Raw genomic sequence first — 115,343 nt, forward strand, 5'->3', positions numbered from 1 at the left:
TTAATGTACTAGGTTGGAATGTACCATAGTGATCTTTCAACCACTTTTTCCCATAATCATATGTAACATTTTCAATAATTGGTTCCAATCCTACACTTTTCATGTGTTCTGCTATTAATTTGATATTTCGACGATATGCTTTTTTAGAATTTGCTGACCATACACTCACACTCTCTTGTGCTAGGTAAGCTTCTTCCAATGTACTTTTTACTGTGATGTTATTATTCATCTCATGTCCCTCATTTCTAAAAATACAAAAAATCCCCAAACTAAATACAAGTCATCACATGAAATACGATGACATCGTAAAAGTTTGGGGATCTCCCTTTTTTTATATTAATATACTACCAATGTATAGAAATTTTAATTATTTGTCAAATACTTTTTTTACTTATTTTCAGAATCAATGATATAAAGTAAAAATGGCCCTTTATATAAAGAAGGCCCAATTCCTTTTACAAGAATTACGCCCGACTGTGAATAGTAAAAATTTAATATGTGGAAGACTAAAAGTATTTGTTTTCATATGTATCAATTAACTTTTAAATTCTGCAAACGGTAGTTCTTCATTTTGTACTACTAGTTCTCTTAGTTCTATAAAAATTTCTTTGTAAAAATGAGTAGTAAAAGTAAATGCTTCAAGCTCATAATCAGTGAGTGGAAATTCTTCGTTATCATCAGTGAATTGTATGTTCTTTAAATCCTTACTAATCTTATGGCCTAAAAAATAGCCAAAAGAATTGGGATGTGTTAATTCCGAGAGCTGATCATATCCCTTTCTAAATTTGGTATCAGTATAGCCATATTTCTTTTTTAGAAAATGGTCAGCTGCATCAATTAATTTCATTACATTGAAGGGGTCAGGAGAATCCGGCAAATTTATCTTATCTTTTGTTCCAAGATACAATTTTAACAAAATAGAATCAAATTCTTCTGAAGTTAGAACTTGTTCCTTAAACTGTATATACTTTTTATGAGCTAAAGCAATCGCACCTGTTGTCTCAAATAATGCCCTCACAATTATTGCAGAGCATAGGGGGTTTTGTTGATTTAAGCTCTCGATAACCTAGTGCTTCATCTCCATAACATTTGTCTTTCCAATATTATTCTTCCCGACGATAAAGTTCATCGCTTTGTCAAAGTAAAACTTTGTTCCCGAAAGGTTTCTAAAGTTTTCGATCTCATTTATTTCGCTTACAAACATATTCCCACCTCATTTATATTGCTAAAACTACAAATTATAAATATTATTTTTTCTTCCTCTATGTACTCGTTAATAAGTAGGAACAATATAATCCTTATTAATCAAGGCCTTTCCAATAATAGAATACACAGACTTCTTCAAAGCTTCCTCTAATATCCATATATCGTTCTAGTGCGAGGTTGTTAGGCTTAAAAACAGAAAGGTTTTAACCAGCTGCTCTTCAGGTGAAATAGTGATCCAACATCACTAAGTTTTAATAGAAACACAACCTGCGCCAATATTACATAAACCTGTTTCGGGTACAATTAACGCTTTAGCTACTTTGAAATCCCCTGCTAAATAAGCAATAACCGAACGCACATGTTCATAGCCGGTAGTTGCCATATATAATAACTTATATATGTATCTCAAATACTTTCGTGTATAGAACTTTTTTAAGTAACAATGTAAAACTGCAAAAGTGTAGTAAAATGAAATTAAACCCATTATTATACTTATCATCACCTAATAAACTTCTTTTCAATTATGGTTATAGCCGAACGATATCGTTTGAAGCTTCCGTTTGAAATTGTTTTCAACTTCAACTGCTTCTATTGCTGTAATATCCTTTGGCAATACTTTTAAAATCGAATATTGGAAATGTATGTGCGCGGTAGAGTTAAGAGCATGAAGCTGTTTAAATGCTTCATTCCCTCCATGTAATGTTGAGGCATATTCAGTCCAACGACCAAGCAAACCATTTTTACTGTATGAAGATCCGATATAGATTTTACCATTTGAAAGATCTGTAATTGCATAAATAGCATTGATAGAACTTAGAGCGATATGCCAATCATTATAAATTTGTCGGTTATTGATGATTTCTTTTAACTCGTTATAAGTTAATAAGACATTTTCGTAACCCGGAAAGACAAATTTACTTGTATTCACTAGCTGTGTAATGATTTTTTCATTCGTTCCTTTTTGAGACCATTTAACAGCTGCCTTTCCCCATTCAATATATAATTTATTTTCATATGTAATTAATGGGTCATTATCAATTTCAAATAAAGGATGCATAATTTCATCATTATAAGGTTCTAATATAAATGAAGAACAATTTGGCGAAATTAACGGTGTGTTTCCATGTCTTACTTCATATGATTTTAAATATTTCGCAGTAGTTCCTTCATCTGCTGAAAAAACAATTACTTTATCGTACCCGTTAAAAAAATGAGGCGATTGTTTTTGGGTATATTCACGTAAAAAGCCATTACGATATGCTTTGATAAATCGTTCATGTTTCAACGAATGACGGATAAGTAATGTTTTATTCAAGTTGTAATTGCAACGTTGTAGTAAATCTGATAATAATAAATGGGCCATTTTTTCTCCCTTTAGATTATAAAGTGTGTATAATTAATCGAAATTTTAAGTCCCGGATTCTCGATCCATTGATATTGCTTCCCATCAAGCATTAGAATATTGGTTTCATCTTCTTCGAAAGATACATAAACACTATTATCATTCATCCTCATTTTTTTCATTTAATAAATATCTTTTGTATTCTATATAATATTTCAAAGTTCTCTCATACTCATTTGCTCTGTTTGCATATGTATCATTAATCTTTCCAATGATTTCTTCATTTAATTGATTTTCACTGTTGTAAATTTTTTTCTCAACCATATTAATAAGCCTGCTATTATACTGACGCTAACTGAGTTATCTTTCAACTTTTTAGCATCATTAATTATTAAATGCCTTTTCTTTAGGAATTCAATAAACTCCAAACATCTTCCCCACCTTAATTATTATTAATTTCAAAGAAATTATCTAATTATGATTGAATACATCTCCAGAACCAATTACAGAATTAATTCCTTTATACCTTTTTTAAGGATATATTTTCCTATTTACTTATTATAAACTAAAAGTAGCAAAAAGGAGTGATGTATTTGTTAGCCGAAATTCATAAAAAAATATCACAGACTGGTAGCAACTTATCAGATCGTCTTGAAGATAAGCTTACAGGTGATTTCTTTGGGACGATTCGATATTTGCCTTTTGAACTCGGATTGAGGCATGTTTTTTCAACAGCGGAATTTATTGAAAAACAAGGCGACGAAAATTGGCTGAAATTTATAGAAAATGAAAAAGGATATGCAACTCAAATAGAGTTCTGGCACCGTGAGGATGAGGGAGAAATTGATGTATTATTTATAAATGACAAAGCGCTTATTGGTATAGAAGTAAAATATTTGAGCGGTCTTTCATCCGATGATCAGGGTGATGGAATTGAGCTAGATTACACAGAAAGTTTAAATCAGTTGTCCCGCTATTCAAGAATGATTGAGAAACTTTCAAAGGACCGAGACTCGTACTTACTGTTTCTTGCTCCATACGAGATGATGAATGCAGTTAGGAAAAACATTTCGAATCGGTCCATTATTTCACCTTCAGTCGAACTTGGTTTTATGTGTTGGCAAGATATTCACGAATCGTTACTTAATCTGTATGTTAATCAAATTGAAACAGGACAGCAGCTAATACTCAGTGATTTAAAAGCTTTATTATCAAAAAAGGGATTTGCTAGCTATAAAGGTTTTAATAAAAATATATTTAATCAACCGATTATGAGAACAGCCTATTCTTTTAAGCATAAAGATTCTATAACCAATAACAATTGGATTTGGCCAAATAAATCCATTAAGGAGGAACAAGTTTATGAATTCAACACAACCGACTAATGTGGGGCAAAATATTTCGAATTCTATATATGTATTAAAAGAAACCTATAAAAATTTAAATTTACTATTTTCTGAGTTAGACAGAATTGCTGAAAAAGAAGGGTTTATTCCACTAACTCCAAAATTCTTACGTTGGAAATCAGATTCGAATTATAACGGTTGGTTAACAAGTAACTTTATCAAATTATATCAAATAGAAAAAGATCCCCCTCTAAAACATATTCAAAATTTGAAAGAGGGATTTATTTATGGGATTGAGGTTGACCTCGAAGGAGAAGATAACTATCCAATAATTTCATTAAGTAGATATCAATTTGATTTTTCAGAATGGTTCAGGATTCCAACTACTTCGGATCATTGGATTTTTTGGGATCCATTTAGAAAAGATAAATTTTTTGAAATTAATAAAGTTAATGATGTATGGATAAGCAAAACCTTAGAAAAATCAAAAATTCGTTATTGGGGAATGCAAAATGCTGTATCAATTGAAATTCCTCTTGTTTCAATCACTTCATCTGAAGAGATTAGATCGAAAATTTTCTTGGAATTCAATAATTTACCATCCTTTTAATAATCAACCTACTAAGTTCAAATCAAGAGCAAAGTCTGATAATGGCTATTTTCGCTCTCTGCCCTTGATTTGAACTAAAAGATGTCTCTCCTATTGTTTCCCCTACGTTAATATAAAGCAAATGAATATCCACAATTCCTTTTTTTGACAACTCAAAAAAACCTCCTAACCTAAAAATCATTTTATTCTTTTAAATCATTTTAAAGGGTACTAGGCAAAAGAATATTGTTAATATCTATTCTGATTAATATCCAAAAAACAAAATATTTACATAATAGGTTTTATTTCACAAAATTAAATATGATGGCCTTTGGTATTCTTCAATGATTAACGGATTATTACATGTCTGAGTAGACATTTCACAATTAATTATTTTGTTTATACATCTGCATAAGTTGTCATAAAGAGAAAATTTATCTGGTATAGCCTGTAGCACCTTTTTTTGTTTCCTCACGCTTCTTCTCACATTCTTTATTTATCCTTTCCTTCTTCACTCTCTCAAGTTCTTATTTTCGTTGGTGTTCCAACTTATTATTTAAGAATAACTCCTGATAAGCTAAGCGGATTTCTTTTTGTACATTAGGCAAAGAAAAGCGAAGGGCGTCATTATCTACAATAAATGCCTCTGCAATTGACAGCGTATACGTATCAGTTAAGAACGTTGCTTTTGGTCGATTACTTGCGCGGTTTTCAACAACACGATAAATTTGAAATGCAATGTCAACATTTGCGGGTGTTACGTAAATTATACTTTTTACGTTTAAAAAATCCTCCATCTCAAAATTAATCACCTACATTACTTATTGATTGTGAGAAGGAGGAGTTATTGAAAATATTATAATAATTTCAAGTAAACATTGGTTTGTAATTATTATTTCAAATCTCACTTAATATATCTTTTACCAATTTATTTGCCATATCTAGTGGTAAGGGCAATTTTATTGGTGTTTGATTCCTTAATCTAGGTTCCGTTTTAGTTTTCCTTTCCTTTTTATTTGGGTCTTTAAATTCATCTTCTAACACTAAGAATGATGGAATGTTGATTTCCTTTAACTTATGCAAAATTAATGCAATTTCATCACTTTTTAATATATTACAAGATCCAAAAGGCGTAAAGTGCGACATAATGGGCTTTGAGATAGTTTTCCTTACATTATCATGCTTAGATAAGTTGTCATTATGTGCATTTGAAGTCATACTATCACTTTTATTCGATAAGCTTATAAACGTCCGTTCATCTAATTGAAATAAGCCTGATAATGTTACATGTGGACAAGGATTAAGTGTATCCTGTTCAATTGCATAATAAGATCCAACATCTGAATCATTTCGAAGCTGCACAAAATGAGTGCGCTGACATTCCTTAAAATTTTGATCATTTAAATATTTATTTGACATATAATTGACAAATTGTTTGTGGTTTTGCATGTTCTGACGATTGTAACACACAATAAAAATGTCTTCTGGGTATTGTTTTTCTAGACTTTCTAAACATTGCAAAAATGAATGATAGGTTGTATCTTCGAATTTTTTTGTTTGTTTAAATAGTACAAGCTTTAAGGTTGCCTCATCGAATAATGTCCATTGTTCCAATACTTCTGGAACATACACATAAAGTTTATTGCGATATAATCGCGTTAAAAATAGCGTTTCGTTTTCACGATAAACTCCAATTACATGGATTGTCCCTCGATTATTCGCTATCTTATTAAATAGTTTGTCACTATCTATAAATTGCCAATTAAATTTACTAAATAAATCATACAACGATTTTTGCATGCGTATAACAAAATCTTGTGCAATCGCCCAATCTTCTGACGCATCATTACTATTATTTTCACCTATTGGTACAATAAATTGTGAGATTCGATTATGTTTATACAATAATTTACGTAAATCTAATTTTGGATCATGATAACCTTGAAATTTACCTTCATTAGGTAATTCAAAAAGAGTAGCTACCGGTTTTTTTCGAAGATTAATATACGGTTCAAATTGTAGCGCAAAATTATCAAACTCTTCTTTTGTCTTAAACATATAAAAATTACTACCAAATAATGAAGTCATATTAATTCCTTTAACGACTATTTCTTTCCCATCAAAACGGAATAAATAAACGTCTCCCATTAACTCAGGCATTACTGATAATAGTCGAGATAAACGATCTATTGTATAAGTAAGAGTTTCTTTATTGATAAAATAAATTTCTAATTCAAGGTTATTTGGTACTGAAATATAACTAGTAACTTTAGCAGTTAACTGTAATTTAGATATTATTTCAAATGGTTCGATTTTTATCCCAGTGAATGGGTTTTCCAATAAAGATTGTTGCATTGCTACAAACACATCATATCTGTCTCGCCAGCCAGCACCAGTTGACACAAGGTGATTTACATTCATCGTCGTTTGGTCATAAACTACTTTAATTTGAAGCTGTGGATCATGAATATATGCCTGTGCATCTTCTTTAAATAAAGATAGATTTGGCAGCAATGGTAATCCGACTTCCCCTAATAAGTCTTGCAATTTAGAAGACCAGCCCCTTGAAATGCTAGGTAAATCTATGCAAATATTTTTTGCCGTTTTGCGTCCTAATATTTGTGGATTTAATTGAATATAAGCTTTCGTTTTATCTGTTTTATAATTGCCATTCGAATTTTTACTAATCGTTCTACTCCAACGTTTAATCGAAACGTTTGTATTTAAAATTAACGAGTTATTAAATGGTATTGTTTGTAAATTTGCAGTAACTTCATATGACCAATAATCAACCCTATTTGAATCTTTCAGTTTAGTCTGCACGGAGAATACTTCTTGACTTACCCACTTGGCCTCGTTTTTATTATCGTAAACAGGTGATAAATGGATGTCGATAGGTTTTTTAGCTTGTATATTAATTTGCAATTGATCTAATTGTTCCCTTAATAATCCGTAAAATAAATTGTAACTATTTATTGATGGAACATTTGGTGTGAGCATTTGAAATTTAAAATCCGCGCTTTTGTTTTCAAATTCATCTAATCGAAAATAGCCCTCTACCAAAATGTTTTTCAATTGATAGTCTTCTACAAATGAAGCTTTTTCATCAGCAAAGTATAGTTTCAATTGTTGATCTATTAAACTTATATCTTCCGGTTCCAGTGGCTTTGTGCAGTAAAATAATGGGTAAATCATATCGCGATCAAATTTATCTAACTGATTCATTTTAATTTGCTCAAATAAACAAATAGGCAAATTATATAATTTTAATGCTTGCCATAGTTCCTTTACACGGGCATTAAATATATAAGCTTTCTGATTTAGCAAATAAGCAAATTGTTTCGTCTCATATACTGAAAATCCATACGCCCAAAGTTGAACGATTTCATTAGAAGGTTTAACGACAATGCTTTGTAACCCAATATGCGAATACTTACCTACTTTTCGCTTCTGCTCAATTAAATTCATAAACTTCTTCCTCATCTTCTATCAAAATAGGCATATCTATTTTGAGATTTTTTAAACCTTCAAAACGAGTTTCATATAATACGTTTAAAACGTTATGATCGGGACGTTGCATTAATCGTTCGTTTAAATGTAGCCATCCTTCAATCATACTAGTTTTATACGTATCCAATTTTCCTTCCACCGTATTCGGCATAAAGGCACTATCAATAAAATAAACAAATGCATCAGAACCCCCACGAAGCAAACGTCCTTCCAATTGATACATAATAACTTGATAGTCCATCAATAAACTATCTCTTTCGTCATCTTTTAAAGCTTGATAACCGTAACGAGCATATCCAGCTTGCATCATTCTAAAGTTTTCCTTACGTAAATTATTGAAAACTTCTTGTAAACTACTTTTCGAATCAAGTACTTTACGGGAGTATGATTCTAATGCAAATATATTCGAACGTCGCAATTTTTCAGATTGCTCACTTGGAACCGGATAAGGTCGCATTAAGTATAAAATACAACTAAAGGCTGCAATTCCACTATTATCATCCAATAAAATATTCATCCCCCGATCAATTGCTTCTAGTGGGATAATTACATACTTAATATTTGGATAATTAATTGCAATTTCTGACACTTCATCACGTGTTATCTGCACAATGTTGAGCTTTTCTAATTCAGGTTCAAAATCTTTAACGAGGACTGCTATCTCTTTAGAAAACTCCGAATATGCATTGTGTAGTGCAATAGCAAACATTTTTGATTTCTCATATGACGACATTACAAGTAATGACCGCTGTCTGTTTTGAGGGAGCTTACTCGTTACTTTTTGTAAAAATCGATTCGCTACAAAAGTTTTCGTTAAGCGCTCTATTTGGTGTTCCGATTTTTCATATACACCTGAGATTCTAATTGCCCCTTCCTCATCATATTGAGGAGCAAATGTATATAGAATTTGCGGAGCTTTTCTAATTAACTGTTCATCTTCCTCGTCTCGATTCACTAACAGCCTTTTAACAGGTAATTGCACGTTAAACTTTGGAGAATTTGGCGCTAAACTAGTAGCACTAAGCAGTATGGCATGTGCGCCGGGTTTATGGTCGAATCCTTCATATAAATTGGAATAAGAGGTTAATAGGAAACGTCCTATTGCTTCATAATTGAAAACTTTTAAGCGACTAAGGCTAGCTTGTTTCACTAATGAATTTTCTAATATAAACCCATATTGTACACCGATATATGACACCGGTGTTACTCCATCAAATAAACGTCTCCTTTTACCAAAAAAGTTAAAATACGATTTAGCTGTCGGATTAAGCTCACTTTCTATCGCTGAGTAATGGTTCGAAAGGAAGGCTAAATATTTTTCAAGTTTTACAAAGTTTAATGCTAAGATTAATTGTTTTGCTAGCTCATTTTGCTTTTGTTTAACATATTCTGAAGAAAAATTAGTAGAAAGCCAATTTTCGGCAATGTATAGTTGAGCATTCGTATCATCTGATTTTACAATTTCAAGAAAAGTTTTAACTAAAGCATTATGAATCGTTTTTTCATAATGATCCGGTGCCTTATATAATTGATTAAAAATATGAACTGCTTCCATTGATTGTTTAAATGCTTCTGCCTTTTTTTCATCTACATTCCCATTAGGATACCGTTTCAGTTCAAAATGACATTCAATAATAATCGCCCTTAATAACAAAACACTCGTAAATCGTTTGTTCGATAAAAACTTTTTTATATGCGCTTGGCTGTTTTGATTATCTATAATACTTGCAATATCTCTTAGTAAGATAGATGTCCTTTCAAAGTTACTGACCCATTCATTAATATGCGGTTTTGTCCGACTAAGCCGCATTAGATTCGTATTTTTTAAGATCTCAGATTGCAGCGTAGCTAAATACATACTGTTTTCATCAAATAATGTTTCATCCGGCATAAACCGATCATCGAGGGTCAGTTGATGTTTATCGGATTCGTCTAAAATGACAACATCGCTGTATAAATTTAAAAATTCATAGAAAGTCATTTCTTTGTTGATGACAACACTTGGTACATTCGTATTGATCGTACTTTGAATTGTTGTCACAATCACTTGTGCGTCTTTTAAATTTGTATACATCGATGCATAAGGACATTTCGGTAAATAAGGACATACACACTTTTGACCGTTATTATATAAAGTGTGGTTGTCCATCGGCTTACGTCGATCTTGTAAATTAGCACTTTCATTTTTCTTTTCTACTATTGAAAAACATGGAGGTGAAAAATCTTTTTTCAACTTATTAAAACCAAGTAATGGACAAATCGATAATAATCTTCTTGCTAAAGGAGAACTTAGATTTAGTACGGCATGTTCATTTTTAGAAGAAGCTGCATAACGTAAATATTTTTCTATATGGTTTTTGCGCTCGTTGTGAGAAATGATAGCTTCTGTCTTAATTTGAAGTGATAGCAATTCTTCTGTAAGTTCAATTACTTCGGCTATATCTTTTAGAAAAATAGTTAAACGCTTTTTTGTTTTCGCCTTATGTGCCAAATGATAAGCTAACACTTTCATAAACGTTGACTTCCCTGCCCCTAGTGGTCCTACCCAATGTTCAGTACCGGTAATATTTATATGATGACTTTCAATCATTTGCCCATTAAAAGCCGAAATATCATAAAAACTTAAACCTTTCATCCGTGCTTCATATCGATGGTTAGGTAAAACGTTATCCATCTCCTGAGCGGTTTTTATTAATTCGTCATAAGTAATTGAAATAGGAGAAGCATCTGTTTGTTCCCAATTGGCTACTTCATAATCGTTATTTGCTTGCAGCCAGTCTGGGATCCCAATAGGATAGACATTTTTAAATTGATCAGCAATCAAGCCTTTATTAGCAGTCATAAATCTTAAACTTAATTGTTCGTGTGTAAGTGCTTGATGACATAATTGCTCATAGGATGCTGTGAAATCATGGATTGCTAAGAATTGCCATAAAAATGTAAATTTTGATCCGGCTGTCGACTGTTCATTCGATTTTTTTGTTTGTTGAAAAGAAATCTGCTTTCTACCGTATTTTTGGCAACAGGTTCTATAAGTGCGAATTCGATCCTCTAATATCGATGCAATTCTCCAACCAGGGAACCAATGAGATAATTTTTGAACAGCATATGTATATTGTCTAGGGGTTTCATCGTTCATAAAAATTGCATGATTATAAAGAAGATATTGAATTGCTAAAGGATCCTTTTCATTGGGCGCAATTTTATTTAATACATATAAAGCAAACTCAACTTCCATTATTTGTTTAGCATCGGTAATCTTTTGATGTTCAATTTGTTCCTCTGATAAACCCGTATTTTTAGGACTTACAAGACATTGAACTAGCTCGGCTATTACATCTTTAGCAAATTCATTAAACTTTTGACGCATTAAATCCCCCCTGTTTACATAATTTTAAAAGTTCATTTTCATGTAAAACATCATATGCAAAGTCTTGATGTAGTTTCCTTTTCACTATACGAACATAATTTATGTTACGAAACTCCGGTACAACAATTATTTGATGGTCATATTTTTTACGAGGAATTCGATAAGAAACATCTTTATTTAAGTCATAAGATAGTGACAATGCACTTAAATAATCTTTCACATCTATTAAATATAACTCGCCATTTAACTCAAATGATATATCACCAATATCACATTCAGGGAATAATTGGAGGTTTTCCACTTGAGAAAGTTTAGCCAACTTTTCAAGAATGCGAATTTCAGATATCCCTGGAATAGTAATAGAATGTAAAGCTTCTTTTGTTAGCTGCATTGGAGGGTTTGAATACGATTGTTCTTGAGGCTTTCTCCAAACTAAGCTATTTTTTTGATCACTATAATGTTTGCATTTCAAAAATTCGCAACGGAATTGTTTGCCGTTTTTCGTATAAACAATTTGTAAAGCACCTTTACAATAGGGACAGCGATAAATCGTATTTGAAAACTCAATTTTATTCTTAGGAACTGGCTCATACATAACATCAAATAAATCACTTGCAACAGCAAAATCTTTTAACTTAGTTTTCAGGCGATTGTATTCCATTGTCGCTTCAGAACGAAATTCAAAAGCCAATACCGGGTTTTGTATTAAAAATTTCCTTACTTCTGTATAAAATTCATTCTCTCCCTGTTTACGACACTCCATCATGAAGTTTTTGAATTTCTCCGTTTTATCGCTCGTTAAAAATTGTTCCTGTAAAACATGTGCATAAAGAAATGATTCTTCCTCATATAATACAGGCTTAAATGTAGTAGCTTCGGCTTCATGTTGAAAAAGCTCTTTCATTCCAGCAATAGGCCATTCATATAATGGCGTTTTAATTAAATTTAGTTGGTCCGCGAAATTCGTAGGAAATATTAGCTCACTTTTCGATTCGTGACTATATTGAAATAAAAAATTCGTAGCTTTTTCCCAATTTACAGGTAAACTTTTCATTTTTTTTAATCTAAGCCTTTCGCGAATTATGACAAGGCTATGAGCTAACTGACAAATGGAATAAAACAATTTATTTTTATTTTGGATAACATAATTTTGGATTGTTTCAGAAACTTTTCCGTTTTCCTTTTTAAAATCATGTAATTGTTCCAGACTATACTTTCGATGGTTTCCTTTTGTTCGGTACACCGGTACTAATTTCCCCTCAGCCTCCCAGCGTCTTAACGTCATCTGACTAACGCCTAGATAGGTCGCAGCCTGTCCAATTGTATATAATTCCAAATAACCACCTCAAAACTTATACATGTTTTTGTATAAGTTTAAAATTGATGTATAAAATTGTCAATGAAATTTTGAACGATAGATTATGAGAACATTCCATAATGAAAATGGAATGTTATGTACAGTAGAATTTTTCAGAAAAAAAAAAGAGAATCCTTCTTCACTCAGAATCCTCTTTAATGCCAGTTTTCAATTAAATTCAACATACCCGACTAAAGCACACTCCTGCTGCAAATACATGGGTAGCGGAAACGACATATTTATACAGGTTCAAAATAGTTTTAGTTAAAGTTGAGGCTTGTTTCATATACTCTAGCTTGTCATTTGCCTGTGATAACTTCTTCATCGCCGCCAAATCCCTTCACAACGTTTCATATAATCCTATTCCTAATCCATTTGGAAACTACTATTAATTTTAATATCGATTAGAAATAATACTTTCCTATCTTCACTTTCAAAAGGGATTTCTAAATCCGATTTCTCTATAATCCATAAACAGAATTATCAATTGTTACGAAATAATTAGAATGGTTCGTGCTTACTGTTCAATTTTAAAAACCACTTTTTAAAAGTATCAGATGAATAAAATCCCTCTATTAACAGTAAGCATTATTTAGTTCACGAACTTTATAATTCATAATTGGATACATCAAAAATTCCCCCTAGTTTAAAATTTTCATATTTAGTTAAGTTTCTATTAAATTGTAAGAATCTTTGCACTAATAATATAACCGAATATTTTAAAATCCAATTAACGTATAGATTTGGAGGGATAAATTGTATGGAAATTATTTTTGGATATTAAAAAAATGGTTTAATATTGTCCCAAAATTCTGTTGGTATAAAGTTTGCAACTTATGTATGAATTACTTATGTGAATATTTTTATAAATTTTGGGCAAAATATACTTTAAACGATAATTACCACAATTTGTACGAATAATCCCCTTTTGAACGATAAATTATAGGAAACATCCAATAACTTGAAAGTTGTGACTAAGGTATTTATATTATGTAAACTAAAAATAAAAGTAAATGGCTTATGTTCTTATAATAAGCAATATCGTCAAGTTCCCCTTTCAACTTGACGATAACAATTGGGACCTTTCGGATAATTCCTGCGACTGCTCTGTTAAATCAAAGGAACGGAACAGAATTTGAGGAGTGTCCAAATAATATACTATTGGAATTACAACAAGCAGTCGACGAATTTTTGCTATTTCTAAAAGTTAAACAGAATTACTCAGAGAACACCATTATTCGGTATGAATATGATTTTACTCATTTGGTTCAATTTGTAACTCGGTATAATCGTTCGATTCTTATACGCTGCTGAATCCTCCTTGGATGCATCTTGGCATTCATTATTTGATCGTGAAAAAAACGCCTGATAAAGGGATCGACTAAGACCTTGTAAATCTCTACTTTAAAATCTTTTTGCAAGTTTGAAATTTAAGAAAAACGAAAAGTTACCCAATAAGTAACTTTTCGTTTTTCTTAAAGTGAATTTTTCTCAATCAGTTTCATTGCAAGTCTAGGATGTTGATTTAATAATTTTGGAATATGTTCTTCTGTTAAATGTACACTCTCTGATTTATTTTTTTCATCACTTGTTGTTTGCAAAACTTCTTTACTTCCCTCTTCTTTTTACTTCTTCTGTAATAATGCCGCTAATATTTCCTTCTCAATTTAATTAACTCGATTCGAAGTCGCTCAATTTTTTGTTTGTCTCTTCTTAAGTAATAATGGACGCTTACTTTATTGCTAAATCCTAAAAGGTATTTATATAGTATTGACGCCTCTCAAGGAGACTTGCAATTGTTGCTCGAAATTCATAAGGAGTTACACGCTCTTCCCCTATCAGTGTCACCTAGTTTTACCTAAATTCATATTGGGAAGTTATTACTTTATTTGTTGTACTCATAAAAACCAACTCCTACTTTCTTTCAAGTCTATTAGGAATTCAAAGTCAAAAAGTTCTATTTTTATCAGAAGTTTCTCTTCGGTAAGCTTCCAAATGCTGTCGCATACGTCTTTCGGCAGCTTCTGGATTCTTGTTTGCAATAGCATCAAAAATTTTACGGTGTGCATTAATGATTTCTTCCTTTTGTTTTGCTGTATATTCAAAACGTAGCGAATCCTCATAGACGAGAGACTCAATGGTTTTCATCAGCATTATGACAACTTGATTATGAGTAGCATTTGCTATCGCCATATGAAATTCAATATTTTCTTCAACCGCACTTCCTTTAATAGTAAGTTCTTTTTCTAGTTTACCCATTACTTTTGAGATATAATTTAAATCTTCCTCTGTTGCTCGGAGTGAAGCCCATTTTGCACAAAGAGATTCGATTTCTATCCGGATTTCTGTTATGTCTTCATGAGAAACATGATTGAAAGAGATTGAAGTTTGAAATGATCTCACCAAAGATTTAGAATTAGGTTCTCTAACAAAAACTCCACCACGCGATCCAGGTTTAGTAGTAATTAACCCTTCAAACTCTAAAAGTAATAGAGCCTCTCTTGCAGTTGCTCGACTACAAGACCATTTGTCAACGATTTCTCGTTCAGAATAAAATGAATCACCTCTGTTATACTTATTTTCGAAAATAATATTTTTAAGTTCGTCAGCTATTACACTTGATAGTTTTATGTTTGTTCTTTCAGAAAACATATATCTCACCTCTATTTTTTCGTACAAATACATTTTTAAATTCTCCTAGTCTTAAAAAGGTAATTTTTAAATTACTCATAAACTATCGATTTACTGATATTATGAACTAGGTCGAATTAAAAAAAGATTAGTCTCTCTAATTAACTTATTAAGCTGGGTAGCTGAGTATTGATCCTTTTTATTACCTCCCCTTAAACTTAGGCTGCCTTTTTTCTAAAAATGCATTAACCCCTTCATTATGATCAAATGTAGTTTGAAGCACCGCCTGATTCGATCGCTCCATTTCCAGTACTGCTTCCAAATCATTTACAATGGACAAGTTGGCTAGTTTCTTTATCTGTCCTATTGCAAAACTAGGACCTGCAGATAGCTTTAGAGCATACCCCATTGCTTCAGAAAATAAATTATCTTTTGGGTATATCCGATTAATCATTCCCCAATTGAGTGCGGTTTCTGCTGAGATTGGTTGAGCTGTAAACAGGATATCTTTCGTACGATAGAGTCCTATTGTTCTAGTCAAAAAGAACATGCCACCATTATCAGGAATCAAACCAACCTTTGAAAAACTAAAATGAAACTTACTATCTTCTGCAGCAAAAATGATGTCACAAGCTAAAGCAAGACAACAACCACCACCCGCTATATTTCCGTGTACACATCCAATAATAGGCTTTTCAATTTGACTCATTGCAAGAATGAGTTCTTTTGTTTTACCTAAATATTCAAATGTATCCACAGGATTGGACTTCTCTATTTCTTTTAAGTTTCCACCTGAACTAAAAGAGCGACCTGCACCCGAAATTAAAACAGCATGAACATTGGGATTCTTTCTCGCAAATTCCAAAGCTTCTAGCAATCCTTCCTTCAACTCAAGATTAAGAGCATTTAATACATTTGGTTTATTTAAAATAATGGAAAGTACTTTATCCTCCTGTTTTACAATTAACCCTTCCACATTCAAATGAGTGCCTCCATTCTAATCTTATATTCGTTATATATCATTTTTTTGAAGAAATCTTCGGATCTAAGAAATCACGTAATGCATCCCCAAGTAAGTTAAAAGCTAACACACATAAAGCGAGTGCCAAACCTGGGAAGAGAACAAGCCATGGAGCAGTTTCCATAAAACGGCTAGCATCGCTCAACATTAATCCCCAAGATGGATTAGGTGGAGGTGTACCAATTCCTAAAAAACTCAGTGATGCTTCTGCAATGATGGATTGACCGAAAGCTAAACTGGCTAGTACGATAATCGGTGCACCCATATTGGGAATGGCATGTTTCCAAATAATCCGGAATACACTCGATCCTATAGATCGTGAGGCTTCTACGTAATTGGTTTCCCGAATTCGTAGCATTTCCCCTCTTACAATTCTTGCAAAACGAGGGGTTTCAACTATTACTAGTGCTATTATGACATTTTGGATTGCGGGACCTAATAACGCTGCAATAAACAAAGCTAATATTAAGGACGGAATTGACATAATTGCATCCATGATTCGTTGAACAATCATATCTATTACTCCACCAAAATAACCAGAAACAACTCCAAAGAATATACCGAAAATCATTGAAAATACAACTGCTGAAAATCCTACAAGTAGTGATATCCTAGAACCGTAAACAATTCTACTAAATACATCTCTACCCAACTCGTCCGTACCAAGGATATGGGTTCCATTTGGTCCAATTAAGATGGATTGCCTGTTTTGTAAAACAGGATCGTAGGGAGCGATAATAGGTGCTAGCACAGAAATTAAAATGACTAATAATATGAACCCAATAGAAATAGTTCCGATGGGATTAGACCTTATAAAGCGCCTACAATTCTCTTTAAATTGAAACATTTTTGTATTCTCTTTAAGAATTACTTTTTCAACGGTCTGTAACTCCTGCATTCTTCCACCTCTTTCTATAAGATTTGGATTCTGACAATGTTTCTTAGTTATTACGAATTCTAGGATCAATCCATCCATACATCACATCAACTACAAGGTTAACAAGCAAAAACATCGTTCCAAATGTAAGCACAGACGCTTGGACAATAGGGTAATCTCTTATCGTTACTGATTCAAATATCAAGCTCCCCAAACCAGGTAGTGAAAAAATCGTTTCAAGCACAACCGTTCCTCCTAAAAGAGTGCCTATCTGTATTCCAATTAATGTAATGACAGAAACTAAGGAATTTCTAAGAGCATGTTTATATATAACAACTCTTTCTTTCGCACCTTTTGAGCGAATTGTTCGGATAAAGTCAGTGTGGAGAACCTCTAATAGTGCCGAACGTGTCATTCGAATAATACTAGCTGATAGAGTAACCGCTAATACTAATGCAGGAAAAACCATTTGTTGAAAGTTCACAATTGGATTTTCTGAAAATGACTTAAATCCTAATGGTGGAATCCAGTTAAACACTAGCGATAAAACCAAAAGTATAATTAAACCTAACCAAAAATTTGGGATGGACAGGCCTCCTACTGCCGTAACACGTAGTATATGGTCAATAAAACTATTATGTTTGACAGCTGAAAGGACACCAATTGGAATCCCGATAATTATAGCCAAGATGACCGAGAAGAACGTAAGTTCCAAAGTAACAGGCAGGCGTTCTACAATCAAGTTCACAACAGGTTGGGCTGACCAGAGTGAGTTACCTAAATCTCCTTGAACTGCATTCGTTAACCAAACCACAAGCTGGATGCCAATACTTTTATCAAGTCCAAGCTGAGATTTCATTTCATCCACTTGTTCTTCCGAAACTGAACCAGCTTCGGCAAGTTGAAGCGTAACAACATCTCCTGGTACCGAACGCATCAAAACAAAAACAAAAGTTACCATGATAAGAACAACTAATATCCCATATAAAAGTCGTTTAAAGATATACCCAATCAATCAAAGGCCCCCTTTAATAGTTATGACAAGCTACTTTATGACCTGGTGAGACTTCTTTCAAGTCCGGCTGCTGAGTTTGACAAGTATCGGTTGCAATAAGACATCTCGTATGAAACTTACATCCTGATGGAGGGTTTGACGGGCTTGGTACTTCCCCTTCTAAAATGATTCTCTCAGATTTTCCTTCAGGGTCTGGGATAGGAACAGCTGATATAAGTGCTTGTGAATATGGGTGGAGCGGATTTTGAAATAAAACCTCTGAATCTGCTATTTCCACAATTTCACCTAAATACATAACACAAACCCGGTGGGAAATGTATTTCACCACATTTAAATCATGTGAGATAAATAAATATGATAAACCTAACTTTTGCTGTAAATCTCTTAGCAGATTAAGTATTTGTGCTTGTACAGATACATCGAGGGCAGATACAGCTTCGTCACATATTAGTAAATCTGGTTCAGTTGCAAGTGCTCGAGCAATTCCAATCCTTTGCCGCTGTCCCCCTGAAAATTGATGGGGGAATTTTTGAATATCATTTCTTGTAAGTCCCACTGTTTCTAATAATTCAACAATTCTCGCATACTTTTCCGTCCCCTTTACAAGACGATGAACCTCTAGTGGCTCCCCAATAATGTCCCCAACGGTCATCCTTGGATTGAGAGTACTATAAGGATCTTGAAAAACAAATTGTATTCTTTGCCTTACTTTTTTTAATGCATGACGATTTATTCGGCTGATATCTTGCCCATTAAAGGTAACTGAACCTCCAGTCGGTTTTAATAAGCTCGTAATTAATCTACCTGAAGTCGATTTACCACAACCCGATTCTCCTACCAATCCAAGTGTTTCTCCTTCATGTATATCAAATGAAAGCCCATCCACTGCTCTGACATACCCTACTGTTCTAGAAAAGAACCCTTTTGTTATGGGAAAATATTTTTTCAATCCATGAACCTCAAGAATCTTCTTGTTTTGATGTTTTCCAAAATGAGGAGAATCTATTATTTCTATATCTTCCTGCTCATTATGATTTACATTTTGCATAACTTTCTTTATATCTTTTTCCTTTATCCAACATTTGCTATAATGGTTTTCTCCTAGATTCATCAGAGGTGGTTCTTCTTGACGGCATATTTCACTTGCATATGGGCATCTCGGGTGGAACCTACAGCCTGTTGGCATGTCATACAGACTCGGTACAGAACCTTTAATGGCCATTAGCCTTTCGTTTTTATTTGTCTCTATTCTGGGAACACTTTGTAAGAGAGCTTCCGTATAAGGGTGTTCTGGTTTATTAAATAAATCTATGACGTTTGATTCTTCGACGACCTGGCCTGCATAAACGACAACAACTCGATCTGCCATTTCAGCCACAACTCCTAGATCATGTGTCACAAGGATAATGGCAGTACCCAGTTCCGTTTGCAGTTTTTTTAACAGCTCCATAATTTGTGCTTGTACAGTTACATCTAAGGCAGTTGTAGGCTCATCTGCAATGATAAGATTGGGTCGACATGCGAGTGCAATTGCAATCATCACTCTTTGCCTCTGACCTCCTGATAACTGATGAGGATAAATAGACATTCTAGCTTTCGCATCTGGCAATCCAACAAGTTGAAGCAGTTCTACAGCTCGACTATAATACTCTTTTTTCGGCAGGTCTTCGTGTATTTTAATTGCCTCTATAATTTGATCACCTATAGTGTAGACGGGGTCTAAACAAGACATAGGATCCTGAAATATCATGGCAATCTCTTTTCCTCTTACCTTGCGAATTTCTTCATCGGACAGTTCATTCAGGTTAATATCCTTGAATAATATTCTCCCTGATGAAACTTTCCCGGATTTCTCCAGCAAGCGTAATATCGACATAGCAGAAACGCTTTTTCCTGAACCGGATTCACCTACAATCGCAACTGTCTCACCTTTTTTTATATGGAAGGAAATACCGTTCACAGCTTCAATATATCCTGACTGCGTTTGAAAGACTGTTTTCATTTTGTCTACTTGAAGTAACACCCCTGATTCTTTTGCCATTCCCTTTCATCCCCTCTTAGATTAGTAAATTCAAAAAAGGTTTTTATTTTTAGCGCCTTTTAGTGTAGAAATAGACCCTTTATAACTGAAGTACTAGCTTTACTGTGAATATACTCCAAATATAAAGGGTCATTAATAGGTTACGAAAGATTATTTACGCATATAAATCCATACAATGACCTATATGCTTTCCTATTTATCTAGCCAGACATTTTTCATAAAAAGATATCCATAATTAGAATGAGGATCAAACCCTTTTACATATGGCTGTTTAAAATGGTGGATGTGATAAGCAAATAGATTAACATGGTTCGTAACATTTTCAAAAAGGTATCGTTCTATTTCATTGATATACTTAATTCTCTCGTCTCTGTCTACAATTAAGTATTGTTGTTTAATCATTTCATCAAGCTTAGGATCATTCACACCTTGCCAATTTCTGTACCCATCGCTTTTAAAGAAAGGATCTAGGCTATCACTAGGATCTGTCACCGGAGTAACCAGCCCAATTCCGATATCATACTCTTTGGAAGGCCATCTTTCAGAAAAGAAGGTCCCATATTCTAATACTTCAATGTTTACTTTAATCCCTATCTCCTTTAAATCTTCAGCAACCCATTCTGCTAAAGTAACAAGCTGTGGACCGTAACCGTCTGTAACAATCATGGAAACTTCAAATCCATCTGGGAAACCAGCTTCCGCCAGCAGCTCTTTTGCCCCTTCTGGATCATATTCCTGGTATTCTTTCCGTTCATCAAGAGGTAATGCCCAATCCTCGAGAGTTGGCATGACGTAACCATTGTATTCACCGTTGCCATAAATCGACTTCCACGCACCTTCTCGATCTATCGCCTTGCTCATTGCTTGGCGGACAAGAATATTGTCCAGAGGTTTTCGAGTTTGGTTAATAAATAATCTAGACGCAGTGACAATTTCAGATTGTATTTGAGCATCAGGTACGGATTTTTTAAGTGTTTCAAAATCAATTTTTGAATCAGTCAAGATGACATCTGTCTGTCCTGTTCTAAATGCATTAACTTCTGTCATCGAGTCCCCATTTGGATAGATTGTCACGCCATCAAGATATGGTTTACCTTCCTCAAAGTAATCAGGGTTTTTCTTAAACGATGCTTCCACACCACGTTTCCAAGATTCTAAAATAAATGGACCCGTTCCGATTGCTGTGTTATCCAGATCAACTTTTCCTTCTGTAGCCTCTTTTGGCAAAATCCACATAACAAAGCTTGCCAACTGATTTAGTAGCGGTGCATATGGCTCAGAAAGGTTGAAAATAACCGTATAGTCATCAGGTGCCTCAATACTTTCAACACTTACTAGTGAATTGGCTTGAGGTCCTGGTAGATTTTTAATCCTTTCCATCGTGGCAATTACATCCTCTGATGTGAAAGCTCGTCCATTTACTGGTGCAATATTTTGCCATTTAACATCATCACGTAAATGAAACGTATAGGTTTTACCATCCTCGGAAATCTCCCAATCCTTTGCCAAATCAGGAACAATTTCATCACTAGAAAAATTGTCTGGACCTGTAGCGAAGGTGACTAATTTGTTATATACCAATCCAATACGACTATTCGTAGCAGAAGCAATTGATTTATGAGGATCAAGGGTTTTTGGATCATCAAAATCATAAAAACTCAAAGTTCCTCCTTCCTTTGGTGTACCTTCTTCACCTGTTTTGTTACTACTTTCACTCTTTGAAGCCGGTTCATTACTCCCTGATTCACAAGCAGCAAGTACAAATAGAATTAGGATTAACATAAATCCTGACCTTAGCGATTTTTTTTAAGACATGCATTTTCCCCCTTAATAATAGTTCAGTTTTTTCATTTATTAATAGGTACTTTCCTATATTACATTCTTACTGGTAAAAGATATTCACTACTAGTTATACAAGCGGCAACTTAATAACTGCCCTACCTGGAGCACAAACTTCAGCCTGTTCATTTATTTCCTTTAAGTCAATCGTCACAAGTCCTTCCCCATCTACCATCTTTTTTTCAACAACCGTTCCTTTACAAGTCAGAGTTTCTCCAGGAATAGCAAAGCGCTTTATATTCACTTCCAAGGATTTCAATTCCCCTCTGTCACCCATCCAATCCGTACATAATTGTGTTAAGAAAGCACCATGAAGATGGGAATGGACAAGTATGTTTGGATATCCCTCCTTTAGTGCATACTCTTTATCAAAATGAATACGATGTGTATTCCAAGTAATGGCACTATATCGAAATAATTGTAAAGGTGATGTATTTTTTTTTAAGATTGGTAATTCTTCACCGATTTCAACCTCACTATAAACCACTTGGAGCGGTTGGGTATTCGACATTAAAATGATTCCCCTTTCATTTTGCGGATTTTTCATACTTAGGCTTAATGAATCTACCTATCTAGCAATTACTGTCCTTTCACTTATACAATAGATTTTTCCCTTCGCATCCTTAAAGGTATTTTTGATGACAAGAAAAGCGATAGGTCCTTTTTTGCCCTCTTTAACATGTGTATCAATTACTTCAGTAGTGACATACACATCTGTACCAGCGACAATTGGATTAATAAATTTCTTCATTTCACCCCCGCCCATCACTCGAATTCCTTGTATGTTTGAAGGTAAGATCCCTCCTGTTTTCGGAGTTCCATCTTCATGCAAATCTTCTTCCTTTAATCCCACCGACCAATCTACAATGGATGCCACCATATTTGGAGGTGCAATGATATCTTCATATCCACGCTTCCTGGCATATTCACGGTCGGAATACAAAGGATTGTCATCACCAATGGCGAGAGCATAGCGCTTAATCATTAAATCAGTGATGGTGCCAAGATGTTCTTCTTTCTTTTGACCTAGCATTACTCTGAAATGTTCTGAGACTTTTTCAATTACAGTCATATAAACATGCTCCTTTCATAAAAAGTATTAAACAAATACAAATCCATAGAGCTTCTACTTAATCACATTCTTTTCATGTAATTCAGAAAGATCTTCATCTGAAATATTAAGAAACCTTTTTAATATCCAATCTGTATGTTCTCCTATTAAAGGGGCTGGTCGCACTTCATCAAGTGGTGAATCATATAAGCGAATAGGAGAGCCAGGAACTGATACCTCTCCAGCTATCGGGTGAGTTACTTTCCGAATCATTTTACGTGCAATTAAATGTTCATCTTCGGCTACTTCCTGAATAGATAAAATTGGAGAGCATGGAACATTCGCTTCTCTAAGTTCTTGAACAAGCTCCATCTTCTTCCTTTGTATTGTCCATTCACCGACAATGATGTCTACGTCATCAATATGCTTTGATCTGTTAACATTACTATTGAATCGCGGGTCGGTTAGTAAATCTTCCTGGTTCATATAAGTAACAAGATTCTCCCAATGTTTTTGAGTAATACAAAAAATTGCTATGAATCCATCTGAAGTTGGATATATGTTATATGGGGCAATCGCTAACCCACTATGACGATTACCTGTTCTTTCTGGAATATCATCTCGTTTGCTATAATGTGCTGCTAGTGGAGACGCAAGGGTAGGGTAAATCGTATCATGCATTGAAACTTCAACTAGCTGGCCTTTTCCCGTTTTCTCACGCTGATACAAAGCAGTTGTAATTCCTCCAAACAAATGAATACCACCCATAAAATCAGCGACCGCAACTCCCGTTTTTACAGGCGGTCCTTCTGGAAAACCAGTACTAGTCACCACACCGCTAATTGCTTGTATGGTAACATCCATAGCTGGCAAATTTGCGTAAGGTCCATCTAATCCATATCCTTTTCCTGTTGCATAGATCAATCGGGGATTTATTTCCTTTAAGGTAGAATAATCTAACCCTAATTTCGCCATTGTATTCAGGCTAAAGTTTTCCACCAACACGTCTGCTTTTTTGACAAGTTCAAGAAAAAGATTCCTTCCTTCTTCTGATTTTAAATCTAGGGCCATTCCATATTTATTAGAGTTCATCATCAAAAACGAATGTGTTATTTCTCCATCATGTACGCGTTGATGCAGTATTTCTCCAGTCAAAGGTTCTATTTTGATGACTGTTGCTCCTTGATAAGCAAGCATTAACGTGCAATATGGTCCGTTATAAATTTGTCCCAAGTCAAGTACTACAATGTCTTCTAGCGCTTTTTGCATAACATTTCACCCCCTAAAAATACTTAATTTGACTGACTATTTACTAAGAAGTCTTTATTTATGATTTCCTCGTCTATGTCAACTTCCATTCTTAAAATAATCGCTCCCATTGTCTTTCCTAAATTATCTAACCTAAGAGAAGAAGGACCACCCCCACCTAACGCTTCTTTTAAATGAAATTTAAGTGCTAGCACATTTGGTACTTCATATCGAATAACTTCCCCTTTAACAAGATCCCCATAAAAAGTTCTTACTTTATCTTCAGTAAGTTCTTCTTCCAAAATAGAATAGATTTGATTATTAGGAGCAAAAATATTTATATCCGAATCATTTCCTTTATCACCACAACGAACCTGAACTAAATCCTTTAAAAGTACCTTCATAATTACACCTCTACTTTCACTTTTCTATCTACTATTCCTTTTGGTATCAAAATTGGACAAATACCTAACAACTGTGTTGCCTTGCCTCTGCTAATCAAACCCGTAAAAAATGGTGGTCCACTTAAACCTATAGGAGATACGATACGTGCCAGTTTGGTACCATCACCTTTCTTTTTAACCTTTATCGCTAACCTCAAGAAAACCTCATTTAAGTCTTTATCATGTTCGTTTATGACTGACTTGAACATAGAATTATAGCCTATATAAGAAATGTCTATATCTTCATAGTCAAGCTTGTCCCTCTCCATATGTGCCATAATTATTTCAGAAGCATATTTCGCCTTTTCAAGTGCGTCAGGCCAACTATATCCAAATATGGCTTCTGCCATATAGCCGTCAGCATAACCTATTAATGCTTTGTAAGTATCTGTAGAAGGTTTACCTGTTGTACCATATACGCGTACTTGATTTTCCCCTATATCCTCAAGACAAGTATCAGCTATATTAACCACTACATCTGGTAAAATATAATTATATGGATCATGTACCTCATATAAGAGTTGTTCCTTCAACGTATCACGTGAAACAAGACCGCCTGTACCAGGTGCTTTAGTCATGATTGCTTCCCCCGATTCCATTACCTCTGCGATTGGGAAACCAATATTAACCAAGTCTACAGAACGCCAATCACCACTAAAGTTTCCTCCAACGGCCTGACCAGAACATTCCATTAAATGACCAATCGTCATCCCTTTTGCTAATTTATCCCATTCATCCCATCCCCATCCAAACTCATAAATCATAGGTGCAGCAAACTGAGCTGCATCAATCGTTCTGCCTGAAATAACAATATCTGCCCCTTGCTCTAGAGCTTTCACTAGTGGTTTTGCACCTAAGTAAGCGTTTGCAAAAAGCAAATCATAATTGCCTGCATTAAAAGGCTTCTTAGATTGCATATTGACTAAAAGATTTTTTTCCTTTAATTCATCTATATTAGGCAGCATATCATCACCAAATACAACTGCAACCTTTAGATTTAAATTTAATTTTTCAATGATTTCATCGATAACTTTCTTTGCTCCTAAAGGGTTAATACCACCAGCATTTGTTAAAATTTTTACATTATGCTCTACACATAGCGGAAGAAGCGTTTCCATAAAAGGGCCAATATCTTTTGCAAAGCCCCACTCTGGGTTCTTTTGTCTATCTTTTTGTAAAATAGCCATCGTTAATTCTGCTAAAGCATCAAAGCACAAATAATCAATATTCCCTTTAGTAATACTAGGAATGGCAGGAATGATTGAATCACCATAAAAACCGGTAGCAGCTCCAATTCGTATTTTTTTCATTGAACATCCTCCAATTCAAAATGTTTAAATAATTTATAATTTCCGTTTTCCGCTTAATAGATCTCTTGAAATTAACATTCTATGAACCTCTGATGGTCCCTCTCCTACTCTCTTAATTCTTAACTCTCTAAACCATCTTTCAAAAGGCAATTCCTTGGTTAATCCCATTCCACCATAAATTTGAATTACACGATCCATTATTCGACCAGCAGCCTCTGTCGCATAAAGTTTTGCTGAAGAAGCCTCATACCTAGCATTTTCACCAAGATCTGCTTTCCATGCAGCTTCATAAGTCAGCCATCGGGCTGCACGTAATTCAATTTCAGAATCAGCAATCATCCATTGAATCGCTTGCTTATCTGCGAGTTTGCTTCCAAATGTTTCTCGAATATTAGCATATTCTATTGCTTTCTTAAGAGCAGCTGTTGCTATCCCAATACACCCAGCTGCGTAAGGAATGCGATTCCCAATCAACCATTTCTGAACATATTCGAAACCATGTCCAACTTCACCTAATATATTTTCTTCAGGAACTTCAACATGATCAAAAAATAGCTCACAAGGATACCAAGAACGTATTACTGGAATGAGTTGATGCGAAAAACCTTTCATACCCTTCTCCACGATAAAGGCAGTAATCCCCTGTCTTCCCTCACCTGTTCTAGCGAAAACAATTCCATAGTCTGCTGTATCAGCACCAGTAATAAATACTTTTTGTCCATTTAATACCCACTTATTCCTTGTTTTTTCTGCGCGAGTATGGATAGAGCGGGCTGGATCAGATCCCCCACTCGGCTCAGTAATAGCAATAAAGCCAGAGCGTTTTCCTTCAAGAGTTGGGTAAACAAATCTTTCTATTTGTCTTTTAGAACCATTGTACAAAATGTCTGGCGGAGATTCTCCGAAAGCTCCTAGAGCAGGATTATAAGCGCCTAATTTATGCTGAGAAGCTTCCTCAGCAATAATTGTACGTGCAAAAATACTAAGCCCTTGTCCCCCAAATTTTCTTGGAACGGAATATTGATACAAACCAGCCCTCTTAGCTTTTTCTTGTAATTGGGATAGCTTCTCTTTCTGTATATGGGTAGCCTCAAAGTCCAAGTCTTCTTCTAATGGAATCACTTCATCACGAATAAAATCTTTTACCATTTTCCGTAACATTTTTAATTCATCTGACAATACAAAGCCATCAAAATTAATCTTGGTCGTCAACTTATCTCCTCCATTACTACGATTTCAATTAAAAAGAGAATATTCAGAAAATTATAACTTAATAATCATTATAACTATTATAATCATTATGTCAATTCCAAAATTTTTATGACTGTTACCATTGACTACATATTAAAAAACTAACAATACATAGAAAAAAAGTCACATCTTCTGCAAGATGTGACTTTTTGTTATGACAAGTTTTCACCTCATTTCCTTTCTTTTAAAATGTCGGCTTCTAACTCACCAACCTTAATTAAAAATGAGTTTATCTATAATTATTTCGAATTATGTAATTTTGTACAATCAATTAAGGAATTAAATGGTCCTATACAAAAAAAGACGCTTTCCAGTTTTAGAAAAGCGCACAGTTAAGAAAATCAAGTTGATTTGTTATTGAAGAAAATCTCCTTGCTCGTTGAACAAGACCGTGTCTCTATTTCATAAACTCATTAAAGTTCTTTGCCTAATCTCTATATTTTTTGCTCTTCCTTATATGTATTTAAACATTTTTTACATACACAATGTTTTCTTTTACTTTCTGCAGGAACTAATTCAAAAATCTCATTGGGAAACTTCTCTGCGTCACACCAGCAGTTACCATGTTCCCCTGCACCTGTCATACACTCGTTTTCCTCTTTACATATAGGACAATATTTATTAACCAATAACAATCACTCCTCAACCCGTCAATACTTCTACTTTATTTTAACATGAATAATCCATTCATATTTAAGCGTGTTGTTTAATTATCCAGCCCAATTTGCTTATATACCATTCACCTAATTGTATTATTGAAGTAGTAGAAGTAGTAGAAGTAGTAGAAGTAGTAGAAGTAATGACAAACAAAAAAAGACCAGATAACCTGGCCTCCTCTTAGTTACATTGCATCATTGCTTGTTCAAGCATATAGGTTTGTTCTTCGCGTTTTGCTGCTTCGTATTCTGCAACCGCTTCTTCTGGATAAAGTTTTTCAGCAAATAGTCTTTGAGCTAGCGTTAAATAACAAACTAGATGATCCTCAGTTTCATAATACTGAATTCGGGAATAATCCAGCTCTTCTTTAAGTCTTTGCAGTACATCAGAAGGATGATTATTTTTATAAATTGTGGAAACTAAATTCTTTCTATTGTAAATCATAAGCTCTTCATATACTTTATTAAAAATAGTCCAAACAGGGTTCAAATCCATCCTTATTACCTCCAGCTAGTTTAGTAGTCTTATATAATGAATAGACAATTATTGAGATTTTTAAACCTGTTAAATTATAGCCTTTCTAGAAATTGTAGCTATTCCCTTCACTTTCAGTTACATATATTTGCTATTATTTAATACTGGCGAAAGGCTACACAGTAACCTATTCAAAGCAACTGCTAGATAGTTTGAAATAGTTTAATTGATTTCAAGCTGGGCATTGCAACCTCTCCTCTTTGTATTTGTTATTATAAAAATGAAGTTAATCGGAGATGAAAAAATAGATCAAAAGGTTTTTCAAATTCTGCTGGAATCCAAAAGGATTTATTTAAAAACCTAGACGAATTTAATGATGATTTCATGGATTGTGTTAAATCAAACAATGGCATGTTATGGGAGTAGTTGGTGAGCTTGAAGAAGATGAAGATGAGGAGGAATATCCATCATACTCATTAGGTGAAAAGTAAGTACATAAAAGCAAGGATAGATGTACAGGAATTATACCGCTTGCATCTATCCTTTCATATATGTCAGACCAAATTATAGGTAATTGTCGTTTAACATCATTCTCTCTACTTACATTATACTACTAATTTTAAATTCTTTATAGACTACTTATTCTAGAGTACCTGCCCTATACTGTTATATACAAATCTAAAATATGAGGTGTATCAGTATGAATAACAAAAACGATGTATTAGATAAGGGCCCTTTCTTTCATGGTACTAAAGCAGAACTTGGAATTGGAGATCTTTTAGAACCTCAACACTTATCAAATTACCAAGACAAAAAATCGAACTATATCTATTTCACTGCAACGTTGGATGCTGCTAAATGGGGTGCTGAATTAGCAACATCTAAATCAAAAGAAAGAATTTACATTGTAGAACCATTAGGTGATTTTGAAAATGATCCAAACTTAACTGACAAAAGATTCCCTGGTAATCCAACACGATCTTATAGATCTAAATCGCCTCTGAAAATAGTAGCTGAATTAAGTTCATGGGAAAGACATTCCGATGATGAAATAAACCATATGCTTACATCTTTAAAAAAGTTACGTGAACAAGGTAAAGCGGTAATTGATGATTAATTATGGTTCAAAACAAAAAAATCTATTGGATTTCGTTTCTGGCCATATCCTAACCAAGGTGGATAAAAATCAGAGCAAGAGAGTTTCAATACCCGTATTTTTTAAAATCTGTACAAATAATAATCCCTCAATCTTCGAGGGGGGCTCTCTTAATAAACAACTTAGGTTTTTTATTTCCTCTATAACAAAGAATTTGTTCACTTCAGTTTGTATATAGGTAATTTCATTGCACATTAGTTATATTCAGCTATTGTTCGTGAATTGGCTATTTGTGGTTGTCTCCCGCTGATGAGCGAATCGCATTTCGGCATTGAAAATGCGAACGATTAACACCTTAAAACTTATAATTATTCGCTTTCAAAAGAATTCAACATGTTCATGTTCTAAAAATAAGAATCTAGCTGTTCACATTATTGAACAGCTAGATTTATCCTATATATTCAACTTAAACAATCACACTTTACTCGTTGATTACTGTAGCTTTCGCCGGACCTGCATTAACAGTTAACTCCTGCTCTTCTGGATTTGCCCCGGCTTGTTCGCCCCAGTAAGTAAAACCGAGTTCCATTTCTTCCAGGGTCCATTCAATAGGCTCCCAATCAGGTTCGAAAATTAAATAGCCGTTTGAAAATAGCTCCAGTCGTACACCGCTGCCTGGATCCATTACATACACATACAACGCTTGAGAAATCCCGTGTTTTCCGGGACCAATGAATTTAATGCCATTTTCGGATAAAATATCCGCTGCTCTTAAAATATCTTGAGCATTGTCCGACCAGTAAGCAAGATGATGCAGCTCATGAGCTGAATTGAATCGTGGATCTCCCATAACTGCGATATCATGTACCAAAGGGGTTACACTCATCCAAGCGCCCATCATTCCATCCTGTGGAGCTTTGATATATTCACGAATCTTAAATCCTAGTTTTTCTGATAAAAAGTTTATCACTACATTAGGATCAGCATTTGTCCCGATATTCACATGATCGATGCGTCTTGGAGAAATGCCTTTTCTCCATGCCTTATAAGTTTGATTTTTCAATGCTGCTTTACGTTCTGTATCTGCTTTTGTTTTTTCCATATCAAAATAGATTTCAAAATTGTGGCCGCTTGGAAGCTGGAAACGTATAGACTCCCCTTGCCCTTTTTCAACGCCCGCTTCAATTCTTGTTACCTCGACTCCAGCTTCTTCTAGTAATACCGCAAAGTTATTGACATCTTCACGTCGTTTTGCTTTCCATGCAATATGTTCAACCCGTGCTTCCGGGCCAGCTTTTAATGACAAGGTATGATGCTCAAAATCACCCCATGCACGCAAGTAGTGAACACCATTCTCTTCTTCTGTTTCTTCAAGACCTACCACTTCTTTAAAGAACCATAATGACTTTTCCAAATCGCTCGTAATGAGAGCCACATGTCCCAACTTTGCAATTTCCGGTAAATAGTTGAATTTTTCCAAAATGAATCCCCCTTTTATTATCAATTCACTCTCAAACTCGTATTTCCATTTATCCAATGCAGAAAGTTTCGACATCGAATAAAGTTTTGCCATAATGGTCAATGCCATCTTCGTATAAAGATGTAATATGGGCACCCACGGCAATTAAATCTCTTGTAATCATCTCTAAAGGATGTCCTTTGATTAAGGCACTTGCACCCAGCGTAAGAGTTGCCTTCACCGCAATATCGACACAATACTGAACGATTTTTACCCGAATGGCGTTATATTCAGCAGGATGGTGTGCATTGCTTCTGCTCTCCAACATCTGAATATATTCGTTCATTAATCCGTTTGCTGCTTTATATTTCAAAGTTAGTTCGGCAAGTACCCGTTGGCTCTTTGGAGATTGACCTTCATTAGTGCCATCCATACGAACCCTTTTTTTCGTTCTTTCTTTAAATTCATCCAATACTCTTTCTGCAGCCCCTAAAGACATTGCTGGAAACCCGACAAAAAATGCGGGGAAAAATGGAGCGTATTTATATAAATAATCTTCTTCAATCGTCGGGTTAAACGCTTGTCCCATTGCAACTTCCATATGGCTAAATACCAAATCTTCCGGTACAAATAGATTGTCCGCAATAAGCGTATTGCTTCCCGAACCCCTTAACCCGATAGAATTCCATTCTTGAACAAGTTGGAGATCAGAGACTCTCATACACAAACAAATACGATCAGGGACGCCATTAACTTCGCGTACTGCACCTACCGCAACCCATGATGAATAATTGATACCGCTTACAAAATTCCATTTGCCTGACAGCAAATATCCGCCCTCGACTTTTTCAACGCTTCCAACCGGTGCAAAAATATCCGCTAATAAGCCGCCTTCATTAATAATCTCATCCATTCGATGTTTTGGAAGGAAGGTTGTCCATGAATTGTGCAATGAATAAAAATAAGTAAGCCATGCAGCCGAAAGATTGTAATAGCCTACAGTCCTGATCAAATCAGTGTATATTTTAAAATCAATTTGTGGATGGCCATAAGACTCGGGAAGGATGAGTCGATGAATTCCTTCCTCTTTTATTAGGTTAATAACATTTTCAGAGAGGATCGCATTTTTATCTGCTTCCAATGCCTCTTTCTCCGCTAGAATGCCGATTTTTCTTGCACTTTTGATTAGCGCGTTATAGATTTCTGCATTTTTCGTATCAACCATTGTATGTCCCCCTCATGTTAATGATAGTGCATTTTTTGTTCCCAAGAACTGATCTACCAGTTGAATGAATCGCTCTGCTTTTTCAATTTGCACCCAATGTCCACATTGTTTCAAAAGAACTAACTCAGCATTCGGCAAATGCTCAACTAAACTTAAACTGCTCTCTTTAGGAACAAATTGATCTTCATAGCCATGGATTAATAACACAGGTTGGGTAATTCGTTTCAATGCACTAACCGGAATCAGCAATTCTAGTGGATTTGCCGGGAATAATGTTGGATATAATTTTTGAAAATCAGGTTTCATTATTACTTCATAACGGTTTCGCACAATTTCCTCCAGCTGATCGCCTACCACTTTTTCGTCATACATAAAATAAGTTATCAAATTTCGAAAATCTTCAATCGTCGGGTTTTTGAAGAAATTTGTCATTCGAACAATTTCTGCAGTCGGCCCGTTTGTTATTCCGCCCCCACTGCCCATAAGAACCAACCTTTTAAATTTATCAGGAGCTTGCATAACAGCATTTAGTGAGATAATGCCTCCCATTGAATTCCCTACTAAGTTCGTTGTTTCTATATTATAGTGATCCATCAAATTTAAAACCTGCTGTACACGCAATGTGGTCCATTGCCAAAACGTTAAATTCGTATTTTCAGGGATTTCTGTGTTGCCAAAGCCTACTAAGTCAGGAGCAATTACATGGTATTTCTCCCCTAGAACTTCCATTGTATTTTTCCAATTTGATTCAGCAGTTGCACCTGGTCCTGAGCCATGCAAGAAAAAAATTGTTTCCGAATGATGAGTACCAGCTTCACAATAAACAGTTTCAAAATCCCCAGTTCGGAGACGCTTCGTTTCATACTTTGCCAATTGTTTCCCCTCCAATTTCTCACTTTTAAAGCTATCCCTATGTTATTGGATTTTAAAAAAAATTATAATCAGTGTTTCAATTGTATATTCGAGAAATTTTCATAATTTTTATGGTTATTTCATAAAGATAAATAAACAATATATTTTAGGAGAATCGATGATGAAAACTTATTCTATTGAAACTGACATTATTATTACTTCCCATTCATTTGGTCTTCTTCGAAAGACAATCATTGAAAATATGGGCATAGAAAGAGCAAAGAAAATCTTGATGGAATTCGGAAAAGAATTAGGAAAATCAAGGGCTTTGGAACTTTTAAAAAGTGGGTTGACAAAGAAAGAATTGGAAAACTCGATCCCTTATGAGCATGTTAAATTAGGGCATTTATCCGCAATCACGTGGGAGGGGGCGATAGATTTTGATGAAGAGGGAACTGTTAAGATAGACGATTTAAAAGGAGTTTGGCATGATTCTTTTGAGATGCACATCCATAAAGCCTTTATTGGGGAAGCCTCTGAATGTTCATGTTATACGCTCAGTGGTTTTGCAAGCGGGATTTTATCGACAATCTTCAAAGAAGAAATAATCGTGTTAGAACGAACATGTGTATCAAAAGGCGACAATAATTGTACGTTTCAAGTAAAGAAAAAAACAGAGTGGGTTCTGGAAGGATTCGAATTTAGTGAACAAACGATATTAAATGAAATTGAAGACACTTATGACAAATTATTGGAGAACAATAATTTACTTCATAAAATGACTCATTATCACAGCAAATTAACAGAATGTGTTGCACAGCAAAATGATATACAAAGAGTATTGCAAACCGCTAATTCGATTCTTGATATCCCTATTTTTGTTACAGATCGTTCTGGAAGGCTAACATTGCATGAAGGTTTAAGTGAGTCTATACGGATACGTATTCAATCTTACCCAATCAACATGAAGCAATTAACTAAGACCAGGATATTTAAAATAGAAAATTTCTATCTTTTAACTTCCCCTATTTATATTGACAATCAATTAGTAGGTGCATGTTCTTTTTTATATTTAAATAATAAAATTGATCCGAATGACTATCTATTTTTAGAAAGACTCGCTACTGTTTCAAGTCTTTGTTTCCTTAATGAAAAAATTAAATTCGAAACAACGGAGCGTCTGAAAATCTCTTTTTTAGACCGATTGATTAACAGGCAGTTTAAAGATAATAGGGAACTTTTAAATCAAGCTAAGTATATTAAGCCTCAGCTTGCTAATGACTATATAACGCTGGCGTTAAAGAATAATCTAATAACAGAAGAACCAATCGATATCTATAATCAAGTTTTGCAACTTGCCAGATTATTGCAGCTATATCATTTGGATGGATTTGCTGCTCAAAAAGCGGACCATATTATTGTGTTCATCCATTCAATAAATGATTATTCCCTTTTTAAAAGAAAAATGCATTCAATCATCGATGAATTTTCAAATCGGTATAAAAATAATTCCTTTTCTATCGGAATGAGCAATATGTTTACAGAATTAGAAAACTTCCACGAATCGCTTATACAGGCAGAACAAGCCATGAATACTCCGCGGAACAAACGTCTAGTTGAATATGCTGAGTTAGGGCTGTTAGGTGCTTTTCTTCAAAATATGGAGAGAGAACAAATTATCGATATTGCGCAAAAGGAATTAAAAGAGTTATTACATGACAATCCAAAATCCAAAGAGTTGCTTTATACCCTGATCACATATTTAAAGAATGCTGGGAAGCTAGAAAAAACTACCCAAGATCTCTCCTTGTCATTAGGGGGCGTACAATATCGCTTAAGAAAGATAGAAGAGGTTATTGGAAAAAATTTAAAAGATGCTGAGACTACATCTTACTTATTTTTAATTCTGGAATCTCTCTTTGTCATAGGGGAAATAAATTCAATTAAGCAGCAATATTAATCTCAAGTTTGAAATGCGCTATTAATTACTTAATTGTTGATGGTTCTGAAATTCAACTTACTTTTTATGAAATTGATTCAATTAAATGAATCAATTTCATAAATACATAAAATCCATAAATAGTTTGACTACTTTAGTGAGGAAGGTTCTGTTTATCTTCCTAATTATTAGTATGTTCACAAAAATGATGACCCCGTCCTTTTATTTCCTCATTCCTCTTTTATCTTATGGCTCGATAGCAACAATAGTTTTTAATCGAATGTCCTTTGAAGAACTCCCCACATAGATCGGAACTTCTCCACTTGGCGTGACCCATTCGTCATTTTCTTCATCCCAATAAGAGAATGCTTTTGGATCAAGTTTAATCTCCACAAGTTCTTGTTTCCCTGGTAATAATTCGATCTTTTTAAAGCCTGCTAGTTGTTTTGATGGAGTATCCACTTTTGTTGGTAGTTTACCGACATAAACCTGAACGACTTCTGAACCGGATACGACACCTAAATTGCATAAGTAGAGGGAGATGGTAATATCTAAATTATTATTTTCACCTTTTCTCACTGCTTTCGCTTGTATGTTTCGGTAATTGAACGTTGTATAGGATAATCCATGGCCAAACGCAAAAGCTGGTTCAATTCCATTTTTTTCGTAGCCTTTGTAACCAACGAATATTCCCTCTGAATACTCAGATACTCCATCGATGCCCGGGAATTGATTTTCACTTGATACTGGAGTGCTCTTTTCATCAACAGGGAATGTTATTGGCAGTTTACCGGATGGATTGACATTGCCAAATAACACGTTTGCAATGGCATTCCCTTGCTCTTGTCCCGGGAACCAAGCTTGCAGAATTGCAGGCACGTGGTCTTGCCATGTATCCATTTGTACCGCTCTGCCACTCATTTGCACAACAATTGTGTTTGGATTTGCTTTTGCCACTTCTTTGATTAATCGATTTTGGTTATTTGGCAAATCTAGATTTACATTGTCCAAATAACCTTCACTATCATAAGTACGAGTTACCACAACGACAACATCTGATTGTTTTGCTAAATCAATCGCTTCTTGCATTTTAGCTTCTACTGCATCGGCCGGCGGTTCCCAACCAAATCGGATTAGTCCACCAAAGTCCTGAATCCCTCCAGCTTCACCTGTGCTGTATTCGATTCGTACATCATGTTGTTCACCTTCAATAAGAGACAAAGTTCTTTTGGATGTTTTTAATTTCCTGCTATGATTGTCAATGACTAATTCATTATCAATGTAAAGTTTACCTGAACCCAGACTTGAAAGTGATAGGGTATATTCACCTGATACTGGTACAGTGAACTGCCCAGTCCAGCGCGCGGACATCTCACCATTAAACTCAGCAGGAATTTTAGCAAGCTTTGGCGATTGTGCATTAAATCCTTCATAGTTATAGAATCCAAGACTGAAGTTTACTTGATGATCTGTACGGACGAAAGAAGGCTTCCCTTCAAACTTGGTATTGGTCCAATATTCTCCGGTTAACCCATTCTCATTATGACCGTTAACAGGCGTTAATAAAGACGACGGTACTGCAGAAGGCCCAGGTAAAATATCACCCGCACTAATAGGATCAGTTCCTGCAGCATAGGATACCTTCACATTTTCACCCACAGCATTTTTAATGCCTTCCAAGGGACTGACAGTATATGTAGGGACTACCAGTGAACTTCCTCCTCCAGCTGAATAAGTATCTGCCTCCGGACCAATCACCGCAATCGATTCAATCTCTTTTTTATCCAAAGGCAGGACTTTATTTTCATTTTTCATTAATACCAGACTTTGTTCCGCCAATCGTCGTGCAATTTGCCCATGCTCTTTAGCTGGAATCTGAACATTTTCAGTAGGATAATCGAATAAACCTTTACTAAACATTTGCGTTAAAATTCGAGCAGCCATATCATCGATTTTTTCTTTACTAACCTTACCTTCTCGAACGGCGGCAATTAATTGGTCTCCCCAATGTCCACCTGGCATACCGGGTGTTTCCAAATCCAAACCGGCATTAGCAGATTCGGTTGTATAAAAATTTGCAAAATAGTCGCTCATCACAAAGCCTTTAAAATTCAACTGATTTTTCAACAATGTTGTAAGGATCGTCTCATTATTACAAGCATTCACACCGTTCACTTTATTAAAAGAACACATAACAGCGCTTAAATTGGCGTGTTTAATCACTTCCTCAAAGGGACGTGCATAGACTTCACGAATCGCCCGCTCACTTGCAACGGAATTGATTGTAAAACGTTCGGTCTCTTGGTTATTCAATAACCAATGTTTCCCCGTTGCCATGACAGGATAGCTTTGAATTCCGTTAACAATAGGAATAGCCAGTTTTGATTGCAATAATGGGTCCTCACCCAAGGATTCAAAATTACGCTCGCCCCATGGAAGGCGTGCGATATCGAGTCCAGGTCCTAAAACAACATTATGTGTAGTGTTGAAAGCTTCATTTCCTAAAAGCTCTCCATAAGCCTTAGCTGAATCAACATCCCATGTAGCTGCAAGGGCAATCGGTGCTGGGAGGGCAGTTGACTTTTTATCTTGAATATCCGGATTCGCAATTCGGATGCCCGCTGGACCATCTGCCATTTTTAATGCCGGAACCCCTAGCCCTCGAATTTCTTCATTGTAAAATCCATAATAATGATTAAGGTTTCCTGTTACTAATTGAACTTTTTGATTGATTGTCATATTTTTTAGCAACAAATCTGTCCGTTGCTGTGCTGAAAGAGACTTATCCATCCATTGGTGGGAGGTTTTGGCTGAAATGGAATTCAAGGAGGTAGTGAAAAGCAAGAATATTAATAGGCATGGAATTAATTTTGTTAATTTCATCCTATAGCTCCTTTCTTAGATAAAATGATATATCTCAAGCATGTTATTATTTTCTTTTCTTTTCTTTCTTTTCTAGAAGTGTTACGTTTAGTCTATCCATAGGGAAACAAATCTACCGTGCTATATCCTAATTAACTTCTTATACATCGATTTAAGTGTTAGAGTCATTTCAATCCTTGAACTGCTACTTCAATAAAAAAACCCTGCATAAAAACAGGATTTTTTAAAAATATTATTAACTTTACCAATAAACCCTTTCCCTTGTTTAAAAAATCTTCTCCTGTACTTATTTTCCAGATAGTAGCTCAACACGGAGTTCATTGTTTCGGTCTTGAGTTGAATAATTCGCAATATAGATGTCCAGCTCATTGTTGTCGAAGTTCTCGTATACGTCCATATTTTTATTATTTTCATCCCCCATAATTCCAATAAGTAAGGGCTCTCCATAGTTTCGATCTTTCCCTTGCAGATAATAGGTTTGGTTCACCCCACCAAAAGCTGGATCCGGGCTAAGGGATTCCACATAGAGATTATCATCCTTCATATAATAAGTCCATGTAATCGGATATCCCTCGATATGGGTAGTTAAGCGTTGATGTTCAGTTGATATATCCGTCAAGTGGATTGGTGTATCATTCCCTTTAAATGCATCTACTCGGTGTTTTGCAATCAGGGTCACAGGTTGATTGGCCAAAGAAGCCGCATCCAATCCATCCATTTCAAAGCGCAACTCTGTTTCTTTAGGATTACCAGGCACATCGGGAAGCCATATGTCTCCGTTTAACCGTGTATCCCCTACCTCAAGATGATAGTCCATGTAAGGAACGCGGGTATATTTTTCTTTATAATCAAGGACTAGGCGGATTTGGGTTGGGGTAACCGTTATATCTTCAATCTCTGTTCCGGCAACCATTTCATCAACAGGAAGATTGAGGACTTCCCTGAAAGATACATTTTCCAGTTGTTTTTTTGACAATGCCAAGTTTAAGCTCCATGTCCCATCAGCGGTCTCAACTTTCCGATCGTAAGCAAGCTGGAACTTGCTGCCATCAACGAGCAAAGTGTCCGATTCGAATATTTGTTGGCTCAAATATTCGTTAGAGGCTCCAGGGGTTCCGAAAACCGCTGGCTCAGCTTCTGGAATTAGCTCATTCTTAGGATTGACGGCTTGAATACGTACCCAGCTTCTGTTTGCCATTTCTGGATCCATAAACGCAACGGAAGATTGAAGCAGTACTCGATTTTCAGCTTGTTCGAAAGATTGTATCGAAACGCGATCAATCCCATCCTTCTGAATTGAGAATATTTGTGTTTCAGGATTATTAGGATTGTATTTAATCGCTTGATTTCCATCGTCAAGGAAATGCACATTTTCAATCGTAAATGTAACATCGGCCGTCTTTCCTTCAACAATCCAGTCGGTTTCAAAGTAACCCTGGAATAATCCAAGCTCCTCATTCCAGTTGTGTACATAATTACCCTCGATGTAATTGCCATTTTGATTCTTTAAGCCAATTGCATCAAAGCTTAGATTCTTTCCACTCCATGCTGCTTCAGGTTTCAAAGTGTAGAGCAAGAACGTTCTGTTATCGTCTATGAATGCCGTATGTACAGTTAACGTAACACCATTTTTGGTAACGGATTGCCCTATATTTTGGCCAAAGCCCTGTTCCAATGCGGATTGGATTCCGGCTTTATGGAAAAGAATGTTGGACCAGTCATACGTTAAAGCTGCATAGACCGGTGTAGCCAATAATGCGATGGAGAGACCTGTCACTAATGCAAGTCGCTTTCGATTGCGTGGACGAAGTGGACCTTTAGCAATGTTGGCATCCTTCAACTCGTCCTGCTGAATGCTGTTCCACATTTGGTCAAAATCAGGATAAGGTATGTTCATAGATGTCTTCATCTGCTCTTTCAGCTTTTCCTCAATGCGTTCCATATTGCTTCTCTCCCTTCAACCAAAAGGTTTGATTATGCTCTAGTTTTTTTCGCATCATCTTTAATGCTTTGTGATTTCTTGACTTTACTGTACCAACAGGAATTTTAAGAATATCGGCAATTTCATTAATCGACAGTTCGCCGATGTATCGAAGCGTAACAACTGTCATTAACTTCTCAGGAAGCTGCTTCAGCAGTTCCTCCCATTCCTCCGTCGTTTCTTTTTCCAATACAATGGCATCCAATGATTTAACCGAATCGGTGGTTTGCTTATGGAGCCATCTGACCTGGTCCTGCTTTTCATGTTTCGACTTATTCCTTTTAAGTATATTTAAGCATTGATTCATCACGATACGCATGATCCAGGCATGTAAATGCTCAACATTTCTCCAGTCCTGCCGAAAAACAGTTACAAATACGTCGTGGCAGAGATCTTCAGCATCTTGTGCGTTGCGCAGCATGTAATAACATGTCCGGTAGACATCCTTGTTAAAAGAATCGAATAACTCTCTTTCCGTCAATATAAGGCACCCCTTTCTTTTAGGTTACACTTACTAAACAAATGAGGTTTGAAAATGGTTCATCTTTTTTTGAATGAAATCAACAGAGAGTAATCATTTTATCCTTCACCGTGAAAGTGTTTAATCTTTATAGATTTACTAATCTATTTGCTCTCACCTTACGAAAAAGAGCGTATAAAGGTGTGATTATATGTATTAGTTGGTGCGTGTTAATTTAATTAACATTCATAAAGTGTCGGATAATATGGAATATTGAAATAAAATATTGCCCACTTTTATTGTTTTTTTCCTTTATTAACCTTTTCATCTTATTGATATAAATATCACTTTGCAGGAACCCTGAAAAATTACAATAAGTGCCTTGCAAAGTGATTAGCTAATATTGCTGAGTTGGAATAACTTCACCTCCTTATTCTTAAGTTCTTACTTTAGCCCAGATTTTTATCACTGCCATTCAATCCCTTAATTCCAACCTTTTTTGTTATAATTAGGAATAAAACAAGTAAATAATAAATAATGACTGTTGAGATTAAACTATAATAAAGGATTGAAATAGAAGTTGGAGCCCACACTCTTATAAACCCCCAATTTAATCCGCCCAGCAAGATTTTTGGCGCTGTCAGTATAAACGTGATTATAGTAGCTACAGACAATGAATGGAGGACGATTAGAACTATTTTTTTCCTCTTTAACTTTGTCCTAATTCTTTGTTTTCTTGCAAATTTCCATAAGATTCTTAGCAATAAAATGCTGAGAATTAAACCTAAAGAATTCACAATTGAACATATAGTTGTTACGATTCTATCTAAATTTTGATAGCTATCGGAGTGAATAATGTTCACAGAATTCCCATCCCACAGATTCATTACGCCTTGTCCTATTGCTGTTGTATAGGTTGAATTCATATTGGAGAGAACGGCTACCCCCAATTGTTTGTCAGGCTGCATGATGAAATAAGATGAAAACGTTGGATTCTCCCCTGCATGGAGTATATATTGTTTATTTCCTTTTTCCATAATAGACCAACCACCTGCATAATAGGTATCTTGATCAAAAGGTTCTACGGATTGATCGGGGATGTGCGAATCTTTAATAGTTTGATTGCTTATTGTATCACTTTGTAAAGTACCTAATTGAAGGTTCAGCCATTTGGCAATATCATTTGTATTGCTCACCAAATAAGCGGCAGGTGTATTTCCACTATAAGTAGGTGGGGTATATTCTTGCGCTCTCTTGAACCCTATTTTATAGCCCTTTGCCAACTTTTCGGATGTAACTTGGTGTAAGCCCACAAACGAATCTTTCATACCGGTTTCTTCCAACAAATGTTGTTTGATATACAGATCATATGGCTGCTTTGATATATTCTCGATAACGAGTCCTAAAACATCATAATTGATTGTGGCATATTCGAATGAGCTGCCTGGCTGTCGATTCAATGATTGTTCGAGCAAAGTTTTTACCGTTAATTCAAGTGCATTGTCTGCATCACTTTCTGGGATCTGTACAATAGAGTTCGAGGGAATCCCACTGGTATGATGAAGCAATTGGTTGATGGTAATTTCCTGCGGTTCTCCATTATATTTCAACTCTAGCCAGGGAATATATTTTCGAACATCGTCAGTTCGTTTTAACAAACCTTCCTTTTCTAGCTGAAAGATAGCTAGACCTGTAAATGCTTTCGATGTGGAGGCCAGTTCAAATAAGGTATTTGAAGTAACCGGGGTTTTCTCTTTCACATCGGCATATCCAAACCCATTTTGATAAACCGTTTTCCCTTTTTTCACAATAACTAAGGAGATTCCTGGAATTTTACTGATCTCCCTTTGTTCCTCGACAAAAACTTCAATATTTTGGATTTTATCAACTTTATCTGCGTGTGCTGGTTGAATCAAAGCATGTAATGACAATATTATTGCAACCAAAAAGAAAACCATTCTCAATTTTTTGTCCCATCCTTCTCCCACTTGTTTAGTTAGATATTTCCACAACTAATATATATTAACATAATTAACTTTTCTAAAAATTTATTTCATGTAAAAATTAAGTATAATACCTAAACATGTTATTAAAGCATAAGTGATAGAATCATTCTTCATTAAATATTGAATATAAAAAAAGCGCGATTTATATTCTAGAAATGCGCTCGTTAATACATATTATTTAATCAATCGATTGTTTCATTTGGATTTTGTCCACTCAATTCACCTATTCAAAATCCTTTAAAGCACGGGTGGAAGCTCCTCTTTGAACTTAAGAAATTCCTTCGTCAACTCTTTCGGCGAATACAACATGTATATCTACGAAGGTTTAGAGGTATGACTCACTTTAATCATCATCGTCGTCATCATTTTGATAAGGGCGACTTAGTCCGAGTTTCTTAAGCATCTTCGGTAAATTAAGAGCTATTAACATTAATAAGAAAGTAACAATTGCAATATCGTATAAGCCATAACCAATGATTAATCCTAAACCTGCTGTTACCCACACATTGGCAGCTGTTGTCAATCCGCGTTTAACATTATTTTTATCCATCCAAATTAAACCAGCTCCAATAAAACCTATTCCACTAACCACTTGTGCAGCTAAACGCATTGGGTCTCTATATTGACCTTCACTAAATCCTGATAAGACCATTATAGCCGCGGATCCTAAAGAAACTAACGCATGTGTTCGAACACCTGCATCCTTATTTTTTCTAGCTCTTTCTAAACCGATTAAAGCACCTATGAATAATGCAGTAACCAATCTTACATAAAGCTCCCAATGTTGTTCGAATGTTGATAATAGCACCATAATTCATTCTCCTCTTCGAAAATTGTTAAGGGATTAACTTGATTTCCATTTAACTATTGTATATTTATCAAGCCCTAGATTACGTTAAAAAAGTATAGCTAGTGAAAACCCAGCTATACAAGATACAGCATAAAATATATCTATTGCATATTTCCAATTATATAGCGCTTCTATAGGACCTCCAACAATCCACTTTACTTTTAGCTCTTTGCGTGGGATTCTAAATCAGAATGTTGGTATTAAAATAAAAAAAAAGCGTCAAATGACACTTTTTTATAGTACCTTGCTCAAGAATGATTTTGTTCGTTCGTTTTGTGGTGCGTCAAACAACTCTTTCGGTTTGTTTTCCTCTACAATGTAGCCGCCGTCCATAAAAATTACGCGATCGGCCACTTCTCTGGCAAAGCCCATTTCGTGTGTGACCACAATCATGGTCATGCCTTCTTGCGCTAATTTTTTCATGACGTTCAATACTTCCCCAACCATTTCAGGGTCCAACGCGGAAGTGGGTTCATCAAAGAGCATAATTTTTGGCTCCATCGCAAGCGCTCTGGCAATAGCGACACGCTGTTGCTGTCCGCCCGACAATTCGCCTGGATAATTGTTTGCCTTTTCTTTCAAACCGACTTTCTCGAGCAACTCCAATGCCCTTTTATCCGCTTCTTCTTTTGCCACCCCTTTTAACTTGATCGGGGCCAGGTTGACATTTTGCAAGACCGTTTTATGCGGGAAGAGATTGAACTGCTGAAAAACCATCCCGACTTCCTGTCTTACCCTGTTGATATCTATCTTATGATCCGTGACGTTATGCCCGTTTAGGATTACCTCGCCACTGGTGATTTCCTCCAGTCGATTCAAGCATCGAAGAAACGTACTCTTACCGCTTCCGGAAGGTCCAATGACACATACCACTTCTCTTTCTGCTATTTCTGTTGAGATATCCTTTAATACCTGATTTTCTCCAAATGACTTTTTCAAATGCTTCACCGATATTATGCTCATCTGATTACCATCCTTTTTTCTAGATAATTTGAAATGATTGTTAGAAGGTAAATGATTATAAAATACATAATCCCAACAGTCGTCCAGATAGCAAAGGATTCAAACGTTGCAGAAGCTTGAACCTCTCCTCTTTGCGTCAAATCCGCAATTCCGATAACCGAAAGAAGGGAAGTATCTTTTAGCGTAATGATCGCTTGGTTTGTAAAAGTCGGCAACATTCTTCTTAATGCCTGAGGCAGAATAATATAACGCATGGTTTGCGTGCCAGAAAACCCAAGGGAACGAGACGCCTCTGTTTGTCCCTTATTGATGGACTGTATTCCCGCACGAATATTTTCCGACAGATACGCCCCTGCATTGACTGAGACAGTCAAAATGCCGGCTGTAACATTATCAAGCGAGATAAACGAAAGTGAATTCAATCCAAAATAAATAAAGAAGATTTGAACCAGTAAAGGCGTCCCGCGGATAATATCCACATACACTTTTGCAATCCATTGCAACGGTTTTATAGGCGCCAAACGTAGCATCGCAACGACAAGTCCGATAATAAAACCGAAGAAAATTGCAATTACGAAAATATATAATGTCATTTTAAGCCCTTCAAGCAAATAGGGCATTGCATTCATCGCTGCTTCCAAAGATGTCACTCCTTTTAATAGAAAACAAGCACGCATTTAAGCGTGCAGGTTTACTTATTCTGCCAAGTAAGTATCCAGAATCTCCTGGTATTCTCCGCTCTCTTTCAAATTTTCCAATCCCTTGTTGATTTTTTCCAACAATTCTTGTTCTTCGCCTTTTAATACGCCGATTCCATATTGGTCCTCATTTAATCGTTCGCCTACTACTTTTAACCCTAGATCTTGTTGAGCAATAGCGTAAGAAATGACAGGATAATCTTCAAACAATGCGTCTGCATTTCCGTTTTTAACTTCCAGGAACATGGAAGGGCTGTCATCAAACAATACGGTTTCAAACCCGACTTCTTTTTCAATGGATTGCGCATAGTTCGCACCGCTTGTCCCTTTTTTCACTGCCACTTTCTTCCCTTTTAAATCTTCCGGCTTCACAACATCATTGTTTTTTTCGTTGACAACCAGCGTGATACCGGCATCAAAATAAGGATCCGAGAAATCAACCACTTTTTTGCGGTCCTCCGTTATACTCATCCCACCCATGGCAATATCCAGTTGGTTTGCCTGAAGAGCCGGAATGATCCCTTTGAAATCCATTGCTTCCAATTTGACTTCAAACCCTTGATCTTCTGCAATAGCATTTATTAAATCAACATCAATCCCTACATACTTGTTATCTTTTTCGTATTCAAATGGAGGGTACGTTGTATCAATACCAACCTTGTAAACTTCTTTATTATCATTTCCAGCATCATTTGCGTTTTCTTTATCTTCTCCGGCACTGCACGCCCCAAGGATTAGTGTTGGAACTAATATTAAACTTGCTAAAATACTTTTTTTCATAACTTTCCTCCTAAAATATTAGTTATTTTGCGATATTTTTCATTTTATAGGAAGATATATATCAATTTCAAGAGTTTTTAGAAAAAAAAGAATCTTATTGACAATTCCCTATTTATTAAGATAAACTATTCGAATTTTTGGCGCCTTTCTTCTATAATCGATACACGCTTTATCGGTTTCTTGATAACTATATTTTTCTTAATTACGTTATACTAACGTAATATTCTTTCTTTGAAATTCATATCCCTTCAATAATAAAAAAACACTCAAACTTTATTACACAGGTTCATCGAAAAGAGCTTTAATTCTTTCTTGTTAGGGTTCTTTAGGGTAGTGAGATTCCAAAAAGCATGAGTCCTGGAAATTATCCCCTTATTTTAAATTTAATAAAATATGAATGACCGCAATTCTACTCAATAGCCGCGCCTTTCTTAATTTATTTTTACCAATGCACCTGCTTTAACTTATATTTACAAGTAAATTTTTAATAATCATTTTTAACACTAAATTTTAGATCAAGGGCTTTTAAGTAAGTTTTCCTTCCCCATACTATTACCGACCACTTAAAGTTAGATTCATAACTAAATTAGTCAAAACAAACACCCCAAAAGCCAGATTACACTCTGGCTTTTGGGGTGCAAAACAATACTTAACATTATTAGACTTACTCCTAATGCCGCACAATAGGCATTGAACAACATCGGAATGACCCGCCTGATTTAATAATTTCAGAAAAGTCAACCTCGATTACTTGATAGCCATTCTCTCTTAGCTGATTATTAACCTCTCGATTAATTGGCAAACTAATCACACGATTTTGACCGATAGACAATACATTTGTACCCATTGAGAATTGCTCGCTTTCGTTCACTTCGATTAAATGATACATACTCGATAAACGTTCCACAGTATCAGGATTGAACGCGTCAGGATAAATTAACGCATCTTGTGGGGAAAGAATGTTGAATACACAGTCGAGATGCAAATATTTTGGGTTAAAACGTATAGGTATTATTTCAAAATCAGGCAATTCCTTTTTCAAAGCCAGAATAGCGTCTTTACAGGTACGATGGCTAATGCCGATAAATACACGGTGGCCATCTACAATTACATCGCCGCCTTCTATGGAGTCCTTTGAAAATTTCTTATACGAGATGTTATGTTCATTCACCCATTGAGCCAATACTTCATCTTCGCCTTGGCGAATCGGATTCGCCATTTCGGAAATAAACAATTGATGGCCCAAAGTAAAGCCTATATCTCTAGTAAAGACTTGTTCGGGCAGGCTCTTGCTTGGTTGAAGCTTGATTACTTCTACACCTGCATCCCGTAAAGTTTGTTCAAATTCCTTATGCTGCGAAATTGCTAGTGATCGATCAATATTATCATTTATATATGCTTTTTGAACATCATTAATTATTTCTTGGATTTCCATATATCGAGGTTCGCATAAGACGACTTTTTGAAGTGTTCCATATTCACTTTGACAATTTACTCTAGTATGTTCTTCCGCTATATTCATCATAGTATATCCTCCAGTTGCCTTCATTCCTAGTTTCTATTCCCTTGATATTTCATTTTATAACCTATATGTGTAATGAAATTTTTATTTAATCACTGTTTCAGGAAATTCAGGAAGGGGTAAAAACAGGGTAAGTATGTATAGTGGAGGATATTGCATGAGTATAAAGAAACGAGCTTTATTAACTAAAGATGATTTCGAAACTAGAACAGACTTGCCGGGTTGGCTCTATAAAGAATATGAAACTTTTCATAACACCGTAACGAATAAAACTTTTCCATGCTTCTTTGGAATGAGTGCCCAACTAAAAGGCGAACTTCGATATGCTTATATTAGTCAAGACGATTGGAGTAATCTACCGCTTGCAGTAAAAGACTTTTTGGATTTATTTAAATTGCCGGACTACAAGAGGCACGGCCTTTTTGTATTTGTCGAGCCCTTTGAGCAAGAGGGTACAATAGATGATTACCGAAAGCAGTTTTGGGAGATTCTCCAATATTTACATGAAGTAGATGAAGTTGAATGGCCGGATGACTGTTCTCTCGACCCTGACCACTATTTGTGGGATTTCCGATTTTATGGAGAGCCAATCTTCGTATTCGGCAATGCTCCTGCATATAAGAAAAGAAAGACACGACACCTAGGCAATGCTATGGTTCTTGGTTTCCAGCCTCGGAAGATTTTTAATGGATTGGAAGGAACCGAAAAAGGCGGTATTATGTCACGTGAAAAAGTTCGAAAGCGTGTAGAAGTTTGGGATCAGTTGCCTAAGCATCCAGATATCGGCCACTTTGGCGATCCCACGCATAATGAATGGAAGCAATTCTTTATTGGTGATGACATTGAGCCAATTCGCGGCAAATGTCCATTCACTCATAAATCACTAGTTTAATATGAATATTTTTCATAGCCAATTTTTTTAGAATAAAAGAGAGTGTAAAATCTGCTTCTTGATATTAATTTATCAAGAAGCTAAAATCCTACTAAGCCATGAGATTATCATGGTTATTTTATCGTTAAAACCGTCAACTTAATCTTTCCTGCAATTATGGAGTGTATAGTAAAAACGACAAAGCCAGTATCCTGCTTTGTCGTTATAAAAAAATTTACTGCATACTCATATCCAGACGATATTCGTCAATAATAGCTTGTACTTCAGGATCTGCCTGAACATTTGTTACATCATACAGGAACCCGTTTGACTCTACTAACTCCATTTTCCCCTCAATAACTTCAAAGTTCAAATCCAGGCGGCCTAAATAATGTTCTTGTTCTCCACCTGCTTGCGTAATTGGAACCCATACTTCCCCGTTGTATTCGTATTCCGGTGTTTTGATGACCTTGTGTGTATCTGCACCGATTACTGCGGAAACTCCAGGAACCTGGGCCAACTTGTGATCTTCCTCATTTCCAGCATGTGAAAGGACAACATTAATATCAGACTTTTCACTTACCTCAGGAAGCAAAGTATTCAATACTTCAAGCGGTTCAATAAAATCAAAATCCAACACGTCATTCCAACCGCGAATTTCCGGCTTCATTGAAGTAAGCCCGATCACGCCGACTTGTACGCCATCAAAAGTAAACCCTTTCCAAGGCTTGACGTTCTGAATATACTTTCCTGTTACTCTGTCAACGACATTACCAGTGAGTATTTGGAAATTGACGTTACGGTGGTAATCTTTTAATTGTTCATAACGGCTATCCGGTGTGCCCTCTCCAGCAGGATATACGCGGAAGTCGTTGTTTCCAAGGACCATGGCGTCATAATCTAAAGCTTTCAAAAGTGACGTTTCCAATTCCCCTTGGCCCTCCTGGAATTCCCCGCGCAGGAAGACATCTCCGCCATCCACCAGGAGCACATTTTCTTCTTCATTACGTACTTGTTCAATAATCGTTGCATACTTTGCAATGGAATTATGATGAATGGTCCCATCTTCACGCTTGAGAATATCATCCAAGTGGCCATGAAGATCATTCGTCTGGAGAATGGTAAGTTCAAACGTCTCTCCTTCTTTCAGTTTCTCGGCATCTGCCGTACCAGGCGTGGCAATAAACGCAGCAGCCATCCCTATTGAAAAGCATCCCGTCAATAAATTCCTTCTTAATTTCTTCACACCATTTCCTCCAATCAATTTGCCAGTATAAAAGAACTCTACTAAATTGTAAGGCTGGAATGTAAAGTTATAATGAATATTTGATTAATTTCACGAAAAAATGGCGTTTCTGAGAGATTTTACTTAAAAAATGACTAACCTGTTTTATCTTTCGTTAAATTCAACTGTAAAATGAGAAACCGTCAAACAGCAGCACCCCATTTTCAGTCATCGGTATTGTGACATACTCTCCGATTGAACTTTTGAGCCCAGAATTTTAATTCACTTTCACATACATTATCCTTAGAAAGGAGTGAATAGATTGCAGAATCCTTTAAGTTATTTCCCTGCAGAGAGCAAACTGGTTGCAGACATTGAAAAAGCGATTAACGGGGAATATCGTGCAATTCACTGCTATAAGCAATTGGCGAATCAAACCAACAACAAAGAAATGAAAGATCGAATTCTTGAAATCAGAAAAGATGAAATGCGGCATATCAAAATGTTTTCCTACATTTATACATCGTTAACAGGTATGCCTCCCCAACCGCGCATTACGGAACCTTGTCCTTCAGATTTACGTAGTGGACTGCTTGCCTCTTTCAAGGACGAACAAGAAACCGTTGATTTTTATCATAGAATAGCAAGAGAATCTAATATCCCGATGATCAATCAAGCTTTTACACAAGCTGCTGCAGACGAACAAAATCATGCAGTTTGGTTTTTATACTTTATGACTCATCAATGAGTGTTTACCGACAAAAATGTCGGCTTTTTTGAATTTAGCCAAAATTAATCTCACGACCAAAAATGAACTCGATTGATGCCTTGTAACTTTCTTAATAAAAAAGAGCGAAACCATTAATTTAGGTTTGCTCTCTTGTTGCACAATACCAAGTGCTCCTTATTTCGTGAAGGGTCTTTTTCCTTCTGAAATTAGTAGATTGATTCTTTCGATTAACTCTGGAAGTTCGCCCATCGATTTAATAGTAAAATCCGCACCATTCTGTAAAAAGGATTTTTCTGTTTTCAAGATGGCTTTCTCTTGTTCTTCATCCGATAAAGCATGAAATTCCTCAAAGCTTAGTCCCATTTCAGAGCTGCCGATCACGACACCCACAGCCCAAACCCCCGCATTAAGTGCCTCTTTAATATCGGAGACTGTATCTCCTACTTTAACTACCTTCCATGATGCAGATAGTTTCAATTCTTCCATGTTTCGATAAAGCATGTAAGGATACGGTCTTCCAAATGAATTTGTGCCATCAGGAGTAATATAGAAATCTGGACTATAGCCTTTTTTCAAAGCATTCGGAACAACCACATCCATCATGGATTGCGTATATCCTGTTGTTGATCCGATTTTCAATCCTTGGCTTCTTAATGTTTGTACCGTTTCCACTACTTCCGGAATGGGATCTGTATACTCACTTAAAGAGGACATAAGTGCCGGTTCAAATTCAGCATATAGATTTTCTACATCTTGCTCATTAAAAGGTCTATTGTGAATTTCTTCAAATTTTGCAGAGATTCTTGGCATGGACAGCATTGCGCGGATATGGTCGATTTTCAACATTCCCATTGGTTCCCGCGCTTCTTCCATCGTCACTTCAATTCCTGCATTTTTGAAAATATCAACAAACACGTTTACCGGTGCAAAGCAACCAAAGTCTACCGCTGTACCAGCCCAGTCTAAAATAATTCCTTCTACTTTGTTCATTATTCTTTCACTCCTAGGTAAGATTCTATGATGGTGCATAATTCTTTGATATCTTCTTCATAAATTTCGCCAATGTTTCCGATTCTGAAGGTATTTTCATTCGTCAATTTGCCTGGATAAAGTACATAGCCTCTCTCCTTAACAAATGAATAAAAGTGTTCAAACTCAAACTGGTCATTTGGGAAAAGAATGGTTGTAATAATCGGAGATTGTTTTTCTTCCGGTAAATAAGCTTGGAATCCAATCTTGTTTAGCCTTTCTCTTACTATCCGATTGTTATTTTGATAACGGGCAGATCTTGCCGGAATACCGCCTTCTTCATCCAATTCATCCAGTGCTTTAGAAAATGCGGCCACTACATGAGTAGGAGAAGTAAAACGCCATTTTCCGTCCTTGTCCATTTCCTTCCATTGATCATACAAATCGAATGACAAACTGCGTGAATTTCCTTCACAGGCCATTAGCTTCTCTAATCGAGCAATGACAAAACCAAAACCAGGGACACCTTGAATGCACTTATTGGCACTGCTTATTAAATAATCAATCCCTAGTTCAGGAACATTGATTTCCATACCGCCAAAACTGCTCATGGCATCTATGATTAACGTTTTCTCAAATTCCTTCGATAGTTTTGAAACCATCTCGATTGGATTCAAGATGCCAGTTGTAGTTTCACAATGAACCATGACGATATGCGTAATGTCCTCATCCTCTTTCAACAGATGCCGGATCTCTTCTTCGTTTGGATATTCATCGTAAGCAGTACTATATTCCCTATATGCAAGACCTATATATTTCGCCATTTTTACGATTCTTTCCCCATATGCACCATTCGTGATGATCAACACCTTATCCTGATCCGAAATCGTTGAGTTCATCACAGCTTCAACAGCGAAAGTACCGCTTCCTTGCATCAGGACCGTTGTATAGTCTTCTGGGCTGGCTCCTGCCAATTCGAGAAGCTGAGTTCTAATTTTTTGTGTAATACTTTTATAATCATTGTCCCACGTACAACGATCCAGCAACATTTCCTCTTTCACACTGCTTGTCGTCGTTAAAGGGCCAGGCGTTAAAAGTTTGTATTTATTCATAGTTAATCTCCTTGATATATTATTTAGTCGTTGTCGCCGGGAAATAGCGTTTTTTCAAACGAGTCGAAATAACCTCCAATAGAAAGGCGATAATAAGAATGGAGTAGGTAATAAAGCCAACTTCACGCAAATCAAAGTAGAAGCTTGAAGCCATAAATAATTCGAATCCAATTCCGCCTGCTCCAGCTGCTGCTCCCATTGCTACGGCAACCCCAAAATTAATTTCAAATCGTAAGAAAGTCCAGGATAATAAATAAGTAAAAGTTGATGGTAAGACACCACTTTTTACGATATGCCACCAGTTTGCACCAGTTGATCTAAGTGCCTCAAAGATTCCTTTATCTACTTCTTCAAATGCCTCAGAAAATGCTTTAACTAAGTAAGCGATCGAATGGAACAGCATTCCAAGAATCGCTGCCTCACTTCCTAAACCGGCGGCAATTGCAAAGATCAACACCCATAATACGGTTGGAACGGCCCGAATAATTGCCACAAATACACGAACGGTTCTCGATACCCATACCGGTGCCAGATTTGCAGCAGTCATCAATGAAAGGAAAAATGCGATGACCGCGCCGATAATCGTAGCCAAGAACGCTAAACCAAGTGTAATTCCAATTTGATAGAAGGCCTCTCCCAAATCAAAATGATTCAATGTCGGCTCAAGAAACATTACTTTCAAGTTATAAGCGGTTTCCCTAATCGCCGAACCTAATTCCAGCCCTGCATAGTTGAAAAACAGAAAGGCAACAACTGTCAAAATTGCAAGAATGATTATCGTCCATTTAAGGACAATATCACCTTTGTTGCCTGACATGATATGTATACGACCGTCTTTCTTTCTTTTAATATAGGTTGCTTCCATTATAGAATCACCTTCCGTACATAATTTGAAATAAGATCCACAATAATTACGGTAATGACAATACATAATGTGATAAGAGCTACAACGTTGTAGTTTAGCATCTTATAATACATATCAAAGGTATATCCGATTCCCGTACCTGTTAAAATTCCTACCAATGTGGCATTTCTGATATTTGTTTCGACCATGAACAACACCCAGCTGATCATCTGTGGCAAGCATTGTGGAATAACCGCCTTGCCGACAATTTGAAAATAGGTTGCACCGGTTGCAGTTAATGCTTCAACAGAACTTTGACTGGCTTCATCAATCGATTCGATAAAAGCCCTTGTTAAAAATCCTACCGTCCCAGCAAACAGAGCAAGAAATCCTGTTACTGAATTTTGTCCAAAAGAAATGAGCAAAATCAACGACCATGCAACAACCGGAATATTTCTTGATACCGAAGCAATAAAACGGGCGAAGACACTTAAGAAGTTGTTTACTTTTGTTGTGTTAGAACCTAATACGCCTAAAAATAGAGAAACAACAGCTGCTATTGTAGTCGCGGCGATGGACATAAAAATCGTTTCAGCCAGCTTCTCCAGGATTTTCGGCAATTTTTCAAACGACTCTTGCGACACCAAAAGATTGGAAAAAATCCAGCCCATTGCTTCAGGTATTGTTGCCATACCCTCCATAAAATTAAAAGTTGTAATTGCTGATGATAAATAGGTGAGAACGATGAGTATGAGAAGAAATATCCCTGACTGCCATCTGTGTTTTCGCATCGTTTTTTCGTTCACTGTCATTTCTCCTTACGCGATGATTAAATCCTTTGTTTTCGTTCCGTAAATATGATTGATTTTTTCCTGGGTTAATTCATAGGCTGTTCCATTGAACACAATCTCCCCATTATTCAAGCCGATGATGCGGTCTGAATAATGCTGTGCCACTTCCACTTGATGCAAGTTCACCAAACAGGTAATGCCCATTTCCGTGCTGATGGATTTCAAATGATCCATAATAATCTTGGACGAGTTCGGATCCAGGGACGCGATTGGCTCATCGCAAAGAACCAGTTTCGGTTCTTGAATCAAGGCTCTGCATATTCCAACACGCTGCTGTTGACCACCACTTAGTTGGTCACATCGTTTATAGGCATGTTCATGAATTCCCAGCTTCTCTAGCAGGTAAAAAGCGCGTTCTTTTTCCTCTTCTGTATATCTGCCTAAAAGTCCCTGAAACGTTGTTTTATAGCCGAATCTGCCATGCAGTACATTTTCGATCACCGTCAATCGAGGTACCAGGTTATAGTGCTGAAACACCATCCCGATATTCGTTCGCAATTTCCGCAGGCCTTTTTTATTGAGACTGCCAACATCCTGTTGATTAAAGAGGATGTTTCCTTCATTAAATTCAACCATTCGATTAATGCAGCGCAGCATGGTTGATTTACCGGCACCGGACGGACCAATGATGGAAACAAACTCACCTGCTTTTATTTCAAAATTAATATTCTTTAAAATTTGTTTGTCTGCTGTATATGATTTTCCAAGGCCTTCTACCGTTAACAAAGACATACAATCGACTCCTTTTGGCTTGGTTTTTAGGGAAGAGTGCGGAAATGCACACTCTTCTTCCTATTCTTTTTTTCTATTGATGAAGCGGTGTATTATCTTGAAAGTTCACGGATTGGATCATACCACTCATCTTCTACAGCAATTAGTCTTTCCTTGCCCTTTTTAGTGAATAAAGCTGTCTGTTCTGAATCTTCAGGAGCAAAGATTTTTTCATTGTTAGCAAATTCATCAGAAGTTAATAAGGCTTGAATTTTATCAAAGTCCTCTTGACCGAGTACATCCATGTTTACTATGAATGGTTCATTTAATACTGGTGTTACGCTCATTAATGCAAATTCCTTGCCTGCAACCGTATTAAAAGGTTCTGCTGCACCATCTTTAACGCGATAAACAGCACCAACTGTATTTTCATCGCCTTCAGCAATCTCTACATATTCGTCCACACACGTATCACAAAACGCTGCTACATCTGCATTGCCAGTTAATAAATTAACCGCGGAACCTTGGTGGGAGTTGCCAAATAATACTTGGGAGAATAACGGGCCGCCTCCCATTAAATCCTCTGGCATTAAGTCCTTATACTCTTCTTGCTGGGAGAAATGAGCAATAATATTTTCGGATGGAACTTTAAACCCTGATGTTGAACTATTTGAAACAAATGAAAACTTTGTATTTGCAATCGTATCAAGCGAAAATTCTCCATTTTCTTTGTATTTGTCCTGTTCGTCTACATCCACTGCCAGCCAGCTATAATATTTTGCATCATCCAAAGTACCGGATTCACCGGATTTTACCGCAATTGTTCGAATCGCATCATTTCTATTTTGTGCTTCAATATAACTTTGTGACCCCGTAAAGGCAATGTCCGCGTTGTTATTCACCATTGTTTCAATTGCTATCGCATAGTCCGTTGTTAATTGATGCTCCACTTTTTTTCCTGTAGCTTCTGAGATCAATCTACCAATTTCTTCACGAGATGATTTCATATCTTCACCCGATTCGTTTGGATACCAAACCATTTTAATCACATCATCAATTTCTGCATTGTTGCCAGCATTATTGCCATTGCCTCCCGAACATGCAGTTAATAAAAGTGTGAATATCAAGAGCATAGTAAGCATAAATTTAGTTTTCATTTTTTTCTCCTTCTTTGACCGTTTTTTGAACATTGGTTGTTTTGTAGCATCGGCATTTTCCCTATCAATAAATAGATAGTAGAATTTGTTTAACATCTTCTTCTGTTAAAGCAACCGGGTTATTATCCATTCGCCCCTTTGTAAAGGCATTTGCGGCAATCTTATCGATTGTTTTCCCATCGGCATTATAATCTCTAAGTCTACTTGGAAAGCCTGATAGTTTATGGAAATGTTCCATCAACTCTTGAATTTCGAAGCAATTGTTAACACCAAATGCTTGGAGCAACTTTTCGTTTTCAACAATAGAGTCAAAATTGATTTCCATTACTTTAGCCAACGTGATGCTTGCCGCAATCCCGTGGATCATTCCAAGTTCCAATGTCAGTGGATAGGAGATGGAATGGCATGCCGTTGTTCTTGTATTGCTAAAGGCCAGGCCTGCATACAAGCTTCCTAGAGCGATTTCGGTTCTGGATCTCATGTCATTAGGCTGGTTTAATACCTTTTCAAAATTGTTGACAATTCGAGTGATGGCCTCCAATGAATAAATTCTTGAAATTTCATTGGAGCTTTTTGACCAGTACGACTCCGTTGCATGGCACAAAGCATCCAAAGCAGTTGAAGCTGTTAATCCTTTTGGCAAGGATGCTGTTAGCGTCGGGTCAATGATGGCTGTATGTGCATATAAACGTTCGCAATCAACCGACATTTTCACGCCGTTTGCACGATCCCAAATCGTTGCCCAACACGTCACTTCCGAACCTGTCCCTGAAGTTGTAGGAATGCCAATCCATGGTACAAAGTGTTGGTTTTCTATGTACAACTTTTGCTTAATGATAGAGCGTAATGTAGAGGGAGAATCAATTTCCATATCCTTCAAGGCAGCCAGGGATTTCGAAAGATCCAGAACAGTGCCTCCCCCAATTCCCACTACGCATTGATAATCGAAGTGTTCAATTTGTTTAAAAAAATAAAACAAATCTTCCACATCAGGATTAGAAATGTTCACTTCTAATTGTTTAACTTCATAATCTTTAAGGCACTTATAAAGGCTCTGTCCACCCTCTGTATCGGAAAAATCACCTCCCCTATGTAATAGCACAATCTTTCTGGGCAGAGAATTCATTGTAGTTAATACATTGCTAATTACATCTACCGAATCAATTTTAATTTTTACTGGATTATGAAAGTTTCCCATCTGCTAAATCCTTTCTTTTGCGTTCTTTCTTGCTTTATATTGCAAGATTAATCTGTTTTTTGCGGCTTTTCAATAGCATTTACACTTTCCTAACATAATATTTACGATATTTTCAGAGAATAAATAATATTTTCACTTTACATAACGCATCCTTTTGCAATATTTTGCTTTTTTTCATTTCATGGTATGATTTTTCTATGAGTCATATAAAGACACAAGGGAGAGCTGTATGATGTTGCAAGAGCAAAGACATAAAATGATCGAATCCTTTTTAAAACACCAAAAAGCCGTAAAAGCATCTGAACTTGCTGTTTTATTAGATGTTTCCATTGATACGGTAAGAAGAGATTTAGAGATCCTGGAGAAAAAGGGATTGGTCAAAAAGGTTCATGGCGGAGCTGTACTAATCCAAAATACAGATAACGTTCTTAACAAGCTGTTTAGTGAAAGAGAAGTCAAAAATATCGAAAAAAAACAAGAGGTTGCCTCTTTGGCCATCGAATTAATAGAGGAAGGCCAGGCAATAGCTTTAAACGGGGGAACGACGACAATTGAAATTGCGAAAGCGATTGTAGACAAGTTTAAAAGGTTAACCGTCATTACAAATGATCTTCGTATTTTATCCATTCTTGGAGCCAACAAACATTTCAATGTAATCCTTACGGGCGGTTTTTTTAATCCGGAGGAATATACTTTATACGGGAAGCAATGCGAGGAAATCCTTTCTAATTTTAATATTGATATTGCTTTTATCACGGTGAATGCCATATCGCTTGAACACGGTTTAACAGACTTTAGAATCAACGAAGTTGGAGTTATTCAAAGCATGCTATCACGGTCAAAATATAAAATAGTAGCTGCAGATTCATCGAAGTTTGAAACATCAGCTTTCATCAATATTTGTCCATTAAAGGAGATCGACTTGATTGTTACAGATCACTCACTTCCTTCCGATGTGTTGGAGGAATATAGCAACCAGAATATTCGAATTCTTTCTCCTCATTAATGCATGAGGATTTTACTAATGAACCCTATAAAAGGCGCAATTCCTTCAACAGAATAACGCCTTTTTGAAACGATTAAGCTGTTCATTCAATTAAATTTATTTCATAATGATAAAATTGTGAATCTCTTTTGTAACCCTTCTTTTCATATAGTCTTTGAGCAGAAAAGTTATCTGGGGTCGTACTGAGACTAATGCTTTTTGCCCCCGTTTCAATTGCGAAATCTTTTGTTTTATTTAGAAGCAATTCACCGATTCCTTGTTTTCTAGCCTCTCCTTCTACGTATAAGTCGTTCAAGATCCATGCTTTTTTCATTGAGATTGATGAGAATGTTGGGTAGAGTTGCGCAAAGCCTAGATACTTTTGCTGATCTTTCACAACAAATATCACCGATTCTTTGCTTTCAATTCGTTTTTTTATAAAAGCTTTTGCACCTCCCAAGTCAGATGGTTGTTGATAAAACATCCGGTACAGATTAAATAGATTTGATACACCTTCTAAATCCTCGATTGATGCTTTAATTATTTCCATTTCCACTCCACCTCCAATTAATGTGATCTTCAAAACTATAAACAGATTTTAACATAAATAACCAATTCGGTATGGGTCTGAAATAAGAAAAAACCTTTTTTCAATGTTGAGCGGATTGCAGATAATTTTATACTACAAAAAAATCTTGCAGCAACTTGAATCGAAAAATGTAAAATTTTATGAAACATATTTCGATATAAAAACGTAAATAACTTAACGATTCGAGAGGGGGAATCTCCATGTTTGAGTTTTTTCTTGGTGTTGGTGCTATTAGTATTGTTATTTCGGGAATTTATATTGGAGCTTGGATAGACGGACAGCAACAGAGAGCTAATTTTTATTCCGAAACGGAGGAACAACGAAATTTCAGAACAAAAATAGGCTTGATTTCTGGTTTAATTGGACTCACTTCTTTTGGTCTTGCCGGACTAATCTATTATCTATAAATAAAAATAGAACTTCATCGCATCCTTTCACACCTTTTGGATACCCCTCTTCCAACCCTTTAGAAATTTGCAAGCAATTCGAATTTACATGATGAAATAGTTGTCCATATTTCACCTATTCATGTATAAAACGGTTAGCATAGTCCGAGAATTGAGAAGATAAATCATTTATGATGAGGTGTACTGATGGAACTCTTCCCTACAATCCATACAAATTTTTGGGATGCCGTAATTGCTGTCCCTGTTGTCATGATCTTGACTCAACTCTTAAAAAAGTTCTTTCATATAAAACCTGTCTGGGTGCCAACAATTGCATTAATCATAGGTTTATTGATTTCAGTATTTATTAGTCACCGAGGGAACTTACTAGCCGGTTTATTTATGGGATGGTTTTATGGCTATGCTGCTATCGGAAGTTACGCTGCTTTAAAAACTACCATCATTGCTTATAAAAAAAGAAAAGCAAAACGAACTTAATCATGTATCCAGGTAATACTTAAATCCGCCGTCAAAAATATTTTGCGACTGCCGCTTCGCTTTCGTCGCAGAAATGAGGTGTCTCATTACTGAGACACCTCATTATACTGAATTTTTTTAGTGTTCTTAGTAAAAAGATGGAAAAACGCTGCAACGTGACGGGATTAACTCCAAAAAACTTAATTATGTATAACAGTTGATATTAAACGGTTAAAATAGAACAGTTCATTCTCAAATTAGAACTATCAGGATTGGAGGATCATTGATTTGATATGGTACATCGCGCCTGGATTGAATTAAATGTACGGCATCTTGCTCACAATATTCATACAATTAGACAACATTTGCCAACCGGCACTGAACTGATGCCAGTATTAAAAGGGAATGCTTATGGACATGGCAGTCAAGAAATTATAGAGGAACTGCGAAAACTTGAAGTGAGTACAGTAGCAGTGGCAACAATAGAAGAAGCAATGGAAATCAGAAAAGCGGATTATCAGGGCAACATCTTGATTTTCAGTTATACCCCATTAGAGAAGTCGCAGGAATTATTAAAGTGGAATTTAATACAGACGCTTATTGATTACCCCTATGCAAAGGAATTGAGTTCCATGGATGGACGATTTCGTGTTCATATCAAAGTAGATACCGGGATGAACCGCTTGGGTGAAAGACACTCGGACGTCGAAAAAGTCCAATCGATTTTCCAACTTGAGAATCTGCAAATAGAAGGGATTTATAGTCATTTTTCAAGGTCAGATCGTCTTGACCCAAGCGATGTCGAGTTTACCAGTAAACAAGTGAAACGATTTAACGAACTATTATCAAAATTAGAAGCATTGGATATAAAACTTCCCAAAACCCATATTCAAAATAGCTACGGCCTGTTAAATTTTCCTCATTTAACTTATGACTACGCAAGAATTGGTACATTGATTTATGGGGTACACAGCGACTATTCTCCCACTATACTGAAGTTGCCCTTACAACCTGTCCTGTCGCTAAAAACCAAGGTTATTATTATCAAGCATGTTCCGGCCGGTGATACAATTGGCTATGGTAAAGAGAATGTGATAGATGTTGATAAAAAAATCGCTGTTTTGCCCATTGGTTATGCGGATGGAGTACCTAAACAGCTCTCCACCTATAAGTGCGAAGCATTGGTGCGCGGAAGACGCGTACCAATTATAGGTTCCGTTAGCATGAATCACATGATGATTGATATAACCGATTATGAAGATATCCAAGTAGCGGATATTGTTACCCTGATAGGTAATGATCATAACGAAACCATTGCTATTGAAGAAATCGCCACCAAAATTGGCAGCGCAAGCGATGAGGTTTTCATTGCGTTGGCGAGCAAGCTAAAGAGAGTTCGGACAACCTGAATCACAGCAGTATACTACTAATTGTAGGCCCATCTAATTATGCTTTTCTTAATACTATATGTTTGCAGTGGAACATATCATAGGTTCTGCAATTAAGCTGCATATATTAATTCAGTTAAAAAATCCATTATCCAACCTTGTTGGATAATGGTCCGTTCTTAAGATTCGGCTAACACTAAGAGTTTTGAATTAACTTCGAACACAATCCGTCTTTCTTTTTGTTTATCCATAAAGAAATAGTCTACTTCTTTACTGGAGAATTGCTCCTTATTTGTTCAAATTTAGCTTAAATAAGTAGATTTTAAAATAATTTCTTTTTAATATTACATATTTGGGGACATGTTTTACATTGTTTCGTTTCGCCTTTCAATAAATTGGAAAAACAACAAGTGGTTCTGACCCGCACTTCTTCTTGTAGGTGATCTACATATCTTTTGTTTACATAGAATCTTTTTATCGGATTGGTAGGATGGTTTCCAAAAAGACTCCCGGGTGCTTCATATAAAAGGAAATCGAAATCTTGCTTTGCTTGATCTCGTATTGTTTTATCTTCTGATTTTGCCAGCACCGTTTCATATAGCCAGAATATATAAATGGCGATATTTTCCCAAAGAATTAGTTTTGACTGCTTTGTCACTTTGAATAATTGTTCTATAAGGAGATGGATATTTTTTGAAAACAACTCCTCCAGCGCCTCTTCTCTCCACTCGCTTCTGCTCCCTTTAACCTCTTCTACTTTCCTGCTTCGAAAATAAAATGTTGGCAGCCACACATCTGCTTCTTTTTCCGTCTGTAAAATTATATTTTCGAAGGAAATATCTGATTTTTTATTCCATGCAGTGATAGCATATAAGTAAATCACGGCTAAGAAAGCATATCTTTTAACGAAAATAGAAGCAGTAACCTTCAAACATGGAGATCCGATATGGGGACCGAGGTTCTCCAAATACCCAAACAACACGGTTTCATCTATTAATCTATTTAAATCGATGGATAGCTCCGATGGTTCAACCTCTGTCGCAAAACGGAACTGTCTTAATTGTTCTATTTCACTTTTATCCAAAGTTTTATGCATGAGCCATTCCTCTCTGTTTAAGTATACATCTTCCTTTCCCACAAGGGATGCACATAGGCGTTCCAAAAAGAGGATCTTTAGTAACTTCACATTCCATTCCAAACACTTTTTCTACTAAAATACTGTTTATTACATTCTCAGGTTTGCCTTGTGCAAATATTTCTTTATTTTTGATTGCCACAATATTATGGGCGTAACGGCAGGCCAAATTCAAGTCATGCAAAACCATCACAATCGTTCTACTTTCTTTTTCATTCAATTCGAAAAGCAAATCAAGAATCTCAATTTGATGGGCCATATCCAAGTATGTGGTTGGCTCATCAAGAAGAATAATTTCAGTGTCCTGAGCCAATGTCATGGCAATCCATGCCCTTTGGCGTTGTCCTCCAGATAAGGAATCAACCGCTCGATCTTTTAATTCTTCAATACCTGTGGCTTTTAATGCATCGTTTACTATTTTTTCATCTTCCTTCGTCCACTGTTTTAGCCAGGTTTGATAAGGATAACGACCCTGTTTAACAAGCTGGAGAACAGTAAGACCTTCAGGGGCAACAGATGTTTGGGGAAGGATGGCCATTTGTTTGGCAACATCTTTCGTTGACATCTTGGCAATTTCAGTTCCTTCTAGACAAACAACACCTGTTTTAGGTTTTAATAGTCGGGCAATGGAGCGAAGAAGTGTTGATTTGCCACAGCCATTTCCTCCGATAAAGACAGTGATTTCCCCTTTTGGAATGCTAAGATTCATTTCTTGAATGATAATTGATTCACCATATGAAAGGGTTAACTCTTTCGTTTCGATAGCTTGTGCCATCTTGTTCAACTCCTTAAAAAGATTATGAATTTCTCGTTCTAAACAGCAAATAAATAAAATAAGGTGCCCCTATAGCTGAAGTAAATACCCCCGCCGGCACTTCCAACGGAGAAAATAGCGTTCTGCCCACCAAATCCGCCAACATAACTAGTATTCCTCCTATAAGGGCCGAAACTGGCAATAAGGCACCGAAAGAAGATCCAACCAATCTTCTGGCTATATGGGGCGCCATTAAGCCAACAAAACCGATACCCCCTGCAAAAGCAACAGAGACGCCTATTAATGCCGTACTAATTATCATAAAGATTAAACGCTGACGCTGAACATGGCTGCCAACCCCAGTCGCAATATCATCTCCTAGCTCTTGAATATTCATGTTTCTTGTCATGAACAAAACAATCAAAACTAGAGATACCGTCAACGGAACCAATACACTTACATTATCCCAAGTAGATCCATTTACAGTTCCAGTAATCCAAATATTTGCCTGACTGGCACGATAGATAGGGCCTAAAATCATCATTAGCGTCGTTAAAGCCTGCATGAGAGCGGATACCCCTATTCCCATTAACACTAGACGGAACGGAGATACGCCATTTTTCCATGCTAATATGTATACTAGTATTGCAACTATTCCAGCTCCAATAAAAGCAGCTAAGGGCAGCCACTTAATACTTACCGTTAAAGCATTGTTTTCATCACTGAAAAAGGCTAAAAAACCAACAACCGCAACCGCTGCACCTCCTGTGATACCAAGGATATCCGGAGAGGCTAGCGGGTTGCGAATCATGCCCTGTAAAATTCCCCCCGCAACAGCCAACGAAATGCCTACCATAAGCGCCACGATAATGCGTGGTAATCGAAAGGAAGTTACTACAAGTTGTTCCATTTCCGTTCCACCTCCGAGGAATACTTTTACTACCGAGAGTGGACTGATTGTCATTTCCCCTATTCCTGTGCTGATTATAAAGATAAATGCAGTTGCGATAGCCGCAATGCCAAAAACTTTTATCGCTCGTCTATCAACCAAAAAGGAGATTCTTCCTTTAAACATTCTAACCGTCTTATAAGTCTTCATTTTGAGTTAAACCCCCTTCTTGCGATATAAATAAAGAATGGAGTTCCAATGATAGCCGTCATAACACCTACCGGAACCTCTTGAGGCATAATGATATAACGGGCCAAAATATCGGCTGAAAGCAATAGAATGCCTCCAAGAAGACCGGAGAACGGAATCAGCCAGCGATGGTCGATTCCTATGATGGATCTTGCCACGTGCGGAATAACGATTCCAATAAATCCAATTGGACCTGCAATTGCAACGGATCCCCCCGATAATAAAATAATGACAATGGCTATACCCGCTTTTAATATCCCCGTATGAAGCCCTAAACCTTTAGCTAAATCTTCTCCCATGGATAATACATTCATCTTGGAAGATATCAATATCGCACCCATCCAGCCAATAATTAAATATGGTAAAACCGAAGTCAATATTTCAAGCTTTCGACCTTGAACAGAACCGGCCAGCCAAAACAAAACCTGCTCCAGGGCAGCTTCATCCATCACAAGGAAACCCTGCGTAAAAGAAGAAAACATGGCTGCAATGGCAGCCCCCGCTAATGTCAGCTTAATGGGGGTCAGCCCTTCTCTTCCAGCTGAACCTATAATATAAACTCCTAAAGCAGCAATCGCGGCTCCTATGAAGGCTACCCAGGCAATAGCTTGTAAATTTCCCATTGAAAATACGGTTACTCCAATAACAACAGCAAAACCAGCACCGGCATTTACGCCAAATATATCCGGAGATGCAAGCGGATTTTTCGTTAGCGTTTGCATTAAGACACCGGCAATGGCTAAACTAACGCCTACTGCTGCAGCAATTAATGCCCTTGGTAATCTAACCGTTGCGATGACTAGATGTTCATTTGATCCATTATTGTTTTGAAAAGCATCCCAAGCCATTTTCCAAGTTGTATCTGTATAACCATATACGATGCTTCCACACATTAATAGTAAGAATAGTAAAATAGCAATGATTAAACCTGCTATTCTCCGCCCATTTGTTTTTAACAGCATATTTTATTACCTTCCAAAATAAATCTTAAAGTTTTATATTTCTGAAATTAGTCTATTGTACAAACTACCACTCTGTCAATGATTTTGAGAATCATTTTCAATTAATTGTTGACAACAGCACTGAAGAGTTTTAATATCATTTTATAAATGATAACGATTATCATTAAAAGGAGGAATACATATGAAATCAAAATCTATTCTATCTATCCTGTCATTCGTATTGATCTTCATCTTGGCTGCATGCGGTGGAAACAATAACGAAGGCAACAGTGCTGGAAAGAATGATGTTAAAGAAAGCGCTGAAGATACAAGTTATACGGTTGAACATGCAATGGGGACTACAACAATTGAAAAAACGCCCGAAAGAGTGGTTATTTTAACCAACGAAGGTACGGAGGCGCTTCTTGAACTTGGACTGACACCTGTGGGTGCTGTTCAATCATGGACAGGCGACCCTTGGTACGATCATATTGCCGATGAAATGAAAGATACTCAAGTGGTTGGATTGGAAAGCGAAGTAAATGTCGAGGCAATCGCGGCCTTGAAACCTGACTTAATTATTGGCAATAAAATGCGACAAGAACAAATATACGAGCAACTAAGTGCTATTGCTCCAACTGTATTTGCAGAAGATTTACGCGGCAATTGGAAAAATAATTTTGAACTTTATGCCAAAGCCGTCAATCAAGAAGAAAAAGGAAAAGAAGTAATCGACGCTTACGATTCCAGAATTGCTGATTTAAAAGAACAGCTGGGTGATAAATTGAACATGAAGGTCTCTATGGTCCGTTTTATGGCTGGAGATGTTCGCATTTATCAAAAGGATTCTTTCTCCGGTGTGATTCTAGAACAACTTGGATTTGCAAGACCCGAAAGCCAGGATGTTGATGAGTTCGCAATCAAAGGAGCTACAAAAGAACAAATGCCATTAATGGATGGCGATATCCTCTTCTACTTTACTTACGAAACTGGGGACGGAGCTGCTTCCGAACTTGAAAAAGAATGGCTCGAGGATCCTCTATTTAAAAACCTGGAAGTTGCCAAAAAAGGTGAAGTTCATAAAGTAGATGATGTTATTTGGAATACAGCAGGCGGTGTAAAAGCGGCAAATTTAATGCTGGATGACATTGAAGATACATTTCTAAAATAAAGGTTAAATTATTTTACTAACTTTTATGACGCTAAGGAAGCATTGATTCATTTAGAATCAATGCTTCTTTAATTTTTTATTATGAAATCAATTCACGGAATATTCCTGTTTATGGGCAAATGACTTTGTAGGATTGTACTTCCCATTAATAAAAAAGCAATTTGCTTGGCATTTAAATAGAAATAAGAAAATTAAAATTCCCTTTCTTTTGCAATCCCCTTCCGACTTCTGATAGTTTAGTCATATCTGCTTTAAAAATAATGTTTTAAAGTGCTCAGTTTTGGGTAAATATTTATTCGATTACTGAAATAAAGGGAATTTTTTTGCAAAGAAAGGAACATTCGATGAAAAAAATATCCAACGTTTTTTGGATTTCTGTTGCAATCGTTCTTGCGGCAGTGATTTTTGGTGCCACTGCACCAAATAGCTTTGAAGAATTAACAGGCAATATTCAAGCATTCCTTACATCAGCATTTGGCTGGTACTATTTAATTTTAGTTTCAATTATAGTGATTTTTTGTGTTTTCCTTATTTTTAGTCCTGTTGGGGCCTTAAAGTTAGGTAAACCTGATGATAAACCGGCGTTTTCGACAGCATCATGGTTTGCGATGTTATTTAGCGCCGGGATGGGAATTGGACTAGTATTCTGGGGGGCTGCGGAGCCACTTTCCCACTTCATAAATCCGCCAATTGCAGAGGGAGGCACACCTGCCGCCCACAAAGAAGCAATGCGGTACACGTTTTTCCACTGGGGAATTCACGCTTGGGCCATTTATGGAATTGTGGCATTAGCTTTGGCCTATTTTCAATTTCGAAAAGGTGAACCGGGACTTATATCAGCAACATTAAAACCAGTCCTAGGGAAAAGCATGGACGGTCCTTTCGGAGTCGTAATCGATGTGTTGGCAGTTTTTGCAACGGTCATAGGGGTTGCGACGACACTTGGTTTTGGAGCCGCGCAAATTAATGGCGGTTTATCTTACTTGTTTGGTATACCAAACAATTTCACTGTTCAATTAATAATTGTAGCTGTTGTAACGGTACTCTTTATCATGTCGGCTTGGTCTGGATTAAGTAAAGGGATCCAAATATTAAGTAATGTAAATATGATTCTGGCAGTTGTCTTGATGATATTGATGTTTATAATTGGACCAACCATTCTTATTTTAAACATGTTTACTGACACGATTGGCGGCTATGTCCAAAACATTGTTCAAATGAGTTTCCGAATCGCACCGCTTAATGCCGAGGAGCGGGATTGGATTAATGGATGGACAATCTTTTATTGGGCTTGGTGGATTTCATGGTCACCGTTTGTTGGTATATTTATTGCCCGTGTCTCCAGGGGAAGAACCATCCGCGAGTTCATGATTGGTGTATTATTCCTTCCGGCTATTGTTAGCTTTATATGGTTTGCGGTTTTTGGCACTTCAGCAATTGAAGTACAGCAGGCAGGAAATATTGATTTATCAAGCTTGGCTACAGAGCAAGTCTTGTTTGCAGTCTTTAGTGAATTTCCATGGTCTACATTGCTTTCAATCATAGCAATCGTCCTTGTAGCAATTTTCTTTATCACTTCCGCTGACTCAGCCACTTTCGTCCTTGGCATGCAAACAATGTACGGATCACTGAATCCTTCTAATACAGTAAAACTAATTTGGGGAATTGCCCAATCTGCTGTAGCATTGATTCTTTTATATAGCGGCGGTTTACAAGCCCTTCAAAATGCATTAATTGGAGCAGCATTCCCATTCTCAATAATTATAATTTTAATGATGATTTCCCTTTATATCTCTTTAATGAAAGAGAAAAAGGAACTTGGATTGTACTTGAAACCAAAACCCCAAAAAAAATAAACTTAATAAAGAATTATAGCCATAAGCCTAACTTCGTCTTCATTAATGGAGGAAGTTAGGCTCATTTTCTATTCAAGCCGTTTAGATGAAAAACGCTGATATTAACCATTTATCCCTATCAATTAAAAGTTATTCTTATAGATTGATTCCGCAATATCTTCATTTACCATCCCTGTAAGATTCGTAAGCATTTTTATGATCCGCATTGGTTTCAATTGAATGGTTGAGCAGATGACAATACCTACTTGTTTTTCCTTTATAAAACCGCAGTACGTATGGAAACCAATTGTTGTTCCGCCATGATGGATAATCGGAGAATCGATCCATTTTTTCTGCTCGATAAACCAACCTAGCCCCATATTCAATTTTTTGGACCGTGTCTTCGCATGGACTCTGTGGCACAGCTCGATTTCTTCTTTAAATGGTTCTTCTTTAAGCCCCATTTGATGTTCCAGATAAAGAAGCATATCATTCATGGTGCTTTTCAACGCACCGGCAGCATGGATGGCAGGCAATTCAATCGGTGGGATTCTGTTCCCTTTCTTATTATAAGATTTTATATAACGCTCATATTGTTCCGGAGATCCGTTTATAAAAGTATCGTTCATGCCTAAAGGGTTCAAAATTTCAGCTCTGATTGCTTCTTCGTAAGTTGTACCCAAGATTTCTGCCAGCAGGTTTCCCAATAATCCTACACCTACATTGGAATAGCCCCATTTTTGATCTACTTCTTTTTTTAAGTCCAAATCCATAAAAAACTGGTGTAAATCGTCATGCGAAAAGTATTTATAGGGATTGTCTTTATCCTCTTTATGTTCTTTTAGACGTTGGCGGATTTTTTTCATATCTTCTCTTGGAAGCCGGGAACGATGTGTTGATAGATGGCGGAATGTCACTTCTTTTCCATTGTACGACAACGCATTTTTGTACTCAGGTTTAAACGTTGAGACCGGTTCGTCCAAAGCGATGGTGTTATTAAGCACTAACTTTGATAGGAGTAAACTCGTAAACGTTTTTGTCGTTGAACCTATTTCAAATACACAGTCACCGATTTCTGTTTTGCCCATATCATCATAAATAGTACCGGATGTGAACTTTTCATCCTTTTTGATTACCCCAAGGACGATACTTGCTTTTTTTGCTTGATCTAATTCCCTTTTTATCAACTTCTCCGTTTCCGTATTAATCAAATGACTCCCCCCGTTCATCGATTTAAATTGTATTTACCGAGAAAAAGCTGCTCTTATGCTATACGTATAGTAAACCAATCAGTTTCATTTTATCATTTTTTCCATTAATAGGTAAACTTGAGCAAACTCTGGCCTTTTTAAAGTAAAGGCATTGGGAATGAATGATTATTTATGTTTCTTCTTGTTAGCTTTTTATTCTTCGTTCTATGTATTTTAATCTTCTTGCTGTTTTTTCAACTTAAGATACCGTACCAATATAGTGATGGTAGAAATGGCAAATAGAATCCAAATAGTAGGGTTGTTTAAACCAATTCCACTTTGTGATTCTCCCCCAAGTAAGGTTAATAGGAGGAAAAGCAATAATAGTCCACCCAATAAATAAATTAATTCGAAGAGTTCTTTTCGGAGGTTTGGAAATTTTTTTAGTACGGAACGGTCATTGGTTATTGTTGCTAATATTGCCAGGGTTAATGTACTGACGGCAAGTGGTTTTATACTCATGACTGGAAAATGATCTATAATAATCATCCCGGTAAATGATAGAATGCTTAACATTTTAAATAGCTTATTCATAGTTTTTTTCATAGTTTCCTCCTTTCAAAGTAGAAATTTCATCTTCAAAGCACTTTTCAATGGTTTTTTCGAATACGCTTTAAATTAAAAAAGCCAATTGATCCGCAAACAAATACCCCTAAACCCAAAAGAGAAGTAAGAAACCAGTTTTCTCCCCAACTTACAATTAAACTATATAAACAAGCCAGCGTAGTGATTGACGCCGCATAGTCCGCTCGCCATTTTTCTAATTTAGAAGAGTTTGCCTTTCTCAAAAACTCACGCCTTTCCTTTTTTATCTATAGTACATTAAACGATTAGTTGTTGTTATAACTCTATGTAGAGAATCGACTTATGTTGCCAAGCATGCACAATTAAACCTCGAATAAGTCGTTTTATAACGCTTATTCGAGGTTTATTTTTGGAGAGAATTTAGTTTATTCAAAAATATATGGATTGCCGCCGATATTTTTTCGGATTTCTTCGTTTATTTCGATTGGTTCATGGTCGGTTGACTCTTCATAATCATTTTCAATTGTTTTCACGGTACCATCATAATGAATTGTTTTATTGTCCATATGCTACCCTCTTTCTATATTTTCATTGCTAAATCTGCATTTATTTAGAAAGTATAAGCCAAATCCTTCGCACGGGCAATCCCGTTTTCCTTTATTTCTTGTGCTTTTTCCGGCATAGCATTATGCCCTTCGATAAATAGCCCTTCAAAAGAAGGAACACCAAAGAACGACATAATGACGCTCAAGAAACGATGGCCCATTTCGAATGATGCAGCTGGACCTTCAGAGTATATTCCGCCTCGTGCTTGAATATGAAGCGCTTTTTTGTTTGTTAACAAACCGATCGGCCCTTGTTCCGTATATTTAAATGTTTTTCCGGCCACCGCAATCGAGTCGATATACGCCTTCATCACCGGAGGAAACGAGAAATTCCATAAAGGAGTCACAAAAACATATTTATCCCCTGAAATAAACTGTTCACTTAGTTCCCTCAGACGTCCAACTTTTGCTTTTTCCTCCGCTGAGAGCTCTTCAAATCCCTTTCCGGATTGAAGTTTCCCCCATCCGCTGAAAACATCAGTATCAAGATGTGGAATATGCTCTTTATATAAATCAATGTGGACAATTTCATCATCCGGATTCTTTTCTTTGTATGTCTCGATAAACGCTTTTCCTGCTGCCATACTGAATGATTGTGTTTCATCATTTGGATGAGCGGTAATATACAATACTTTCGCCATTTTTCTTCACCTTATTTTCATATAAATTTTACGCAATTTCAGTATGGCAAAATTGCCGATTTCTATACTTGTTTAAAATTGGAAAAATAGCAAAAAGTTTGTGCAAATACACAAAAAAAGACCAAAGCGATGATCTAACATCTTTTTGGCCATTTCATTATGCAGGTGATGAATTATTGATTATGAGCGCGGCAATAAAATGACCGCAACTCCTGCCAAACAAATCGCTGCACCAATCCAATCATATAAATCGGGCGTTTTTTTATCGATGCCCCAGCCCCATAAGATTGAAAGGATGATAAATACTCCGCCATAGGCAGCATAAACCCTGCCGAACGATGGAAAGGATTGAAATGTAGCGACAACTCCATAGAGAGCTAAAGCAATGCCTCCAAGCACTCCCCAGTAAAAGGGCTTTCCTTCCCTTAACCATAACCAGATTAAATAGCCGCCACCGATTTCAGCTATTCCGGCAAGCAAAAATAAAACAATTGCACCAATCATTAGAAAACTCCCTAGTCTTATTATTTCACTCTCCATTATAACTTATTTTTTTTGGAAGTTTATTGGCACCGCTTCTAATGATAAAAGCTCTGACCAATACTGATCAGAGCTTTTTAAAAGTTTGTATTTTCGGTTTCTATATTGTGAGGCGGTCTTTCGCCTCTTTGCAATTCAAAAATACTTAAACCAAAATCCATTTGCAAATGTGGGTAATCCTTGAATTCAGCCCAATCACCGCCCCATTCGAAGCCAAGTGCTTTTGCTGTTTCAGCAACTTCCATCCAGTCTGATTGCCCATTGCCATTTCCATCATAGTAGATATCCCATATGACTTGACCGGAAGGCGTTTCAATTGCAAAATCAACAGCAAGGCCAAAATTATGATAAGATTCTCCGCCTTTTGCATGTGTAACGACATTTCCCTCGAGCGAACGACCCTTCTCATAAATCTGATTTTGCTCTTCCGTACTTCGAAAACCATCTGTAATTACAATCGAAATACCTTTTGCGGCAGTTTGCTCAATCAATTGATTTACCCGTTCCTTCACTACAGGATGAATGCCTGTTGGAAGAGGAACCGGTTCCTCACTACTATTTATATCAGGAGTCATGGGATTGTCTGAAACTATTAGAAGTTGAAAACAGAGAATGATCAGGATGAACAGGAAAGAACATGTCACTAAAAAACTACCAATCCCTTTTTTCTTCAAAACTAAATTCCTTTCAAGCCCCTTTGCATCAAAATCAAAAATTTTTATCCCCTATAACATTTTAATCTCTTATTCTTCTAGAAACAACTAATCGCCAACGGTATTCCTTTCTTGGATTTCGTTTATTTGCTTCCCTTATCAAGAGTTGGAAATCCCTATTTGCGAAAATATTTTTAAAACCAATATTTCTTCAAGTTCAACCTTTTGTCTCTTGTTATTTTTCAATTGATCGCTTTCGTCCGACGGCAATAAAATATTTGATTTCGCCATCCTCATTAAAAACAGGTGAGACTTTTGCTTCAATATCAACCCATCCGCCATTGGCATGTTTATATCTCATCATCAACTGACGAGATGTTTTCAATTTTCTGATGCTAAGAAATTGTTCATGAAGTGCAGGAATGTCTTCGGGATGAATTAAAGGCAACACAGAGTCTCCTAAAAAATGACTGGCTGGAAATCCCAATAGTTTTTCGTGGGAAGGTGAAGCATAAACCACTTTACCGTTTATGTCCAACATTCCAATTAAATCCAGCATATGATCAGTAATAATTTGGTAAATAAAGTTCTTTTCTTTTAACGCAAGTTCAATGCGCTTTTGTTCTGTAATATCAACACATGAACCGATTATGCCAGTAACTTGTCCATTGTTTTTAACGGAAGACAAGGAGGCGAAATAATGGATGCCATTGTGTTCAGCTTCATATGTTACATTTTCCGTTTCTTCCCATGCCATCTGGTAATACTTTGTTTTCTCTTTCGCTAAATTGGGAGGCAAAAAGTCTTTTAGCTCTTTGCCGATTACTTGTTCGGGATTCTGACCCATTCTATACATTAACTGACCGTCACATAAGGTATGGATAAATCGATCATTTTCTTTTATAACCTTAAATATCATCCCCTGTTGCTGATGCATAATGTCACGCAATTCCTGACGGCTGCTTTCCAGTGCTTCTTCCATCATTCGTTTATTATGCAATTGTTGGAAAATTCCTTTTTGAGAAACAATTTCTTCAATCTCGAGGATACGTTTGCTAATTTCTTCTGCTGGCAAAGGTCTGCTAAACAAATATCCTTGGCCTTGATTGCAGGAATTCTTTTGCAGAAAAATCAGCTCTTCCTTCGTCTCGACCCCTTCGGCAACTATTTTCAAATTTAAGCGGTGCGCCATCTCGATGATCATTTTTACAATAGATGAATTGTAAGAGTTGGATGTACAATTGCGAATAAAAGATTGATCAATTTTAATGCTATCTATTTGGAATTCGTTTAAATAATGTAGAGAACTATAACCTGTTCCAAAGTCATCCAAACTCATTTGCACACCCAAAGTCCTTAACTCCTTGATAACCTCAATCACAAGATTTTTATCAACCATCATACTTTCTGTAATTTCGAGCTCAAGATACTCAGGAGCAAGTTGCGTTTCCTTTAATATTTGTTCTACTGCTTCTACTAGATTTGGCTGGTATAACTGACGAACGGAAAGGTTAACAGACATAACAAGAGGTGAAAACCCAGATTCAATCCATTCTTTTGTCTGTAAGCATGCATTTCGCAACACCCATTCTCCCATGGGTATGATTAAGCCGCTCTCCTCTGCAATTGGGATAAACTCTGCCGGAGGAATCAATCCTTTTTCAGGATGCTCCCAACGGATTAATGCCTCCATTCCTTCAATTTTTCCTGTTGATAAATTAACTTTCGGTTGGTAAAAAAGACGAAATTCATTCCCGGCTAATGCTTTTTTTAATTCTGATTCGAGATGTACTGATTGATTCATAAGTTCCAATTTTAATTACGCTCCCCTATTATGTTAAGGTTTTCACATACTTTTGAAAAAGAGGTGAAAGGTTTTTTACTAAATTAGATTGAAAGCACCCCTAATCATGGTTAAAGGGTTGATAATTTTTTTCTTTTTTTATAATTTTTTAAGCTAAATCAAACTCCTTTTTTTGAAACAAAGACATATGTATTAGTTAAAGATAAAATAAACAAGTTCTATTTTCCCATGCCGAATTAAATTATATTACTTTATTTTAAGATTTTCGATAGTTTTCGATAATTTTTTCAAATTTAAGGATAATATAATTTTCATTTAAGAGTGAGCAGGAAGAAAAATAGATGAGAAAATGCTTAAAGAAAATACAACCGGGTATTTAATAAAAGAATAGAATAGTAATTCTTTCAGAAAAATCAAATAATAGCAAAGGAGCGAGGACAATGAAAGTACAATCTAAACCATTGCGTACACAAACTATTACAATTACGCTGGATGAGTTAAATGGCAAAGATACTTCAACGGCATTGGAAATTTATGAAAATAAATTAAAACGGGAACCAGATTCTTATTATCGAAACGTACACATCGAATTTGTGAATGATACGAAAAATGGAATGAGGGTTATTCGGAAAAATGAATTAATCGAACCAAAAGTTCAGTGGTATCGAAAATTGCTCGAGGAACAGCCAGGTTTTTTATATTTTTTTGCTGAAGAAGATTTTACGATGTACATGTACATGGCGATTCATAACTTCAGGCCTTTAACTTTAAGTTATTTAGTGAAGAAAAAACAGATTAATCTAAATCAACCCGTCAAAGTAGATAATCAATTAAAAAACTACATTCTGGAATCGCTTGAGGACTTAAGTAAATCCAATTCTGCTGCCCCCATTAACCTGATGTACCAAGTTTACCAGGAAGTAGCAGGCATTTAATAATGAGCATGGTCAATAGAAAATCGATTGCTGAATCTGTTTAAATCATCCCACCTTCGAGCATTAAATGGTGGGATGATTTTTTGTTTGTATGATTTAGCAAGTTTATTACGCCCGCCTTCTCACTTCTTCTCAAACTACTTAGCTATACTGAGCGTAAATGATATTGTTTAAGGATGACATCCGGGGCGTGCTTATTTTTATAATCCAATTTAAAGCGTCGGATAATATGAAAATTCAAAAATAACGCGAGCAACCCCTTTCCTAATGGATTCCCTAGCACTTGCATGGTACTAATAGGACAAATGCAGTCATATTCTTAGCAAGGAAAACTTTAAAAGGAGTGGAAAGTTGAAAGATGTAAAGGTTGGTTTGCGGCCCATTGTCACTAATATAAATATGCCCACTGTTATCAAAACAACGGTACTGCCAGGCGACTCAGTCGAAAGGTTATTCATTGCCACTCAGATCGGAGAAATTTATTACATAGGAAACGGAGTGGTTCGAACATTCTTGGATATCCGCCCGAACATCTTAAAACTGGGCACAGAGAACGGTTATGATGAACGGGGATTGCTGGGTCTGGCGTTTCATCCGCATTTTTATTATAACGGACTGTTTTATCTCCATTATTCAGCAGCTGGATCACAGGGCCCCGGCACCCTTAAAGGACGCTTTATTCCCAATCCATGCGACCCAAATTCCATCAACCAACGATGGATAAATCGGGATGCTCAATATGATCATATTGATACAGTTGAAGAATGGATCATGTCTCCGAATGGCCAACCACAAAAACGACGGACACTGCTTAATATAAGAAGGCCATTTTTAAACCATAACGGAGTAAACAGCTTAAACTTTTCACCAGAGACAGGAAAACTTGTTTTAACAACAGGAGACGGCGGTTCGGGCTATGATCCTTATAATTTAAGCCAAAATGACATGGAGATCGCCGGTAAAATAATCGAAATAGATGTCAGCATAAATAGTTATGCCGGAAATCCCCCCATCGTCACCCGTTTTAACGAACTTCCCTTACCTATTCAGGAAACACTTACGGTCATTGCCAAAGGTGTTAGAAATATTTCGGGCATTTCCTATCAAAGAGTTTACGATCAATATATTAAATATGTCGGGAATGTTGGGCAGGACTTAGTAGAAGCGATTTACTCATTCGTTCAGACTAAACCTATATCGGTTCCCCAGCTTATTCAATCTACCATGATAAATTCTGGACTTGATCAGGAAGGTTTTTTAAACTTTGGCTGGCGGGGATGGGAAGGTAATTTTCCTACGTCGATTATTGAGGGCTGCCCTGGCAACCAGACTTTGGATAGAATCACCGCTGCTTACTTTAATGAAGCAGTGGAAACTTCCGCAAGGCGTCTGCAGCCGCTAACAAGTTATTATCATAGGGATCCCCGGCCAGATAAATTTGGGGGAACAGCTCTTACAGGCGTGCAAGCGTATATGGGACACAATATCCCCGATTTAACTGGAAGCGTTGTATTTACAGATCTCGCCCGCGATGAAGGAACTGTTCCCGGTAGAGGCGTTTTGGGTTATACCAGGGCAAGACTAGATGGAAAACAAAATGATTTTAGCGTGATACAAATCGATGCTAACTTCGGCGCTGAATCAGCTTACTTTGTGAGTTTAGGTGCCAATCAGAATCAAACCAAATTATATTTAGGCGTTTATGGTTCCACGAATGTAACGGATTATAACAAGGGGACTATTTTTGAAATTGTTCCATGATTCTTCCATTAAAAAGTCCCTGTTAATATCCAATTCCTTTTTATAGCATAAGTCTCTTAGGGAATCACGGAGTGAAAATGTCCTTTATTTTTTTAAAAAAGAACAAAGCAAATTCAAACCATAACCAGCTATAAAGAAATGAAAAAATAAGAATGCCTCCAGTTGCCAAAAATGAAAAGGAATTTGAAACCGTTGGACCAAGTACCGGAAAGCGGAAAACATAGAGGAGACAAAGAATACCCAATGACAGCAGAAAACCACCAATCAATATAATGCTTATTCTCTTACTGAAAAAAGAAAAAGCCGCCCCTATACCAATTCCCATCAGTCCTGTAGTAAAGGGAAAGATCACGAGTTCACTTGGAAACAGGATGAAAAGCAAAAGAATTGTTAGAAAATAAGCCATTACTCCCATTTGTAGGGAAAACATGGCTCCAATCAAAATGGGCAACGTAGCAAACGGGCTGATCATATACCCGACTCCCGGCAAAAAGCCGCCTGCTGCCTGTAGAACTGCAGCCATACAGGCGAGCAGCGAACCTAAAACAATCCTTTTCGTTTTTCTGTGCTTGCGGAATTCTAATTGGGCAAATCGAACCTCATCCGCAATTAATTTAAAAAACAGCCGCTCCACTCCTTTTTGTTTCAAAATGACACTGCGACCTTCCAGCAACTTTATGGAACTTCAATTTAATACTATTTTTGCTTTTCATACGTTATCACCAGTTTTGAGCAATCTTTCAAAGAATAAAAAAACATCCGCACACCTTGAAAGTCCAAAGTGTGCGGATACTGGATTATTCAGCGGATAATTCACTTTCTGTTACCCATTTATGATTTTTTACTTCTTCACCTGTTGTAGATGTATAATCGACCATATACACTGTGGTTTCTTCAGCAGAATCGATTGTTGCCGTTGCTCCTTGCATCCCTTCCATATGGTCTGCGTTCATTTTTGCCTGTGAGCCGACTTCCAAAGGTTCATTTCCTACTCCTTCGAGCTCTTCATGAATGACCCATTTGTGGTTTTTTACGGGTTCACCGCCATTTGTAGGCGTATAGGATACACTATAAACAATCGTATCATAAGCCCCTACAATCGTAGCTTCAGCACCATTCATGCCTTCCATGTGATCCGCTTGAATTACCGCTTTACTTCCTACTGGGAATGTTGGATCTTCTGCATCTTTCAAGCCTTCCGGAACTTCACCGTCACTTGAATGATTCATAGCGGCATCTTCTGAGTCCTCTTTACTGTCCGTTTCTTCCATCTCATTGCCTGACATTTCGTTTGTTTCTTCTTGAGTTGTCTGGTTTTGAGTTGCGTCATTTTGATTTGCCTCTTCTTTATTATCTCCTGAACAAGCGGTAAGAGTCAGTGCTGCAGCGAATGAAATCATTCCTATCATCATTTTGTTTGCCATTTTAAAAATTCCTCCTAATTATATGGTTCGCTATAACTTTATATTCACTATAATTAATATTTTAAACACTAATTATGCAGTAATTATGCAGACCCCGAGTATTTATATGAGTATTTTTAATATTTCAGTATTATTTTTCCAACCTAACTCTTTGCAACCTAAGTGCATTTAAAACAACGGATACGGAACTGAATGCCATTGCAGCACCTGCTACCCAAGGTGCCAGCAAGCCTACTGCAGCAATCGGAATACCCAATGTATTATAGGCAAACGCCCAAAACAAGTTTTGCTTAATATTGCGAATCGTTTTATGGCTCATGAGAATTGCATCGGCAATGCTGTTTAAATCTCCGCGTATCAATGTTATATCAGCTGCTTCCATTGCCACATCCGTTCCCGTACCAATGGCCATCCCAATATCCGCGACGGCCAATGCAGGAGCATCATTGATGCCATCGCCTACCATCGCAACTTTCTTGCCTTGCGCCTGCAATTTCTTAACTTGTTCGGCTTTACCTTCGGGAAGCACCTCGGCAATGACATGATTGACGCCAACTTCTTTTCCGATTGCATTGGCCGTTCTTTCGTTATCCCCCGTCATCATAATGACTTCTATGCCCATATCCTGGAGACGTTTAATAGCCGTTTTTGAAGTAGCTTTCAAAGTATCGGCCACTGCAACCAGACCGGCAAAGCTTCCGTCGATACTCGCCAGCATGGCGGTTTTGCCGTCAAGTTCCAACTCTTCCATCACACTTACGACATTTGAAATATCAACATTATATTTTTTCATTAATTTTCGTGTACCAACCAACACTTCTTTTCCTTTAACAATCGCTTTCACACCATATCCCGGGATGGCTTCAAATTTTTCGGCAGTTGCCAATTCGATATCTCGCTCAAGTATTCCTTTAACAATCGATTCTGCCAATGGGTGTTCGGATTGCTTTTCGCTTGCGCCGATCAAACATAGAAACTCTTCTTGATTCATCCCTTCTGCCGCAATCACGTCAGTTAACTCTGGTTTTCCGTTAGTAACAGTACCTGTTTTATCTACAACGACTGTATTGATATGATGGGTCTGTTCAAGGTGTTCCCCGCCTTTAAACAATATACCGAGTTCTGCCGCCCGACCTGATCCAGCCATGATCGATGTAGGTGTTGCTAAACCAAGCGCACATGGACATGCAATGACAAGTACTGCAATCAAGGATTCCAGCGCTGGTGTAAACTCTCCGGGCTTTACGAACACAATCCAAATGATAAAGGTAATTGCGGCAATTCCTATAACAATCGGAACAAATATGCCTGAAATCTTGTCTGCCAATCTTTGAATTGGAGCTTTTGACCCTTGGGCATCTTCCACCACTTTAATAATTTGAGCCAGGGCAGTGTCGCGTCCAATTTTTGTTGCCTTCATTTTGATAAAACCGTTTTTATTGACTGTTGAACCAAATAAAGATGATCCAATCGCTTTATCGACGGGAATACTTTCTCCCGTTAACATGGATTCATCCACAGCGGAATTGCCTTCCAGCACGATTCCATCGACAGGGATTTTTTCGCCGGGTTTCACTAAAATCACATCGTTGATCACAACTTCTTCAAGCGGAATTTCTATTTCCACCCCATCACGAACGACAAGCGCCGTTTTCGCTTGTAATCCCATTAGCTTTTTGATGGCTTCAGAAGAACGCCCTTTTGCTTTGGCTTCAAACAGTTTCCCTAAAAGAATCAATGTAATCAGCACTGCGCTTGTTTCAAAATAGAGCTGCGGGTGTGCGTGCGCTCCATGGGAACCACTTGTGATAATGGCTTGGTAGACACTGTAAAAGTAAGCGGCTGAAGTTCCCAGGACAACGAGCACATCCATGTTGGCACTGCCATTTTTTATCGCTTTAAATGCGCTAACATAGAATTGCCATCCGATCATGAATTGAACAGGTGTTGCGAGCAACATTTGTACCCACGGGTTCATAAGAATCTCCGGCATATAGATGAATGATGTAAACGAAAAGTGGCCAACCATGGTCCATAATAATGGCAGTGAAAGAATCGCGGAAATGATGAATTTTCTTGTTTGTTTTTGTATCGCTTGCTCACGATAATCTACAGCGTTTTTCTCATTTTCTTTTAGATGGGCGCCATAGCCCAGTTTCTCGACTCTTTGAATAATCTCACCGATTGACACTTCCGATGGATTAAATTCCACGGTTGCCTGTTCAAGAGCAAGGTTGACGTTTGCCACAGAGATTCCATCCATTTTATTTAATCCTTTTTCAATCCTGTTGGCACAAGATGCACACGTCATACCGGTAATCGCAAACTCTTTCCTTTCTTTAGCCACTCCATAGCCAAGGTCGTTGATCTTCTTTTCGAAATCTTCTTCGCTTACTTTCTCGGCATCGTATTTTATAACCGACTTTTCGAGCGCTAAATTGACATTCGCTTCTTCCACACCTTCTAATTTATTGAGGCCTTTTTCAATTCTGGCTGCGCAAGCTGCACACGTCATGCCCGTAATTTGAAGACTTGCTTCTTTTAGTTTGCCTTTTGAATCGGTCGTTTCCATTTTCATTCGCTTCCTCCTTTTTCATACCGCACGGGGGTATATTATTTTGAAAGAAATAGAGTGCTTAAAGCACCCTATTTCTAACCCTAATAACTATTACTCCACATCATAACCTTGGTCATCAATTGCTTCTTTAATTTCATTTAAAGATACTTTTTCATTGTTGTAAGATACGTCTACCTGGCCTGCTCCCAAGTTTACTTTTACTTTTTCGACGCCTTCCAGTTTACCGACGCTTCCTTCAATGGCATTTACACAATGCCCGCAACTCATGCCTTTTACGTTTAACGTTACATTTTCCATTAGAATCTCTCCTTATTTTTTCATTAATTTTTGTATTGTAACAAGCACTTCATCCAGCACTTCCAAATCACCATCTTGTATGCGATCCACAACACATTCCTTCATATGTGCTTCCAACAGAAGCTTTGCTACACTATTTAATGCTGCCTGCGTAGCGGAAATTTGCGTAATGACATCATCACAATAGGTATCTTTTTCAATCAACCCTTTTATTCCACGTACTTGGCCTTCTATTCGATTTAACCTAGTGACAAGGTTCTTTTTCGTTTGTTCAGAATGGTGGCTTTTTCTTTCAGCAGAAGTAGTACAGTATTCATGATTTAAAGCAATCGTTTCGTTTACTTCAGGTTCCATCGTCCAACCTCCTTCAAGAGGGGATTCATACCCCCATACCCTATATTTAGAATATAACATACCCCCACCCCCTATGTAAAGGGTTTAAATGGTAAAGTTTAAACTCCCCAATACGTAATGAGATCAACTATTCCAATGATGATCAGAAGGGCTCCTGCCCCTCTCTGTATAACCCTTCCTGCTTTTAAACTTTTTTTCATAATTTTCCCTTTAATATCAAAACTCCACAGTAAAGTCAGTATGATAATAAACGGAATCGCTGTGGCAACCCCGAAAATCATTGGCAAAACAAAACCATAGGACGTTGATGCGACAGTCGGCATCAGCCATACAAAAAAGAGCACAAACATAGTGGGGCAAAATGCAAAAGCAATAATGGCTCCGAGCAGAAACGAGCCAACCTTTCCTTCTTTGATGTTAGTTGGAATATGTATTGCCATACCGCTTAGTATCTTCAGTTTCAAAATCCCTATAAGCACTAATCCGGTAACCATCAACAATGGGCCAATCAGTTTCCTGAATATCGGAAAAAACTCGGTCATTTTTGTTTCAAAAGATTGGCCAAATATCCAGGCGAACCATCCAATCAGGCTGTAAACAGCCACTTTACCAATTACAAAGAAAATAATTTCTCCTGCATTATTTCCCAATTGAATCGAACGATTTCCATATAAAGTGATGGCGCTAATATTTCCCGTTAGTTGGCAAGGTGCAACCGACCCTATTAATCCAAGCAGGAGTGCAACTATTAGCGGTGAGTGTTCATAAGAATTTAAAAATAAGGACACGGGTGAAGTAAACATTTGGCTGAACTCAGACAACAAAGTATACATCCAATAAACACCTACATTTCGTAAATTTGAAATCTTTGCAAGAAATAAATCCCCCATTGCCCTGCCTGTCTTGGCGCAATAACCCATCGACACTAGTCTAACAGCAGGCTCTAGTTTTGTATATTTTACTCAGTGAAGAATTCGCTCCTCTTGGCCTTATTCGGATTTTTCATCATTATTCATTATTTTACCATTAATATAAACGACAAATCTGGAGAAAGTATGCAGAATTGCCCGTACAAAACTTTTGGCATGCAAAAAGAGGTGTCCCAAAAGCCATGAGACACCTCTTTAAACAGACGCTAATATTCTTTTTTCACTTGCAGACTCTTTTTCTATTACTAGAATAGCAGATTGCTCTATAAAACCATTCCTTACTTATCGATGAACTGCCACCGCTTGTTTTCCCAGCTGTACATAACTCTTGAAAAAACGCTCCTTATCGTGCAGTTCATACCCTTTTAACGGATTCATCACTGTCACTTTATCTTCGGAATGCCCCGTCAAGACGACGGAATGCAAATTTTGGTACATTTCATGATACGTATCCGTACCTTCGATGAACCAACCATTGTTTTTTTGTGGCTCCGAAAGGTCGAGTGTCACCCATATGACAACAGGTACTCCCTGTTCTACAAACTTTAAGATTTCCTCTTGTGACAATCCGCTCGCATTTGTCACTTGCAATGCCTTTCCCTTGTCGGATATCACATTTTTGGCTGCCTCAACAATAGGTTGTGCATATACATAAGAGGCGTTATTTTTCTCATATGGGCTTCCTGAATAGGCCACATTGGGATCAGCGCCAAATCGTTTGCCTCCTGCAGTGTGAAAGTCTTGCCGAGGCAAATAATGGTCTGCCATTTCGGTTTTCGTGATCTTCAGGCCATAATAGTTTAAAACGGCAGTTAAGGCTGTGATTTCACAGCCATTTGGCAGCTCCGGATTTTGCATAACTGCAGGAACCGGGATTCTTTTATTAGTTGTTGAATGAGTTTGAATCACATGTGTAGCATCTGTACTGCTATAGGTAAACTCCTCAATAGTTGGAAAGTCGCTTTCAGCTGTCGATACAGTAATTAAATAATTTTTATCCTCTTTCAAGCCGCTGAATTCTGCTTGGCCTTCCTTGGAACCGATTGCCGAATCAATGATTTTCCCGGAAGAAGCATCCGTTATTGTCACATTCAAATTTGGAACAGGCGCCCCACTGCCAAATTCTACTGTCAATACAGTTAAGGCGCCCTCTTTATTTGAATTATTAAAGAATCCATCCGAAGTGGTGAACTGATTCGACCAATTTCCCTCTTCTAAGGAACAAGCCTGCAAGATGACTAATAGCGATAGGAAACTCATCGCTCGAACTAAATGCGCCTCTGCGTATTTTCGCCCAGATTTTATCACGCTTGTTCGGTTAACGTGCTCTGAAAAACTATGCCTTTCGGCGGAGGTTTTAACTTCATTCAGCAGAGATTGGCACCTCCACTGATTTGATTTGGCCTTAATTTTCATTTCGCCATTTTTAGAGGCAGGTACCTTCTTCTGAATGAAGTTAAATTTTGTAGACATGAAATCAATCCTCTGCTTTCTTCTACATCATTTAAACAATGGTAGCTTATTATTCAAAATATCGGCTATGCCATAAAAGGAACATGTAGATTGTCCATATTTTACGCTGGTTGTTGGACTTTCCGTTATAGTGTTCATTCAACAGGTCCAGAATTTGGTGTTGATCAAAGAATCGACCCGCAACTTCACTTTCAAATGCTTGTTTTACTTTATTGTAGTACTTCTCTTCTCGCAACCAAAGACGGATTGGAACAGGGAAACCGATCTTCTTCCGATTTGCCCAAGCATCAGGCAATACTTTTTTGGATGCAAGCCTGAAAGCATATTTGGTATCCGTTTCATTTACTCTATAACGGGTTGGAATCGTTGAGGCGACTTTCATGACCTCTTTATCCAAAAATGGAACGCGCAATTCAATGGAATGAGCCATGCTCATCTTGTCAGCTTTCAGCAAGATGTCGTCTACAAGCCATAAGTTCAGGTCCAGAATTTGTTTCTTTGTCACATCATCTTGATTTCTCGCTTTTTGGTAAATCGGTTGGACGATTTCTTTGATGGATGGCGCATTTTTATATCCATCTTTTAAAATGTGTGCTGCTTCATCTTCTTCAAATATACGAGCCTGCCCGATAAATGTTTCTTCAACAGGCAATCCGCCTTTCAACAGGAAGCGTTTCCCGCGAATGTCTGGAAGATGTTTCGCTACTTCCGCCAAGGATCGGCGAACGATAGTTGGGACTTTTTTGTACTTCCGCATGGATGGCGTTTCATCATATTCTGCATATCCGCCAAAAAGTTCATCCGCGCCTTCACCTGAAAGAACAACTGTTACGTGCTTTCTCGCTAATTCGGCTAAAAAATAAAGCGGTACAATGGATGGATTGGAATGAGGTTCATCCATCATATATTGAATTTCATCCAATTTATCAAAACAGATATCCGAATTTAATACTTCGTTTACGTTTTCTATACCCAGTTCTTTGGAAAGTTCACTAGCATTATCAATTTCCGAAAAATTCTCTGCACTAAAGCCGACCGTAAATGTTTGATCTGGTCTCAAAACGGAAGCAACATAACTGGAATCGACGCCGCTGGAAAGAAATGATCCAACCTTAACATCTGAAATCGTATGGGTTTTAATGGATTCATTTACCACTTCGCCGATGTTTTCCACCATTTTCTCCAATGGTTGTTCAACCGGAGAGAAAGAAGGTTCCCAATAACGTGTAATATTCAATTTCCCATTTTCAAATGTCATATAATGGGCAGCCGGCAGTTTAAAGACGCCTTTAAAGAACGTTTCATTTAATACTGGAAATTGGAAAGTCAAATACGGCTTTAAAGCTTGCTCATTTAATTTTTTAATGAAATGGGGGTGAGGCAAAAAGCTTTTAATTTCCGAACCAAATAATAGCGTTCCATTCATATGGGCGTAATAAAATGGCTTTATCCCAAAAGGATCGCGTGCTGCAAATAATTTCTTGGCAGCTTTGTCCCAAATAACAAAAGCAAACATACCACGAAGCTTTTCGACTAATTTTTCCCCATATTCTTCATACCCGTGAACCAATACCTCACTGTCGGTATGGGTAGTAAATTGATGGCCTTTGGCAATTAAATCTTCCCGAATTTCCTGGAAGTTATAGATTTCCCCGTTGAATACGAGCACAAGCGATTGGTCTTCATTATAAAGGGGTTGACTGCCATGTTCCAAATCAATAATGCTTAATCTTCTGAAACCAAGCGCAGCTTCTCCATCAACGAATGTTCCTCCTGAATCGGGTCCTCTATGAATAATCTGGTTCATCATTTCTTCCAGAACTTGCTTTGAATTATTTATTTCTCCGATATATCCTGTAAATCCACACATATAATATTTCTCCTGTTGTTTAAGATTACAATGATTTTTCTATTAAGTATAATCATTATTGTTAATTTTATCTTTTTTATTTGTTATTTGAAAGTAGCAATTGAGAGTAATTTCAGTTACGATGGTGTTGCAATTATTACAATACATAGAAACTGAGTAGAGATATGGAAGAGACACTAATCCAGCTATATGAACATTTGGGTTATTTTGCCGGTTTAATTAGTATACTGCTTAATATTATCATCTCTTTAAGCGGCGTCATGCCGACCATCATGATTACTGCTGCCAATTTAATGTTCTTTGGCTTTTATCATGGCATCGTCATCTCCATCATTGGAGAGGCACTTGGAGCGATTGTCAGCTTTATCGTTTATAGAAAATGGTCCGGTAAATGGCGGTCAAAGCTTCAACATCCCCTTTTGAATAGGTTAAAAGAAGTGCAGGGTGTGAAAGCGTTTTGGTTGATTTTAGGTTTCAGACTTTTACCCGCGGTGCCATCCGGGGTAATTACTTTGGGCAGCGCCATATCCAAGGTTTCCTTAACTACATTTGCAGCAGCAAGCACATTGGGAAAAATTCCTTCATTAATATTGGAAGCAGGTGCAATCTACGGGTTTATGAGCTTAGACTTTGAATGGAAATTTGCCATCACGCTTGCCGTCGTTGTTTTATTGATTTGGAAGATAAAAAAATAAAACAGTCTACAGTAAAACGTTCGACTGCTAATCAAAGATGGAAACCAAACAAATCTTATTATACAGATGTTGGTTTCCATTTTAACTTTTTTCTATAAGGGAATCACACTATGTACTTCAGAAAGTATATAACTGCCATCACTGCTATTACCGGTCACAGAGTTCAGTGCATCCAAATCATTAAAATGCCACCATTCCGATGCCAATGGCGTCAAGCCTGCATCCGTACAGTACATCTGAAGCAGCAATGCCGGTTTGTTCATGTCAGGATCCAAGATCGCCTTTTTCCAATCGGTAGGCGACTTTGCGCTTACTGGTGCTGTAAAAGTAGCAGAGGCCATGCTTAGTTCATGGATTGGAGTCGGCATTTTATATTCCGTATACTTTGTAATTTCTTTTATTAAATAGTCACCGATTGTCGATTCAGTCTTGGAATCGATTTTAGCCAAACTCACATCAATTGCATAGCCAATTTGGTGATTTGAAACCTTTGTATCTATAAACCAGAACGTACTCCAAGGGTAAGAATTAATTCCTGCCATCACTTTTTGGTCGGCGTGGGCTAAAGTGGAAAGGGCTTTGACAACAGCTTGTTGAATCGAATAAGGACGATATCCTTCGTAAATCACAAGCGTATTGTCATCTTCAAGCGCAAATTGCTGTGCAAGGAAAATTTTTTTCGACATGGCATACAAGACAGGGACAATGTACTCTTCTTTATCCAATCTCTCGTTATAAGTTTTTCCCTTATAGAGTGCCTGTCCCGTAATGCCCGGCAATGATTTTCCGGAAGAAACAAATTTTGAAGAATACGTATTGGTGTTATTGTAGATAATGGACGGAATCACATCAGGCAGATTAATTAAGCAAAATTGATGTTTTACCCAACCGGATTTTCCGTTGGTTTCGATCAACCACCAGTCATCAACTTCCTCGAGGATAACAAATCCTGTTCCCGCTTCCAGAATTTCAATTGTATCCGACTGATCATCTGCCGAACTTTTCAAATCCATTTCGATGGAAGCATAACCTGTTGCTCCATCAATAGGCAGTTCCAATTCACCTATATATTCCTTCGGTGGGTCGGGTTCTATAATCTGTTTGAACGCTGGTGCAGTTTCCGGCTGGATATCTGTATCTGCATTTTCGATTTGTTTTTCCTCGTTGGACGGTTTATTCAATAGATACGCAGCAGCAAGAACTATCACCAATAAACCCACAACGGATAAAAACCAGGTTTTTTTGTTTTTTCTCGTAATTTCTCACCTCTTAGAATAATGCTTTGTAAAGGATAAATAATAGGATTAAATGAAGCGGATAAAATACATAAAATCCCCATTTCAAAGCTTTGGATTTTCTGCCGCGTCTTCCTTTATACATCACCAATAAAGGAATAGCAATCAAGATCCCCAATTGATTCAGGCGAGCCCACCCAAAATCCATTACAGACGGAATGATATGGAAAATAAGTCCGATTAGCACAAAGCTGATCATTTGTTTTACGATATTTCCTCTGAATATTCCAAAGAACAAAATCCACAATACTGCTACATAATTCCAATCGGCCGGTATTGCAAGCATACAACAGAATAGAATCAGCGGCACTTTGAAATAAATGGAAATTTTATCACTTTTATAAACCGTCAAAGCGATTAGCCCCAATGCTAAAGACCAGATGACGCTTGTTGCCTTCCACCATGGAAGATCAAAATATAACACATATGGAAAATGTGAAATTGCTGCAAAAATAACCAATCTTTTGATATATCTTCTAACATCCGATGTATAGAAAAATCCTTCTGCAATCAAATAACACATGATTGGTGCAACAATCCTCCCAGGGATACGCGAGAGAATTCCCTCCATACTATCTTGGGCCAAAAATACTGCAAATAAATGATCGAAGAACATAGCTGCAATTGCTATGTATTTCAAGCTATTCGAGGAAATATCCCTTTGTAGAACATTAACCTGATTAAAAGTTGTACTTTGCATAATTTCTCCTTTTTGAAACAAAATTCTTAATAGTGTAAATATAAATTGTGAAGAAACATTGAAAAAATACATTTTTTCAAGTAGATCTGTTGGAATGTATAATTTAATATTCCTGAGTAAATTATCCAAAGCACCATTTATTCGTTTGTTATATGTATTATTTACAATCGTACCCAACAGTTAAATGGGGCCTTGTTGGATAATTTATGGAATCAAAAAGTTTTGCGAGAATTTTGGGAGTTCAGCAAAGAACAGCAAGAAAGCAAGCGTGAATAAACTGCCTCCAAAATTACTTTCGAATAACATCTTCAATTTAATCAACGATTTCTTGACATATATGTTCCCAAAATTCTTACATATTAAAAAAGATACATTCCTTAAAACAGCATGTTAAAAAAGAACCCATTTCGCAAATGTTGATTAAAATGGATTCTAATTTATAGTAACTAGATGCATTTTAAATCTTTTTCATTTTTCCCATTATTATTGTTGTACCATTCTTAATAAAGCATGTGCGATGGCATGTTTTTCATTGCCTTCTGCAGACTTCCATAATTCTTGCAGAACTTTCTCTTCCTTGTTGCGCGGTTCTTCAGATCGTGCAAGATAATCTGCCACTTTTTCGGTTGCTTTTGCAAGCGTTTCTTCGCTAAGGCCCAACTTTTCGCCTTTGGAAACTTGGTCACTTAGGTAGCTTTTAAAATTCCCGAAGCTTTCCAGGATTTCATCTTTTTCCTCTTGTGAAAGATCTCTCAATTGATTTTCTACTTTGTTTATTTCTCCCATGCCCAATTCCTCCTAAGGATAAGTAGTGATGGAACATTTGGAATATTCCCTTCCTTTTGTAAAATAATCTGGATATTTCCGATTATTTTTTTACCTTAAGTTGGTTATTTTTCGTTTTTTCCCTTGTTGAACTATTTTAGATAGATTTTTAGAGGCTTTTGTTCGGCTGTCATAGACCTTTTCAATGGGCTTTCATAGAATACAGTAAGTGCTTGATAAAGGGAGGCTAGCAAATGGTAAATCAATTTCCTGCAGCAAACGCTGCGCTAAGTCGCAATACCAATACCAATACCAATAACAATGCCCCTTCAAATAATGAATCAACGGCTGCAAAGCTTGCGGTTATTGGCGGATTTTTAGCAACTTTGGGTGATGCCATCTCCACGTACGCAGCAGTTCTTGCTCTGGAAGAATTGCAGCATTCGCAGAAAGATAATAATCAAAATAACGATAAAATAAATGAATTGGAGAGACAAATTAAATACTTAACGAAAGAGATGCATAAGCAAAAAAAGATGAATAGCCGGTGAGGGGTCTAATTTACATTAGCCGTCCCTCCCACTTTTCATTCTTGCCCCCTATCCAATAATTGTAGAATCGCTTTCTTTAAATCCACCAATCGTTGGACTTCAGGGAACTCATCCGTTCCTGCAACAATCATGGGAACCAAAGAATCCACTTTATGAAGAGAACCGTGCGCGGCACCGCCTGCATGGTCATGGCTATGTTTTTCGATAAATTCATAAGCAGGCTTTGCATCTACTATAATGACACGTCCTGATTGAGCGTGAAGTGCCCCACGGAGTCTTGCGAGTGCATCAGGGTAATCATTGTACTGAAGGCGCCCTTCACCAGAAACCTTTAAATCTAAAATGGAGAAATCTCCGCTAATTTCCCACGATTGGCCGAATTCATCAACATAAGGGCCATTAGGGGAAAATGTAAGTTCTTCATTGCTTCCTGGACTTGTAACATAGTTCTTGTTGCCTTCTTTCCATGCAATGAACCCTATACGTTCATCTTTCTTTAACGGTTTGGTAATGTCGGCTCGTTCGATGTTTTTATCATTTACATAAATGTATGCCATGCGCTCATTAATGGCGATTGCTAGTTGCGCTTTCTTGTTGTTTCCTTCCCAAAACGAATAATTGTTTAATGATTTATTTAAATCGATTAGGGAAGTTTTTTTATCTTTTTTGATGGATGATTGGCCACTATCCCCCATCACAATCCATGTTGCTTTTTGAAGAGCTTCTTCCCATGATGAAAAACTATTCAAAATATCTTGCAGCGCTTGATCTGCTTTTTCAATTCCTTTTAAATCATTGGGGCCGTGCTTGTGTATGGCAGCATCCGCATCCGGTAAATAAGACAGTATAAAGGCAGGCAATTTGTTTTGTTTAATTAAATAGCTCAATTCATTTGCGGTGAATTTATTGTTGACGCCCAAGCGGTTCCAGATAAATTTGTGAAAATCATTTTCCGGATTATACTGCGATAAAGCACCAAGCGAAAGAATCGTTGGACCATTTACTTTAATCTCTTTGGGCAAGAGATTAGTCAATCCAATCAATTTAGGGACATTTAGTTGATGTGCAGCACTCCCGCGATAGATGATGCCATTAATGGATGCAGAAGAAATTTGGCTGCTTGCAAGATTTTCATGTATTGTTTGGACTTCTTTGCTTAAATGAGTCTCGTTGAGATGAATCACACTGTCTTTTGCAACATTTCTCACCCCGGTATTCCAGATTTCGCCGATGCCGCTTCCATAACTAATGATTCGACCTTCATCTTCCTTAAACCAAATCAATCCGGGTATTTTATGCTGTTCCGGATATGTACCGGTTAATAATGTACTGTCAATGGTCACGGACATTGTTGGGTACGAGCTAATCATTTCAGGATAAATTCGCCCATAGTTGATTAAAAAGGAAAACGCCGGGATTTTTCCTTCGTCTGCTGCTTTTTGCAACGGTTTATTCATTAAAGAATCGACAACAATCAAAATGACGGGTTTTTGTTGTGGATGAGCGGAAGGGTCTGGCAGGTCTTTAGTTGGAGAAATCGAAACTGCTAGAATAAGACTGGCACTTAAAACAATCACTATGGTTAACCCATAGATTATTTTTCGTTTCATGTATTCACCTCATACCATTCGTTTAATTTAGTATGAATCAAGGGTTAGAGTTTATGTGTGTTAGATTGCCAAACGAATATAAAAAGGCGGCATGAGTTAATCCATGCCACCAATACTTTTTTAAAATTTGAACTTGGAAATTACCGAGCGGAGTTCTTCCGCCATTTCCGTTAAAGACTGCGCGGATGCGGACACTTCTTCCATAGCCGCCAATTGTTGTTCTGCCGATGCTGCTACTTGTTCCGAAGCTGCTGCGTTGCTTTCGGCCAACAGCACATCATTCTGTGCAAGCACCGTCGTTTCATTGATTGAAGCAGAAACTTGTTGAGCCGTTGCAGAAACTTCCTCCATGCTGACGGCAACTTGATTCATGCTCTCCACAATTTTGGAGAACTTTGTACTCGTCTGATTGGAAACTTCCATTCCCTCCGAAACTTGATTTGTTACCTTTGTCATTAGTTCTACCGTATTTTTTGTATCGGATTGGATCGCAAAGATAATTTCCTGAATATCCTTGGCAGATTTTCGGGATTGTTCAGCTAATTTTTTTACCTCATCCGCTACTACCGCAAATCCTTTGCCATGTTCTCCCGCTCTTGCCGCTTCTATGGAAGCATTTAGCGAGAGCAGATTTGTTTGTTCGGCAATATCTGTAATAATATTTATAATCGAATCAATTTGTTTAGAACGTTCATTTAATGAATGAATTTTTTCGTTCGACTCTGACACCGATTCATGAATAAAGTTCATTTGGTTGACGATTAAAGCGACAGATTCGCCTCCCTCGTGAGCCTGGTTTGTCGCTCCGTTCGTAAGTTCCGTGACTGTTGAGGAATATTCGGCAATATGAGTTGCACCATTTGAAATTTCTTTTAATGCCTCAACATTTCCGGCGATATTGTGTTTTTGATTTTCTGCTGCAGCAGAGACTTGCTGAATAGATGACGAAACTTGTTCTGCAGCAGCGCTCGATTCTTGTGAACTTGCCGACAATTCCTCAGCTGATGCCGCTACAAGTTCAGCATTTTTCTCAACATTCTTTAATAGTGATTTCAAACTTTCCTGCATTCCTATAAATGCTTCTGCCAATTGTCCAATTTCATCCGTGGACTTTACTTCTATTGTTTGGGTAAGATCACCGTTACTAACAGTTTGTGCCTTTTCCTTCAACTCTTTTAACGGTGACACGATTGAACGAATGACAAAGTAAATAACAATCCCTCCAATTACCAAAGCAATTGCTAAAATAATTAATGTAGCATTGAAAATGGGAGATGAAGCGTCTTTGATTTCCTCTGTATAGTAATTGCCGGCCACTTTCCATCCTGTCAGTTCATTTGTTGTAAAGCCCATCATTTTCTCGCGGTCTCCTAACATATAGCTGAACGTACCGGCTGTATCTTTGTAAAGATTATCGTAAAAGCTCTCTTTCGCCTCAGTAGCTGCTTCGTTGGTTGGATGAATAATATAGTTTCCTCTTTTATCCAAAATAATGGGATAGCCTTCTTCACCAATCTGAATTTGAGCTGTCAGCGCTTGAAGCTGGTTTAATTTCAAATCGATGCCAACGACACCAGCTCCGTTCTCCAAGCTTTGGGAAATGGTCACGACAACCTCATTATTGCTTGCTGAGACATAAGGATCCGAGATGACTGCTTTTCCTTGTTCAGACATGGATTCCTTGTACCATGTACGTTCTCTTGCATCAAAGTCAGAACCCAATTCTACTTGAGGTATATGTATAAGTGAACCATTTTCGGAACCAACATAAATTCCTGCCACTTCCGGATGCAATTCAAGATAGTCCTCAAACGTTTCTTCAATCGCAGGCTGTCTTTCTTCCGTTACGCTAGATATGTTTGTTGAAATCTTCTTCACGTCGTTTACTTTTGGCATAAGCAAGCTGTCAATCGACATATCCAAAATATGCAAGTTATCTGCTACTGTTGATTCTAGCTGTCCTTCAACCGTTTCCTTTGCTACTTGATAGGAACGCGCACCAATTAATAATGATGGGACGATCAATAGCAAGGAAAAAGCAATAATCAATTTTGTTTTCAGATTATTTACTTTTAATAATCTGGGTTTATTCATTATAATTTTCCTCTCTTTTATAGAATAAACGAACCCCGTTTGTTCATTCTATAGTGTACTTTAAGATGATTTTACTCATAGGAATATGAAAAATCTACATTTTTTATCAAAAAAATACTCTATTTGACAGATTAATAACTAATAGGGAAATTTAATAAATTTTTGTTTTTCAAAACTAAATTTGGCACATTTACCTAAAAAAAAGCCTATAACCATGCCTGATTGGCACGGCTATAGGCAAAAAATGATTACATCATCAACTCATTACTGTTATTTGCTGTATTGTTTTTGTTCGTTTAAATTGCTTGAAGACTTTTGAGTTATTTGTTGAAAGGCACCATTGCGTACTCCTCTAACTACGCCATAAATGGCAAATCCAATTGCACCCAAAGTAAGAAATCTCATTCTTGCTTCCCCTTTCTGAAGTCGATATACTCATGTATCTTCTTTAGTATCGGTGGGCTCATTTTTTTTATGCTCAGCATAATTTTCCTTGTTTTATCAGGAGAACATTCTTGCCAATATTACTTCTGAGATACTCACTCTTCTGCTTTTTTTAATATGGAAGGAAATTTTTTATTAATTTGGGGAAAAACCGTACGTTTATAAAGGTTTAAAGGTTTGGATGATGATTTATTCGCAATTTCTGCGTCATTTTTCATCTATGCAAAGAAATAGAATAAAAAACTGTTATTTAATCAAGAAGGTCTCCCCTTTTTCATCAAATGCATGCTTAAAATCAAAAGCAAAAGAAGTAGAACCATGCTGAATATAATAGTTATATCTCCTGAAAGCCTCATCCCATGAGACATCCTTTACCTTTTCTGTCCACCAAACTACATAGGAAAGGTGCTTTTCTGGATATGGCTCCACCCATCTGTTTCGATCTCGCAAGGCCTGCTTATGCTTTCCTGAATAGGTAAAATGAAATAATGACTGAAGACTTCCCCATACTGTAAGTGAAAGAACAGGCAAACCCTCTCCCTTTACACTTTCTTGAGGAAAATGGACTCCTTCAGATGAAAATGCCTCTACCATTCCAGATTTAGCTGCCTGACGAAAAACTTCATCTCCAACTTGGAAAAATTCAATAGAGGCAGGATGATCATAAGGGTGGTTTAGTCTGCCTACAGTGTAGATTGAAACGAACGCCATATACAGCCCTCCATCTATAGCTTTTACCTAGATATATTCAAATAAAAAGATGAACATTCCTTCTTCAACAACCTCCACCTTATTATACCAACTATATAGACTAATGCGTTTCCGTTTGATAAGGCAAAAACTGGTTCAAAATAAACTTACGCACAAATAGATAGCCGTCCCCCAAATAAATACAGCAGACAACTTATTGAATAGAACAAATATAGAACTGGCTATTTGGATTTTCTTTAGGAAAGCGCCTGTAATCATTAAGCTTAAAAACCATAACCACGATATTGCGATACAAGCAATCATAAAAAATAGTTGATCTTGGCCACTATATTTAACTGCACTTGTCCCAATAACACCGATTGTATCCAGCAAGGCATGTGGATTTAAAAAAGATACCGAGAGTGCAAAAAGTATTTGCTTCTTGATTGGTAAAGCTTCATTATTTTCTAATCCCGCTGAGCTTGAGTTCCAGATTACTTTACCCATGTACAAAAGAAACAGTATTCCGCCAATAAGCAGAATCAATCGAATCCATTCAAATTGCATAACAACCATGGATAAACCTAAAACAGCTAATGTTATTAATATTGTGTCACAGATCCCTGCCGTCACTGCAGCAGGAAGCGCCTTGATCAGGCTGGGTTGTGTCACTCCTTGGGAAAATACAAAAACGTTTTGGACCCCTAAAGGCAGAATAAGTCCAAAAGCCAAAATGATTCCGTGAAAAACTGGTTCCACCATTTCCCCTCCTTTCCTCTTAATAGTACCTGTGGTATAACTAGAAAAAAAGGTCCAATTGGATGGCGTCTAAAACATCCAATTCTCAAAGAAGGTTATTTTATGAATTGGAAACCAAATCGTTCGTTGCCGATCGGTTTATCGAAGCAAATCGCAGACTGGATGACCGAACAAATCGTCTCCGGGCACTGGCCAAAGGGTACCAAACTTCCCGCACAACGTCAGCTGGCGCTCTCACTGGGGGTTAATTGAAGTACAGTGCAGGAAGCGATTGAAGAATTAAAAGCTGATGGAATTTTATCAACAATGGTTGGCTCCAGTACATATGTATCCAATGATTCCTGGAGTGTTCTTTTAAAACATAAACAGCCAAATTGGCAAAAGTACATCGAATCAAGTATTCATCGACCCAATTATCAAACCATTCAGCTAATCAATGAATTCGAACAAGAAGAGTCCATCATAAGACTCAGTACAGGTGAATTGGCACCAAATTTGCTGCCAACAGCTAGAATACAGGAATCACTACAGCAACTACAATTGGACGGCAAAGGAATCGGCTATTCAGCACCGCAAGGGAGTCTTAAACTGCGCATCGCACTTACACAGTATTTAAAGAAACGAGGAGTTACGGCAACTCCGGAGAATATTTGCATCGTATCCGGTGCACTGCAAGCTCTCCAATTAATCGCATTGGGACTGCTTGAGACTGGTTCCATAGTCTTTCAAGATAAATTTTCATACTTAAATTCCGTCCATCCTTTTCAGTCGTTTGGCATGCATCTACAAAGCATCCAAAATATGGATCATGCGAAAGATTCTATTCAAAAACGACTTGGGAGTCGCCAAGGGAATTTATTATGTCATCCCTACCCTGCACAACCCGACCGGAAGGATCTGGTCAGTTGAAGAAAAGCAAACCTTCTATACTTTTTGCCAATCTTCGCAGCTTCCCATTATTGAAGATGATGTGTATTTTGAGTTATCATTTGAAACGCCAACACCACCGTCAAAATCAATTGATGCAGCAGGGCAAGTCCTCTATCTTGGGAGTCTTTCAAAAACGCTTAGCCCGGGTTTGCGGATTGGATGGGTAGTAGCACCTACTCCTGTCATTAAACGGATAGCCGATATTAAAATGCAGATGGATTACGGTTCGAGTGCCTTTTCTCAGGAAATTGCCGCCCATTGGTTAAAATCCGGTTTATATGAAGAGCACCTAGAACAATTAAGACGGGAATTAAAGCGGCGTGCCCTATTGATGGAAATGATGCTCCAAAACGCTTTCAGTGAAATTGCATCGTGGGAATCATCCAAAGGCGGCTTTTATATTTGGCTTAAATTCAACGATCCGATCGTGACAACAGAGTTTTTCATGAAACTTTTAAAATACAAAGTTCTGATCAATCCGGGTTATATTTACGAACCGAAAGATGCTTATCATATCCGCTTATCCTATGCTTACGCTTCTGATGAGGAAATGAAGAAAGGTCTGCAAATCCTTGTTTCCGAAGCAATGCAATCAATCAAGAAGAGCCGTTCATGTTAACGATGGTTCTTCTCCTTTCAAGTTTTTGCATTATTTTGAAGTGATGATCTTTAAATTAATTTTATAAATACTACGCTTTTACAAGCTAGAATGTTCGATCCAAAGTTTCATTGGATTTGCTTGTCCGTTATTCAACTCCATTCTTGTCATTGAAAGTAATCGTTCAGCTTTTTCTTTTGTTAACTCTTCGTAAATCTCTTTGGATTTCCCTAATCCCGCTTCCACAGCCTCATCAACGGAATTACTATAAAAAACTTTTTCAATGCCAGCAAAATACATGGCGGTTAAGCACATGGGGCAAGGCTCCCCGCTTGCATACATTGTAAAGCCTGCAAGATCGTTCGTTTGCAATTCTATTTGGGCGCGGCGAATAGCAAGCAATTCAGCATGCCCGCTAATATCATAATTTTTATGCAACTCATTTACGCCTTCAGCTATTACTGTATTGTTCTTTACCAAAACCGCACCAAAAGGTTGTCCACCTTCATGTACATTTTTTATTGCCAGTTCTACTGCTCGCTCCATGAATTGGTTCATTTCAAAACCTCCAATTTTTTATGTAAGTTCAATCTAATTCTAGAACATGCACTTTCTCTTATCCAACTAAACGAACTATTCGTGTGAAAAGTGGATTTCTATGTATAAAACGTAAATAAGAAAGCAAAAGGAAAGCCGCTTTTACAGCGGCTCACCCAAGTTTTTATCTGCTGCCCATATGTTGTTCTTGAAGCTGCCAGTAAAGCTGAACCAATTGATTTTCATACTTAAAATGCAATTCGTAAAAATACATATGCAATCTTGGGTCTCTATGTTCATAAAATTTCGCCAACGTACCATATAAACTTGTCATTTGAAGAAGCTGAGCCAAACGTGGATCCACTTTTTTCTCCCCTTTTCTTTTTCAACTATCTTCAACGTATTCCAAAATTTCGATAAATGAATAGGCTAATGTCCCAAAATTTTAAAATGGATTTGGAAAATCTGCGAAAACAAAAAAAGAGACCCACTCAACTACGAGAGGATCGCACTTTTGAATGATCACTAATTCTTTTACCGACAATAATTTTATAGCAACATGCCCAAATACTTTTCGAAGTTAACTCCTTCTACTCCTGGAACTTGTTCGAGCGAAGTATCCTTGATGGAGGCGCTCAGGAAATCACGTGCAACAGTCAAAGATGATTGCAAGTCTTCCCCGCGCATTAAACTTCCCATAATCACGGAAGCAAACAAATCACCAGTTCCGGAGTAGCTTAGGCCATTATACTCCGTTGAACTATAAAAGCTTTCGCTTTCGTCCAAATACATATTGCCGATTTGCTGCTGATTGGAATCCCCTATAGGTGGGTTGACTCCTGTAATGATTACTCTGGAACCGGTTTGCTGCTGCAGCAGGTTGCCTGATTCTTCTACCGCCTTTAGAAAGTCATGTTCGTTTGTATAGCTTGCTAGCTTTTCATATGACATGCCTGTTAATAAACAACACTCCGTTACATTTGGCGTAATCACATCGGCACTCTTTACTAATTCCCTCATCCGGGCCAACAACTCATCCGTAAATATAGTATAGACTTCCCCTACATCACCCATTACCGGGTCAACAAGCACGATGGATTTCTCTGTTCGAAACTCATCCAAAAAGCGGAAAATATACTCAATCTGTTCACGGCCCGTTACAAAACCGGTATAAATGCCATCAAAGGTAACGTTTAATTTGCTCCATTCCTTGATAAAATAAGGCATTTTCGATGTAAAATCTTCATAAAAGTAACTTGGGTAACCTGTTTGAGCAGATAATATAGCTGTCGGCAAAGGGCATGCCTGAACTCCCATTACTGAAAGAACAGGAATTGCCGCTGTGAGCGAGCATTTTCCAAATGATGATAAATCCTGTATAACAGCGACTTTTTTCATAAAAACCTCCTAAATTGCCACTTCAAACTTTATTCATATTACCACAAAAAAAAAATAGGGAAAATCCCCGACAGGCAAGATCTCATCCTTCGTTTAAAACCATTTTGCCATCAATTTTTATCTGCGTTGAACTGACCACTAACTTTTTTAACAAAGTGGTACTTTTATAGATACCAGGTTTTTGCTAAAGTTATCGTAAAATTGAAACAAGTTAGGAAGGATCTACATATGGAAAATACGCAAAGTTATTCAAAAATACGCCAACGAACTTTTGATTTGATCATAACTGCTATGTTGGTTGCACTTGTATTCGTATCTACAGTCTTTTTGAATATCAAACTGCCGATCACTGCAAATGGCGGTTTGGTTCATTTAGGAACAGCGATGCTATTTATTGCTTCCATTTTATTCGGGCCTAAAAAAGGTGCTCTTGCCGGCGCAATTGGAATGGGCTTATTTGATCTCGTTGGAGGCTGGATGATCTGGGCACCCATCACCATTGCAGCACGTGGGCTGCAAGGATTGATTGTTGGCCAAATCGCGTGGGCAAAAGGCCGCAATGGGAACAGCATGGCTTTAAATGTCATTGGCATGGTTGTTTCAATTCCATTCATGATTGCTGTCTACTATATTGGTGAAGGAATTCTCTATGGAAATTGGATTGCTCCATTAGCTTCAATTCCCGGAGATCTTGTCCAAAACATTTTAGGAATCATTATTGCCATTCCGGTTTGCTTGGTTTTAAGAAAAGTGCCTTATTTTAAACAGTAACCTATTAATAAACCAAAACATAAAGGGCGTTTCTACAGTCATTCATTTAACAGACTGTGAATCGCCCTTTTATCATTTTATGGCAAAAGACAAAATTCTTCCAAGGATTAGACAACACTATCCCCCGGGTGCATCCTAGCTGCTAATAGCTTCGATAATAATAAGTTTACATAATATAATTATCTTTGGTATTTTTCAGTCCAATTTGACACACAATAGTGAATGGAGGCGATTTTTATGGATAATATCGAACAGCTCATTGAGCACTATCAAGTAGCAAGGTTGTCATTAGAACAGGAAGAAAAACTAAAACAGCTGGAATCCGAACTTGGATTCACATTAATAGCATACCGAAATACGGAAGAAATTAGCGAGAATGATGTAATTAACCCATCCTAGACCATGCTCTGGGATGTTTTTATTTGGCTGAATATCCGTTTATCGAATACCTCTAAATATTTTTTAAAAATAAGGAAAGAATAAATAATGATGTTATGCAAATAGCAAAACCCACTATATTGAAATAGCCTCGAAAGGCGGTATAAAAACAATGGATAAAGCAAAAGTTAAATTATGGACAAATCAATATTTTATTATTGTCATTTTGTCATTAGTAATGTTCACTTCTTTTTATATGATTACTGCAGGATTTCCAATATTCGTATCCACTATTAGCGATAATCCTGCGATGGCGGGAATCATGACAACGACTTTAATGTTGGCATCGCTCATTACACGCTTCTTTGCGAGCGTTATTATCCAAAAAGTGAATATGAAATTGCTGCTTATCATTTCCCTCTTGTATTTTTTAGGAACGATCGCACTCACTTTTGTAAACCAATCAATCGGATTTTTAATTTTTGTCCGGGCACTTCAAGGGATTGGATTTAGTATGCTTACGATTTTGGTCTTTACCATATCAAGCAATATTGTTCCTAAATCGCGGTTGGGTGAAGGTATTGTTTATTTCGCATTGTCTACAAGCGTCGGAACGACAATTGGTCCACTAATTGCTATTTCATATCTGTCCCATTATTCATTTCATTCCATGATTATGATTACTCTCGGTCTTATGTTTTTTTCATTTGTATGTAGTTTTTTCACAAAAAATACGGTTAAAAAAGAAAAGGAACGTCCTCAGTCGGCAACTGATCAACCATTCTATAAGTACATGTATGATAAACGCGTCCTTCTCCCCTGTATTTTGGTATCGCTGAATTATATGGCGATTGCAGGAACAGTCAACTTTATTGGGGCATTCGGTAAAGAAATCGATGTTGGCGGGAGAATTTCCCAGTTTTTTATCGCACAAGGGATTGCAATGGTCATTATTCGAATATTCTCCGGTAAAATATTCGATAAATTCGGCCATAGAGTCCTGATTATTCCAGGTGCCATATCAGGGGCTGCAGGGTTGATTCTTTTGGGATTCTCAAAGGGCATGTTGATGGTTATCGTTTCGGGGGCATTATTCGGCATAGCTTTTGCCATCATCCATCCAATCATCCAAGCTTGGGCCTTGACACTTGTACCTCCCGAGAAAAAAGCAACAGCAAATTCGATGCTTCTGATTTTTATTGATTTTGGTTTGGCCGTTGGATCGGTAGGACTTGGATTATTGGCTAAAAAAGTTGGATATGGCATGACATTTACTTATTCTGCAGTGTTTATGATTATTATTTTGATATTGTATCTATTTGGAAGCAAGAAAACGGCATCATTGGAAGCGGATAAAGGAAAGGCAACATCCCTATAAAATGTAAAAAGTGACGAGAAAAATTCTCGTCACTTTTTCTTATAATTTAACAAGAATTCTTCCCCTTGCCTGTCCTTTAAGCAGGATTGGCAGAACCTCTGGCAGTTGTTCCAGCGTTACTTCTTGTTGAATGAATTCTTCAAGGTTTGCAGGTTTGAAATCAGTCGCTAAACGTTCCCATACTTTCAATCGTGTATCCATCGGGCAAAAAACAGAATCAATGCCAAGCAAATTGGCTCCTCTTAAAATGAATGGGAATACGCTTGTTGGAAGGTTTGTTCCCCCTGTTAATCCACTCACGGCAACTGAACCTCCATACTGTATTTGACTTAATAGGGATGCCAGTTGCTCTCCGCCTACCGGATCGACTGCAGCAGCCCATTTTTGTTTGCCTAAGGCTCTAATCTTTCCATCATATACTTCTTCACGCGATACGATTGAAGAAGCACCAAGTTTTTTCAGGTACTCTTGTTCAGATTCTTTTCCAGTACTTGCTTCTACTTGATATCCGAGCGTTGAAAGAATTGAAACAGCAAAGCTGCCAACCCCACCCGTCGAACCTGTTACAAGGACTTTCCCCTTTTCCCGTGAAACATGATTTTCTTCCAGTTTTTGAACAGACAATGCCGCGGTAAATCCAGCTGTACCGATAATCATTGCTTCCTTGAGCGAAAGACCCTTTGGAAGCGGCACAATCCATTCTGCCGGAATACGGGCATACTCGCTGTAGCCGCCAAAATGGGAAACGCCTATCTCATAGCTAGTTGCGATAATCTCGTCGCCTTCTTTAAAACGGGGATCTTCGGATGCAACGACAATCCCTGCCAAGTCAATCCCTGGTACCATTGGATAAGTTTTCACAATGTTGCCATCCGGTATAGTAGCGAGGCTGTCCTTATAATTGACCCCTGAATAAATGACTTTCACTAAAACTTCACCATCCGGCAAGTCTTTTAAAGTGAGATGATCCAATTTAACGGTAAAATCATCCTGTTTATCCACTACTAGCGCTTTAAAACGTTCCATTCTTTAACCGCCCCCTAAATATAATTCTATTAAAGAGTAACGAAATTATCGGAACGCGTCAATTTAAGAGGGTATGCATTCTGTCAAGGAACATAATTTAAAAAAGAGTGAAAAGTTAGCTCCATCATTAACCGATGTGCTTTCAGTTTATTGAACAGCCATGAGATATTTGCCTAAGATTTTTTAAAATCTTTTCTTATTTGCCAGTGTGCCCTTTCCCAACAACAGTTTTTTTATCCAAATCAACATAAACTATAAGTTTTCCAGAAGAAGGAGTCTCGGTATTATTAAGAACAACAGAATATACTTGGTCTTTTTCATAATTCTTATTAATGGATGACTTTATATGATGATTAACATGTATCTTCTTTACAATTGAATCCTTTGGACTTACTGGAATTAAAGATCTTTCTTCCTCGGTCAAACTACTGTAGGCTGCCATTTCTATTGGCATTTGGCTATTAGAGGGAGAATTAAAAGGTGCGATTATAATGAATAAAATAACCGCTCCGAAAATGCCCCAAAGAAACCGTTTAATTAACTTTCCGATTATTCTTCTCCCCTTTCCTTTTATTTGTTTTTTTCATTTTACTATATATCCTTTTAGCAAGAGCATTTTTTATTGGCAATAAAATAGGATTTTTCTATTAGTGGATTGGGCATCTTGAAAAATTCGCGTTCCAGCATCATGCAAAATTAATTCCGTCATGCCCCTCTTTAAATCCGCCCCAAAACTAGTAAACATTTGCTAAATATTAATTTGAGAACTTCCTTGTTTAATACTAAAAAAAGCTGCCGAAGCAGCTATTGTTGTTGCATAACTAATATAAAACTTGCGTAAATTCTCCCTTGCTGTAACCCGAAGCTCCTTCATCTTCTATGGTTACCCAGACGCGATCTGCCCTGTATTGGTGGTCGCTTTCCAGTACACCCGTAAACGTTTCGCCATTGCCGAAATCGAAATGGAAACGAGCTCTTGAATCCACTATTTTAAAAGGCAACCCTTTCACGACATACCCTTCCGGACTGACTTCAATGACTATTTTGCCATAGGAATACCCAAGCGGCTTTAAAACAAATTCGGTAAGATCACTATGGGAATACTCACTCTCACTTTTAATAGATTCATAGAAATCATTCGCATCAATCGATAAGAGTTTCTTATAAGCCGCTTGCTCAAATTCCGTGAATTTTAAACGGTCATAATGATTGTTGGGTTTTGGCTGCAATCCATTATTCGTGGAAAAACCGTAACCTTCATCGATTAATTTTAGCACTTGCTCTTTGATTTTTGCTTCGTGCCCTTTTTCAATAAAAACACCTTTTTCTTCCTTCACAATAACCGACTCATTTTGCTCGATGATAAAGCTTAAATCCTTGTTATTCTCCGAAACTATGGATTGCTGATCAGCCGCTTTTTTTTGCCCGGAATCAGCTACATCCATGAGAGTATGCGTAAAGATATGATAATTTGCGTCAAATTCATAAGGGCCACAGTTATTCGTTTTGCAATCCTTTAGTTCATAATTGAAATAAACCCGTATGTATTTACCGCCTAACTTAGACTTTTCATATGCTATATTCGAAATGGCAATGCCTTCGGGATAAAGTTCCTCCAAATAATTCGAACTGGATTCCAGGAAGCTCTCTTTCTCTCCACGCGATAATGCTGCATAGTCAGTTGGTTTTATGATGAAATTCAAAAGCAGTACAACAGCAAATATACCTCCCAGAATACCGGTAGTGGCAATTAGGACTTGCCTGTTGTATAGTCTGATAAGTATTGCCGTAGCCAATGCCGTGAAGATGATGGTTATAAAGTAAAAAAGGTAAAAGTCGAATGTTGAATTTCCTTTTACAAACAGTATTTCTTTATCCTCCGCATAGATTGAACGAAAGACCAAAATTCCAATAACAGCGTATAAAAAAGCAAAACCAAGCAATTTCAGCTTTTTATTTTCCTTCAAAACGGAAATATCATGTTGGTTTTCAGGTTTTTCACGTCGAATTGCTTTCTTTATAATTAATAGAAACGATAAAAGTATATTCACAACGAAGAAATAAAAGACGATAGCCAGAAGTGTTAGAGACATCATCTCCTTTGAATTAATTTCCCATGCAAACACAAAAAGCAGTACATAAGCTGTGGGTATACTGCATAAAATTGCCAAAACATTAAAAAACAGCGTAAGGTACTTCCATACTGCAGGCAATTCCTTTTTTCTTAAAAAGAATAGATTGATGGAGTACAAAATGGTGAGTAAAAATACAGGTACAAATAATATTGAATCCAAGTTGTTCATCCTTTGCTTAATTTAAGTGTGTGCTGCATTGCTGATAAGGAATGAGTGCTAGACCACAATTGTTTGCTTTTTCTATAAAGAGCTCAATTCATCCAACCGTTTAATTGCTTCATCTTTTTCAAATGAACTGTACCAGCGATAATTATTTTCATCCAGAATACGATAATGGTTGCTGATGAGATTTTGCTGCAAACGAAAATCCCCTTTCGCGATCACTTCCTTCCACCAAAACACGCCACCCATTGTTTTTTCTTTCGGTGTGCTTTCGCTTTTGTTGGCAATCAACCGAACAAGATAGATTGGTTCATCACCAAGGACGGAATATAATAACTCACTTTGATTAAACAATGTGCAAAATGCAACGACAGTTGTCCAGTTGGCTGTAATTCTTCCTTTTTCGATTTGCACCAATGTCTTTTTGGAAATCCCCAGCATTTCAGCCATTTTGTCTTGAGACAAATCTTGTTCCGTACGTACCAGTTTCATTTTTTCGGATATTAGTCCAATAAATATTTCTCTTTCCAAATCTAATCAAACTCCTTCAAGTGTAATTTTACTCTTTTAGTTGATTTTATCAAAGTATTTCTATAATAATTTTTTAACCCTTTGAAAAACCACCATTCACAGAAAATCCAAGAGTAATGAAAAGGGGACGTTTCCATTTTAGAAACTCCCCTTTTCCATAAGATAAAATCAATGTTTATTTACTTTTTCTTGAGTCCTGTTTCTTGATTACATAAGGGGCAATCCCGAGGGCAAAAATCAAGACAATTCCGAGGTATCCGATCAGCGGATAGAAATAGCTTACTAGATCAGTAAAGCCAACATAACTTGCTATATAGCCCACAATCATCGTGATGATAAAGAAGATTTTGAATTTCTTTGTGCCAGACTCCGCAAAACGCGTTGCAAAAGAGAAGAACATTCCAATTGCGGTATTATAAATCATTCCGAATATAACCAATGCCATCAGCAGTCCCAGAACAGGCGATAAATTGCTAACAATACCAAGCATCGGCATATCCAATGCGCCTACTTCTTCGATTTTCGAGAAAATGGCTAAATGAATCAAGATAATCAGTATTCCCAAAACCAATCCCCCAACAAGTCCCCCCATTGCAGCAGTTTTTGGGTTCTTTTCGGCTCCTCCCATAACAATGGACATAGAAGCTCCAACCGCCACGTTGAATGAAACATAATTAATGCTGGAAACAAACCAGTTTGGAAGAGTTGTAGGAGTTGATTGCGCTGCTTCGTTAAGCGAGGCAAACGTTCCATCCATCGTCAATAAGCTGTAAATGGAGATAAAGACAACAAAAATAATGAGAATAGGGGTAATACTTCCGATAATGGAAACAATACGATCTACCTTTAATAATCCTGTCAATAGGACGATTGCGGTCATAAGGGTTGTACCAACAAAGAACGGCAATCCAAACTGCTGGTTCAAGTTCGATCCTGCGCCGGCAATCATTACCACTCCAACACCAAACAATGTAAAGATAAGAATATAGTCAATCAGTAGACCTAGGTACCGTCCACTGATTCTATAAATAACATCTTTATGGGATATTGTTTTCGTATAACTGCCGAGCCATACAAGAATCATACCAATATATGAAAACAAAACAGTTGCCGTTATGGCTCCGAAAATGCCCAATATGCCAAAACTAGTAAAGTATTGCAATATTTCTTGCCCGGAAGCAAACCCAGCGCCAACAATGACTCCAATAAAGGCGCTTCCGATTCTTAATACATTTTTCATCTCATTTTCCTTTCATTTCCGACAAACATTTTGCTGGCTTTTCACGCTGAAAAAATTTGATGGATAAAGTTTTTGACTTCTTTTGTCGATAAGGTTGATTAATTTTCTGAAAAGATTACAATAATGTTAATTTATTATAAATTTTCAGAAAATTAATACACAAAGGGGATGTGCTGCATGAGTATTTCGGAATATTGCGGGAATACAGAATTTACGATTCTTCAATTCATTTATTATCTTACAAATGAAATCCAGGAGAAAATCATCAAGAAAAAACTATTCTATAAAGAGCAAGTTCTTCGATACGTTACCCAACAAATCGATTCCTTTTTTAAAAATTTTAAACTAAAAAAAGCCTTATTACAATCATACAAGCATGAAGTTTTCAATACAATTGTATTTAAACTACAACATACCATAAAAAAACACATTATTTTTCAATGTTCTTAAAGTCTGCCATCCGATGATCCGGATGGTTTTTTTATTTCATAAACGATTGCCTCTAGCTGTGAACAAGGATGTACTCATTTTATTTCGTATAAACTTCCTGACCCCTATGCAATTCCTCCTTTATCTATTCACTTCTCAATCATCTATTTACAAGTTTAACCAACTTGTGTTAACCTATTTTTACTGTTAGTTAACATAAATTGAAAGAGGTAATTTTATGACACAACACTTTTGGATAGCAGGAACCGATACGGATATTGGAAAAACATTGATCACTACGTATTTTTTGCGCTATTTCCAAGCCCAAGGAAAAAAAGTTGTACCTTATAAGCCTGTGCAAACAGGGATCATCATTGAAAATGGCAAGTCCTATTATGGTGACACAACATTTTATCAAACATTTAGTAAGGAAGTTTTAGTAGAAGAACATTTAAACAGCTATTCATTTAAAGCAGCCGCTTCTCCGCATTTTGCAGCAAGATTGGAAAATACAATCATTGAGTCCGAGGTTATTTTAGACAAGCTTGAAAACTTAAAACCGCTTTATGACTACTTGATTTGCGAAGGCGCGGGCGGTCTTTATGTCCCATTGGATGACCGACGCGACTATCATTTGATCGATTTAATCAAAGAGTCACAGTTGCCGGTAATATTGGTCGCTCGGACAACGCTGGGTACCATCAATCATACGTTATTATCAATTGAAGCTCTAAAAGAAAGAGAAATTCCAATAATCGGTATCGTGTTCAATGCATTCCAAGGAACTGATATTGAGTCGGATAATATAAGATCCATCCAGCACATCACAGATCTGCCTACCATGACGATTCCCAGATTAAACAATCCTTCAGATATAAAAAATATCCCGCTATTGAATTCAGAATTTTTAGAAAGGGTGTTTTATAAATGATTCCCAATCTATCAAGTTTACAAAAACGAGATTTAAACCATGTGTGGCATCCATGTTCCCAGATGAAAGATTATGAGGAATTTCCCCCTATCGTCATTAAAAGCGGGAAAGGCATTTATTTATACGATGAGAATGGAAAGCAATATATTGATGCAGTTTCTTCTTGGTGGGTTAACCTTTTTGGACATAGCAACGAACGGATCAGCAAGGCTCTAAGCGAGCAAGCCTTTCAATTGGAGCATGTTATATTTGCCAATTTCACACACGAGCCGGCAATTTACTTGGCAGAAAAACTGACGCAAATCTCTCCTGAAGGCTTAACGAAAGTATTTTTCGCCGACAATGGCTCATCCAGCGTTGAGGTTGCTTTGAAAATGAGCTTCCAATACCACATGCAAAAAAATAAACCCCATAAAACGCGCTTTATGGCGTTAACAGATGCCTACCATGGCGAAACAATCGGGGCACTTTCAGTGAGTGGCGTCGATCTTTATAATAAGGTATTTCAACCGCTGTTATTGGATACGATTCGGGCTCAAGGACCGGACTGTTATCGATGCCCGTTCAACCAAAGTCCCGAGCATTGCACTGCGCCCTGCCTGTCATTTGTAGAAGAACAATTCAAACAACATCATGAGGAGATTTCCGCGATGATCATTGAACCATTAATCCAGATGTCGGCGGGCATGAAAATGTATCCCCCCTATTATTTAAAAGGTTTAAAGGACTTATGTGTTCAATATGATATCCATCTGATTGCAGACGAAATTGCTGTTGGATTCGGTCGTACAGGCACTCTTTTTGCCTGTGACCAAGCAGGTATTACGCCAGATTTCATGTGTTTATCAAAAGGGCTTACAGGAGGATATCTGCCATTATCGGTTGTGTTGACGAATGAAGAAGTGTATGGCGCTTTCTATGATGACTACAACACTATGAAAGCTTTTTTGCATTCTCATAGTTATACAGGAAATCCATTAGCTTGCCGGGTCGCTCTTGAAGTCATTAACATTTTTGAAGAAGAAGAGTATTTACAAATCATCGCAGAAAAAGGTGCTTTTATGCAAGAATTGGCCGAAAAAATGTTCTGTCATTTGCCGTTTGTCGGAGAATATCGTCAAACTGGTATGGTGGGCGCAATTGAATTAGTCAAGGATAAAGAAACAAAAGAACCTTTCCCAAGCGAAGATCGAATTGGATATAAAATCTACCGAATTGCCCTGGAAAACGGCCTTCTTTTAAGGCCGTTAGGAAACATTCTGTACTTTATGCCGCCCTATGTAATAACGAAAGACGAAATCCAGACCATGCTGGAGTTAACATTTGAGGCGATAATGCAATTCTTCGAAGATTCACTGTCAGAGGCGGTGCTGGAAGTTGAATAAAATGCCGACGAATTCATTGGTAGCAATGGCTTTGTTTGCTGCCTTAACAGCGATTGGAGCGTTTATTAAAATCCCCATCCCTTATGTCCCGTTTACACTGCAAATCTTGTTTGTCTTTTTGGCTGGCAGTTTGCTAGGAAGCAAAAAAGGGATGTTGAGTCAGGTGGCTTATGTGGGAATCGGCCTGGCGGGACTTCCTGTTTTCACCCAAGGGGGCGGGATTGGCTATTTTCTGCAACCTACCTTTGGGTATTTATTGGGTTATATTGCCGGCGCTTTTGTGGTCGGCCGGATTTTGGAAAAAGTAGAGAACCCGAAAACCTATCATTTTATCTTTTCTAATCTTGCCGGTCTGTTCATTGTCTATTCCATCGGTGTACCCTATCTCTACCTGGCTCTGAACGTATGGATGGGGATTGAAAGCAGCTGGTCCTATGTCTTGATGATTGGTTTTGTATATGCCATTGCCGGCGATATTCTCATTTCAATCATTGCCGGTGTTCTAGCGAAAAGATTATATTCTGTTTTCCATAAATATCGTAAAGATCAGAGAGTGGCGGTCCAAAAAGAAACAGTTGCTTAACTTCTCATTTTTTAAGACTCGAATTATTTTCCCATTCCCCTAAACATAGAAAAAGCACTTTCAACAATTGCTATCCTCAATCCATATTAAGGATTGTTTGTTGCATTGTTGAAAGTGCTTCCTTCTTAAATTGCTTGTTATGCTTAAAATCTTCAAGAGAAAAATCCATAAATTTGCCAAGTGGCCCAAATCAGAATAAAACTCCAAACCAACAGAATGATTGAACCAGCAATCCAGTTCTTTGGCTTATCGCTGTTCATCATTACTTCCGCTTTATGCTCACAGTCAGACAACACCTCTTTCGGGACCATCTTCAAGGCAAGCATTATTCCCAACGGAAGAAGAATGACGTCATCCAAATAACCAAGCACAGGAATGAAATCTGGTATAAAATCAATTGGACTGAATGCATACGCTACTACACACAAAGTGAAGAGCTTAACGAACCATGGTACTCTTTCATCCTTGCTGGCAAAGTATAAAATAAATATTTTCTTTTTTAAATTTCTTGCCCACATCTTGATTTTTGCAAACATATTTTTATCTCCAATCAACATTTCCCTACATTTATTATAAATTTCAGATAACCTTGCTGGCAATGTTTAGTATTTCAATTGATTGTTAAATACTAATTAAAGCCTGCATCTTCAATAATTGGAAAAATAATATTGTTATTAAAGGGGGAAACAAACAATGAGTTTAAGTCTGGTTTGGCAAACATTTCTTATTTTTTTTGTGGGAATGATTATACTGCGAATCGGTGGAAGAAAAACTATCTCCCAAATGACCATCCCGCAAACGGTTATGATGATTGCCATCGGTACATTGCTGATACAACCGGTTTCTGGCAATGGACTTTGGCCTACATTTGGGATAGCTGCATTATTGGTTCTTTTTCTAATTATCACCGAATTATTCGAAATGAAATTCGATAAAGTAGAATCTGCCTTTTCCGGTAAAGCGGTACCCGTTATTGAAAATGGCGTTCTTATGGAGAAAAATTTAAAAAAACTGAGGTTAACCGTTGACAAGTTAGAAGAACGATTGCGCAACGCAGGTATTGCAAGCATTGAAGATGTCCAATATGCAACATTGGAAGCGAATGGTCAAATCGGGTATACTTTAAAACTTGAAAAGCAGCCTGCCACAAAAGAAGATATTCAAAAACTCATCCACTTTATCCAAAGCGGACAACTTGTAAAGGCCAATAACCAATCCCAGGATAATATTTTTACCGAAACCTTTCATCAGAATGAAGATGAACCGCCCAAGCATTTACAATGAATGCTCAATTTTTATGTGGGTTCGTGAATAACATCACCTTTATGTAAGGGTGGGTACAACCCCGCCCCAATGAAGGAACAGGGCGAAGATTAAGTTACTTTTGCACAATCTGAATATGATTTCCGCATGTATCATCAAAAACTGCCAGCGTAACATCACCCATTTCCTTTGGTTCTGTCGTGAACCTTACTCCGAGTTTCACCAACCGTTCGTATTCTTCGCGAACATCTTCCACACCAAACATGGTTACCGGTATGCCATCTTCAAATAGTTTCTTTTGATAGTCTTGGGCCGCTGGATGATTATTCGGTTCGAGTATAAGTTCGGTACCTTCTTGCTCATTTGGAGAAACAAGGGCAATCCACCTAAATTCCCCGACAGGCACATCATGTTTTTTTATAAAGCCAAGCGTTTTAGTATAGAACTCCAAAGCCTTATCTTGGTCATCGACGAAAATACTTGTAACAATGATTTTCATTTTTTTGCCTCCTTAGACAATTGCGTTTTATAGTCCACTTCCAAGCAGTAAACCGAAGCACTGTTTATAATACCTCATTTTATAAAGCTTCCGTTAACAATAGTGTACTCCTTACCATAATCTTTTCAAACTATAAAATTTTCAATACCGAAATAAATCCCCTTCTAGCAAAACGAAAACTATCTTTTTATACAATATAAAAAAGTATATTAGTTGCTTATCCTTAACTATCACGTTACACTTTTAAATATTACGTGATGGTTCGGGGTGATTTAATGGGAAGGATAAACTAAAAATCAGTGATCTTGCCAATAAAGCTGGCGTCACGAAACGTACAATCGATTACTACACAAATCTTGGGTTGCTGGAAATGGATCGTTCCCCATCCAACTATCGATTGTATCCCGTCGAAATGGTTGAGCGAATTCATTGGATTGAAGAACAAAAGAATTCCGGAAAATGCCTATCGGAAATAGCCAAACTAATAGGAAACGAAACAACAGAAAGTAAACCGTTTGAAGAAGTTAACATTCATGAAATTCGCCTGCAAATGAAGAAGCTGGAAAAGGATGTTTCCAAGATGATGGAAAATCTGGACGAGAGAGAAAAACAGCAATTAAAACAAAAAGTGACACCGGAAAGTGTGTCTTTAATACAATCTTTAATACTTTTATTACAATAAGGAGGTGACTGTTCTACATTTTTTTGTAGGACATTCTATTGTCAACAACCATTTATTTAATTATCTTTGCGCTATTAATTGCGTTAACAGCGTTCTTCGTAGCAACGGAATTCGCGATTGTAAAAGTACGCCAATCTCGTATAGACCAACTCGTGGCAGAAGGAAAAGCCGGATCGCTTGCAGCTAAACAAGTTACAGCGCATTTGGATGAATACTTATCGGCATGCCAACTTGGAATTACCGTAACCGCATTGGGAATAGGTATGGTAGGAGAGCCAACTTTCGAATTCATCTTGCATCCATTGTTTGAATCGCTTGGTATACCAACCGATTATATTCACTGGTTTACAATTGGAGCTGCATTTATTATTGCAACATTCTTGCATGTGGTTGTTGGGGAACTTGCGCCAAAGACGATTGCCATTCAAAAAGCCGAAGCAGTCACGTTGGCATTTTCAAAACCAATTCAAATTTTCTATAAGATATTGTATCCGTTCATTTGGATATTAAACGGTTCCGCTCGCTTATTGCTCAAATTATTTGGGGTGAAACCTGCATCGGAACAAGAGCTCTCCCATACTGAGGAAGAGCTTCGAATCCTGCTCTCCGAAAGCTATAAATCCGGGGAAATTAATATGAACGAGCTGCAATTCGTCAATAATGTTTTTGAATTTGATGATAGAATTGCACGAGAAATTATGGTGCCTCGTACGGATATAGTCGGCTTCGAACTAGACGCTTCCTTTGAAGAAGTTTTAACAACTGTATCCGAAGAAAAATATACAAGATATCCTGTTTATGAAGGCGACCGGGATAATATTATCGGTTTCCTAAACATTAAGGACTTCCTGACCCAAGGCATGAATAATCGTATTCAACCCGAAACTTTTAAATTGTCCGATTATATAAATCCTGTTGTTCGAACAATCGAAACAATCCCGATTCATGATCTGCTGCAAAAAATGCAGAAAGAGCGCATCCATATTGGTATTCTGATGGATGAATATGGCGGCACAAGCGGTATGGTAACGGTAGAAGATATTTTGGAAGAGCTCGTTGGGGAAATACGCGACGAATTTGATGCTGAAGAAATTCCTGATATTCGCCAAATCAGTGAGGAACACTATATCATCGATTCGAAGGTCTTGCTTGGCGATGTCGAAAAGCTATTGTTTGTTGATTTCGATATCGATGGAATTGATACACTCGGTGGTTGGTATTATACACAGGACACTGATTTAGATTTGTCCAAAACCATTGCCCATCTGGGATACGACTTTTCTATCCACCAAAAAGAAGGACAACAAATACAGTATATTAGAGTTAAAAAAAGAGAAACTGCAGATGGTGAATCCACCGAATTGTAACTTCCTGCATTAAATCAAAAAAGCGCGGTGTCTCATAAGACTAGAGACTCCGCGCTTTTTCTGTCGGGATTGAACTGCAAGCACCCTTCTCATCAAAAGAAATGGGGTCCATTAGCCACATTCACGAACTAACACCCCGTTTAGCCGTTGATGATTGCCTCAGCAATTGAATCCTTGTTGCTCTACTATTCTAAGCAACTAAGCTTTTACATGCTTCTGCACATTTTAAGCAAGCATCCGCACATTTTTGGCAGTGTTCATGATCATGTTTTTTGCATTCATTTCCGCATGCCTCACAAATGATCGAACATACTTTAGCCAATTCCGAAATAAATGGGGTTCCTCTGCTAATGGCCTGCTCAAAATAAGCGCAAATGTCCGCGCACTCCCGGTCCAGTCGGATGCATTCGGCCATCATATGAACATCTTTTTCTTTTAAACAGGCGTCATAGCATTGATTGCATGCAGCCATGCACTCATGCAGGGCTTCGATGACAGATTGATATTGTCCATTGGTCATGGCAATTCCTCCTTCTGTTTTGCTCCCTATTCTAGTACCCTCAACCAAATTTCCTAAAACATACTTGTAGGGGGTATCTGGAATAGCTGCGAAAACGGGAGTTTTAGTTAAAAGAATACCAGTTTTTATTTCTTTCCACTTATAATTCTTTCCCATTCTTCAAGTGACAACTTTTTGGTACTATGTTTTAAGTCATCCGGTACTTCTATTGTGCACATTAATTCGAGGCTGTTTCCGTCCGGATCTTTGATGTAGACAGATGCATTTCCTTGATTGGGTCTAACAAAGGGTTCAACCGATTCTCTTTTTCCAAAAGGCACCGCCTCAATTTCCAAGGATTTAAGCCAGTTTAAAGAGTTTCTCAAGTCCTCATATTCCACTCGAAAAGCGATATGCCTTAAAGAAGGATGATAAGGCGTTCCGACTTCCTTTCCTTCCCACAATCCAAGCCAACTTCTTCCTTTTTCTATCCAGAAGAAGACGGTTTCCTCATCCCGCCATGCCAATTCCAAACCCAATGTTTGATAAAACTGAACGGAAACTTCCAAATCGCCAACTGGCAAGTGTGCCTCATAAAGCCCTTTAATCATGGTTTCCCTTCTCCCCCAACATTCTATGGATTGCACTGCCGACTATTTTTATATAATTACTTTACCATTGTGTTGTTTACAAGATATTTGCCGCCTGCAATACCCGGCTGCGTCATTTCGTAAGGGTCCAAAATTTTATCCAACTGTTCTGCTGTTAAAGCACCGGATTGAATGCAAAGATCGCGAACCGATTCACCCGTAGTGAGCGCCTCTTTTGCAATCTGTGCTGCCCGCTCATATCCGATATGCGGGTTCAGGGCTGTTATAATGCCAACACTTTTTTCTACATATTCTCTTAAATGATGTTCATTGGCCTTTATATCCTTTATACACTTTTCGGTAAATACATTGAACACATTGCTCATGATCGAAATTGATTGGATTAAATTAAAGAATAATACGGGTTCCATGACATTCAATTCAAACTGGCCGGCTTCAGAAGCAGCAGAGATTGTCAAATCATTTCCAATCACTTGGAAAGCTACCTGGTTTACGACTTCCGCCATGACGGGATTTACTTTTCCAGGCATGATGGAGGATCCAGGTTGACGTGCCGGCAACATAATCTCATATAAGCCATCTCTTGGTCCGGAAGCCATTAAACGCAAGTCATTTGCGATTTTTGACATATTCACCATACATACTTTTAGTGAGGCTGACACTTCTGTATAGCAATCCGTATTTTGGGTAGCATCGACTAAATGTTCCGCGCCTTTTAACGATAAGCCGCTTATTTCGCCCAGATTTTTCACAACTGCCTCAATATAGTCAGGATCAGCATTTAGACCTGTACCTACTGCAGTTGCCCCCATATTGACTTCGAAAAGATGGCGTCTTGATAAGGAAATGCGGTCGATATCACGGGAAACCACACGGCTGTAAGCTTCAAACTCCTGCCCTAGCAAAATCGGCACGGCATCTTGAAGATGGGTACGGCCCATTTTTATGATGCCGGAAAACTCCTTAGCCTTCTCCACAAATGCTTTGTGCATAGTTTTCATGGAATCCA

109 protein-coding genes and 2 pseudogenes (2 of these 111 cut by a window edge) are annotated in these 115,343 nt (G+C 37.2%); 27 read left to right on the forward strand and 84 right to left on the reverse strand.

What is annotated here, in order from left to right; all coding sequences use genetic code 11:
• The 5 genes from D1B33_RS18630 to D1B33_RS18425 all read right to left on the reverse strand — a co-directional run.
• Positions 1-229 carry the 5' portion of a tyrosine-type recombinase/integrase gene (locus D1B33_RS18630; RefSeq protein WP_118875836.1) on the reverse strand. The gene continues 1,175 nt to the left of window position 1, outside the view, so only the first 229 of its 1,404 coding nucleotides appear in the window; it begins with the start codon at positions 227-229; the stop codon falls past the left edge of the window.
• A 306-nt stretch (positions 230-535) separates the two neighbouring features.
• On the reverse strand, positions 536-1,018 hold the full coding sequence (locus D1B33_RS07855; protein WP_118875837.1) for a hypothetical protein: 483 nt from the start codon (positions 1,016-1,018) through the stop codon (positions 536-538).
• Between the two features lie 48 nt (positions 1,019-1,066).
• Positions 1,067-1,204, reverse strand: a complete 138-nt coding sequence (locus tag D1B33_RS18880) for an AAA family ATPase (protein WP_118875838.1) — start codon at positions 1,202-1,204, stop codon at positions 1,067-1,069.
• A 519-nt stretch (positions 1,205-1,723) separates the two neighbouring features.
• Positions 1,724-2,569 carry a GIY-YIG nuclease family protein gene (locus tag D1B33_RS07870; protein ID WP_118875840.1) on the reverse strand — a complete coding sequence of 282 codons (846 nt, stop codon included), beginning with the start codon at positions 2,567-2,569 and terminating at the stop codon, positions 1,724-1,726.
• Between the two features lie 138 nt (positions 2,570-2,707).
• Positions 2,708-2,872 (reverse strand): hypothetical protein, encoded by a 165-nt coding sequence (locus D1B33_RS18425; RefSeq protein WP_158582942.1) that lies wholly within the window; start codon positions 2,870-2,872, stop codon positions 2,708-2,710.
• Positions 2,873-3,141: 269 nt separating this feature from the next.
• On the opposite strand from D1B33_RS18425, the gene D1B33_RS07875 reads away from it, so the two are divergent.
• Positions 3,142-3,933, forward strand: coding sequence for an NERD domain-containing protein (locus tag D1B33_RS07875; protein WP_118875841.1), 792 nt, complete (start codon positions 3,142-3,144; stop codon positions 3,931-3,933).
• Positions 3,911-4,504, forward strand: coding sequence for a hypothetical protein (locus D1B33_RS07880; RefSeq protein WP_118875842.1), 594 nt, complete (start codon positions 3,911-3,913; stop codon positions 4,502-4,504). Before D1B33_RS07875 ends, D1B33_RS07880 begins: the two co-directional genes overlap by 23 nt.
• A gap of 506 nt (positions 4,505-5,010) precedes the next feature.
• Here the strand turns inward: D1B33_RS07880 and D1B33_RS07885 are convergent.
• The 19 genes from D1B33_RS07885 to D1B33_RS07970 all read right to left on the reverse strand — a co-directional run bounded on the left by D1B33_RS07885 (position 5,011) and on the right by D1B33_RS07970 (position 28,599).
• On the reverse strand, positions 5,011-5,280 hold the full coding sequence (locus D1B33_RS07885; protein WP_118875843.1) for a hypothetical protein: 270 nt from the start codon (positions 5,278-5,280) through the stop codon (positions 5,011-5,013).
• Positions 5,281-5,380: 100 nt separating this feature from the next.
• Positions 5,381-7,951, reverse strand: coding sequence for a pPIWI_RE module domain-containing protein (locus tag D1B33_RS07890; RefSeq protein ID WP_118875844.1), 2,571 nt, complete (start codon positions 7,949-7,951; stop codon positions 5,381-5,383).
• Positions 7,938-11,363 carry a hypothetical protein gene (locus tag D1B33_RS07895; RefSeq protein ID WP_118875845.1) on the reverse strand — a complete coding sequence of 1,142 codons (3,426 nt, stop codon included), beginning with the start codon at positions 11,361-11,363 and terminating at the stop codon, positions 7,938-7,940. The genes D1B33_RS07890 and D1B33_RS07895 overlap by 14 nt, the downstream gene beginning before the upstream one ends.
• Positions 11,347-12,699 carry a restriction endonuclease-related protein gene (locus tag D1B33_RS07900; protein WP_118875846.1) on the reverse strand — a complete coding sequence of 451 codons (1,353 nt, stop codon included), beginning with the start codon at positions 12,697-12,699 and terminating at the stop codon, positions 11,347-11,349. Before D1B33_RS07900 ends, D1B33_RS07895 begins: the two co-directional genes overlap by 17 nt.
• Positions 12,700-14,195: 1,496 nt before the next feature.
• Complete coding sequence (locus D1B33_RS18750) at positions 14,196-14,321, reverse strand: hypothetical protein (protein ID WP_267897041.1); 126 nt, start codon at positions 14,319-14,321, stop codon at positions 14,196-14,198.
• A 346-nt stretch (positions 14,322-14,667) separates the two neighbouring features.
• Positions 14,668-15,405, reverse strand: a complete 738-nt coding sequence (locus D1B33_RS07905; RefSeq protein WP_118875847.1) for a FadR/GntR family transcriptional regulator — start codon at positions 15,403-15,405, stop codon at positions 14,668-14,670.
• A gap of 148 nt (positions 15,406-15,553) precedes the next feature.
• The gene (locus D1B33_RS07910; RefSeq protein WP_233549434.1) at positions 15,554-16,327 is read right to left on the reverse strand and encodes an enoyl-CoA hydratase/isomerase family protein; all 774 of its coding nucleotides are present in this window, start codon (positions 16,325-16,327) and stop codon (positions 15,554-15,556) included.
• 43 nt (positions 16,328-16,370) lie between these two features.
• Complete coding sequence (locus tag D1B33_RS07915) at positions 16,371-17,270, reverse strand: ABC transporter permease (RefSeq protein WP_233549419.1); 900 nt, start codon at positions 17,268-17,270, stop codon at positions 16,371-16,373.
• Between the two features lie 43 nt (positions 17,271-17,313).
• The gene (nikB, locus tag D1B33_RS07920; RefSeq protein WP_118875849.1) at positions 17,314-18,264 is read right to left on the reverse strand and encodes a nickel ABC transporter permease; all 951 of its coding nucleotides are present in this window, start codon (positions 18,262-18,264) and stop codon (positions 17,314-17,316) included.
• A gap of 13 nt (positions 18,265-18,277) precedes the next feature.
• Positions 18,278-20,305 (reverse strand): ABC transporter ATP-binding protein, encoded by a 2,028-nt coding sequence (locus D1B33_RS18820; protein WP_118875850.1) that lies wholly within the window; start codon positions 20,303-20,305, stop codon positions 18,278-18,280.
• Between the two features lie 192 nt (positions 20,306-20,497).
• On the reverse strand, positions 20,498-22,087 hold the full coding sequence (locus D1B33_RS07930; RefSeq protein ID WP_118875851.1) for an ABC transporter substrate-binding protein: 1,590 nt from the start codon (positions 22,085-22,087) through the stop codon (positions 20,498-20,500).
• A gap of 127 nt (positions 22,088-22,214) precedes the next feature.
• Complete coding sequence (locus tag D1B33_RS07935; RefSeq protein WP_118875852.1) at positions 22,215-22,655, reverse strand: MaoC/PaaZ C-terminal domain-containing protein; 441 nt, start codon at positions 22,653-22,655, stop codon at positions 22,215-22,217.
• Positions 22,656-22,712: 57 nt separating this feature from the next.
• Positions 22,713-23,216 (reverse strand): MaoC family dehydratase, encoded by a 504-nt coding sequence (locus D1B33_RS07940; protein ID WP_118875853.1) that lies wholly within the window; start codon positions 23,214-23,216, stop codon positions 22,713-22,715.
• 54 nt (positions 23,217-23,270) lie between these two features.
• Complete coding sequence (locus tag D1B33_RS07945; RefSeq protein WP_118875854.1) at positions 23,271-24,464, reverse strand: CaiB/BaiF CoA transferase family protein; 1,194 nt, start codon at positions 24,462-24,464, stop codon at positions 23,271-23,273.
• Positions 24,465-24,487: 23 nt separating this feature from the next.
• Complete coding sequence (locus D1B33_RS07950) at positions 24,488-24,847, reverse strand: AtuA-related protein (RefSeq protein WP_233549420.1); 360 nt, start codon at positions 24,845-24,847, stop codon at positions 24,488-24,490.
• Positions 24,848-24,849: 2 nt separating this feature from the next.
• Entirely contained in the window at positions 24,850-26,196 is a 1,347-nt protein-coding gene (locus tag D1B33_RS07955; RefSeq protein WP_118875856.1) for an acyclic terpene utilization AtuA family protein, read from the reverse strand.
• Positions 26,197-26,229: 33 nt separating this feature from the next.
• Positions 26,230-27,408 (reverse strand): acyl-CoA dehydrogenase family protein, encoded by a 1,179-nt coding sequence (locus tag D1B33_RS07960; RefSeq protein WP_199677383.1) that lies wholly within the window; start codon positions 27,406-27,408, stop codon positions 26,230-26,232.
• Positions 27,409-27,881: 473 nt separating this feature from the next.
• Entirely contained in the window at positions 27,882-28,076 is a 195-nt protein-coding gene (locus D1B33_RS07965) for a cysteine-rich CWC family protein (RefSeq protein ID WP_118875857.1), read from the reverse strand.
• A 208-nt stretch (positions 28,077-28,284) separates the two neighbouring features.
• Positions 28,285-28,599, reverse strand: coding sequence for a hypothetical protein (locus D1B33_RS07970; RefSeq protein WP_118875858.1), 315 nt, complete (start codon positions 28,597-28,599; stop codon positions 28,285-28,287).
• A 664-nt stretch (positions 28,600-29,263) separates the two neighbouring features.
• On the opposite strand from D1B33_RS07970, the gene arr reads away from it, so the two are divergent.
• Positions 29,264-29,695, forward strand: a complete 432-nt coding sequence (gene arr, locus D1B33_RS07975; protein WP_407656717.1) for an NAD(+)--rifampin ADP-ribosyltransferase — start codon at positions 29,264-29,266, stop codon at positions 29,693-29,695.
• A gap of 460 nt (positions 29,696-30,155) precedes the next feature.
• Here arr and D1B33_RS07980 read toward each other — a convergent pair whose 3' ends face one another.
• From D1B33_RS07980 to D1B33_RS07990, 3 genes are read right to left on the reverse strand one after another with little or no spacing between them, the layout of a single operon-like run.
• A complete protein-coding gene (locus D1B33_RS07980) occupies positions 30,156-31,154 on the reverse strand; it encodes a VOC family protein (protein WP_233549421.1) in 999 nt (332 codons plus the stop codon).
• A gap of 49 nt (positions 31,155-31,203) precedes the next feature.
• Positions 31,204-32,358: an acyl-CoA dehydrogenase family protein gene (locus D1B33_RS07985; protein ID WP_118875860.1), complete on the reverse strand. Its 1,155-nt coding sequence runs from the start codon at positions 32,356-32,358 to the stop codon at positions 31,204-31,206.
• Between the two features lie 12 nt (positions 32,359-32,370).
• The gene (locus D1B33_RS07990; RefSeq protein WP_118875861.1) at positions 32,371-33,231 is read right to left on the reverse strand and encodes an alpha/beta fold hydrolase; all 861 of its coding nucleotides are present in this window, start codon (positions 33,229-33,231) and stop codon (positions 32,371-32,373) included.
• Positions 33,232-33,388: 157 nt separating this feature from the next.
• On the opposite strand from D1B33_RS07990, the gene D1B33_RS07995 reads away from it, so the two are divergent.
• The gene (locus D1B33_RS07995; RefSeq protein ID WP_118875862.1) at positions 33,389-35,170 is read left to right on the forward strand and encodes a V4R domain-containing protein; all 1,782 of its coding nucleotides are present in this window, start codon (positions 33,389-33,391) and stop codon (positions 35,168-35,170) included.
• A 225-nt stretch (positions 35,171-35,395) separates the two neighbouring features.
• On the opposite strand, the gene D1B33_RS08000 is transcribed toward D1B33_RS07995, so the two are convergent.
• The 9 genes and pseudogenes from D1B33_RS08000 to D1B33_RS08040 all read right to left on the reverse strand — a co-directional run bounded on the left by D1B33_RS08000 (position 35,396) and on the right by D1B33_RS08040 (position 47,295).
• Entirely contained in the window at positions 35,396-38,032 is a 2,637-nt protein-coding gene (locus D1B33_RS08000; protein WP_118875863.1) for a beta-glucosidase, read from the reverse strand.
• Between the two features lie 286 nt (positions 38,033-38,318).
• On the reverse strand, positions 38,319-39,974 hold the full coding sequence (locus D1B33_RS08005; RefSeq protein ID WP_118875864.1) for a DUF4179 domain-containing protein: 1,656 nt from the start codon (positions 39,972-39,974) through the stop codon (positions 38,319-38,321).
• Entirely contained in the window at positions 39,961-40,494 is a 534-nt protein-coding gene (locus D1B33_RS08010; RefSeq protein ID WP_118875865.1) for an RNA polymerase sigma factor, read from the reverse strand. Before D1B33_RS08010 ends, D1B33_RS08005 begins: the two co-directional genes overlap by 14 nt.
• A gap of 428 nt (positions 40,495-40,922) precedes the next feature.
• The gene (locus D1B33_RS08015; protein WP_118876068.1) at positions 40,923-42,431 is read right to left on the reverse strand and encodes a serine hydrolase domain-containing protein; all 1,509 of its coding nucleotides are present in this window, start codon (positions 42,429-42,431) and stop codon (positions 40,923-40,925) included.
• 439 nt (positions 42,432-42,870) lie between these two features.
• Positions 42,871-43,290 (reverse strand): annotated as a pseudogene (locus D1B33_RS08020) (MgtC/SapB family protein); the annotation flags it as partial.
• Positions 43,291-43,563: 273 nt separating this feature from the next.
• Positions 43,564-44,292: an amino acid ABC transporter ATP-binding protein gene (locus tag D1B33_RS08025; protein WP_118875867.1), complete on the reverse strand. Its 729-nt coding sequence runs from the start codon at positions 44,290-44,292 to the stop codon at positions 43,564-43,566.
• Complete coding sequence (locus D1B33_RS08030) at positions 44,289-44,933, reverse strand: amino acid ABC transporter permease (RefSeq protein WP_118875868.1); 645 nt, start codon at positions 44,931-44,933, stop codon at positions 44,289-44,291. The genes D1B33_RS08025 and D1B33_RS08030 overlap by 4 nt, the downstream gene beginning before the upstream one ends.
• Before the next feature lie 54 nt (positions 44,934-44,987).
• Positions 44,988-45,770: a transporter substrate-binding domain-containing protein gene (locus D1B33_RS08035; protein WP_118875869.1), complete on the reverse strand. Its 783-nt coding sequence runs from the start codon at positions 45,768-45,770 to the stop codon at positions 44,988-44,990.
• A 670-nt stretch (positions 45,771-46,440) separates the two neighbouring features.
• Positions 46,441-47,295: a dimethylarginine dimethylaminohydrolase family protein gene (locus D1B33_RS08040; protein WP_233549422.1), complete on the reverse strand. Its 855-nt coding sequence runs from the start codon at positions 47,293-47,295 to the stop codon at positions 46,441-46,443.
• 154 nt (positions 47,296-47,449) lie between these two features.
• Here D1B33_RS08040 and D1B33_RS08045 point away from each other — a divergent pair, with 154 nt between their 5' ends.
• Positions 47,450-48,184: a YqcI/YcgG family protein gene (locus D1B33_RS08045; RefSeq protein WP_118875870.1), complete on the forward strand. Its 735-nt coding sequence runs from the start codon at positions 47,450-47,452 to the stop codon at positions 48,182-48,184.
• A 214-nt stretch (positions 48,185-48,398) separates the two neighbouring features.
• Here D1B33_RS08045 and D1B33_RS08050 read toward each other — a convergent pair whose 3' ends face one another.
• The gene (locus tag D1B33_RS08050; RefSeq protein WP_233549423.1) at positions 48,399-49,409 is read right to left on the reverse strand and encodes a bifunctional metallophosphatase/5'-nucleotidase; all 1,011 of its coding nucleotides are present in this window, start codon (positions 49,407-49,409) and stop codon (positions 48,399-48,401) included.
• A 301-nt stretch (positions 49,410-49,710) separates the two neighbouring features.
• Here D1B33_RS08050 and D1B33_RS08055 point away from each other — a divergent pair, with 301 nt between their 5' ends.
• Positions 49,711-50,136 carry a ferritin-like domain-containing protein gene (locus D1B33_RS08055; RefSeq protein ID WP_118875871.1) on the forward strand — a complete coding sequence of 142 codons (426 nt, stop codon included), beginning with the start codon at positions 49,711-49,713 and terminating at the stop codon, positions 50,134-50,136.
• A 156-nt stretch (positions 50,137-50,292) separates the two neighbouring features.
• Here the strand turns inward: D1B33_RS08055 and phnX are convergent, their stop codons facing one another.
• From phnX to D1B33_RS08090, 7 genes are all read right to left on the reverse strand, one after another.
• On the reverse strand, positions 50,293-51,108 hold the full coding sequence (gene phnX, locus D1B33_RS08060; protein ID WP_118875872.1) for a phosphonoacetaldehyde hydrolase: 816 nt from the start codon (positions 51,106-51,108) through the stop codon (positions 50,293-50,295).
• Positions 51,108-52,199, reverse strand: a complete 1,092-nt coding sequence (gene phnW, locus D1B33_RS08065) for a 2-aminoethylphosphonate--pyruvate transaminase (protein WP_118875873.1) — start codon at positions 52,197-52,199, stop codon at positions 51,108-51,110. The genes phnX and phnW overlap by 1 nt, the downstream gene beginning before the upstream one ends.
• Positions 52,200-52,218: 19 nt before the next feature.
• Positions 52,219-53,064, reverse strand: coding sequence for an ABC transporter permease subunit (locus tag D1B33_RS08070; RefSeq protein ID WP_118875874.1), 846 nt, complete (start codon positions 53,062-53,064; stop codon positions 52,219-52,221).
• Positions 53,064-53,849 (reverse strand): phosphonate ABC transporter, permease protein PhnE, encoded by a 786-nt coding sequence (gene phnE, locus D1B33_RS08075; protein ID WP_118875875.1) that lies wholly within the window; start codon positions 53,847-53,849, stop codon positions 53,064-53,066. The genes D1B33_RS08070 and phnE overlap by 1 nt, the downstream gene beginning before the upstream one ends.
• Positions 53,850-53,861: 12 nt before the next feature.
• Entirely contained in the window at positions 53,862-54,626 is a 765-nt protein-coding gene (gene phnC / locus D1B33_RS08080) for a phosphonate ABC transporter ATP-binding protein (RefSeq protein WP_118875876.1), read from the reverse strand.
• A 92-nt stretch (positions 54,627-54,718) separates the two neighbouring features.
• On the reverse strand, positions 54,719-55,762 hold the full coding sequence (locus tag D1B33_RS08085; protein WP_118876071.1) for a PhnD/SsuA/transferrin family substrate-binding protein: 1,044 nt from the start codon (positions 55,760-55,762) through the stop codon (positions 54,719-54,721).
• Positions 55,763-55,826: 64 nt separating this feature from the next.
• Positions 55,827-56,960 carry a phosphonoacetaldehyde reductase gene (locus tag D1B33_RS08090; protein WP_118875877.1) on the reverse strand — a complete coding sequence of 378 codons (1,134 nt, stop codon included), beginning with the start codon at positions 56,958-56,960 and terminating at the stop codon, positions 55,827-55,829.
• Between the two features lie 229 nt (positions 56,961-57,189).
• Here D1B33_RS08090 and D1B33_RS08095 point away from each other — a divergent pair, with 229 nt between their 5' ends.
• Positions 57,190-57,966 (forward strand): DeoR/GlpR family DNA-binding transcription regulator, encoded by a 777-nt coding sequence (locus D1B33_RS08095; protein WP_118875878.1) that lies wholly within the window; start codon positions 57,190-57,192, stop codon positions 57,964-57,966.
• Positions 57,967-58,048: 82 nt separating this feature from the next.
• Here the strand turns inward: D1B33_RS08095 and D1B33_RS08100 are convergent, their stop codons facing one another.
• On the reverse strand, positions 58,049-58,495 hold the full coding sequence (locus D1B33_RS08100; protein ID WP_118875879.1) for a GNAT family N-acetyltransferase: 447 nt from the start codon (positions 58,493-58,495) through the stop codon (positions 58,049-58,051).
• Between the two features lie 239 nt (positions 58,496-58,734).
• Between D1B33_RS08100 and D1B33_RS08105 the strand changes: the two genes are divergently transcribed.
• The 3 genes from D1B33_RS08105 to alr all read left to right on the forward strand — a co-directional run bounded on the left by D1B33_RS08105 (position 58,735) and on the right by alr (position 60,806).
• Positions 58,735-58,941, forward strand: a complete 207-nt coding sequence (locus D1B33_RS08105; protein WP_118875880.1) for a DUF5316 family protein — start codon at positions 58,735-58,737, stop codon at positions 58,939-58,941.
• A gap of 186 nt (positions 58,942-59,127) precedes the next feature.
• A complete protein-coding gene (locus D1B33_RS08110; protein WP_118875881.1) occupies positions 59,128-59,418 on the forward strand; it encodes a hypothetical protein in 291 nt (96 codons plus the stop codon).
• Positions 59,419-59,690: 272 nt separating this feature from the next.
• Entirely contained in the window at positions 59,691-60,806 is a 1,116-nt protein-coding gene (alr, locus tag D1B33_RS08115; RefSeq protein ID WP_118875882.1) for an alanine racemase, read from the forward strand.
• A gap of 301 nt (positions 60,807-61,107) precedes the next feature.
• On the opposite strand, the gene D1B33_RS08120 is transcribed toward alr, so the two are convergent.
• Genes D1B33_RS08120 through D1B33_RS08135 form a run of 4 tightly spaced genes read right to left on the reverse strand, consistent with a single transcriptional unit; the run spans position 61,108 to position 64,774 of the window.
• On the reverse strand, positions 61,108-61,881 hold the full coding sequence (locus D1B33_RS08120) for an IucA/IucC family C-terminal-domain containing protein (protein WP_118876072.1): 774 nt from the start codon (positions 61,879-61,881) through the stop codon (positions 61,108-61,110).
• Positions 61,874-62,695 carry an ABC transporter ATP-binding protein gene (locus tag D1B33_RS08125; RefSeq protein WP_118875883.1) on the reverse strand — a complete coding sequence of 274 codons (822 nt, stop codon included), beginning with the start codon at positions 62,693-62,695 and terminating at the stop codon, positions 61,874-61,876. The genes D1B33_RS08120 and D1B33_RS08125 overlap by 8 nt, the downstream gene beginning before the upstream one ends.
• A gap of 22 nt (positions 62,696-62,717) precedes the next feature.
• Positions 62,718-63,773, reverse strand: a complete 1,056-nt coding sequence (locus tag D1B33_RS08130) for a FecCD family ABC transporter permease (protein WP_118875884.1) — start codon at positions 63,771-63,773, stop codon at positions 62,718-62,720.
• Positions 63,770-64,774 carry a FecCD family ABC transporter permease gene (locus tag D1B33_RS08135; protein ID WP_118875885.1) on the reverse strand — a complete coding sequence of 335 codons (1,005 nt, stop codon included), beginning with the start codon at positions 64,772-64,774 and terminating at the stop codon, positions 63,770-63,772. The genes D1B33_RS08130 and D1B33_RS08135 overlap by 4 nt, the downstream gene beginning before the upstream one ends.
• Before the next feature lie 181 nt (positions 64,775-64,955).
• Between D1B33_RS08135 and D1B33_RS08140 the strand changes: the two genes are divergently transcribed.
• On the forward strand, positions 64,956-65,924 hold the full coding sequence (locus tag D1B33_RS08140; protein ID WP_118875886.1) for an ABC transporter substrate-binding protein: 969 nt from the start codon (positions 64,956-64,958) through the stop codon (positions 65,922-65,924).
• A gap of 344 nt (positions 65,925-66,268) precedes the next feature.
• Complete coding sequence (locus tag D1B33_RS08145; RefSeq protein WP_118876073.1) at positions 66,269-67,780, forward strand: glycine betaine uptake BCCT transporter; 1,512 nt, start codon at positions 66,269-66,271, stop codon at positions 67,778-67,780.
• 122 nt (positions 67,781-67,902) lie between these two features.
• Here D1B33_RS08145 and D1B33_RS08150 read toward each other — a convergent pair whose 3' ends face one another.
• The 7 genes from D1B33_RS08150 to D1B33_RS08180 form a co-directional block, all read right to left on the reverse strand.
• Positions 67,903-68,970 carry a serine hydrolase domain-containing protein gene (locus tag D1B33_RS08150; protein ID WP_158582943.1) on the reverse strand — a complete coding sequence of 356 codons (1,068 nt, stop codon included), beginning with the start codon at positions 68,968-68,970 and terminating at the stop codon, positions 67,903-67,905.
• A 213-nt stretch (positions 68,971-69,183) separates the two neighbouring features.
• Positions 69,184-69,555, reverse strand: a complete 372-nt coding sequence (locus D1B33_RS08155) for a hypothetical protein (RefSeq protein WP_118875888.1) — start codon at positions 69,553-69,555, stop codon at positions 69,184-69,186.
• Between the two features lie 404 nt (positions 69,556-69,959).
• Positions 69,960-70,100 carry a hypothetical protein gene (locus D1B33_RS18430; protein WP_158582944.1) on the reverse strand — a complete coding sequence of 47 codons (141 nt, stop codon included), beginning with the start codon at positions 70,098-70,100 and terminating at the stop codon, positions 69,960-69,962.
• Positions 70,101-70,144: 44 nt separating this feature from the next.
• On the reverse strand, positions 70,145-70,780 hold the full coding sequence (locus D1B33_RS08165) for an FMN-dependent NADH-azoreductase (protein ID WP_118875890.1): 636 nt from the start codon (positions 70,778-70,780) through the stop codon (positions 70,145-70,147).
• A gap of 180 nt (positions 70,781-70,960) precedes the next feature.
• Positions 70,961-71,284 carry a YnfA family protein gene (locus D1B33_RS08170; RefSeq protein ID WP_118875891.1) on the reverse strand — a complete coding sequence of 108 codons (324 nt, stop codon included), beginning with the start codon at positions 71,282-71,284 and terminating at the stop codon, positions 70,961-70,963.
• Positions 71,285-71,397: 113 nt separating this feature from the next.
• Positions 71,398-71,895, reverse strand: coding sequence for a M15 family metallopeptidase (locus tag D1B33_RS08175; RefSeq protein ID WP_118876074.1), 498 nt, complete (start codon positions 71,893-71,895; stop codon positions 71,398-71,400).
• A 313-nt stretch (positions 71,896-72,208) separates the two neighbouring features.
• Positions 72,209-73,777, reverse strand: coding sequence for an EAL domain-containing protein (locus tag D1B33_RS08180; protein ID WP_147370388.1), 1,569 nt, complete (start codon positions 73,775-73,777; stop codon positions 72,209-72,211).
• 440 nt (positions 73,778-74,217) lie between these two features.
• On the opposite strand from D1B33_RS08180, the gene D1B33_RS08185 reads away from it, so the two are divergent.
• Both D1B33_RS08185 and D1B33_RS08190 read left to right on the forward strand, forming a co-directional pair.
• Positions 74,218-74,712, forward strand: a complete 495-nt coding sequence (locus D1B33_RS08185) for a hypothetical protein (protein WP_118875893.1) — start codon at positions 74,218-74,220, stop codon at positions 74,710-74,712.
• Positions 74,713-75,063: 351 nt separating this feature from the next.
• Positions 75,064-76,473 carry a PQQ-dependent sugar dehydrogenase gene (locus D1B33_RS08190; protein WP_118875894.1) on the forward strand — a complete coding sequence of 470 codons (1,410 nt, stop codon included), beginning with the start codon at positions 75,064-75,066 and terminating at the stop codon, positions 76,471-76,473.
• Between the two features lie 64 nt (positions 76,474-76,537).
• Here the strand turns inward: D1B33_RS08190 and D1B33_RS08195 are convergent, their stop codons facing one another.
• From D1B33_RS08195 to asnB, 8 genes are all read right to left on the reverse strand, one after another.
• On the reverse strand, positions 76,538-77,122 hold the full coding sequence (locus D1B33_RS08195; RefSeq protein ID WP_233549424.1) for a hypothetical protein: 585 nt from the start codon (positions 77,120-77,122) through the stop codon (positions 76,538-76,540).
• Between the two features lie 148 nt (positions 77,123-77,270).
• Positions 77,271-77,897, reverse strand: a complete 627-nt coding sequence (locus D1B33_RS08200; RefSeq protein WP_118875895.1) for a YdhK family protein — start codon at positions 77,895-77,897, stop codon at positions 77,271-77,273.
• A gap of 130 nt (positions 77,898-78,027) precedes the next feature.
• The gene (locus D1B33_RS08205; RefSeq protein WP_118875896.1) at positions 78,028-80,475 is read right to left on the reverse strand and encodes a heavy metal translocating P-type ATPase; all 2,448 of its coding nucleotides are present in this window, start codon (positions 80,473-80,475) and stop codon (positions 78,028-78,030) included.
• Between the two features lie 90 nt (positions 80,476-80,565).
• Complete coding sequence (gene copZ, locus D1B33_RS08210) at positions 80,566-80,772, reverse strand: copper chaperone CopZ (protein WP_118875897.1); 207 nt, start codon at positions 80,770-80,772, stop codon at positions 80,566-80,568.
• A 12-nt stretch (positions 80,773-80,784) separates the two neighbouring features.
• Positions 80,785-81,126, reverse strand: a complete 342-nt coding sequence (locus D1B33_RS08215) for a metal-sensitive transcriptional regulator (RefSeq protein WP_118875898.1) — start codon at positions 81,124-81,126, stop codon at positions 80,785-80,787.
• Between the two features lie 98 nt (positions 81,127-81,224).
• Positions 81,225-81,959, reverse strand: a complete 735-nt coding sequence (locus D1B33_RS08220; protein WP_118875899.1) for an urease accessory protein UreH domain-containing protein — start codon at positions 81,957-81,959, stop codon at positions 81,225-81,227.
• Positions 81,960-82,337: 378 nt separating this feature from the next.
• The gene (locus D1B33_RS08225; RefSeq protein WP_233549425.1) at positions 82,338-83,528 is read right to left on the reverse strand and encodes a C39 family peptidase; all 1,191 of its coding nucleotides are present in this window, start codon (positions 83,526-83,528) and stop codon (positions 82,338-82,340) included.
• 49 nt (positions 83,529-83,577) lie between these two features.
• On the reverse strand, positions 83,578-85,398 hold the full coding sequence (asnB, locus tag D1B33_RS08230) for an asparagine synthase (glutamine-hydrolyzing) (RefSeq protein ID WP_118875900.1): 1,821 nt from the start codon (positions 85,396-85,398) through the stop codon (positions 83,578-83,580).
• Between the two features lie 164 nt (positions 85,399-85,562).
• Between asnB and D1B33_RS08235 the strand changes: the two genes are divergently transcribed.
• Positions 85,563-86,093 (forward strand): TVP38/TMEM64 family protein, encoded by a 531-nt coding sequence (locus tag D1B33_RS08235; RefSeq protein ID WP_118875901.1) that lies wholly within the window; start codon positions 85,563-85,565, stop codon positions 86,091-86,093.
• Between the two features lie 92 nt (positions 86,094-86,185).
• Here D1B33_RS08235 and D1B33_RS08240 read toward each other — a convergent pair whose 3' ends face one another.
• The 3 genes from D1B33_RS08240 to D1B33_RS08250 form a co-directional block, all read right to left on the reverse strand.
• Complete coding sequence (locus D1B33_RS08240; RefSeq protein WP_158582945.1) at positions 86,186-87,301, reverse strand: hypothetical protein; 1,116 nt, start codon at positions 87,299-87,301, stop codon at positions 86,186-86,188.
• A gap of 61 nt (positions 87,302-87,362) precedes the next feature.
• A complete protein-coding gene (locus D1B33_RS08245) occupies positions 87,363-88,088 on the reverse strand; it encodes a TraX family protein (protein WP_233549426.1) in 726 nt (241 codons plus the stop codon).
• A gap of 483 nt (positions 88,089-88,571) precedes the next feature.
• Entirely contained in the window at positions 88,572-88,874 is a 303-nt protein-coding gene (locus D1B33_RS08250) for a DUF3243 domain-containing protein (RefSeq protein WP_118875903.1), read from the reverse strand.
• A gap of 233 nt (positions 88,875-89,107) precedes the next feature.
• Between D1B33_RS08250 and D1B33_RS08255 the strand changes: the two genes are divergently transcribed.
• Positions 89,108-89,404, forward strand: a complete 297-nt coding sequence (locus tag D1B33_RS08255) for a multidrug ABC transporter ATPase (RefSeq protein WP_199677384.1) — start codon at positions 89,108-89,110, stop codon at positions 89,402-89,404.
• Between the two features lie 35 nt (positions 89,405-89,439).
• Here D1B33_RS08255 and D1B33_RS08260 read toward each other — a convergent pair whose 3' ends face one another.
• The 5 genes from D1B33_RS08260 to D1B33_RS08275 all read right to left on the reverse strand — a co-directional run bounded on the left by D1B33_RS08260 (position 89,440) and on the right by D1B33_RS08275 (position 95,001).
• Positions 89,440-91,014 carry an alkaline phosphatase family protein gene (locus D1B33_RS08260; protein ID WP_118875904.1) on the reverse strand — a complete coding sequence of 525 codons (1,575 nt, stop codon included), beginning with the start codon at positions 91,012-91,014 and terminating at the stop codon, positions 89,440-89,442.
• Positions 91,015-91,134: 120 nt separating this feature from the next.
• Positions 91,135-93,108, reverse strand: a complete 1,974-nt coding sequence (locus tag D1B33_RS08265) for a methyl-accepting chemotaxis protein (protein WP_118875905.1) — start codon at positions 93,106-93,108, stop codon at positions 91,135-91,137.
• A 270-nt stretch (positions 93,109-93,378) separates the two neighbouring features.
• Positions 93,379-93,513, reverse strand: a complete 135-nt coding sequence (locus D1B33_RS18755) for a hypothetical protein (protein WP_267897042.1) — start codon at positions 93,511-93,513, stop codon at positions 93,379-93,381.
• 285 nt (positions 93,514-93,798) lie between these two features.
• Complete coding sequence (locus D1B33_RS08270; RefSeq protein WP_118875906.1) at positions 93,799-94,263, reverse strand: DUF3291 domain-containing protein; 465 nt, start codon at positions 94,261-94,263, stop codon at positions 93,799-93,801.
• Positions 94,264-94,398: 135 nt separating this feature from the next.
• Entirely contained in the window at positions 94,399-95,001 is a 603-nt protein-coding gene (locus tag D1B33_RS08275; RefSeq protein ID WP_118876078.1) for a LysE/ArgO family amino acid transporter, read from the reverse strand.
• A gap of 62 nt (positions 95,002-95,063) precedes the next feature.
• Here D1B33_RS08275 and D1B33_RS18645 point away from each other — a divergent pair, with 62 nt between their 5' ends.
• Complete coding sequence (locus tag D1B33_RS18645; RefSeq protein ID WP_233549440.1) at positions 95,064-95,249, forward strand: hypothetical protein; 186 nt, start codon at positions 95,064-95,066, stop codon at positions 95,247-95,249.
• Positions 95,164-96,550, forward strand: a pseudogene (locus D1B33_RS08280) (aminotransferase-like domain-containing protein). The gene D1B33_RS18645 and the pseudogene D1B33_RS08280 overlap by 86 nt, the downstream one beginning before the upstream one ends.
• Before the next feature lie 78 nt (positions 96,551-96,628).
• Here D1B33_RS08280 and D1B33_RS08285 read toward each other — a convergent pair.
• The 3 genes from D1B33_RS08285 to D1B33_RS08295 all read right to left on the reverse strand — a co-directional run bounded on the left by D1B33_RS08285 (position 96,629) and on the right by D1B33_RS08295 (position 98,464).
• Positions 96,629-97,087: a nucleoside deaminase gene (locus tag D1B33_RS08285; RefSeq protein WP_118875907.1), complete on the reverse strand. Its 459-nt coding sequence runs from the start codon at positions 97,085-97,087 to the stop codon at positions 96,629-96,631.
• Positions 97,088-97,250: 163 nt separating this feature from the next.
• Positions 97,251-97,430, reverse strand: a complete 180-nt coding sequence (locus D1B33_RS08290) for a hypothetical protein (protein ID WP_118875908.1) — start codon at positions 97,428-97,430, stop codon at positions 97,251-97,253.
• 185 nt (positions 97,431-97,615) lie between these two features.
• Positions 97,616-98,464: a pyridoxamine kinase gene (locus D1B33_RS08295; RefSeq protein WP_118875909.1), complete on the reverse strand. Its 849-nt coding sequence runs from the start codon at positions 98,462-98,464 to the stop codon at positions 97,616-97,618.
• A gap of 228 nt (positions 98,465-98,692) precedes the next feature.
• Between D1B33_RS08295 and D1B33_RS08300 the strand changes: the two genes are divergently transcribed.
• From D1B33_RS08300 to D1B33_RS08305, 3 genes are all read left to right on the forward strand, one after another.
• On the forward strand, positions 98,693-99,235 hold the full coding sequence (locus D1B33_RS08300) for an ECF transporter S component (protein ID WP_118875910.1): 543 nt from the start codon (positions 98,693-98,695) through the stop codon (positions 99,233-99,235).
• Positions 99,236-99,472: 237 nt separating this feature from the next.
• Positions 99,473-99,634 (forward strand): hypothetical protein, encoded by a 162-nt coding sequence (locus tag D1B33_RS18435; RefSeq protein WP_158582946.1) that lies wholly within the window; start codon positions 99,473-99,475, stop codon positions 99,632-99,634.
• 151 nt (positions 99,635-99,785) lie between these two features.
• Positions 99,786-100,991 carry an MFS transporter gene (locus D1B33_RS08305; RefSeq protein WP_118875911.1) on the forward strand — a complete coding sequence of 402 codons (1,206 nt, stop codon included), beginning with the start codon at positions 99,786-99,788 and terminating at the stop codon, positions 100,989-100,991.
• Positions 100,992-101,030: 39 nt separating this feature from the next.
• Here the strand turns inward: D1B33_RS08305 and D1B33_RS08310 are convergent, their stop codons facing one another.
• The 4 genes from D1B33_RS08310 to D1B33_RS08325 form a co-directional block, all read right to left on the reverse strand.
• Positions 101,031-102,017 carry an NADPH:quinone oxidoreductase family protein gene (locus tag D1B33_RS08310; RefSeq protein ID WP_118875912.1) on the reverse strand — a complete coding sequence of 329 codons (987 nt, stop codon included), beginning with the start codon at positions 102,015-102,017 and terminating at the stop codon, positions 101,031-101,033.
• 821 nt (positions 102,018-102,838) lie between these two features.
• On the reverse strand, positions 102,839-104,311 hold the full coding sequence (locus D1B33_RS08315) for a hypothetical protein (RefSeq protein WP_118875913.1): 1,473 nt from the start codon (positions 104,309-104,311) through the stop codon (positions 102,839-102,841).
• Between the two features lie 81 nt (positions 104,312-104,392).
• Positions 104,393-104,845 (reverse strand): helix-turn-helix transcriptional regulator, encoded by a 453-nt coding sequence (locus tag D1B33_RS08320; RefSeq protein ID WP_199677385.1) that lies wholly within the window; start codon positions 104,843-104,845, stop codon positions 104,393-104,395.
• A gap of 175 nt (positions 104,846-105,020) precedes the next feature.
• Positions 105,021-106,085: a YkvI family membrane protein gene (locus D1B33_RS08325; protein WP_118875914.1), complete on the reverse strand. Its 1,065-nt coding sequence runs from the start codon at positions 106,083-106,085 to the stop codon at positions 105,021-105,023.
• 667 nt (positions 106,086-106,752) lie between these two features.
• On the opposite strand from D1B33_RS08325, the gene bioD reads away from it, so the two are divergent.
• From bioD to D1B33_RS08345, 3 genes are read left to right on the forward strand one after another with little or no spacing between them, the layout of a single operon-like run.
• Positions 106,753-107,445 (forward strand): dethiobiotin synthase, encoded by a 693-nt coding sequence (gene bioD, locus D1B33_RS08335; RefSeq protein ID WP_118875916.1) that lies wholly within the window; start codon positions 106,753-106,755, stop codon positions 107,443-107,445.
• The gene (bioA, locus tag D1B33_RS08340; protein ID WP_118875917.1) at positions 107,442-108,830 is read left to right on the forward strand and encodes an adenosylmethionine--8-amino-7-oxononanoate transaminase; all 1,389 of its coding nucleotides are present in this window, start codon (positions 107,442-107,444) and stop codon (positions 108,828-108,830) included. The genes bioD and bioA overlap by 4 nt, the downstream gene beginning before the upstream one ends.
• A gap of 1 nt (position 108,831) precedes the next feature.
• Positions 108,832-109,413: a biotin transporter BioY gene (locus D1B33_RS08345; protein WP_118876080.1), complete on the forward strand. Its 582-nt coding sequence runs from the start codon at positions 108,832-108,834 to the stop codon at positions 109,411-109,413.
• A gap of 152 nt (positions 109,414-109,565) precedes the next feature.
• Here the strand turns inward: D1B33_RS08345 and D1B33_RS08350 are convergent, their stop codons facing one another.
• Complete coding sequence (locus tag D1B33_RS08350) at positions 109,566-109,949, reverse strand: YkvA family protein (RefSeq protein ID WP_118875918.1); 384 nt, start codon at positions 109,947-109,949, stop codon at positions 109,566-109,568.
• Positions 109,950-110,106: 157 nt separating this feature from the next.
• Here D1B33_RS08350 and D1B33_RS08355 point away from each other — a divergent pair, with 157 nt between their 5' ends.
• The gene (locus tag D1B33_RS08355; protein WP_118875919.1) at positions 110,107-110,697 is read left to right on the forward strand and encodes a DUF421 domain-containing protein; all 591 of its coding nucleotides are present in this window, start codon (positions 110,107-110,109) and stop codon (positions 110,695-110,697) included.
• A gap of 94 nt (positions 110,698-110,791) precedes the next feature.
• Here D1B33_RS08355 and D1B33_RS08360 read toward each other — a convergent pair whose 3' ends face one another.
• A complete protein-coding gene (locus D1B33_RS08360) occupies positions 110,792-111,175 on the reverse strand; it encodes a VOC family protein (protein ID WP_118875920.1) in 384 nt (127 codons plus the stop codon).
• A gap of 337 nt (positions 111,176-111,512) precedes the next feature.
• Here D1B33_RS08360 and D1B33_RS08365 point away from each other — a divergent pair, with 337 nt between their 5' ends.
• Positions 111,513-111,857, forward strand: a complete 345-nt coding sequence (locus D1B33_RS08365; RefSeq protein WP_233549436.1) for a MerR family transcriptional regulator — start codon at positions 111,513-111,515, stop codon at positions 111,855-111,857.
• Positions 111,858-111,895: 38 nt separating this feature from the next.
• Positions 111,896-113,224 carry a hemolysin family protein gene (locus D1B33_RS08370; protein ID WP_118875922.1) on the forward strand — a complete coding sequence of 443 codons (1,329 nt, stop codon included), beginning with the start codon at positions 111,896-111,898 and terminating at the stop codon, positions 113,222-113,224.
• Between the two features lie 190 nt (positions 113,225-113,414).
• On the opposite strand, the gene D1B33_RS08375 is transcribed toward D1B33_RS08370, so the two are convergent.
• The 3 genes from D1B33_RS08375 to aspA all read right to left on the reverse strand — a co-directional run.
• The gene (locus D1B33_RS08375; protein WP_118875923.1) at positions 113,415-113,744 is read right to left on the reverse strand and encodes a four-helix bundle copper-binding protein; all 330 of its coding nucleotides are present in this window, start codon (positions 113,742-113,744) and stop codon (positions 113,415-113,417) included.
• A 125-nt stretch (positions 113,745-113,869) separates the two neighbouring features.
• The gene (locus tag D1B33_RS08380) at positions 113,870-114,334 is read right to left on the reverse strand and encodes a VOC family protein (protein WP_118875924.1); all 465 of its coding nucleotides are present in this window, start codon (positions 114,332-114,334) and stop codon (positions 113,870-113,872) included.
• 56 nt (positions 114,335-114,390) lie between these two features.
• Positions 114,391-115,343, reverse strand: partial view of an aspartate ammonia-lyase gene (gene aspA / locus D1B33_RS08385; protein ID WP_118875925.1) — the 3' portion only. It continues 484 nt past the right edge of the window; 953 of the gene's 1,437 nt are visible here — the last part of the coding sequence; its start codon lies beyond the right edge, outside the window; it ends in the stop codon at positions 114,391-114,393.

The sequence above is a fragment of the Ureibacillus yapensis genome, assembly GCF_003515775.1.
In the GTDB taxonomy this organism is placed as follows: domain Bacteria; phylum Bacillota; class Bacilli; order Bacillales_A; family Planococcaceae; genus Ureibacillus; species Ureibacillus yapensis.

Excerpts from the sequence above, each read along its gene's own strand:
- D1B33_RS18880 (WP_118875838.1), bottom strand. The coding sequence starts at position 1,204 with ATGTTTGTAAGCGAAATAAATGAGATCGAAAACTTTAGAAACCTTTCG.
- D1B33_RS07870 (WP_118875840.1), bottom strand. The coding sequence starts at position 2,569 with ATGGCCCATTTATTATTATCAGATTTACTACAACGTTGCAATTACAAC.
- D1B33_RS18425 (WP_158582942.1), bottom strand. The coding sequence starts at position 2,872 with ATGGTTGAGAAAAAAATTTACAACAGTGAAAATCAATTAAATGAAGAA.
- D1B33_RS07880 (WP_118875842.1), top strand. The coding sequence starts at position 3,911 with ATGAATTCAACACAACCGACTAATGTGGGGCAAAATATTTCGAATTCT.
- D1B33_RS07885 (WP_118875843.1), bottom strand. The coding sequence starts at position 5,280 with ATGGAGGATTTTTTAAACGTAAAAAGTATAATTTACGTAACACCCGCA.
- D1B33_RS07890 (WP_118875844.1), bottom strand. The coding sequence starts at position 7,951 with ATGAATTTAATTGAGCAGAAGCGAAAAGTAGGTAAGTATTCGCATATT.
- D1B33_RS07895 (WP_118875845.1), bottom strand. The coding sequence starts at position 11,363 with ATGCGTCAAAAGTTTAATGAATTTGCTAAAGATGTAATAGCCGAGCTA.
- D1B33_RS07905 (WP_118875847.1), bottom strand. The coding sequence starts at position 15,405 with ATGTATTTGTACGAAAAAATAGAGGTGAGATATATGTTTTCTGAAAGA.
- D1B33_RS07915 (WP_233549419.1), bottom strand. The coding sequence starts at position 17,270 with ATGCAGGAGTTACAGACCGTTGAAAAAGTAATTCTTAAAGAGAATACA.
- D1B33_RS18820 (WP_118875850.1), bottom strand. The coding sequence starts at position 20,305 with ATGGCAAAAGAATCAGGGGTGTTACTTCAAGTAGACAAAATGAAAACA.
- D1B33_RS07930 (WP_118875851.1), bottom strand. The coding sequence starts at position 22,087 with ATGTTAATCCTAATTCTATTTGTACTTGCTGCTTGTGAATCAGGGAGT.
- D1B33_RS07935 (WP_118875852.1), bottom strand. The coding sequence starts at position 22,655 with ATGTCGAATACCCAACCGCTCCAAGTGGTTTATAGTGAGGTTGAAATC.
- D1B33_RS07940 (WP_118875853.1), bottom strand. The coding sequence starts at position 23,216 with ATGACTGTAATTGAAAAAGTCTCAGAACATTTCAGAGTAATGCTAGGT.
- D1B33_RS07945 (WP_118875854.1), bottom strand. The coding sequence starts at position 24,464 with ATGCAAAAAGCGCTAGAAGACATTGTAGTACTTGACTTGGGACAAATT.
- D1B33_RS07950 (WP_233549420.1), bottom strand. The coding sequence starts at position 24,847 with ATGAAGGTACTTTTAAAGGATTTAGTTCAGGTTCGTTGTGGTGATAAA.
- D1B33_RS07955 (WP_118875856.1), bottom strand. The coding sequence starts at position 26,196 with ATGAAAAAAATACGAATTGGAGCTGCTACCGGTTTTTATGGTGATTCA.
- D1B33_RS07970 (WP_118875858.1), bottom strand. The coding sequence starts at position 28,599 with ATGGATTTGAACCCTGTTTGGACTATTTTTAATAAAGTATATGAAGAG.
- arr (WP_407656717.1), top strand. The coding sequence starts at position 29,264 with ATGAGGTGTATCAGTATGAATAACAAAAACGATGTATTAGATAAGGGC.
- D1B33_RS07985 (WP_118875860.1), bottom strand. The coding sequence starts at position 32,358 with ATGGTTGATACGAAAAATGCAGAAATCTATAACGCGCTAATCAAAAGT.
- D1B33_RS07995 (WP_118875862.1), top strand. The coding sequence starts at position 33,389 with ATGATGAAAACTTATTCTATTGAAACTGACATTATTATTACTTCCCAT.
- D1B33_RS08000 (WP_118875863.1), bottom strand. The coding sequence starts at position 38,032 with ATGAAATTAACAAAATTAATTCCATGCCTATTAATATTCTTGCTTTTC.
- D1B33_RS08005 (WP_118875864.1), bottom strand. The coding sequence starts at position 39,974 with ATGGAACGCATTGAGGAAAAGCTGAAAGAGCAGATGAAGACATCTATG.
- D1B33_RS08015 (WP_118876068.1), bottom strand. The coding sequence starts at position 42,431 with ATGGTTTTCTTTTTGGTTGCAATAATATTGTCATTACATGCTTTGATT.
- D1B33_RS08025 (WP_118875867.1), bottom strand. The coding sequence starts at position 44,292 with ATGAGCATAATATCGGTGAAGCATTTGAAAAAGTCATTTGGAGAAAAT.
- D1B33_RS08035 (WP_118875869.1), bottom strand. The coding sequence starts at position 45,770 with ATGAAAAAAAGTATTTTAGCAAGTTTAATATTAGTTCCAACACTAATC.
- D1B33_RS08040 (WP_233549422.1), bottom strand. The coding sequence starts at position 47,295 with ATGATGAATATAGCGGAAGAACATACTAGAGTAAATTGTCAAAGTGAA.
- D1B33_RS08045 (WP_118875870.1), top strand. The coding sequence starts at position 47,450 with ATGAGTATAAAGAAACGAGCTTTATTAACTAAAGATGATTTCGAAACT.
- phnX (WP_118875872.1), bottom strand. The coding sequence starts at position 51,108 with ATGAACAAAGTAGAAGGAATTATTTTAGACTGGGCTGGTACAGCGGTA.
- phnW (WP_118875873.1), bottom strand. The coding sequence starts at position 52,199 with ATGAATAAATACAAACTTTTAACGCCTGGCCCTTTAACGACGACAAGC.
- D1B33_RS08070 (WP_118875874.1), bottom strand. The coding sequence starts at position 53,064 with ATGGAAGCAACCTATATTAAAAGAAAGAAAGACGGTCGTATACATATC.
- phnC (WP_118875876.1), bottom strand. The coding sequence starts at position 54,626 with ATGTCTTTGTTAACGGTAGAAGGCCTTGGAAAATCATATACAGCAGAC.
- D1B33_RS08085 (WP_118876071.1), bottom strand. The coding sequence starts at position 55,762 with ATGAAAACTAAATTTATGCTTACTATGCTCTTGATATTCACACTTTTA.
- D1B33_RS08090 (WP_118875877.1), bottom strand. The coding sequence starts at position 56,960 with ATGGGAAACTTTCATAATCCAGTAAAAATTAAAATTGATTCGGTAGAT.
- D1B33_RS08095 (WP_118875878.1), top strand. The coding sequence starts at position 57,190 with ATGATGTTGCAAGAGCAAAGACATAAAATGATCGAATCCTTTTTAAAA.
- D1B33_RS08100 (WP_118875879.1), bottom strand. The coding sequence starts at position 58,495 with ATGGAAATAATTAAAGCATCAATCGAGGATTTAGAAGGTGTATCAAAT.
- D1B33_RS08105 (WP_118875880.1), top strand. The coding sequence starts at position 58,735 with ATGTTTGAGTTTTTTCTTGGTGTTGGTGCTATTAGTATTGTTATTTCG.
- D1B33_RS08110 (WP_118875881.1), top strand. The coding sequence starts at position 59,128 with ATGGAACTCTTCCCTACAATCCATACAAATTTTTGGGATGCCGTAATT.
- alr (WP_118875882.1), top strand. The coding sequence starts at position 59,691 with ATGGTACATCGCGCCTGGATTGAATTAAATGTACGGCATCTTGCTCAC.
- D1B33_RS08120 (WP_118876072.1), bottom strand. The coding sequence starts at position 61,881 with ATGCATAAAACTTTGGATAAAAGTGAAATAGAACAATTAAGACAGTTC.
- D1B33_RS08125 (WP_118875883.1), bottom strand. The coding sequence starts at position 62,695 with ATGGCACAAGCTATCGAAACGAAAGAGTTAACCCTTTCATATGGTGAA.
- D1B33_RS08130 (WP_118875884.1), bottom strand. The coding sequence starts at position 63,773 with ATGAAGACTTATAAGACGGTTAGAATGTTTAAAGGAAGAATCTCCTTT.
- D1B33_RS08135 (WP_118875885.1), bottom strand. The coding sequence starts at position 64,774 with ATGCTGTTAAAAACAAATGGGCGGAGAATAGCAGGTTTAATCATTGCT.
- D1B33_RS08140 (WP_118875886.1), top strand. The coding sequence starts at position 64,956 with ATGAAATCAAAATCTATTCTATCTATCCTGTCATTCGTATTGATCTTC.
- D1B33_RS08145 (WP_118876073.1), top strand. The coding sequence starts at position 66,269 with ATGAAAAAAATATCCAACGTTTTTTGGATTTCTGTTGCAATCGTTCTT.
- D1B33_RS08155 (WP_118875888.1), bottom strand. The coding sequence starts at position 69,555 with ATGAAAAAAACTATGAATAAGCTATTTAAAATGTTAAGCATTCTATCA.
- D1B33_RS18430 (WP_158582944.1), bottom strand. The coding sequence starts at position 70,100 with ATGGACAATAAAACAATTCATTATGATGGTACCGTGAAAACAATTGAA.
- D1B33_RS08165 (WP_118875890.1), bottom strand. The coding sequence starts at position 70,780 with ATGGCGAAAGTATTGTATATTACCGCTCATCCAAATGATGAAACACAA.
- D1B33_RS08170 (WP_118875891.1), bottom strand. The coding sequence starts at position 71,284 with ATGATTGGTGCAATTGTTTTATTTTTGCTTGCCGGAATAGCTGAAATC.
- D1B33_RS08175 (WP_118876074.1), bottom strand. The coding sequence starts at position 71,895 with ATGACTCCTGATATAAATAGTAGTGAGGAACCGGTTCCTCTTCCAACA.
- D1B33_RS08180 (WP_147370388.1), bottom strand. The coding sequence starts at position 73,777 with ATGAATCAATCAGTACATCTCGAATCAGAATTAAAAAAAGCATTAGCC.
- D1B33_RS08185 (WP_118875893.1), top strand. The coding sequence starts at position 74,218 with ATGAAAGTACAATCTAAACCATTGCGTACACAAACTATTACAATTACG.
- D1B33_RS08200 (WP_118875895.1), bottom strand. The coding sequence starts at position 77,897 with ATGGCAAACAAAATGATGATAGGAATGATTTCATTCGCTGCAGCACTG.
- D1B33_RS08205 (WP_118875896.1), bottom strand. The coding sequence starts at position 80,475 with ATGAAAATGGAAACGACCGATTCAAAAGGCAAACTAAAAGAAGCAAGT.
- copZ (WP_118875897.1), bottom strand. The coding sequence starts at position 80,772 with ATGGAAAATGTAACGTTAAACGTAAAAGGCATGAGTTGCGGGCATTGT.
- D1B33_RS08215 (WP_118875898.1), bottom strand. The coding sequence starts at position 81,126 with ATGGAACCTGAAGTAAACGAAACGATTGCTTTAAATCATGAATACTGT.
- D1B33_RS08220 (WP_118875899.1), bottom strand. The coding sequence starts at position 81,959 with ATGTATACTTTGTTGTCTGAGTTCAGCCAAATGTTTACTTCACCCGTG.
- D1B33_RS08225 (WP_233549425.1), bottom strand. The coding sequence starts at position 83,528 with ATGTCTACAAAATTTAACTTCATTCAGAAGAAGGTACCTGCCTCTAAA.
- asnB (WP_118875900.1), bottom strand. The coding sequence starts at position 85,398 with ATGTGTGGATTTACAGGATATATCGGAGAAATAAATAATTCAAAGCAA.
- D1B33_RS08235 (WP_118875901.1), top strand. The coding sequence starts at position 85,563 with ATGGAAGAGACACTAATCCAGCTATATGAACATTTGGGTTATTTTGCC.
- D1B33_RS08245 (WP_233549426.1), bottom strand. The coding sequence starts at position 88,088 with ATGCAAAGTACAACTTTTAATCAGGTTAATGTTCTACAAAGGGATATT.
- D1B33_RS08250 (WP_118875903.1), bottom strand. The coding sequence starts at position 88,874 with ATGGGAGAAATAAACAAAGTAGAAAATCAATTGAGAGATCTTTCACAA.
- D1B33_RS08255 (WP_199677384.1), top strand. The coding sequence starts at position 89,108 with ATGGTAAATCAATTTCCTGCAGCAAACGCTGCGCTAAGTCGCAATACC.
- D1B33_RS08260 (WP_118875904.1), bottom strand. The coding sequence starts at position 91,014 with ATGAAACGAAAAATAATCTATGGGTTAACCATAGTGATTGTTTTAAGT.
- D1B33_RS08265 (WP_118875905.1), bottom strand. The coding sequence starts at position 93,108 with ATGAATAAACCCAGATTATTAAAAGTAAATAATCTGAAAACAAAATTG.
- D1B33_RS18755 (WP_267897042.1), bottom strand. The coding sequence starts at position 93,513 with ATGAGATTTCTTACTTTGGGTGCAATTGGATTTGCCATTTATGGCGTA.
- D1B33_RS08270 (WP_118875906.1), bottom strand. The coding sequence starts at position 94,263 with ATGGCGTTCGTTTCAATCTACACTGTAGGCAGACTAAACCACCCTTAT.
- D1B33_RS18645 (WP_233549440.1), top strand. The coding sequence starts at position 95,064 with ATGGCGTCTAAAACATCCAATTCTCAAAGAAGGTTATTTTATGAATTG.
- D1B33_RS08285 (WP_118875907.1), bottom strand. The coding sequence starts at position 97,087 with ATGAACCAATTCATGGAGCGAGCAGTAGAACTGGCAATAAAAAATGTA.
- D1B33_RS08295 (WP_118875909.1), bottom strand. The coding sequence starts at position 98,464 with ATGAAAAAAGTCGCTGTTATACAGGATTTATCATCATTTGGAAAATGC.
- D1B33_RS08300 (WP_118875910.1), top strand. The coding sequence starts at position 98,693 with ATGGAAAATACGCAAAGTTATTCAAAAATACGCCAACGAACTTTTGAT.
- D1B33_RS18435 (WP_158582946.1), top strand. The coding sequence starts at position 99,473 with ATGGATAATATCGAACAGCTCATTGAGCACTATCAAGTAGCAAGGTTG.
- D1B33_RS08305 (WP_118875911.1), top strand. The coding sequence starts at position 99,786 with ATGGATAAAGCAAAAGTTAAATTATGGACAAATCAATATTTTATTATT.
- D1B33_RS08310 (WP_118875912.1), bottom strand. The coding sequence starts at position 102,017 with ATGGAACGTTTTAAAGCGCTAGTAGTGGATAAACAGGATGATTTTACC.
- D1B33_RS08325 (WP_118875914.1), bottom strand. The coding sequence starts at position 106,085 with ATGAAAAATGTATTAAGAATCGGAAGCGCCTTTATTGGAGTCATTGTT.
- bioD (WP_118875916.1), top strand. The coding sequence starts at position 106,753 with ATGACACAACACTTTTGGATAGCAGGAACCGATACGGATATTGGAAAA.
- bioA (WP_118875917.1), top strand. The coding sequence starts at position 107,442 with ATGATTCCCAATCTATCAAGTTTACAAAAACGAGATTTAAACCATGTG.
- D1B33_RS08345 (WP_118876080.1), top strand. The coding sequence starts at position 108,832 with ATGCCGACGAATTCATTGGTAGCAATGGCTTTGTTTGCTGCCTTAACA.
- D1B33_RS08350 (WP_118875918.1), bottom strand. The coding sequence starts at position 109,949 with ATGTTTGCAAAAATCAAGATGTGGGCAAGAAATTTAAAAAAGAAAATA.
- D1B33_RS08355 (WP_118875919.1), top strand. The coding sequence starts at position 110,107 with ATGAGTTTAAGTCTGGTTTGGCAAACATTTCTTATTTTTTTTGTGGGA.
- D1B33_RS08360 (WP_118875920.1), bottom strand. The coding sequence starts at position 111,175 with ATGAAAATCATTGTTACAAGTATTTTCGTCGATGACCAAGATAAGGCT.
- D1B33_RS08375 (WP_118875923.1), bottom strand. The coding sequence starts at position 113,744 with ATGACCAATGGACAATATCAATCTGTCATCGAAGCCCTGCATGAGTGC.
- D1B33_RS08380 (WP_118875924.1), bottom strand. The coding sequence starts at position 114,334 with ATGATTAAAGGGCTTTATGAGGCACACTTGCCAGTTGGCGATTTGGAA.